Below are 113266 nucleotides of genomic sequence, written 5' to 3'. Positions count from 1 at the left end.
ATGAAGAAGATCGTCCAGCCGTTCATCGCCCGGAAGGAGGATTACTATGGGGACTGATATGTTCATCCACCCCGCCGCGGGCTTTCTTCTCCTCGCTCTGCTGGTGCCGTTCGTGCCCGAGAGCCTGTGGAAGAACAAGGCCTTGCGGGGCGCCCTGGCAATCCTCCCGCCGCTTGCCGCCCTGTACTCCATCTTCACGGTGGAGCCGGGGACCTACGCGCAACTGCACTACCTTGACCAGGCCCTGATCTTCGGGCGCGTGGACAAACTGTCCATCGTCTTCGGCCAGGTCTTCGCCATCATCTCCTTCATCGGCTGCATCTACGGCATGCACGTGGAGGACAAGGGACACTACGTCTGCGCCTCGCTCTACGTGGCGGGCGGATTCGGCTGCGTGTTCGCGGGCGACCTGCTGACGGTCTTTCTGTTCTGGGAGCTGATGTCCATCGGCTCGACCTTCCTCATCTGGCAGGCCAGAACCAAGGAGTCCGTGAATGCCGGTTTCCGCTACTTCCTGTACCACACGGTGGGCGGCCTGTTCCTGCTGGCCGGTCTGCTGCTCAAGTACAAGGCCACCGGCAGCTTCGCCTTCGACCTGGTCAACCCGGCCGACGGCCGCTACTACGACTGGCTGATCCTGACCGGCTTCTGCGTCAACGCCGCGGTCGTGCCCCTGCACGCCTGGCTGCCCGACGCCTACCCCAGGGCCTCCGTGGCCGGTGCGGTGTACATGTGCGCCTTCACCACCAAGACCGCGGTCTACGTGCTCTGCCGGGGCTTCGCGGGCTGGGAGATCCTGGCCGTGGCCGGTACGTGCATGGCGGTCTACGGCGTGCTCTACGCGTGCATCGAAAACAACGCCCGGCGCATCCTGTCCTACCACATCGTCTCGCAGGTGGGATACATGGTCGCGGGCATCGGCATCGGCACGGCCATGACCATCAACGGCGCCGTGGCCCACGCCTATGCCCACATCCTCTATAAGGGTCTGCTCTTCATGGGCACCGGCGCCATCCTGTACTCGGTAGGCACGGCCAAACTGGACGAACTCGGCGGCCTGGTCACCAAGCTGCCCTGGGTCATGGTTTGGTACATGGTCGCGGCCCTGTCCATCTCCGGCATGCCGCTGTTCAACGGCTTCATCTCGAAGACCATGACCATCGCGGGCGCCGCCGAACACCATCGAACCTTCCTCGCCCTGGGCATGGAGATCGCGGCTGTCGGTACGTTCATCTCGGTGGGCATCAAGCTCCCATACTTTGCATTCTGGGGGCGCAAGAAGGAGTTCACGGGCGAGGTCAAGCCGCTGCCCGTCAACATGTACATCGGCATGGGGCTGTGCGGCCTGCTGTGCATCGCCCAGGGCGTCTACCCCCACATGCTCTACAAGTACCTGCCCATGGCCATCGAAGGACACGGCTTCCAGCCCTGGACCATCGACAAGGTCATCAACTCGGGTCTGCTGCTCGGCTTCTCCGGCCTGGCCTTCTACCTGACCCGTTATGTCATCACGCCGCACAAGGCGCTCAACCTGGACTTCGACTGGTTCTACCGCCTCATCGGCCGGGTGACCATGCGGGCCATCTGCTGGCCCGCCTCCAAGGTTGACGACGTCTGGACCGAGGTCTATCGGACCGTCGGCCTGCGCGGGCTCATCGGCATGGGGAGAGGCACTTCTTGGTTCGACAAGAAGGGCATCGACACGGTGGTGGACGGAAGCGCCTACACCGTCAGGAATCTCGGCAGGCTGGGGGCCAAGGCCCAGACAGCCAACCTGCAGGATTACCTGGCCATGGCCGCCGTTCTCGGCTTGGGCATCTTTGCCCTGATTTGGTACTTCGGCTAAGCCGGACAATCTAAGGAGAGCTCACTTTGGACTTCGGATATCCGGTACTCACAATATTGATCGCATTCCCGCTCGTCGCGGCATGCGGACTCTTCTTCCTGCGGGCTCCGCAGGTGGTGAGGTACTACACCATGGCGGTGTCCCTCATCGAGTGTCTGCTTGCAGTGCCGCTCATGGGCTTCAAACTCAACGCTGACTTCCAGTTCGTCGAGAAGATAGACTGGGTCCACCAGTGGGGCCTGCAGTACTACCTCGGCATCGACGGGATCAGCATACTCATGGTCCTTTTGACCATCGCGGTCCTGCCGCTGTGCGTCATGTGCTCCTGGACCTACATCGGCAAACGGGAGAAGGAATTCCACTTCTGCCTGCTGTTCATGACCTCGGCGGTGCTCGGCGTGTTCTGCGCCCTCGACCTGGTCCTGTTCTACGTGTTCTGGGAAGCCATGCTCATCCCCATGTACCTGCTCATCGCGGTATGGGGCGGCGACGATCGCAAGTACGCGTCGCTCAAGTTCTTCCTGTACACCCTGGCGGGCTCCACCCTGCTCCTGGCGGCCATCGTGGCCTTCCGGATCACGGGCGGGACCTTCTCCATCCCGGACCTGATGCAGATGAACTTCAGCTTCCGCTTCCAGTTCTGGGCCTTCCTGGCCATGGCGCTCGCCTTCGCCATCAAGGTGCCCATGTTCCCGTTCCACACCTGGCTGCCCGCGGCCCACGTGCAGGCGCCTTCGGCCGGTTCCGTCATCCTGGCGGCCGTCCTGCTGAAGATGGGAACCTACGGTTTCCTGCGCTTCTGCCTGCCGCTGACCCCGGCCGCCTCCGAGTACTTCGCCCCCATGATGATCGCCATCTCCATCGCGTCCATCCTGTACGGCGGAGCCATCGCCCTGGGACAGTCCGACATCAAGAAGCTGGTCGCCTACTCCTCGGTGGGCCATATGGGCTTCGTGACGCTCGGCATCTTCCTGTTCGACCAGCGCGGCGTTGAAGGCGCGCTCTTCCAGATGCTCAACCACGGCATCGTCACCGGCGCGCTGTTCATGATGATCGGCGCGGTCTACGAGCGGAGCCACAGCCGCGAGATCTCCAAGAACCTGGGACTGGGCAAGTACATGCCCGGCTTCATGTTCTTCTGGGGTCTGATGGCCCTGGCCTCCTTCGGGTTCCCCGGCACCAACGGCTTCGTGGGCGAGATTCTGGTCTTCATCGGCGCCTTCCAGGTGTCCCCGTTCATCGGCATGTTCCTGGTTCCCGGCGCGCTTCTGGGCGCGGCCTACATGTTCCGTGTGTCTCTGAAGATGGCCTGGGGCAAGCCCAGTTCGGCCAAGACCTGGCGCGACCTCAACGCCCGCGAGTGGATCTACCTGACCATTCCGGCCGTGTTCGTGCTCTGGATCGGCCTGGCGCCCAAGCCGTTCTTCAACATCATCGACCCGTCGGTCAACAAGCTGCTCAATGACTTCGACAAGCGCAAGGTCGCCATGGTCGAAACCGAACAGCCCATGCAAACAGCCGCAGCGGACGTCCTGAATCTGCTGGCGGAAAAGGAATAGGGGGCTAACGACGTGAACTTCAACATCACTGCGCTTGTCCCGGAACTGTTCTTCCTCTGTCTGGTCCTGGCCCTCATGGTCCAGTCGCTGGGCAACAGGGAGTGGAAACCGCCCGTCGAGCGGTGGTTGCCCTTTGGCGCCTGCGCCGCCTTCTTCGTGACCATCACCGGCTTCCACCTGCACGGAACCATGTTCTGGGATGTCTACAAAGTGGACCTCATGTCCCAGTTCTTCAAGATCGTCATCACCTTCGGCTTCTACGTGGTCGTGCTCAACGCCTCGCGCCAGCCGACCCTGGAGGAGGGCAAGCGGGCGGACTACTACATGTTGCTCGGCTTCTCCACCCTGGGCCTGATGATGCTCGCCTCCTCCGTGGAGCTGATCACCATCTACCTGGCCCTGGAGCTGGCCTCCTACTCCATGTACGCGGTCATCCCGCTGCGCGCCAAGGACAAGGGCGCGGCCGAAGCGGGCATCAAGTACATCATGTTCGGCGCGGTCGCCACGGCCCTGGCCCTGTACGGCTTGTCCTACATCATGGCCACCCAGCACACGACCTACATCGCCGAGCTCATGAACAAGTCCTGGTCCTTCGCCGACCAGCCCATGGCCGTTGTGGGCCTGTCGCTCTTCCTGGGCGGCATGTTCTTCAAGCTGGCCCTGTTCCCGTTCCACTTCTGGTGCCCGGACGTCTATCAGGGCGCCAGCAACGAGACCGCCGCGTTCGTGGCGACCATGCCCAAGATGGGCGCCATCGTGGTCCTGTGCCGGTTGGCCGTGCTGCTCAAGCCCGGCCTCGAAATCACTACCATCCTGGCGGTGCTCGGCGCCTGCTCCATGACCTACGGCAACCTGGCGGCCCTGGCCCAGACGGACATCAAGCGACTGCTCGGGTTCTCGTCCGTGGCCCACGCCGGGTACATCATGGTCGGCCTGGTCTCGGGCACGCCCGAGGGACTGGGCGCGGCCGCCTTCTACGGCATGGCCTACCTGGTCATGAACCTGCTCGTGTTCTGGATCGTCAGCCGTGTGGCCAGTGACGGCCGCAACCTCAAGCTGACCGACCTGAACGGCCTGTACAAGAAGGCTCCGGTCCTGGCGTTTTCGCTGGCCGCCGGCGCGTTCGCCCTGGTGGGCCTGCCGCCGACCATGGGCTTCATGGGCAAGTTCTTCCTGATCACCTCTGCCTGGGATCACGGCTACAACTGGCTGGTCATCACCCTGGTGGTCAACTCGGCCATCGCCATCTACTACTACCTGTCCCTGTTCCGGCACGCCTTCACCGAAGAGAAGACGCCCACCCAGGTGGCCCCGCCCGACAACGGCTGGTTCGCCTCGGCCGGAGCGGGCATGCTGGCCGCCGCCGTGCTGCTCATCGGCATGGTCCCGGCCCCCCTGTTCAACTTCGCCATCAACGCGGGCAAGACCCTGTACGGCATCACCGTCACCTTTGCGGGCGGCGGGCACTAGAACAGGCTGCACAAACCAATGAAAAGGGCGGAAGCACGGCTTCCGCCCTTTTTTTTCGCGGCGGCCGAGTCGCCGAGGTTTTCCGGGCGGGGCGATTGACCGGGCGGGGAGGGCGGTCTACAACATGGGGGCTGTACCGTCAGGCGGATGGGTATGTTGCGGGAAGTGCGTCGAGGGAGCGCGACCCGCCCGGCTCGGGAAAATTCGTGCTATCATTCTAAATCACACAGGAAGACCGCCCATGCGCATTCAATCCCTGAAACTGGCCTATTTCTCTCCCACCGGAACCACCGCGTCCGTGGTCCGCGCCATGGCGCGCGGCCTGGACTACGCCGTTGCCGAGGAGGTGGACATCACCCTGCCCGAGGCGCGGCAACAGCCGCTGCAGGCTGCGGCCGACGACTTGCTCGTGGTCGCGACCCCGGTCTACGGCGGACGCATCCCCATGCTCCTGGAGCCGTGGCTGCGCTCCCTGCGACTGGACCGGACGCCCGTGGCCTGCGTGGTCATGTTCGGCAACCGCGCCTTCGAGGACGCCCTCATCGAACTGACCGACCTGGTCATGGCGCAGGGCGGCGTGGTCGTGGGCGGCGCGGCCTTCATCGGGGAGCATTCCTTCTCGAACGAGGCGTATCCGGTGGCGGTGGCCCGGCCCGACGCGGAGGACCTGCACCTGGCCGAGACGTTCGGCCGCAAGGTTCGCGAGATTCTGGACGGGCTCGCCTCCGTGGACGAGGCCGCCGAACCGGCCATCCCCGGCGACCGCCCCTACAAGGAGCGGAAAAAGGGCGGTCCCGTGGACTTCATCGCGGTCGGCGACAGCTGCGTCCAGTGCGGCACCTGCGCCGAGCATTGTCCGGTCGGGGCCATCAGCGCGGACGACTACACCAAAACCGATGCCGAAAAGTGCATCAAGTGCTGCGCCTGCATCAAGGTCTGTCCGGAAAACGCCCGGACCACCAAGCCGGGCAGCCCGATAGAGGGCTTCGCCAAGTGGCTGAACGAGAACTGCGGCGAGCGCAAGGAGCCCGTGTACTTCTTCTAGCCCCGTGACGGGAAATCCCCCGGCCCGGCGCGCCCGCCGGGTTGCGCCGGGCCGGAAGGGGATTTATGTTGGAGGAAAGGGAGGGATTCCATGCACGAATCGAGTCTGGGCGGCACGCTCCGCGACTATCTTTCCGGCGAGGAGATCGACGAGACCACCTTCGAGGAATTTCGCCAGCTCCTGGCCCGCCTCCTGGTGGAGGAGAAGGGCTACCCCAAGGACCGGCTCAAGGCCAAGGTCCCGCTCAAGTACTGCGTGGAAGGCGAGGAGTTCGAGCGGATCATCGACTTCGTGCTCTACGACGGGCAGGGCGTGCCCGTGTTCCTGGTCATGTTCTGCGCGGGCGACGTGAGCACCTTCGAGCGCGAGACGGTCTGCGCGGCCCGGCTCATCGACGGCGGCCCGGTGCCGTATGCCCTGGTCACCGACACCATGGACGCCACCCTGCTCGACGTGCGCAGCGGTGACGAGGTGGCGCGCGGCATGAACGCCGTGCCCGATTTCGACCGTCTCGAAAAGATGGTCGCCGCGGCCGAGGTCAAACCTCTGACCGCCGAACAGCGCGAAAAGCAGACCCGCGTCTTCCACACATACTGCGGCTTCGTCTGTGGCGATCACTGCGAGTGCACGCTGCCGCCCATGCCGACCTTTCCGCTGAAGAAGTAGGGCGCCGTGCGCAAATCGGGAGAGAAGGTGGGCGTTGCCGCCGCAAGCGGGGAAATCGTCGTCGGACGCTCCCTGTCCGTGGCCAAGCGGGTCTTCCTGGTACTGGAATGCGCCCTCGAGCTGTTCATCCTGTGGTCCATGCTCCTGAACCGGCAGAACGTGGGCTGGTACCCGGTCAAGTTGCCGTTCTTCTACTGGCTGGCCGTGTTCATGGGCGTCTATTGGATCGCCCACGGCGGCTGGCTGTTCTACACCGGCCTTTCTCCAATCCCGCAGATCGAGACGAGTCTTGATGGCGTCCGGTTGTTCTGCCTGGTCCGCTTCAGCACCCCGTGGGAGAACATCAAGGCCATCGAACCCGCCTCGACCGCGTACATCGGCCCCGGCCGGAACGTGCTTCCCGGCAACATCCTTCCATACGGGCCCACGCCCGTTTCCGGCCGCCCATCTCCCGGACCCGGCGGTATGTGTCCGTGGAACTGGCCGATCCCGGCAAGGTGACCTTCTACAGCCCGCTGCATCGGCTGGTCTTCCGCTTCCAGATGTTCAAGAACCACTATAAATACAGCCTGAAACATTGCCCGGACCCCGAGGCTGTCACCCTGCGCCTGCAACCGCGCTGGCGGGACGCCCTGGACCAGACGCGAGAAAGCCGGGCCTAGGCCCGGCTTTCTCTTTTTCAAAGAGAAGGTTGAAGGGGATCAATCCACGAACACGATGCACCCTTCGGGGCAGGCATTCATGATGTCGCGCACCTCGTCCTCGGTGACCTCGGATCTGCTCACATAGGGCATATCCAGGGCCTCGTCCCATTGAAACACGTCCGGGTTGAGGTCGATGCACCCCTGGCAGGAGCGGCAGTCCCCCAACTCGATGGCCACTTCACGAAGCTTGGTACAGGTATTGGTGTTGCTCATGGTTAGATAATAGTAACCATTATCTAAAATGGCAAGCATATTCGCAACGCGTCGGGGGGGGGCGACCACTCTGAAATATGAGCGGATATCTGCACGGTAAACCGCGTCCGCACGCCACCCGCGAAGCGGCGATAAAAAGTTTGGAAGGAGAGTTCAGAGGGGAAACTTTTTCAAAAGGTTCCCCTCTGGCCGCCGGAGGCCTTCCGCCTTCCGCGTGCGGATGGCCCGCTATCGGAAGCCGCTACACGTTAAATCGAAATTCTATGATGTCGCCGTCCTGGACGATGTATTCCTTGCCCTCCAGGCGCGCCTTGCCCGCTTCCTTGACCTTCTTGAAGTCGCCGTAGGCCAGGAAGTCGTCGAAGCCGATGACCTCGGCGCGGATGAACCCCTTTTCGAAGTCCGTGTGGATCACGCCCGCGGCCTGGGGCGCGGTGGAGCCCGCGCGCAGGGGCCAGGTGCGGCACTCGTCCTCGCCCGCCGTGAGGAAGGAGATGAGCCCGAGGAGGCGGTAGGTCTTGTTGATGACCTTGTCCAGCGCGGATTCGGTGATGCCCAGGTCGCTCAGGAATTCGGCCTTTTCCTCGGGGTCCTCGATCTCGGCCAGCTCGCGTTCGAGCTTGGCGGCCACGGCCATGTGGGCCATGCCCGGCGCGTCCTCGGGCAGGGCTCGGTCCGCCTCCTCGCCCTCGGCGCAGTTCCAGACGTAGAGGATGGGCCGGGCGGACAGGAACTTGAACCCCCGCAGCTCGGGCAGGGCGGCCAGTTCCGGGTCCGCGCGCAGGGGACGCTCCTCCTCGAGCAGGGCGAGCGCCCGCTTCAGGGCGGCCTCCTCCTTGGGGTCCACCAACGCCTTGTTCTTCTTGCCGTCCGCGGCCAGCTTTTCCAGCCGCTTCTCGATGACCGCCATGTCGCTGACCATCATGTCCGCCTCCATGGCCTGCCACTGGCGCTCAGGATCGTTCATGCCCGAGAAGCCGTCGAGCACGCCGATGAAGCTGTCGTAGGGGCGCACCTCGTTGAGCACGCGCTCGCCGAGTCCCGCGCCCTTGCCGCCCCCGCCCGGGATGTCCAGGTACTCGATCTCGCTGTAGGTCACCTTTTTCGGGTGGAAGAGGGCGATGAGCGGGTCCAGCCGGGCGTCCGGGACCTTGACCATGGCCCGGTTGCCGGCGGCGGCCGCCTCGGGGCCCGCCAGGGCGGCGAACAGATCGGTCTTGCCGGAGCCGGAGAAGCCGAAGATGGCGGTTTTCATGTCTTTCTCCTTTGCGAAAGCGGGTGTTCGGCGGTTGGCCCGAAAAGGGGCTCGGCGGAAGGTACCAGCAATCGGCGGGAATGCAAAGACGGGGGCGGCCTGCAAACCGTTGAAGGCGGGCCGGTTTTCCCTTAGGGTGCCTGACATGCACAAGACGAGGAACATCTTTCTCATCGGGCCGCGCGCCTGCGGCAAGACCAGCGTGGGCCGGGCCCTGGCCGAGCGGCTGGGCATGGACTTCGTGGACACGGACCACGCCTTTGTGGAGGCCGTGGGCATGGATATCGCCGCCTTTGTCGCGGCCAACGGCTGGGAGGCCTTCCGCGACGAGGAGGCCGCGACCCTGGCCCGCGAGGCCGCGCCCGGCGGCCGGGTCATCGGCTGCGGCGGGGGCATGGTCCTGCGCGCGGAGAACCGGGCCGTGCTGGCCGAGGGCATCGTCCTCTACCTCCGGGCCGAGCCCGAGGAGCTGGCCCGGAGGCTTGCGGCCGATCCGCTCGAGGGGCAGCGCCCATCCCTGACCGGCAAGTCCGTGGCCGACGAGGTCCGCGAGGTCCTGGCGGCGAGGGCCCATCTGTACGAGCAATGCGCCCACCGGATCATCGAGGGCAGCGACCTGGCCGGGACCGTGGAAGCGGCCCACCGGGCGGTGCAAACTCTTTTCTGAGCGTTTTTGACAGGTTGGGCCGTCAGGCATATAAGCGTGGAGAACCATGCGCACTAAAGTCTTTTCGCCGTACTGGATGCCTGTCTGGTTCTTCGCCGGGGCCATCCTCATCGGCACACTCATTCTGCACCTGGACGTGAGCCATCCCGGCGGCCCGCTGTCCTTTGTGGACGCCCTGTTCACGGCCACCTCGGCCATGTGCGTCACCGGGCTGGCCGTGGTGGACACCGGCACCTATTTCTCGACCCTGGGGCTGGACGTCATCCTGGTCCTCATCCAGCTCGGCGGCCTGGGGATCATGACCTTCACCACCCTGATCATCCACCTGCTCGGGCATCACGTCTCCCTGACCGACCGGCTGGCCGTGGGCCAGTCCCTGCTGCACGACCCGTCCTTCAGCCTGCCCCGGTTTCTCATGCGCGTGGTGGCCTGGGCCTTCTCCTTCGAGGCCCTGGGCGCGCTCTGCCTGTGGTTTCTGGACCCGGTGGGCTTCGGCCCGTATTCGGCGGTCTTCCACTCGGTTTCGGCCTTCTGCAACGCCGGGTTCTCCCTGTATCCCGATTCCCTGACCCGCTGGGCCGGGGACGGCGGGGTCAACTCGGTCTTCATCGTGCTTATCACCGCCGGAGGCCTAGGCTTCTACGTGCTCAACGAGTGCGGCATCCTGATCTGGAACGCCCTGTTCAAGCGCGGGGGCCGCAAGAGCGGACGGCCGCGCATGAGCTGGCACACGGCCATCGTGCTCAAGACCTCCCTGGCCCTGGTGGTGGCCGGGACCGTGGTCATCTTCGTGGCCGAGGGCGCCGCGGGCAACGCGCCGGACAATTTTCTCGAGCACTTCTGGAACGCCCTGTTCCAGTCCGTGACCTGCCGCACGGCCGGGTTCAACACCGTGGACATCGGCGGCATGACCAACGTGTCCCTGGCCTTCATGATGGTCCTCATGTTCATCGGCGGGTCGCCGGGTTCCTGCGCGGGCGGCATCAAGACCACCTCCTTCCGCGCCCTGGTGGGCTTCATCTGGGCCGAGTTTCGGGGGTGGGAGCAGGTGCGCATCGGGCGCTTCGCCCTGGACCAGAAGGCCATGAACAAGGTCGTCTCCCTGGTGACCATGAGCCTCCTGCTGGTGGGCGTGGGGACCATGATCCTGACCTCTCTGGAGAGCGGGGACAGCTCCTATCTCATGGCGCGCGGCGAGTTCATCGCCGACATGTTCGAGTCCATTTCCGCCTTCGCCACCGTGGGGTTGTCCACGGGCATGACCCCGCTCCTGGACGACTTCGAGCGGGTCACGCTCATCGTGCTCATGTTCGTGGGCAGGCTCGGGCCCATCTGGATGCTTTCGGCCCTGCAGAGCTGGCAGACCGAGCGGCGCTTCAAGGTGCCGACCGCCACGCTGCCCTTCGGCTAGATCGACAAGGAGAATCGTATGCCTGCAAAAAAGGAAATCGCCGTCATCGGGCTGGGGAAGTTCGGCTACGCCCTGGCCAAGGCCCTGGCCGACCTCGGCCATTCCGTGGTCGGGGTGGACATCAACCCCGAGTACGTGCGCCGGGCCCAGGACATCATTGCCCAGGCCTACGAAGCGGACGCCACGGACGAGAAGATGCTCAGCCAGATCGGCATCAAGGATCTGGACCGGGTCATCGTCTCCACCGGCGACTCCATGGAGGCGTCCATCCTGGTGGTCCTGAATCTCCAGGCTGCCGGGGTCAAGAACATCTGGGTCAAGGCCATCAGCGAGGCCCACGAGCGGGTGCTCTACAAGCTCGGCGTGCCCTTCGTGGTCTTTCCCGAGGCCTTTGTGGCCGCCCAGATGGCCAACCGGCTGACCGCGCCGGGGCTGCAGGAGTATTTCGGCCTGGGCAAGGACGTGGCCGTGCGCGAGATCATCGTGGACAACTGGATCGGCAAGACCCTGCGCGATCTGGACCTGACCAACAAGTACCAGGTGCAGGTCATCGCCTTCCGGCTGGCCGGGGATTCGGAGTTCCACTTCGTGCCCCAGGCGGACAGGGCACTCAAGGCCGGGGACGTCCTGGTCCTCCTCGGGCGCACCGAGGACATCATGCGGGTCGATAAATTTTAGGGAGCAATCATGAGCGGCAACACCTTCGGGCAGATATTCCGGCTGACCACCTTCGGCGAATCCCACGGCGCGGGCCTGGGGGGCGTGGTGGACGGCTGTCCTCCGGGCATCCCCCTGGACGAGTCCATCATCCAGCGCGAACTGGACCGGCGCAGGCCCGGCCAGGGCGGGCTGGCCTCGACCACCCGCAACGAGCCGGACCAGGTCCGGCTCCTGTCCGGCGTGTTCGAGGGCAGGACCACGGGCACGCCCATCGGCTTTTTCGTGGAGAACACCAACCAGCGGTCCCACGACTACTCCAAGATCAAGGACGTGTTCCGGCCGGGGCACGCGGACTTCAGCTACCACGCCAAATACGGGTTCCGCGACTACCGGGGCGGCGGGCGGTCGTCCGGCCGCGAGACCGTGTCCCGCGTGGCGGGCGGGGCCATCGCCCAGGAGCTGTTGCGCCTGGAGGGCATCTCGATTCACGCCTACACCGTGGAGTTCGGCGGCATCCCGGCCGAGGTCAGGGACATCGAGGGGGCCCAGGACCGGCCGTATTTCAGCCCGGACCCGGACATCGTCGAGACCTGGAACGAACGGGTCATCGCGGTCCGCGACGACGAGGACACCCTGGGCGGCGTGGTCGAGGTCCGGGCCACTGGACTGCCCGCCGGGCTCGGCGAGCCGGTCTTCGGCAAGTTCGACGCGCGCATAGCCGCGGCGTTCATGTCCGTGGGCGCGGTCAAGGGCGTGGAGATCGGTTCGGGCATGGCGGCCGCGCGCAAACTCGGCAGCGAGAACAACGATCCCATCACCCCGGACGGATTTTTGTCCAACAACGCGGGCGGCATCCTCGGCGGCATCTCCTCCGGCCAGGACGTGGTGGCCCGGGCCTACGTCAAGCCCATTGCCTCCATCCTCCAGGAACAACAGACCATCACCACCACGGGCGAGCCGACCTTCATCATGGTCGGCGGCCGCCACGACATCAGCGCCATCCCGCGCATCAACCCGGTGCTCAAGGCCATGATGGCCCTGACCATCGCGGACCTGCTGCTCCTCGACCGGCGACTGGGCGTGCGCGACTAGCGCCGGAAAGACATCATGAAAGGAAAGGGCCGGCGTACTCAGTGCGTCGGCCCTTTCCTCTTGCGCAGCATAAAAACCCGCGCCAAAGGCGCCAAAGAGGGATGCAAGGGGGTGAACCCTTGCCCGCCGGAGGCGACAAATCCGCAGGACAGCGGATTTGGACCGCGCCTGATAAGGCGCGACCCCGAAGGGGTGAGCCCCAGGACGGGGCGAATCAAATCACCCGTCCACCGCCGCGAAGCGGCTTTCCAACCCTGATTTTTACGTAAGCTGCCGCTCGGCCCTGATCCCCGAAAAGAAGAACAGCACCAGGGCGGTGACGGCGCCGAGGGTGTCGCAGAGCATGTCGGACTGGGCGTCCCAGATATCGCCCTGGGAGCCGAGGAATTCGATGCCCGCCTCGCCGCCCGCGGTCACGGCGTACCACCATTCGATGATCTCGTAGCCCGCGGCCAGGGCCATGATGGCGAACAGGCCGAAGAGGTAGGCGACCACGGGCCGGGCCAGGTTTTTGCGGATCAGCAGTTCGGCGATGGGGAAGGCGTAGAAGCCGATGGAAAAGTGGCCGACGCGGTCGAAGTGGTTGCGCTCGAAGCCGAACAGGTCGGTGACGAAGCCGAAGGGCACGTTGGCGAAGGTGTAGTGGCCGCCGATGGTGTGCAGGACCAGCCAGCAGGCCATGAGCACGTAGGCCAGGTTGGAGAAGCGGAAGAGCGGGTAGGTCGCGACCAGGACCAGGTAGACGGCCATGATCGGGATGTTCTCGGCCCACCACACGTCGCGCATGACCGGGTTCACGGCCATGATCGCCCAGAAGACCAGGAAGGCGGCGGCCAGGGCGGGAGGGAACCAGCGGGCCGGGGCGGATTCGTTGTTCATGGGCTACTTGAGCTTTTTCAGGCGCACGGCCGTGCCGTAGCAGGAGTAGTACTTGTCGCCCTCGGGGTGGAAGGCCACGGTCTCGCGGTAGCCCACGATGGCGTCCGCGTTGACGTCCACGGCCTGGGCCATGAGCCCGTAGAAGGCGTTGTCGAAGACGTAGCTGCGGCAGACGATGAGCCCGAAGGCGGACTGGATGTCGCGGCCCGGCACGGTCTCGGTGGTGACGATCTTCATCTTCCCGGCCATGTAGATGTCCTTGGCCAGGGTCAGCCGGTGATCGGTGCCGACCTCGTCCCTGTCCGTGGCCTGCTTCCTGGGCGAACCGAATATGAGCGCCATGCGTCTCCCCTCTGTGAGTGGCAAAAGTTGCTGCTCACGATTTGTAGCGCACCATGCGGCAGGGGGCAACCCCTTGGAATACGGACAGGACAGGCAAGGGGACCGGCGCGGGGCCGGTCCCCGGTCGGCGGCTATTTGTCGGCGAAGGTCCGGAAGACCAGGCCGATGGTGGCCATCTGGGCGGCGTAGGCCGTGCCCTCGAATATCTGCGGATCGGTCCAGCCCGCCGCGCGCACCGTGTCCACGTCGGCTTGGGTCACGTCGTCCGGCTCCCGGACCGCCTTGGCCGCAAAGGCGAGCAGGGCCGCCTCCTTGGGCTCGAAGGCCCTGGCCGGGTCCGTGGCCAAGGCATCGAGTTCGGCCTCGGTCAGCCCCATGGAGGCCAGCAGCCCCCGGTTGAAGGTGGTGCAGAAACCGAAGCAGGCCGTGGACGCCCCGATGTAGCGCAGGGCGGCCAGCAACTCGGGCGAATAGGCTTCGTCCTGCATGTAGTCCCCGGCAATGGCCATCTGCCGGGCCAGGTAGCGCGGGCTCGCGCTGTACAGCTGGATGGGGTCGGGCACGGCAATGTGCGCGGGGAACGCGGAATACATCTTTTGCACCAGACCTTCGGCCTGCTCGGGCCGGACGTAATCGATCATGAACATGGTCAGCTCCTTGGATTTGTAGTAGACCGGTCGTCTACAAGTTGGGTACACAAAAGCCGCCGTGGGCGCGGGGCCGTGTCGGCGGCTACTTCAGCACGTTGTTGAAAATGAACCGGGAGAAGAGCTTGAGCGGCTCGCCGTCCTTGGTGACCTTCATGCGGATGATTGCGCCGTGCCAGGCCTCGACCAGGAAGATGGCCGTCTCCCGCGTGTTCGTGTCGGCAGGGATTTCCCCTTGGGCTTTTGCCCTGTCCAGAATGGCCGCCAGGCTTGAGGACATGCCGTCCATGGCCTGGACCAGCCGGACGCGGAACGGTTCGCTCAGGTCGCTCATCTCCTGGGCCAGGTTGCCGATGGGGCAACCCCTCGTGTAGCCGTGGGCGGCGAAGTGTGCGGCGAACCCGTCGAATATCTTCCGCAGTTGTCCGAGGGGCGTCAGGCTGGAGTCGTTCAGGGCGGCGTCGATGATCCCCCGGAACATGGCCCCGAAATGGTTGACCATCTCGATGCCGAACGCCTCCTTGCTGTCGAAATAGAAGTAGAACGACCCCTTGGGCACCCCGGCGGCGCGCAGGATGTCCTTCAGCCCGGTGTTGTTGAACCCCTGCCGGTGCACCAATTCGGCTCCTGCTTCCAGAATTCGCTGTCTCGTGTCTTCGCTCATAGGCGTGTAATAGACCGGTCGTCTAGCAATGTCAAGCGGGATGTCGGGAGGCGGCTTCCGATAGCGGGCCATCCGCACATTTTTCCTGGTGGGCTTTCATCCTCACGTAGGCGGCTACGCTGCGGTGAAAGCCCCCCAGGAGAAAATGCACGGCTGACCCACTCTCGAAAGCCTAGTGCTAGCGCGGGGGAAGAGCCGTTGTCGGGTGCTGCGCACTCGAATCGCTCCAGGAAAGAGAAGAGAGGGCTTCCGTTCGGTTTGTTGGGCGGGGGCCGTGAGGGTGCACCCCACACCGCGAAGCGGCGGTAAAAAAGTTTAGGAAGGTGAGGGGGATGGGGGGCCGGGGAAGGGGAGAGGGAAGCCTTTCAAAGGGTTCCCCTCTCCCCCTTCCCCCGGCCGCCGGAGGCGACAAAAAAGGCGGGCCGGTGCAGCCGGTCCGCCTTTTGGGGGGGGGCAAGGGCGTGGCTTACGGGGTGACGGTCATGAGGTAGGCCTTGTCCGGGGTCAGGTACTGGGTGACCGTGGCCTGGATTTCGGCGGGGGTGACGGTCTGGGCCCGTTGGATGAGCTGCTGTTCGTAGTCGAGGTCGAAGCCGCGCGCCTGGAGGCTGGCGGCCTCGCGGCTGCGGGAGAGCAGGGACTGGTGGTCCTGGTAGTAATCGCCGGTCAGGATGTTCCGGGCGCGGTCGATCTCGTCCTGGGGCAGCGGCTTGGCGGCCAGGTCGGCTAGGACCTTCTTGAAGCCGGTGATGGACTGGTCCACCTTGTCCGGGCCGGTGCCGATGTACAGGGCCATGAACCCGGTGTTGCGGCTCTGCCAGAGCATGGCCGTGACCGTATAGGCCAGGCCCTGCTTGTCACGCAGGTCGCGGAAGAGCAGGCCGGACTGGCCCGCCAGGGCGGCGCGCAGCAGTTCGAGCTTGGCCGAAGCCTCCTGGTCGGTCTTGCCCGGGGTGGGGAAGACCATCAGGACGTGGGCCTGGTTGCGCTCGGCCAGGTGCAGGGAGTCTTCGCGGACAGAGCCCCATTCCGGGGTGGTGAAGGCGTACTCGCCGGTGGGCGCGGTCAGGGTCTTGGCGATGTTCGTGGCGAACGTTTCCATGGCCGCCTGATCGAACTGGCCGCACACGGCCAGGGTGAACGGGTGCATGGACTGGCGGCCCCAGAAACGGATGATGTCCGAGGAGGTGAAGCGCTCGACGCCCTCGGGGGTGCCCTGGTGGAGCAGGGCGTAGGGGCCGGTCTTGTATAGGAACGGGAAGAGGTGGCGGAAGGCCAGGCCGAGCGGGCGGTCCTCGCTCTGCTTGATGGTCGCTATCTGGTCCTGCTTGGCGCGTTCCACTTCGGTCTCGTTGAAGGCCGGTCCGGTCAGGGTCTGGCCGATGACCGGCAGGACCTGGTCCGTGAACCGGGTGGGGAATTTGGCCTCCAGGGCGAAGACGTTGCGCCCGGCGGTGGAGCCCAGGCTGGCCGCGTGGTCGGACAGGAAGTCCTGCAACTCGGTGGCGGACATCTTGAGGGTCCCGCGCGTCAGGGCCGCGGCCGTCAGGGCCGCCAGCCCCTGCTGGGACGGGTCGAGTTCGCCGTCGCCGCCGGTCCAGTACATGGACATGGCCGTGTACGGCAGGGTGTCGTCGGGAAGCAGGATGAGCGTGGAGCCGCCGGGCAGGGCGATCTCGGCCGGGCCCGTGGCCTGTGTCGCGGCCTGCCGGGCCTCGGCGGCCTTGCGGGAGGGCCAGTTGGCCTTGGTGATGCCGGTCAGGGCGTCGGCCGAGACCGGGGCGTCCTCGGGGGTGAGCACGGCCAGGGCCAGCCGGTCGGGCCGGATGTATTCGTCGAACAGCCGCTTGAGCTCGTCGCGGTTCACCTGGCTCAGGGCGAAGAGGTAGTTCTTCTCGGCCTGTTCGCCGCTGTCCAGGAACTGGAAGTAGCCGAGCTTCCCGGCCAGACCGGACAGGGTCTCCTTGGCCAGGAACAGGGAATTTTCGAGGTTCAGGCGGGCGCGCTCGATCTCGCGGTCGGAGAAGTCCGCCGGGTCGAACCCGGCCATTTCCTTGTTCAGTTCGGTCCAGAACTCATCCACCTTGTCCGCGTCGAGCACGGCGTGGACGTAGAGCATGCCGCCGCGCTCAAGGGACAGCGGCGAGACCGAGATGTCGTCCACCAGCTGCTTGTCGTACTTGAAGGTCCGGTAGAGGCGCGAGGTGTCGTCGCCGCCCAGGAGCTGGCAGAGCATCTCCAGCCCCGGAATCTCGGCCGAGGTCCCGTAGGGGATGGGGAAGGCCGCGCCCATGTAGACCTTGTTCCACTTGCCGGTCAGCTTGACCACCCTGGGGCCGTCGCCCGCCTCGGGCACGGGCAGGGGGGCGGGCGGGGTGAAGGAGCGGGTGTTCCTGAGGGATCCGACGAGCTGGTCGGCCTCGGCCAGGATCTGGTCCGGATCGACCTTGCCGACCACGGCCAGGAGCATGGACTGCGGCTGGTACCGGGTGGCGATGTAGTTCTTGATCTGCGGCCGGGTGATGCCCGCCACGGTGTCGCGGAAGCCGATGATCGGCCACTCGTAGCTGGTGTCCTTCCAGACCATGGACTGGAGGGTCTTGAACAGCTTGCTGGTGGGCGTGTCCTCGCCGCGTTCGAGTTCCTCGAGCACGACCTTCTTCTCGCTCTCCAGCTCCTTGGGGTCGATGGTCTGGTGGAAGGCCATGTCCGTGACCACGTCCATGCCGAGCTTCCACTGGGTTTCCGGGACCTCCACGTAGTAGACCGTGTAGTCGAAGCTGGTGGCCGCGTTCAGGCTGCCGCCCACGGACTCGATCTGGCGGGCGGTCTCGCCCGGACCGCGCTTGTCCGTGCCCTTGAAGACCATATGCTCGAGCAGGTGGCTGATGCCCGCGATGTCGGGCGTCTCATAGGCGCTGCCCGCGTGCACGTAGAGGCGGACGTTGACCAGCGGGAAGCGGTCGTCCTCCTTGATGAGCACGGTCAGGCCGTTCTTGAGCCGGACGATGTGCGTGGCCGCCTGGTCGGAACCGTCCAGGGAGGGAAGGGCGGCCGCCTTGGCGGTCGTCGGGGCCGGGGTCGGGACGGTTTCGGTGCGTTTATTCATAGTTGCGGTTTGACAGGCTGCAAGGATCAGCGCGAGCCCTGTCAGCAATATCAGTTTTCGGATCATGGATACGACTCCATCGTGTTGGTCCAGCGCTCTGCCGCGCGCAGGGGATCGATTTTCGGTTTGCCCAATAGGGTAAGTCCGAATACCGGGATGGCAAGCGGGCAGAGGATTCCACAGCCGAAGCAGGGGTGCACCCTACCCGAGGCGGAGGGAAATGGAAACCGGAAAAGGCGGGGCGCGGGACGGCGGCGGAATTTTCACAAAAAAAACGGATCGGCGGAAATCCGCCGTTTGACCGTGCAATCAATGCCTTTTTCCCTGTCCCGGCGCCCCCGCGGCCGGTGGAGGAGCCGTAGAGATGGGCTTGGAGATATTGACAAATTTCTTTTTTCAAGACTACGTACTCAGATAATTGTCTAGGGTGCTTCTGTGTTCAACCAAACGGAGGAATGAATGTCCATTAGTTACGCACCAGCTGGCAAATCCGGCAAGTGGGATGGTGTGCTGGATTGGCTGCAGATGCTGTCCGGCGCCAGCCTGATTTTGTTCATGTGGTGTCACATGCTGCTGGTTTCCAGCGTCGTCATCAGTCCGAGGCTGATGAACGCCCTCGCCGAGTTCTTCGAGGCGACGTACATGGCCCAGGTGGGCGGCCCGCTCATCTTTCTCGCCTTTCTCTTCCATTTCGTCCTGGCCGCCCGGAAGATTCCCTTCCGCGCCGAGGGCCAGAAAACCATCTGGCAGCACGCCCGGATGCTGCATCACGGCGACACCTGGTTGTGGGTGGTCCAGATCGTCTCCGCCATGCTCATCCTGGTCATGGGCTCCATCCACATGTGGGTGGTCCTGACCGACCTGCCCATCACGGCGGTCAAGTCCGCGGCCCGCGTCCAGAGCGGGTTCTGGGCCGTGTTCTACCTCTTTCTGCTGCCGCTGGCCGAGCTGCACGTGGGCATCGGCTTCTACCGCATCGGGATCAAGTGGGGCTTCGTCAAGGATCGGGAGCGGGGCAAGTTCAAGCGCGGTGAGAACGTGCTGACGCTGATGTTCATCGCCATCGGCCTGATCACCCTGATCCGTTTCCTGTTCCTGAGCATCAACTAACGGAGAATTTGCCATGCAGACTATCTACACCGATTTTCTGGTTGTCGGCGCGGGTCTGGCGGGCGAGCGCGCGGCCGTGGAAGCGGCCGAGGCCGGATTCTCCGCCATCTGCCTCAGCCTGGTTCCGGCCCGGCGGTCCCATTCCTCCGCCGCACAGGGCGGCATGCAGGCTTCCCTGGGCAACTCGGTCATGGGCGAGGGCGACAACCCCGACATCCATTTCGCGGACACCGTCAAGGGGTCCGACTGGGGCTGCGACCAGGAGGTCGCCCGCCTGTTCGCGGACACCGCCCCCATCGAGATGCGCCGTCTGGCCCATTGGGGCGTGCCGTGGAACCGCGTGGTTCCGGGCAAGTCCATCTACTACAAGGGCGGCAAGCAGTTCGAGAAGGTCGAGGCCGAGGACAAGGAAGGGCTGATCATGGCCCGCTCCTTCGGCGGCACGGCCAAGTGGCGCACCTGCTATACTTCGGACGGCACCGGCCATGCGGTCATGTGCACCATGGACAACCGCTGCGCCGAGAAGGGCGTGGAGGTCCACGACAAGACCGAGGCCATCGGCCTGATCCAGGACGGGGAGACTTGCTACGGCGTGGTCGCCCGCTGCCTGCGCACGGGCGAACTGCGCGTCTACCTGGCCAAGGCGACCATGATCGCGGCGGGCGGCTTCGGGCGCATCTACCCGAACACCACCAACGCGGTCATCTGCGACGGCGGGGCGCACACCCTGTGCGTGGCCTCGGGCGTGGTGCCCATGGCGAACATGGAGGCGGTCCAGTTCCACCCCACGGGCATCGTGCCCACCGACATCCTGGTCACCGAGGGGTGCCGGGGCGACGGCGGCACCCTGCTCGACGTGGACGAGAAGCGCTTCATGAACATCTACGAGCCCGAGAAGGCCGAGCTGGCCTCGCGTGACGTGGTCTCCCGCTGGATGACCCACCACATGCGCGAGGGCCACGGCGTGAAGTCGCCCTACGGCGAGCACCTCTGGCTCGACATCCGCCACCTGGGCGCGGAGCACATCACCGGCAAGCTGCGCGAGGTCTACGAGATCTGCACCTCGTTCCTGGGCATCGACCCCATCCACCAGCTCATCCCGGTGCGGCCCACCCAGCACTATTCCATGGGCGGCGTGCGCACCAACAAGGACGGGGCCGCCTACGGCCTCAAGGGGCTGTTCGCCGCGGGCGAGGCCGCCTGCTGGGACATGCACGGCTTCAACCGGCTGGGCGGCAACTCCCTGGCCGAAACCGTGGTCGCGGGCGGCATCGTCGGCCGCAAGGTCGCGGAATACCTCGAAGGGTGCGAGACCGAGTTCAAGACCTCGCTGATCAACGACGAGGTCAGGAAGCAGCAGTCCCGCATCGACGATCTGATCGCCGGGATCAACGGTTCCGAGAACGTCTACAAGGTCCGTTCGGCCATGCAGGACGCCCTGCACAAGGGCGCGAACATCTTCCGCACCCAGGACGGCCTGGAGAAGTGCGTGGCCGCCTTGCAGGAGACGCTCATCCGGGCCAAGAAGGTCGGCCTGCGCTCCAACGGCAAGGGCGTCAATCCCGAGTTGGCCTCGGCCCTCAAGCTCGAAGGCCAGGTCCGGCTCGCCCTGATGGTCGCCTACGGCGCGCTCATGCGCACCGAGTCGCGCGGCTCCCACAACCGCGAGGACTTCCCCGCGCGCAACGACCGCGACTGGCTGACCCGCACCCTGGCCTATTGGAAGAAGCCGGAGGACACCCTGCCGACCCTCGAATACGAGCCGGCCACCACCGTGGTGGAGATTCCGCCCGGAGACCGGGGCTACGGCCACGCCGCAATCATCAGCGCCGACGACAAGAAGGAATAGACAATGTCCAGATTACTGAAATTCAATATATTCCGGTACAATCCCGAAGACGGGCAGTCCTCGCCGCACATGCAGGAGTTCGTCCTGGAAGAGACCGACGCCATGACCCTGTTCATCGCGCTGAACCGCATCCGCGAGGAACAGGACCCGTCCTTGCAATTCGACTTCTGTTGCCGGGCGGGCATCTGCGGCTCCTGCGGCATGGTCATCAACGGCCGCCCCGGCCTGGCCTGCCACACCAAGACCCGCGACCTGCCGGGCGAGATCACGCTCCTGCCCCTGCCGGTCTTCAAGCTGGTCGGCGATCTGTCCGTGGACACCGGCACCTGGTTCCGCGAGATGTACGACAAGACCGAGTCCTGGATTCACACCAACAAGGTCTTCGATCCCACGGCGCTCGAGGAGCGCATGGACAACAAGGACGCCGTGGCCATCTACGAGCTGGAGCGGTGCGTGGAATGCGGCTGCTGCATCGCGGCCTGCGGCACCGCGCGGCTGCGCGAGGACTTCATGGGTGCGGCGGCCCTGAACCGCGTGGCCCGGTTCCTCATCGACCCGCGCGACCAGCGGACCGAAAACGACTACTACGAGATCATCGGCAACGACATGGGCATCTTCGGCTGCATGGGGCTGCTGGCCTGCGAGGACGTCTGCCCCAAACATTTGCCGCTTCAGAACCAGCTCGGGTTCCTGCGACGCAAAATGGGCATCACCTCCCTGAAGCGCATCTTCAGGAAATAAGATGCCTCCGGCGGCCGGGGGAAGGGGAGAGGGAAACCCTTTGAACAGGGTTGTCCCTCTCCCCTTCCCCCGGACCCCCATCCCCTCTCCCTTCCTAAACTTTTTAGCGCCGCTGCGCGGGGAGGGGGGCGAGGGGACGGCAGCTGCACTGGTTTTTTGTATTGATCGAAAGGAAACACGTCACGCGCTCGCAGGGCTTCGAGCGAAGCGAGCGACAAAAAGTTTTGGAGAGTCCAGAGAACCTTTTTCAAAAGGTTCTCTGGTCCCGCCGAAGGCGACCCCCGGTGGGGCCGCCGGAGGCATCAACCGGAGGCAAGCATATGCGAGAGATTCAAGGTAAGGACGTGGTGGAGGCCGTGGCCGCCATGTGCATGAAGGGGAACACGGAGTTGCCGCAGGACGTGCGCGCGAAGTTGGAGCAGGCCATGGCGGCGGAGGATTCCCCGTCGGCCAAGGAGGTCCTGCGCCAGTTGCTGGAGAACGCGGACCTGGCCCTCGACACCAAGTTGCCGTTGTGCCAGGACTGCGGGCTGGCCGTGCTGTTCGTGGAGGTGGGCGACGATTGCCGGGTGGTCGGCGGCAACCTGCGCGACCTGATCAACGAGGGCGTGCGCAAGGGGTATGCCGACGGGTACCTGCGCAAGTCGGCCTGCGACCCGCTGACCCGGGCCAACACGGGCGACGGCACCCCGGCGATCATCCATTTCGACATGGTCCCGGGCGACAGGTTGAAGATCGCCTACATGGCCAAGGGCGGGGGGGCCGAGAACATGTCCCGCGTGACCATGCTCGCCCCGGCCCAGGGCTGGGAGGGAATCAAGAAGTTCGTCATCGAGCGCGTGGCCGAGGCGGGCCCGAACCCGTGTCCGCCGACCATCATCGGCATCGGCATCGGCGGGACCTTCGAGCACGCGGCCAAGATCGCCAAGCGGTCGCTTCTGCGCAAGCTGGACGACGTCCATCCCGATCCCAAGGTCGCGGCCATGGAGAAGGAGTTGGAAGAGGCCCTCAACGCGCTGGGCATCGGCCCCATGGGGCTGGGCGGCAAGACCACGGTGCTCGGCGTGAAGATCACCCTGGAGCCGTGCCATCTGGCCAGCCTGCCGCTGGCGGTCAATGTCCAGTGCCATTCCCAGCGTCACGAGGAGGTTGAACTGTAATGGCCGAATACAAGCTGAACACGCCGCTGACGGATGCGGACATCGAACCGTTGCGGGCGGGGGACGTGGTCTTCCTGTCCGGGACCATCTATTCCGCGCGCGACGCGGCCCACAAGAAACTGGTGGAGCTGCTGGACGCGGGCAAGGAGTTGCCCTTCGAACTGACGGGCTCGGCCATCTACTACGTGGGCCCGAGCCCGGCCCCTCCGGGCCGTCCCATCGGCTCGGCCGGACCGACCACCTCCTACCGCATGGACACCTACGCGCCCAGGCTGCATTCGTTGGGCATGAAGGCGTCCATCGGCAAGGGTAAGCGTTCGGACGAGGTCAAGGAGGCCATGAAAAAGTATAAGGGCGTGTACTTCGGGGCCACGGGCGGGGCGGGCGCGCTGCTGTCCAACTCCATCGTGGAATCCACGGTCATCGCCTTCGAGGAATTGGGCCCCGAGGCCATCCGGGCGATGAAAGTCAAGGATTTCCCCCTGCTGGTCATCAACGACTGTCACGGCGGCGAATTGTACGTCAAACCGAAACTTGACACTGCCGGGTAATTGATACACGAAAGGGGCGGGACGCAGGTCGTCCCGCCTCGAACGCAGACCGCTTCGAGGTGGATATAGTTCAGGATATCAGAGGTTTGTCATGGAACATGCACACTTTGAGAACGTGGATTCTCACGATAACGCCCACAAGGACGACAACATCTACACCCCGTACCCCGGTGCGGACGAGAAGTATGATGACGGTCGTGACTGGCGTCTCTACAATCCCGAGAAATATCGCGACCCGAACTGGTCACCGGACAAGGAATAAATGACAAAGGGGCCGCCGGGCCCCTTTCTCCTTTCGTGCTCGATTTCGTCCGGCGTGCCGGACCCTCCCTTTCGTTTCCTCTGCCGGGCCCGGCCCCGTTCGTCTATTCGGCGACCATCCGATCGTAGCGGCCGACCCCTTGCGGGCCGGCGGCCTTGATCTCTCTGAGCGCCTGGTTGAGGCGCGAGATGAGCTGATCGTCCGTATCGCGGCTGAAGGCGAAGTACAGGGGCTCCTCGTCGAAGGTGAAGTAGACGGTGTAGTCCTCTTCACGCATGCCCATGCCCGCAAGCAGGCAGGGTATGCCGAGTTCCGTGGCCGCGAACAGGTCCACCTCGCCGCTGTCGAGCTGGCGCAGGGCCTGGACGTGGCTCGGGCTGCGGTGCAGTCGCGTCTCTTCCATGCCTCCGGCCACCAGGATCTTCTCCGGACGGCTCCAGCGTACCGTGGCCACGCGGTAATCCTTGAGATGTGCCCTGGTGGGGATGAACAGATGGTCCCGCTTGCGGCCGATGAGCACGATCCTGGCGGTGTCCACCGGACCGACCCACTTGTACAGGTGTTCGGTCTGGGGCGTGCGCGGGGCGTTGAGCAGGATGCGTTGGGATTGCCGGGCCGCGCTTTCGGAGGCGTAGGCCCAGGGCATAAGCTTGATTTCCCGTTCGCCGATGGGCATGCCGCACATGCCCATGATCGTCGTCAGGGTGGACACCGCCATGCCTTTGACGCTCAGTCCGTAGCTCTCGGAGTAGGGCGGATAGGGCGAGGCCATGGCGATGAAACTCCCGGCCCGCGCGGAACGCGGGGCGGTCAGGCTCAGAACCAGGAACAACGTGAGGGCGATGATGCGTTTCATGATATCCTTGTGTGCTGAGTTTCCTTAACAAAACTTTCCACCTAAAGCAAAATTCGTTCCAGGCCGCACGGGCTGCCCTTGGTCCCGCGTCCGGATTTTTCGCGTGAAGGGGGCGGAAAATGTCGGAATGTGCTTGACAGAATTTTGGTAATAGTTATCTTTAGTGTGCATTGGCCGTCACCCCGGACGGAGCGTTTCCGGGCGGTGCGTGATGGCCGGACCGCATGGTACATGCATATTCTCCTCTTCTTGCCCCCTGAGGACCGGATTGATCCCCGGTCCTCTTTTTTTTGGGATTTGCGCGGCCCGCGAAGGAGGCTTCCCGCAACCGCCTTTGCCGGGCGCATCCTCTTGCAAGGGATGGCCTTTCGGAGTATCCCAAGTGGCTTGGAGGTAACATCATGTCCCAACAATTCGCCCGGAGGATGAGCACCGTTCACCGCTCGTTCATCCGGGAAATCCTGAAAGTCACGGCGGATCCGGAAATCATTTCCTTTGCGGGCGGCCTGCCCAACCCGGAACTCTTCCCCGTCCCGGCCATGGACAAGGCGGCCCACGAGGTCTTCGCGAACATCGGGGCCACCGCCCTGCAATATTCCACCACCGAGGGCGACGCGGGCCTTCGGGCGATCATCGCCGAGCGCTATGCGAAGCGCGGCCTGACCGTGGACCCGGACACCATCCTGGTGACCACCGGCTCCCAGCAGATCCTCGACCTCGGCGGCAAGATCTTCCTGGACCGGGGCGACAAGGTGGTCATTGAGCGGCCCGGCTATCTCGGAGCCATCCAGGCCTTTTCCCTGTTCGAGCCCGAATTCGTGACCGTCTCCCTGGATGACGACGGCCCGAACCTCGAGGAGCTTGAGGCGGCGTTCAAGGCCGGGGCCAAGTGCTTCTATGCGGTGCCCAACTTCCAGAACCCGTCCGGGGTGAGCTATTCCCTGGAGAAGCGCAAGGGCGTGGCCGCCCTGTGCGACCGCTACGGCGTGCTCTTCCTCGAGGACGACCCCTACGGCGAACTGCGCTTTCTGGGCGAGGACCTGCCGAGCGTCTTTTCCTTCTGCAAAACCAAGGGGCTGCTCTGCGGTTCCTTTTCCAAGATCGCCGCGCCGGGCTTCCGCATCGGCTGGGTGGTCGCTCCGCAAAAGGACATCTACGACAAGCTGGTCATCGCCAAGCAGGCGGCAGACCTGCACACGTCCACCGTGGCCCAGGCGATTATGCGCCGCTATCTCGAGACCAACGACATCGAGGCCCATGTGGCCCTTATCCGCGAGCGGTACGGCCGCCAGCGGGAGTGCATGGTCGAGATGATCGGCAAATACTTCCCGGAGGGCGTGACCATCACCCGGCCCGAGGGCGGCATGTTCCTGTGGGTGACCATGCCCGACGGCTGTTCGAGCATGGAGCTTCTGGACATGGCAGTACGGGACAAGGTGGCCTTCGTGCCCGGCAGGCCGTTCTACGTGGACGGCTCGGGCGAGAACACCCTGCGCCTGAACTTCTCCAACTCGGACGAGGCCCGTATCGAGGAGGGCATCAAGCGCTTGGGCCGGTCCATCCAATCGTTTTTGAAGTAACGCCGCGGGTGTGAGGGACGCCCGCAGCCCAGATTCCAAGGATTGATAGTATGTCTCAGCACGTTGTTGTCATCGGCGGTGTGGCCCTCGGCCCCAAGGCCGCCTGTCGTTTCAAGCGGTTGGAGCCCGAATCCCGGGTGACCATGATCGACCAGACCGCCATGATCTCCTACGGGGGGTGCGGCATTCCCTATTACGTGTCCGGCGACGTGTCGGACGCGTCCGAGCTGTCCACCACCAGCTTCCACATGCTGCGCGACCCGAAGTTCTTCAAGGAGGTCAAGGGGGTGGATGCCCGCATCCTGACCAAGGCCACGCGCATCGACCGCGAGAACAAGTGCGTGGAGGTGGAGAACGTGGCCACCGGCGAGAAGGCGTGCATCGCCTACGACAAGCTGGTCATCGCCACGGGCGCCTCTCCGCGTCGACTGGGACTGCCCGGAGAGGACCTGAAGGGCGTCAACTACGTGGCCAACCCCGGCGACGCCACACGCATCCGCGAGGCCATCTCCAAGGGCGAGGTGAGCAACGCCGTGATTATCGGTGCGGGCTTCATCGGCCTGGAAATGGCCGAGGCCTTCGCCGACATGTGGGGCGTGGAGACCTCGGTGGTGGAGATCACCGGCCAGATCATGCCCCGCCTGGTCAGCCCGACGCTCGCCACCATGGGCCGGAAGCACATGGAGGAGAACGGGATCACCTTCTACTTCGGCGAGACCGTCAAGGCCCTGGAGGGCGAGGACGGCGTGGTCAAGCGCGTCGTCACGGACAAGCGCGTGCTCGACGCCGACGCCGTGATCATCTCGGCGGGCGTCATCCCCAACTCGGACCTGGCCCGGGATGCCGGGCTGGCCGTGCACGAGCGCGGCGGGGTGTACGTCGACGAGTTCATGCGCACCAACGACCCGGACATCTATGCGGGCGGCGACTGCTGTATCGTCCGCAATCTGATCACCGGCAAGGACGCCTTCCTGCCCCTGGGCTCCATGGCCAACCGCCAGGGCCGGATCATCGGCACCAACCTGGCCGGCGGGTCGTCCAAGTTCGACGGCGTGGTCGGCTCCTTCGTGGTCAAACTCTTCGAGACCTCCATGGCGGGCACGGGAATGAGCCTGGAGTCGGCCAAGGCGGCCGGGTTCGACGCCATGTCCGTGCTGCTCATCCAGCTCGACCGGGCCCATTTCTACCCGACCAAGGAGCTGATGACCCTGGAGATGACCGTGGACAAGGCCACCCGCCGCGTGCTCGGCGTGCAGGGCTTCGGTTCCTCGGGCGACGCCATGGTCGGCCGCATCAATGCGGTGGCCGCGCTACTCAAGTCCGCCCCGACCATCGACGACGTGTCCAACATGGAGCTGGCCTATTCCCCGCCGTTCGCCGCGGCCATGGACATCCTCAACACCCTGGCCAACCTGGCCGACAACGCCCTGAACGGCATCAACCGGGGCGTGGGCCCGGCCGGGTTCAAGGAGCTGTGGGACAACCGCGACAAGGACGCCTGCTTCTTCCTGGACTGCCGGGAAAAGGGCGACGCCGACCCCTTCGTGGAACGCAACCCCGGGTGCTGGCACAACGTGCCCCAGGGCGAGATCTACGACCGGCTGGACGAGATCCCCAGGGACCGTCCCATCGTCCTGGTCTGCAACACCGGGGCGCGCTCCTACGAGGCGCAGATCATGCTCGACGACAAGGGCTACAAGGACGTGACCAACATCCACGGCGGCATGGCGGCCATCAAGAAGTACGGCGTGGACTTCTAGTCCGCCCGCGACGGCCGATCCGCCAACCAGACCAAAACAAGACGGCGCACCCCTCGGGGTACGCCGTCTTTTTGCGTTCGGGGAACGGGGTGCCGGGCTATATCCGGCCTTCCTCCACGCCGTGGCAGGCGACCACCGTGCCATTGGCCAGGGTGTGCTGCTTGGGAATTTCCCGCGAGCAGCGCTCGTCGGCATATTGGCACCGGCCGTGGAAGACGCAGCCCGTGGGCAGGTTGATGGGGGTGGGCACGTCGCCGGAAAGCTTGACGTGGCCCCCGGCCTTGCCGCCGAGCTTGGGGATGGCCGACAGCAGGGCCCGGGTGTAGGGATGCTTCGGGTTGGAGAACAGCTCCTTGGCCGAGGCCAGTTCGCAGACGCAGCCGAGGTACATGACCAGCACGCGGTTGGAGATGTGCTCGACCACGCTCAGGTCGTGGCTGATGAACAGGTAGGTCAGGCCGCGCTGCTCCTGGGCATCCATGAGCAGGTTGAGAATCTGGGCCTGGATGGACACGTCGAGCGCCGCGATGGGTTCGTCGGCCGCGATGAATTCCGGGTCCAGGACCAGGGCGCGGGCGATGGAGATGCGCTGGCGCTGGCCGCCGGAGAACTCGTGCGGGAAGTTGGTCGCCCAGACCGGGTCCACGCCCACCTGGCGCATGACCTCGGCCACGCGGTCGCTGACTTCGTCGCGGTTCATGTTCGGGTTGTGGAAGCGGACCGGCTCCTCCAGTATCTGACGCACGGTCATGCGCGGATTGAGGGAGGCGTAGGGGTCCTGGAAGACCATCTGCATCTTGGTCCGGTAGGGGAGCATCCTGTGGGAGCTGAGGTTGTCGATGCGCGCCCCCCGGTAGTGTATTTCGCCCTTGTTGGGCCGGTACAGCCCCATGACCGTGCGGGCCAGGGTGGACTTGCCGCAGCCGGACTCGCCGACCACGCTCAGGGTCTCGCCGGCCTGGACGTCCAGGGAGACGCTGTTGACCGCCTTGACCACGGTCTTCCGGCGGTGAATCCGGCCGCCGGTGAAGCGCAGCTGGTCGATGACCGAGCCCGATATGTCGAAGTGTTTATCGATGTCCTTGACTTCGAGGATGGCACTCATGGCTACTCGCCTCCTTCGCACATGAAACAGGCGACCTGGGTGCCGTTCCCGAGTTCATGGAGTTTGGGAATTTCGGTCTTGCACCGCTCGCAGCTCACGGTGCAGCGCGGCTCGAAGGGGCATCCCTTGGGCATGTTCAGCAGCGAGGGCATCATGCCGGGGATCTGGTTGAGCCGCTTCGCCCCGCCCGCCATCTGCGGCAGGGCCTGGATGAGCCCCTTGGTGTAGGGATGCTGCGGGTTCTCGATGAGTTCTCTGGCCGCCCCGAGTTCGACCACCTTGCCCGCGTAGAGCACGGCGATGCGCTGGGTCACCTCGGAGACCACGGCCAGGTCGTGGGTGATCAGGATGAGCCCCATGTTCTCCTTTTCGCAGAGCTCCAGGAGCAGGTCCATGATCTCGGCCTGGATGGTCACGTCCAGCGCCGTGGTCGGCTCGTCCGCGATGATCAGCTTGGGGCTGGTCAACAGCGAGATGGCGATGACAATGCGCTGGCGCATGCCGCCGGAGAATTCGTGCGGATACTGCTTGAGCCGCTTCTCCGGAGAGGGGATGTAGACCTTGCGCAGCTTGTCCAGGCAGATGGCCTCGGCTTCCTTGTCCGAGACGTCCATGTGGGCCAGGATGGTCTCCTTCATCTGGGTGCCGATGGTCAGCACCGGATTGAGCGTCATCATGGGGTCCTGGAAGATCATGGAGATCTCGTTGCCCCGGATGTGGCGCATCTGGTCCGCGTTGAGCTTGGTCAGGTCGCGGCCGTCGAAGAGAATTTGGCCGCCGGTGATCTTGCCGGGCTTGGAGATGAGGTTGATGAGCGAGAAGCCGAGCACGGACTTGCCCGCGCCGGACTCGCCGACGATGCCCAGCCGTTCGCCCTTGTTGATCACCAGGCTGACGTCGCGCACGGCCCGGACCCTGCCGGCGCGTAGGGCGAAGTCAACGCGCAGGTTCTTGATGTCGATGAGTTTTTCCACGCCTTACCCCTTGTAGAGTTTGGGGTTGAGGAAGTCCCGGACCCAGTCGCCCAGGAGGTTGATGACCAGGATCAGGCTGACCAGCAGGATGCCGGGGAAGATGGTGATCCACCAGGAGCCGGAGAAGATGTACTCGAAACCGGCGGTGATCAGGGATCCCAGCGAGGGCTTGGTCACGGGCATGCCCAGTCCCAGGAAGGACAGGGCCGCCTCGCTCATGATGGCGTTGGCCACCTGGACCGTGGAGATGACGAGGACCGGGGAGAGCGTGTTGGGCAGGATGTGCCGCCACATGATCCGGGACTTGGACAGGCCGATGACCCGGGCCGCCTCCACGTATTCCTTCTTGCGCTCGGCCAGCACCGAGGCGCGGACGGTGCGGGCGTATTGCGGCCATTCGGCCAGGCCGATGATGACGATGATCAGGGGCACGGCGACCCGGTCGTACCCGGCCACGCCGAAGGCGGTCTGGACGATGGCGCCGATGAAGATGGCCACCATGTAGGTGGAGAACGAGAGCTGGACGTCGGCGATGCGCATGAGGATGTTGTCCAGCCGCTTGATGTATCCGGAGAGCAGGCCGACCACGATGCCGAGGAAGGCCTGGAGACAGACCGCGCCGATGCCGATAATGATGGACACGCGCATGCCGTAGAGCATGGTCGAGAGCATGTCCCGGCCCTGGGCGTCGGTGCCGAGCAGGAAGTCGGAGTTGCCGCCGTGCTCCCAGATGGGCGGGAGCTGGGCGTTCATGATGTCGATGGTCTTGGTGTTGTAGGGGTCGTGCGGCGCGATGATCGGCGCGGCGAAGGCCGTGACGAAGAGCACGGCCAGGATGACGAAGCAGGTCATGGCCATGGGGTCGCGCAGGAAGCTGTAGAGCATGTACGAGTCTTTGAAGCGTTGCCAGCGGGATCTCATGCTACTGCCTCCCTGCCACGCGGACCGTGGGGTTGACCAGGCCGTAGATGATGTCCACCAGCGTGTTCACGAGCACGAAGACGATGCCCACGAAGACCAGGTAGGCGACCATGAGCGAGGTGTCGGACCGCTCCACGGACTCGATGAACATGGAGCCCATGCCCTGCCACTGGAACACGGTCTCGGTCAGGATGGTGAAGGCCACCATGATGCCGAGCTGCACGCCGCCCACGGTGATGACCGGCAGCAGGGTGTTCTTGAAGGCGTGGACCAGCCAGACGCGCCAGGGCTTGAGGCCCTTGGCCCAGGCGAACTTGACGTATTCGCTCTCCAGGACCTCCATCATTTCGGAGCGGATGAGCCGGATGAATAGCGGGAGCATGATCGAGGACAGGGCGATGGACGGCATGATCAGGTGCTTGAGGCCGTCCGCCGTGACCAGGCCGCTGTCCCACCAGCCGAACAGGAGCACGGTCTGCCCCCGGCCGTAGGAGGGCAGCCAGTGCAGCTCCACGGAAAATATGTAGATGAGCAGGATGGCCGTGAGAAAGACGGGCATGGACACGCCGACGATGGACCCGCCCATGACGAACCGGGAAAAGAGGCTCTTGGGCCGGATGGCCGCGTAGATGCCCAGCGGGATGGACAGGAGCACGATGATCATCGCGGCGCAGAAGACCAGCTCCAGGGTGGCCGGGGCCTTCTTGACGATGACCTCGGTGGCCGGTTTCTTGAAGAAGTAGCTCTGGCCCAGGTCGCCGTGCAGGGCATCGCGCAGGAAGCGCACGTACTGCACCGGAAAGGGATCGTTCAGGCCGAGGCGCTCGCGGATCTCCGCCCGCTCGGACGCGGTGACCCGCTGACCCACCAGGTCGCGGATCGGGTCGCCGAAATTGTGTTTGATGGCGAACCCGATGAAGCTGATGATCAGCATGACGATCACGGCTTGCAGGATTCGCTTTACGGTGAATGCAAACATGTTGACTCGTTGACGTTTATGTTCTCCGGCCACGGGATTGTGGACCGGGCAAGGGGGTGGACCGCAACGGTTCCGGCCCCGGGGGCCGTGTTTTGTATGAAAGGGGAACCCTGGCGAAGCCGGGGTTCCCCTTTATGGTTATTTTCCGGTTAATGCAAGCCGTCTGGGCGTTAGTTGATGACCAGGTCGCCGAAGTACGGGAAGTTCATGACGTTCACGATGTCTTCGGTGTTCATGTTGGCCTTGGAAGCCCAGGACAGGTTCTGCCAGTGCAGCGGGATGTAGCCGGCTTCGTCGTACTGGATCTTCTCCACTTCCTGCAGGTCGGCGGCGCGCTTGGCCGGATCGGTCTCGGTCTGGGCGGCCAGGGTCAACTCGTCAACCTTGGGGTTGCAGTAGTTGCCGGAGTTGTACTGGCCGTAGCCGGTCTCGGAGTTGCGGCACATGGACAGGAACTCGTAGAAGTTGCCGGAGTCCTCGGTGTCGGAGTGCCAGCCGATCAGCTGGATGTCGGCCACCTGGGCGTCGAACTGATCCCAGTACTGCGCCTTGGGCATGGTCTTCAGCGAGATCTTGATGCCGATCTTGGACATCATGGAGGCGAAGGCCTCGGCGATCTTCTCGTCGTTCACGTAGCGGTTGTTCGGGGCGATCATGGTCGCCTCGAAGCCGTCGGGGTAGCCGGACTCGGCCATCAGGGCCTTGGCCTTGTCGAGGTCGTAGCGGGGCACCAGGGTGTCGAGGTGGCCGACGTAGCCCTTGGGGGACATCTGGCCGGCCGCGGTGGCGAAGCCGTTCATGATCTTCTCGACCACGCCCTGGTTGTCATAGGCGTAGGCCATGGCCAGGCGGACCTTGGTGTCGGCCAGGGCCGGGTTGCGCTTCTGGTTCAGCTGGAAGGTGATGATGCGCGAGCCGGACATGGTCACGAGCTGGAGACCATCGGTGGACTTGATGCGGTCCAGGTCCTGCGGAGGCACGGGCATGACGAAGTCCACGTCGCCGGACATGAGCGCGGCGGTGCGGGTGGCGTCGTTCTTGATCGGGGCGAGGATGATCTCCTCGACGTTGCCGGTGTCCTTGTTCCAGTAGTCCTTGAACCGGGTGAAGACGGTCTTCACGCCCTGCTCGCGGCTGGTGACCACGAAGGGACCGGTGCCGGACTCGTTCTCGTTGGCGAAGGAGTAGTCGGTCTTGACGATGGCGTCCTTGGCCTTGCCCTTGTCGTCGGTGCCGCTGTAGAACTTGCTGTCCAGCGGGAAGACGTAGGTGGCCATGTTGAGCACCAGGCCGTAAGGCTTCTTGGTGACCAGGTCCACGGTGTAGTCGTCAACGGCCACGGCGCCGGAGAAGGGCTCGAAGAGACCCTTGAAGTCGTCGGACTTCTTCAGGCGGTCGAGGGTGAAGACCACGTCCTTGGCGGTGAAGTCGTTGCCGGAGTGGAACTTGACGCCCTTGCGCAGATGGAAGCGCATGGTCAGGTCGTCGATGCGTTCCCAGCTCTCGGCCAGACGGGGCACGAAATTCATGTCCTTGTCGTAGCGGACGAGCGGATCGAAGACCAGGTGGGAGAACTGGAGCATGCCGCCGGACAGCTGGACATGCGGGTCGAGGGATACCGGATCGGCATCCATGGCGAGCTTGAGGGTGACTTTTTCAGGGGCAGCGGGGGCGGCTTTCTCGGCTGCCTCTTTCTTCTCCTCGCCGCTGCAGCCGACCAGCATCAGCGCGGCGACCAGCAGCGAGAGAACGAGCAGGGAGAACTTGCCGGCGGTTTTGAACGTCGACACTTTCATAGGTGATTCCTCCATAAATTGATCCGATTGCGCCAGCACAGGCGCGTACCATACCTCTCTTGCGTCCACACGACGCGGTCCGAAAAAACCCGTTCTTCCGGGGGTTGCGAAAATCCCCCGGGACAGCGTAGTTTTTCCGAACGAAAACAAAACAGTCATACACGCTTCGAACGCCTTTAACAATAGCGTAATGAATTTGACGACGCACATGTGGGAGCGAATCTTGTTCAAAAAAATTCTATTTTTCGCGATTTGTCCGTTTTTTATTCTGGCTTTATCGGCATGCTCCGGTTCTTCTTCAGTGAATGGCGGGTTATCCCCTGTTGAAACAATTGTTTTGGACGACGGCTACGCCACCGCACTGAGCGTGGAAAAGGACGATGTTTTCGCCCTGGACGTGCTCAGGCCGACGGCCAAGGGGTATCGCATCACCGGGGCGGCCTTCGACCCGGAGATGCTGCGCATGGAGCGGTATCTGGAATATGACGACGACGGCGAGCCCAGGGCGCGCTATCTGTTCACGGCCTTGGCCGAGGGCGCGACCGACGTGCTCATCCGCATGAGCCCCGAGGCGGGCGGCGAGGTGGACGTCTACCGGCAGGTGACCGTGACCATCGGCAAGGGCAGGGGATTCTTCGGCTAGGCCGGTTCGTCCTCTTCCGGCGCGAAGCGCTGTTCGGTCTTGGTCAGCCCGAAGTCCAGCAGGCCCGCGTCGGCCATAACGATGGAGCACAGGGAAAGCGGGCTCATGTACTGCTCACGCCAGTCCAGGACCAGGGTCAGGCCGTCTCCGGTCTCCACCGCCTCCCGGACCATGGGCCGCAGGTCCACCTGCTTGGGCTTGCCCTTCTTGGTCTTCTTCTCGATGAAATGGTGCTCCGCGTCCATGAACGCCCGCCACTGTTCCAGGCGGCGCGCCCCGTCGCGGGTGAAGCGCAGTTCGTAGACCTCTTCCACGGCCTGGGACTGCTTGCGGCCCATGGACAGTCGGTCCGCCCGGATGGGGGCCAGCCCCCTGGGCATGGACCGGGCCAGCCGCTCGATCACCTCGTCCGGCCCGAAGTCCTCGCGCAGGAAGACGTTGATCCATTCGCAGCGGCTCTCCACGCCCACGGGCAGCGCCTTGCCGAAGGACAGCCTGGGCATGGGATGGAACCCGGCGGAAAAGGCCATGGGCAGCCGGGCCCGGCGGAAGGCTCGTTCGAACACGGCCTGGAGCTCCAGCTGGCTGAGGAATGCGGCCGGGCCGGTCTTTTCGTACCACACCCGGAAGTGGCCCGCCTTGCCGGTCAGGTCCGGCTTCTCCACGGTGTAGGGCGGCTGTTCGCCCTCCTGGTCGCGGCGGTGGAAGACCAGCCTGGGCCGGATGTCCTTGTCCCCGGCCTGTCCGGCCAGGGTCGAGACCCGGCCGTCGAACTGGCAGACCCCGCAGTTGCGGCAGGCCCCGTAGCGGCAGTCTTCGGTGATCTTGCCGCTCAAGGCGCGCTCGCGTTCCGTGAGCAGGAACCGCCGGGTCACACCCGAGGACAGGTGGTCCCAGGGCAGGGGCTTTTCGGGGTCGCGCGGGCCGATGTACTCGTCCCAGTCGAGCCCGGCCTCGGCCATGGCCTCGCGGTAGGGTTCCAGGCGCAGGTGGTCCTTCCAGCTGGAGAAGAGCGCGCCCTTGGCGTAGGCCCGCTCGACCACCTCGGCCAAGCGGCGGTCGCCGCGCGAGAAGACCCCTTCCAGGGAGGTCATCTCGGGTTCGTGGTACTTGATGGAAATGCGTTTGTGCGGCCGGAAGATGTTCCGCAGGTGGGCGATGCGCCGGTAGATTTCGTCCAGGGGAATCTGCGGCTCCCACTGGAACGGGGTGTGCGGCTTGGGCACGAAGGGCGAGACCGCCGCCGTGACCTGGAGCCGCTTTATGTGCGCGCCCGCCGCGTCGCGGACCTTGAGACAGAGGTCCAGGATGGCGTCCAGGTCCTCGTCCGTCTCGGTGGGCAGGCCGATCATGAAGTAGAGCTTGACCCCCTGCCAGCCGTTGTCGAAGAGCAGCCGGACGTGCTCCAGCAGCCCCGCCTCGTCCACGCCCTTGTTGATGACGTCGCGCATGCGCTGGCTGCCCGCTTCCGGGGCGATGGTCGCGCCCGTGCGCCGGATGGACGAGATGCGCTCCATGATCGGCGCGGACAGGGAACCGACGCGCAGGGAGGGCAGGGAGATGGCGATCTGTTCCGCCGCGCACTTGTCGAAGCTGCGGGTGAAGAGCGAGTCCAGGCCCGAAAAGTCGCCGGTGGACAGGGAGAGCATGGAGGTCTCCTCGTACCCGGTCTCGGCCAGCCCGTCGGTCAGGATTCTGTCCAGCCCGTCCAGGGAGCGCTCGCGCACCGGGCGGTAGATCATGCCCGCCTGGCAGAACCGGCAGCCGCGCGTGCAGCCCCGGGCGATCTCCAAGGTCAGCCGGTCGTGGATGGCCCCGAAGGGGATGGCCTGGCCCGTGGGGAACGGCGCGCGGTCGAGGTCGTCCACCACGGCCTTTTCCACGGACTCGTAGCCCGTGAGCAGGGGCTTCAGCGGTTTGCCCGGCCCCTGGTCCTCGAAGAACGACGGGACGTACAGCCCCGGAATGGCGGTCAGGGAGACCAGCAGTTCCCGCTTGGTCGATCCCTGGGCCTTGGCCCGCTCCACGGCCTCCAGAACCCGGACCATGGCCTCCTCGCCGTCGCCGATGACCATGGCGTCGAAGAACGGGGCCACGGGTTCGGCGTTGAAGGCCGCGCCGCCGCCCGCGATGATCAGCGGGAAGGGGGCTTCGCGGTCCGCGCTGCGCAGGGGGATGTCCGAGAGATCGAGCATGTACAGGATGTTGGTGTAGCACAGCTCGTGGGTCAGGCTGAAGCCGACCACGTCCATGTCCCTGAGGGGGGTGTCCGATTCCAGGGTGGCCAGGGGGACGTGGTGCTCGCGCAGAATGGCCCCGGCCTCCTCGTCGGGCGTGAAGACCCGCTCGGCCCAAAAGTGCGGGTGCGCGTTCAGGGCCTCGGACAGGATCTTCTGGCCGAGGTAGGACATGCCCACCTCGTACATGTCGGGAAATGCCAGGGCGCACCGCACGGTCACGGTGGACGGGTCCTTGAACACGGCGCCCCATTCGCTGCCGATGTAGCGGGAGGGGCGGGGGAGGATGGGCAGCAGTTCTTTCATGGTCGCGGGGCTGACGTTGAACGGAAAGGACGGGGTCGGTTCGGTGGAACCGGCCCCGTCCGGGATAGCAGGTTTCGCGCGGGTCGGCTAGCCGAGATCGAGGCCACCGCCGCCGCCCAGGCCGGACAGGTCGAGCCCGCCGCTGGACATGGAGATGTTGGTTTTGGCCTCGATGTACTTGGTCTTCAGTTCCTCGGGGCAGTTCTTGTACTCGAAGAGCACGTGGGCCTGGGCGATCTTGCCCTGCATCTCCTGGTCGAAGGGGTAGCCGTAGGGCAGCAGGATCATCTGGGTGCCCTGCTGGGTGGGCATGGCCTGAAGGATGGCGGGGTCCTCGATGTCGCTGCCGACGAAGTTGCCGACAACCATCTCGCCGCTCACCAGTTTGACCAGCCGAATATCGTAATTCATGTCGCTCTCCTTGGAAAGTTGTGGTGCGTCCTTAAGTAGGTACCCCCGCCGTTCATGTCAAGAAGAGCCCTTCCCTTGCACGCCGATGAAGGGCGAAGCCGCACGTCCTTTCGCTTCCGCACGTTTTTTCATTTTCGTAGCTCCTCCGCGAAGCGGCGCCAAAAGGTTCCGGCGCGCGGTCCGGGGCGGTGCCGCGGCCGCCGGAGGCCCTCCCCCAAAAAAGCAGGGCGGGCCGGGGGTGCCGGACCCGCCCTTTGAGGGGAGAGGGTACAGGAGCGTTACGCTCTTTCGGGGCCGTGGAGCAGGGTCATGACCTCCATGGTGTCGGGCGGCAGGGCGGCCTCGCCCTTGGCGGCGTACTCCATCTTGGAGACCGCGTAGATGGCGATGAAGGTCAGGATCATGACGAATCCGCCGGGATTGTTGTATTGCAGGAAGTGCGGCAGCATGGACTTGCCCAGGATCATGGCGAAGGAGCCGATGATGCCGGTGACCAGGCCAGCGCAGGCCCCGCCCTTGGTCATCTTGGGCCACCACACGCCCATGACCAGGACCGGGAAGAAGGTCGAGGCGGCGATGGCGAAGGCGAGTCCCACGAGGATGGCGATCTGCATGGATTCGGCCCAGAAGCCCAGGGGGATGCCGAGCAGCCCCACGCAGACCGAGGCGATGCGGGCGACCTTGACGCGGGAGCGTTCGGGCATGTCCGGGTTAAAGACGTTGACCACCAGGTCGTGGCCGATGGCCCCGGCGCAGGCGATGATCAGCCCGGCCACGGTGGACAGGATGGCGGCGAAGGCCCCGGCCACCACGATGCCGAGGAGGATCTGGCCGCCGAAGTAGGAGCCCGCCACGGGCACGGCCAGGTTCTTGCCGTTGTCGGCCAGCCACTGCATGAGGTGCGGGGAAACGCCCATGGCCTCGCCCTTGAGGAAGACGTAGCGAATCACGTGGCCCACGTAGGGGCTCATGATGTAGAACATGCCGATGAGGAAGAGCACGTAGATGACGGTCCGGCGGGCGGCCTTGCCGTCCGGGGCGGTGTAGAAGCGCACCAGGATGTGCGGCAGTCCGGCGGTGCCGAACATGAGGGCGAGCAGCAGGGACAGGGTGTCCTTGAGGCTGGTCAGCCAGTAGGCCGGGCTGGTGTAGGCCGCGCCGTCGAACTCCTTGCCCGAGATGGGGGCGGCGCCCTTGAAGTCGTGCAGGAACTTGACCACGTCGGTGTAGGTGTAGCCCTTGATCATGAAGGGGATGAAGGCCAGCAGGAACATGGCGCCGAACAGGATCCAGAACTGGACCAGCTGGTTGACGGTGGTGGCCTTCATGCCGCCCACGGTGACGTAGAAGGTGATGATGCAGGCGATGATGACGATGGACGTGGAGTAGTCCAGGTTGAGCAGCAGCCCCATGACCTTGCCCGCGCCGAGCATCTGCGGGGCCATGTAGAAGAGGGAGATGAACAGCACGCCGATCACGCCGAGCACGCGGGCGGGTTTGGAGTGGAACCGCTCCGAGACGAAGTCGGGCACGGTGTAGCGCCCGAACTTGCGCAGGGGGCTGGCCAGGAAGAGGAGCAGGGCGATGTAGCCCACGAAGAAGCCCAGCGCGTAGATGATGCCGTCGAAGCCGAACAGGAAGGCCACGCCCGCCACGCCCAGGAAGGAGGCCGCGGACAGGTAGTCCGAGGAGATGGCCGAGGCGTTGATGAACGAATTGACCTTGCGTCCGGCCAGGTAGTAGTCGGCCGAGGTCTTCTGGCTACGGAACATGAAGGTGGTGACCACGGTGAAGGCCAGCATGCAGCCGATGAGCAGCAGGGCCGTGACCGGTATCTGATATCCGAGTTCCATGTTATTCTCCTTCGACGGTGTCGGCTATTTCGTCTTCGATGCGGTTGGCCTTGCCCACGTACCAGATGAACAGTCCCCAGGTGATCGGGTAGATGGCGACGGCCACCAGCCAGTAGTGCAGGGGGAAACCGAGGATGGAAATGCCGGTTACCCATGCGCTGGCCAGGTAGACGAGCAGGAAGATGCCGATGACGAAGGCGAAATAGGGAATGCCGACGCCCAGCGCGAATTGCAGTTGTCGTTTACGAATTCTCTCGATCTGTTCCATGATGGTTACCCCCATACGGTTGAAAGTTTGCCGTTGGAGCCCTTTTACAGTAGGGAAAACAAGGGGAGCATCCGTTTTCAGGTAAGCGGTCGAACCCGGACGGTCGCGGGTTCGGGGCGGATCGCCCCGGCGGCGAACGGGCGGTTTCTCCCGGTCAACGGTCGGACTTTTTGCCACGGAGCAAGGATTTGGACGTGAATTTGAACGGCGACAGCCCCGTGAACGGCGATTTCGGCGTCCCGGACGGCCTGTTGGACGAGTTGCGGGTCATGGCCCGCGAGGGCAAGCTGGCGGGACTGCGCCGGACCCGGCTCGACCTGGTCGGGGAGTGGCTCGACCGGGGGGCGGGCGCCGAGGAGACCTGTCGGCGGCTGACCCGGTTCAACCGCGACGTGGTCACGGCCGTGCTCGAAGCCCACGTGGCGGAATATCCATGGCTCGCCCGGTGCACCTTCATGGAGTTCGGCTCGGGCGGCCGCGAGGAAATGGTCCCCGGCTCGGACCAGGACAACGGGCTGCTCGTGCCGAAAGCCGTGGACGAGGCCGTGGACGAGGCCGAGATGGACGACTGCACCCAGTCCATCGTCATCGCCCTGGACGGGGCCGGGCTGGCCCTGTGCGACGGCGGGGTCATGGTCTCCAACCCCGAGTGGCGGGGGGACTTCGACACCTGGCTCGCCCGGCTGACCGGATGGCTGTCCAATCCGGCGGAGAAGGGGCCGTGGCAGTCCGGGCTGATCCTCGACTTCCAGGCCGTGTTCGGGGCCGAGGACGAGGTTCGGCGCATGCGCGAGCGGCTGTGGGAGTACGTCCGCACCAAGCCCATCGCCCTGTCCCTGCTGGTCCGCGAGTTGACCGACTACCGGCTGCCCCTGACCTTGTTCGGGGCCTTCGTCACCGAGCGCGAGGGGCCGTGGCACGGGTACCTGAACATCAAGAAGTCGGTCCTGGCCCACCTGACCAACAGCGCGCGCATCCTGGCCCTCAAGTACGGCGTGCACCCGCACAACACCTGCGAGCGCATCCGCGCCCTGGCCGGGGCCGGACACATCGCCGAACAGCACGGCCGCGCCCTGCTGGACGGCTGGGAATACCTCCAGCGCAAGCGGCTCGACATCGGCCTGGAGTGCGACCGCACCGGGCTGCCGCCGCACAACTACGTCAACCCGGCGGCCCTGGACCAGGCCGAACGGGGCAGGCTCAAGGCGGCCATCCACGCCGTGGAAAAGCTCGTCCGTCTTGTCCAGGCCGGTTCCGGCCTCTGATTCGGCTCCCTTTTTGCAACGATCTCGCGGTCCGGCGGTTTTCCGACGGCGCATCCTCCATATGTATAAGGATTTGGCCCGTGAACGTCCTGATCATCAACCTGACCCGCTTCGGCGACCTGATCCAGACCCAGCCCGTGATCGCCGGTTTCAAGGACCGAGGGGACCGGGTGGGGCTGGTCTGCCTGGTCAACTTCGCCACGGCGGCCACCCTGCTGCGGGGCGTGGACCGGGTCTTCGCCTTTCCCGGCGCGGGACTCCTGTCCGGCCTGGACCGGGACTGGCGGCTGGCCGTGCGCGACCTGGACGGGTTCCGGCGCACGGTCTTCGCCGACTTCGCGCCGGACGAGACCGTGAACCTGACGCCCTCGGTGGCCTCCCGGCTGCTGGCCTACGGACTGACCCCGCCCGGCGGGGTGACCACGGGCTTCACCGTGGACGAGTTCGGCTTCAACGCGGACACCTCGTCCTGGGCCGCCTTCCTGCAGATGGCCGGGGCCAACCGGGGGGCCAGCCCGTTCAACGTCTGCGATCTCTTTCTGCGGGCCGCCGGACTGACGGGCGGCGGCGACGGCCTGGGTTTGGCCGATCCCGGCGAGGACGCCCTGGCGCGGGCCGACGAGCTGCTGGCCGCACAGGCCGGACCGGACGGATTTGCCGCCCTGCAACTGGGGGCCAGCGAGGACCGCCGCCGCTGGCCCGTGGAAAATTTCATCGAGACGGCCCGCATGCTTCACGAGCGCGACGGCCTGGTACCGGTCCTGCTCGGCAGCAAAGGAGAGGCCGGACTGGGCGCGCGCTTCGCCGAGGGCGCGGAGTTCCCGTTCATCGACTGCATCGGCCGGACCTCCCTGACCGAACTGGCCGGGGTCCTGCGCCGCTGCCGGGTGCTCCTGACCAACGACACCGGGACCATGCACCTGGCCGCCGGACTGGGCGTGCCACTGTGCGCGGTCTTCCTGGCCACGGCCCAGCCCTGGGACACCGGGCCGTACCGGGCGGGCAACATCTGCCTGGAGCCGGACCTGGACTGCCATCCGTGCGGGTTCGGCACGACCTGCCCCCATGACGAGGCCTGCCGCCGGGCGGTGACCCCGGAGGCCGTGTACGGCTGCGCCCGCGCCCTGGTGCACGGCGGCGAACCGGCCCCCGTGCCCGGCGCGCGCATCTGGCGCACGCGCGTCGGTCCGGACGGGTTCATGGACCTCGACTCCCTGTCCGGGCACGAGACCACGGACAGGGCCGCGTGGATCGGCCTGCAACGGGCGCATTTCAGCGCCTTCCTGGACGGAAGGACTGCGGAGGGCCGGACCGGGACGGGCCCGCGTCCGGGGGAAGCCCTGCGCCGGGAACTGTCCAAAACTTTGACGAGCGCGCGGGACATGCTTTTCCTGCTCTCCCAGCAGGGCGCGCTGTTGCGCATCAACCCCCGGCCCCAGGCCAAAACCAAGTTCCTGGCCTCCTGGCAGCGGGTGCAAAACATCTTGTCATCTAATAATTACCTTAATATATTGGCGTTGTTGTGGATGTTCGAGAGTCAGCGCCAAGGCGACGACCTCGCCTCCCTCCTGACGGTGGCCGAGCGTCACTCCGCTCTGCTCACCGGCCTGCTCGACGACCTCGCCTGAGCGGCATGAATCTTGAATTATCCGGTTCGCACCGGAGAAAACGGCAAATTTTATCTACTCACGGAGGAGAAGGTCAGCATGATCATCATCGATGGCAAACAATATGATATCGGAGCACAGAATTTCGAGAACCTGGAGCAGGTTTTCAACAAGGTGGTCGAGGACGGGCACCTGGAAGACCGCATCGTGACCGACGTCATGGTCAACAAGGAGCCGTTCACCGAGATCTATCCCCACCAGGCCGAGGACATCGACATGTCCGAGGTCGAGTCCGTGGAGATCGTGACCATGGCCACCGAGGACATGGCCGTGGAGATCACCCTGGAGCTCTACAAGGTGGTCAACCTCATGAGCGAGGGCGGCAAGCGCGTGGCGGCCCTGTTCCGCCAGGCCGACGACGCCGAGGCCCTGGAGACCTACCAGGACCTGATCGACGTCATGCGCAACTTCCTGAACATGATCGGCATCCTGCGCGACGAATACTCCCTCAAGGATCACAAGGACTACCTGGAGAGCGCCGAGGAACTCAACACCATGTTCACCGAGATGAGCACCGTGCTCGAGAACGAGGACTGGATCCTGTTGGCGGACCTGCTGGAATACGAATTTCTGCCCGCGGTGGAAAAATGGAAAAAAGTCATCAAGGCCCTGCGCGACGACATCCGCAAGGTGAAGAAATAGGCATGGCCGAACGCAGCCGCATGCTCGACGAGGCGCTGGCCATCGGCCGGAAGGAACTCCATTCCCTGATGGCCGGAGACGTGTTCGAGGCCGAACGGCTCGCCCGTTCCAGGGAAGAGATTCTGGACCGGGCCGTGGACGGTCTGGCCGGGGAGAACCTGGAGCCGCTGGCCGACAGGCTCGTGGAAATGAAGTCCCTGCACGACCGGATCACGGACGAGGCCCGCACCCTGCGGCAGTCCCTGAAAAAGGATTTGAGCAGCATGAAGCGCCAGAACCGGCGCATCGCGGGCTACAGCTTCGGCGCCGGGAACATGCCCCGGCTGGCCAAGGAGCGGTTCGTGAACAAGAAAGGGTGAGCCCTTTCCCACAGGACGCTGAAAAAGCCCCGGTCGCAAGGCCGGGGCTTTTCGTTTCGGGGAGGTGGGGCGGTCCTACAGGTCGATCCAGTGCAGGCGGCCGGAATCCCGGTCCGGCCGGGCCGTGGCCGTGAACTCGATGCCCATGCGCGTGAAGCCGGGGCGGCCGTCCTCCAGGGAGCGTACCTCGCCCGCGTACCAGTAGGGCTTGAAGGTCTTTTCCCGGAAATGGAACATGAACAGGTTGATGACCACCGGCGTGGACACGGTGCAGGTCTCGGGGATGAGCCGGTTGAGCACGGACAGGCCGAGCCCGCCGCCGGAGATGTTGATGACCGCGTTGGCGCTCTGGTCCGGGCCGTCCGAGGCAAAGGAGTTGACCCCGATCTGCGGGGCCGCGTCCTCGAAGGCCAGCTCCGAAGTTTCGGGCGAGGCGGTCCACAGCTTGACCCGGATGAACTGCTGGTCGGCCACGCGCTTGCGCTGGTGCTTGCGGCGCGGGATGAGCCCGTAGTCCGTGGGCCCGGCAAGGAGCAGCTGGTCGGCCCTGCGACCCCCTCGGTCCGACTCCGTCAGGGTGGCCGTGAAGGAATTGATCCGCCCCCTGCGCGTCTTCATGGGCGCGAACACGCAGACCAGGTCGTTGCCCGGCCTGGTCCTGATGACGTCGAGCCGCTCGATGATCTCGCAGCGGATGGCGTTGGACTTGACCGCCGTGATCACGCAGCGCACGGCCACGGACTCGTCGTCCGGCCCGGCCAGCACGTCCACCACCACGCCCTTTTGTTGCAGGGTGCGCGGGATGCCCGTGCGCGTGGACTGGGAGTTGTGCGCCGGGCGGCGCAACAGGCGCAGGCCGACGAGCAGCAGGATCAGGGCGAGCAGCCCGAGCAGGACGCCCCCGGCCAGGCGGAGGTGGTCCGGGGACACGCCGGGGAAGAGCTGGGCGGTGAGCCGGTCGAGTCGGGTCCCGGCGGCGGAGAGGAGTTCCTGGAGGTTCATGGCTCGCGATGACTAGAAGTTGACGAATTCCTTCTTGGCTTCAAGAACCTTGCCAAGATATCGTTTCGTCTCCTCGAAGGGAAGTCCCCGGCGCAGGGTGTCGTAGACCCCGGCGGGCGGCAGGGCGTTGATCTTTTTCACCGCGCGGGTCCTGTCCCCGTCGAAGGTCTTGAGCACTCCGCCCGCGCCGCCGTTGTACCCGGCGATGACGCAGTACTCCCTGGACACCGGGTCCTTGACCCCGCCCAGGAAGCGGGTGTCGAGCAGGTGCAGGTAGGCCGTGCCGTAGACGATGTTGGTCGGCGGCTCGAAGAGGTCCCCGCGCGACGGCTCCCCGGCCCTGCCGTGCAGCAGGCGGTAGACGTCGCCGCCCGCCGTGGACGGGACCACCTGCATCAGCCCCACGGCCGAAGCCTGACTGACCGCGAACGGGTTGAAGTCCGACTCCACCTTCATGATCGCGTAGACCAGGTTGCGGCTGACCGCGAACCGCTCGGCGGTCTTCTCCACCAGCTCCCGGTACTTGGCCGCGCGCACCGTGAGGTGGTCCCGGATCATGTGGAAGCTCACGGAGCGGGCGGTCCTGCCCTTGACCTCGCGCGTGCGCAGGTCGTTCTTGATGAGATGGTCGGCGTACCGTTCGGCCCGCCACGCCCAGCGGATGTCCTTGCCGTCCGCGTCCTTGACCTCGCCCAGCAGGAACGGGGTCTCCCCGAGCTCCACGGTCCTGGCCGAATAGAGGTCCACGGCGCGCGGGTCGCCGGGGGTGAGCAGGGTGGTCACGATGGCGTTGCGCAGGCTCATGAGCGGCTCCTTGTCGGCCACGGTCTCGACCACGATGACCCCGGTGTCGAAGTCCACACTGGCCCGCGAAAGATAATTGTCAGTGTACTTGACGTATTGTTTGGGCGCGGGCATCCGGACGTCGTCCTCGCCCCAGACGCCGGTCACGGTTTCGATGAAGTTCTGGACAAGCTTCTGGAAGCTTTTCAGGTCGTTGCCGATGGCGGCGGGATTGGTGGCGTAGCCGATGGCCTTGTCCCTGGCCAGGGCTTCGGCCGCAGCCGTCGGGCTGCCCGTGGCCGCAGCCCGGGCGATGCGCACCGCGTCGTATCGGGAACAGGCGCCCAGCAGGCAGAGCAGGGCCAGAAGAAGAATCCTTGGTGTCATATCGTTATAATGAATAATTTGTTTGACAGTGTTTCGGTGATCCTTAATGTCCGCCTGGATTATACGTTCGGATTTTCACATGTTCAACCAAGTGCAGCGTGCTGCACCAAGGAAATAGACCCATGCCCGAGTACCCGGAAGTCGAGCGGATACCGCCCGATCTGGAGCAATTGCTGGATCGGTTCTTTGCCGTGTCGCGACAGGACCTCGAACAGATGCGCGACGCCCTGAACGTCCGGGATTTCGAAACCCTGGTCCGGCTGGGTCACACCACTCGCGGCACCGGCAGCGGGTACGGGTTCAAGGGCATGGGCCGCATCGGCCACGACATCGAGCTGGCCGCCCAGCAGCGCGATCCCGGCGCGTTGGAACGGCACATGAACACTCTCGCCCATTACCTCGACACCGTCCAGGTCGAATTCGACGGCTAGGACGGAAGCGCGCCTCGCCGGCGGGGCGTCTCCGACGGCTTAAGAACCTTTTGAAAAAGGTTCTTAAGAATCTCCCAAACTTTTTGTGTGCCTTCGGCAGGGGCGTGCGTTCGCGTTTGGCCGTGCTTTATTGCGGTCAAATCTTTCTCTTCGCATATCGTCAGGCAAGGCGACAGGCCTTCCCATCTCCCTTGCACCCCGCGAAGCGGCGCCAGAAAGTTTAGGAAGGGAGAGGGGATGGGGGGCCGGGGGAGCGGCAGCTCTTGGCGAGTCTTCGAGCCTTAGAGATGGCGACAGCCGCGATAGGGGAGAGGGACAACCCTTTTCAAAGGGTTTCCCTCTCCTCTCCCCGGCCGCCGGAGGCATTCCTTGCCTACAGCAGCTCCATGGCGGCGTCGACGGTCCAGTTTTCGTGGACGACCTTGTTGAGGGCGGCCACGATCTTGGCCGGGTGGGGGTGCTGGAAGATGTTCCGGCCCACGGACAGGCCGGAGCCGCCCGCCTGGATGGAGTCGTAGACCATCTGGACGAGGTCGCGTTCGGAGTCGAGCTTGGGGCCGCCCGCGATGACCACGGGCACGCAGCATCCCTCGACCACGCGGGCGAAGGATTCGGGGTCGCCGGTGTAGTTGACCTTGACGATGTCCGCGCCGAGCTCCACGCCCACGCGGGCGCAATGGGCCACAACCTGCGGGTCGTACTCGTTTTTGATCTTGGGGCCGCGCGCGTACATCATGGCCAGCACGGGCATGCCCCATTCGGCGGCCTCGAAGCAGAGCCTGCCGAGGTCGGCGAGCATCTGCGGCTCGGTCTCGTCGCCGAGGTTGACGTGGATGGACACGGCGTCCGCGCCGAGCTTGAGGGCGTCGGTCACGGTGCCGACCATGGTCTTGGCGTTGGGGAAGGGCGAGAGCGAGGTGGACGCGGACAGGTGGATGATCAGGCCGATGTCCTTGCCGCCCGCGCGGTGGGAGCAGCGGGGAATGCCCTTGTGCATGAGCACGGCGTTGGCCCCGCCCTCTGCCACCTGGTTGACGGTCTCGCGCAGGTCCACGATGCCGTAGATGGGGCCCACGGTCACGCCGTGGTCCAGGGGGACTACGATGGTCCGGCCGTCGTTGCGGTTCATGATCCGTTCCATCCGAATGGCTTTTCCGAGATGCATGGCGTTGCTCCTTGCTGGTTCCGGCTGCGGCGCGGCCCGAAAAGAAAGAGGCCGCGGACTTTGCCCGCGGCCTCTTGGTTTGTTCTTCGTTGTTTATTGACTAGCGCACACCAAGACCGCAGGCGTTCCTGATAAAGCTAAAAAAGAAAAAGAAACGGGCGGTGTTGCTGTGCATGCGTCAGAGGTAGCCGTTTTGCGCGAGAACTGTCAAGCGGAGATTTCGCGGCGCGCAGCTAGTCGATGACGGCCGTGCACTTGAACTCGACCAGTCCGCCCAGGGGCAGGGCGGCCACCTGGACCGCGGCGCGCGCGGGCTTGTGGGCGGAGAAGTACTCGGCGTAGATGGCGTTGAGGTCGGCGAACCGGCCCATGTCCATGATGAACACGTCCACGGCCATGACCTTGTCGAGCGACGATCCGGCCTCTTCGAGGATGGCCTTCAGGTTCTCCAGGGCCTGGCGGGTCTGGGCCTTGAAGCCCTCGGCCAGCTTGCCTTCGGACGGGATGATGCCGAGCTGGCCGGACACGTACAGGGTGCCGTTCACGGCGGTGGCCTGGGAGTAGGGACCCACGGCGGCCGGGGCCTTGTCGGTGTGGATGAGCTGGATATCGGACATGTTGTTCTCCTTGTCGCGGGTTATTTGTCGGCCCACAGGTAGGCGGTGCGCACCCTTTCGGGCACGTGGCGGACGATCTGGACGATGGCGGCCATGGCCAGCACGGCGAACAGGAGCCGTCCCCAGAGCACGCCGCTCAGGTGCCCGCCGATGAGTATGATCAGCAGGGTATCCTCGATGAGCGAGTGGCACAAGCCCATGAAGGTCAGGGAATAGAAGACGTCCTCCCGGCTCAGGGCCCCGTTGCGGGCCTCGCCGATGATCAGCCCGCCGCCGTAGGACAGCCCCATGGTCAGGCCGATGACGGTGATGGCCGAGGCCTTGGGCCCGATGCCGATGAGGTCGAGCACGGGCCGCAGGACGCGGTTCATGAGGTCGATGGCCCCCACGGCGCGGAGCACGCGCATGATGGTGATCAGGGTGAAGATGATGCAGAAGATGGACGCCAGGTTGCGGACCTGGCCCAGGGCCCAGGCGGCTATGGAGCCGGTCCCGGCCGTGGGGTCGGTCTTGAAGAGCATGACCGCCGGGCCGCTCAGGGTGCCGGTGGCCGAGTAGATCAGGTGGAGCAGCCAGGCCAGGACAAAGGCCCCGGCCATGCGCACACAGCACTGGAACAGGAAGCGCGCCCCGGAGCGGTCCGCGATGGCGGTCTCCACGGGCAGGCCGTGGGCCACGAGCATGAGCACGCCGAGGACCGTGGCCTGGGCCGAGGTCAGGGGCGCGTCGCCGGTGAACGAGGCCAGGACGATCATGCCGGTGTAGATGTTGTTGATCAGGGTGGTGGCCCAGACCAGCCCCATCTCGGCGGGCAGCCCGAGCACGCCCATGACCGGCTCCAGGGGCCAGGCCAGGTACTTGATCAGGCCGAATTCCTGGAGGATTTTGACCAGGACGAGCACCGGAATCATGATCTTGAACAGTTGCAGGCAGGCGTCTACGGTTTCGTGGAAGATGGCCTTGAGGGTCGTGAACAGTTTCGCCACGGCGGGGCTCCTTTACCGTGCGGAGGATAGGGTATGCTTCCGCAAAAGAAAAGGGTCCTTCCACCCTTTTTGTCGCCATCCCGCATCCCTTCCTCAACACTCCTTCCCTGTCTTCGTCACGCAAAGACGCACACACCCCCGCCAACCACCGCCCTTCGCGAAGCGGCGATAAAAAGTTTAGGAAGGGAAGGGGGAAGGGGGTCCGGGGGAAGGGGGAGGGGAAAGCCCTTTTCAAAGGGTTTCCCCTCCCCCTTCCCCCGGCCGCCGGAGGCAACAAAAAAAGGGAGCCCCGAGGGGCTCCCTTTGAAGGTGTGTTTTTCGCCGGGCTACAGGAACGCCTTGGAGACGTTGTAGGCGAGGACGGCCATGACGAAGGCCAGGGTGGTGGAGCCGACCACGCTGAAGGCGGCCCAGCGCCAGCTGGATTCGCGGGCCATGGTGACCACGGTGACGAAGCAGGGCGCGTAGAGCATGGTGAAGATGATCAGGGCGATGGCCGTGGCCGGGGAGAAGGCCGGGTCGGCCACCAGCCGGTCGGACAGGGGCTGGGATTCCTCGGCGTCAACCTCGCCCAGGGAGTAGGCCGTGCCCAGGGTGGAGACGATCACTTCCTTGGCCGCGAAGCCGCCGGTCAGGGCGATGTTCACGCGCCAGTTGAAGCCCGCCAGCTCGGTGACGGGTTCCAGGGCGGTGCCGATGCGGCCCGCGAGGGTGTGGCGGACGGCCTCCTCGGCCTGGGCGTTGTCGATGGCGGTGACCTGCTCCTCGCTCTGCGCCGCGGCGCGCTGTGCCTCGTACTGGGCCACGCGGTCGGCGGGCAGTTCGGGGAAGGTCATCATGGCCCAGATGAGGATGGAGATGCCCAGGATCACGGTGCCGGCCTTCTTGGCGTATTCCCAGGTCCGCTCCCAGGTGTGGATGAGCACGCCCTGGAGGGTGGGCATGCGGTAGGGCGGCAGCTCCATGACGAACGGGGTGGACGCGCCACGGATGACCGTGGAGCGCAGCAGCCGGGCCACGAGCAGGGCCATGGCCCAGGCGGACAGGGTGATGACCAGCATGATGGTGGCCGAGTCCTCGGGGAAGAAGGCGGCGGCGAGCATGAGGAAGACGGGCACCTTGGCCCCGCAGGTCATGTACGGGGTGACGAACAGGGTGGCCAGTTTCTCCTTGGGCGAGCGCAGGGTGCGGGTGGCCATGACGCCGGGCACGGCGCAGCCGCCCGCGATGCCGCCGGAGACGATGAAGGGCAGCACCGAGGTGCCGTGCAGGCCGAAGACCTTGAAGATGCGGTCGAGCATGTAGGCCATGCGGGCGATGTAGCCGGAGTCCTCCAGGGCCGAGATCATCAGGAACATGAACATGATCAGCGGCACGAAGCCGAGCACGCCGCCCACGCCGTCGATGATGCCGGAGACGATGAGCGATTGCAGGTGCCCCTCGGGGATGAGCCGGGTGGCCGTGTCGCCGAGCAGGCCGAACAGGGATTCCAGCCAGCCCATGGGGATCTCGCCCACGGTGAAGGTCACCTCGTAGATGAGATAGACGATGCCGAGCATGATCAGAGGGCCGAGGAACCGGTGGGTCAGGACCTTGTCCATCTTGTCGGACCGGCTGATGCGGTCGGCGCTGGAGGCGGGGTAGGTGACCACGTCCTTGATCATGGCGGCGATGAACCCGTAGCGGTAGTCGGCGATGAGCGCGTCGGGCCGCATGTTCAGGGTCTTCTGGGTGTGGTCGGCCACCTCGCGGGCCATGGCCTCGAGCCTGTCCGAGAGCGCGGTGTTGGCCATGCGGCCCTTGATGATGACGTCCTCGTCGCGTTCGAGGTACTTGATGCCGGTCCAGCGGGCGGGCGCCTTGTCGGTCAGGAACCCGGCCTCGCGGATGATCGTCTCCATCTCGCGCAGGACCGGGTCGAGGTCCGGGCCGTAGGAGATGTTCAGGGGCTTCCACTCGCCGGTGTGCTTCTCGGCCACCTCGATGGTCGAGCGGAGCAGCTCCTGGGCTCCCTGTCCCGAGCGGGCCACGGTCTCGACCACGGCGCAGCCGGACAGCTCCTCCAGGCGCGCGCTGTCGATGCGTTTGCCGGACTTGCGCACCTCGTCCATCATGTTCAGGCCGAGGATGAGGGGCACGCCGAGCTCCAAAATCTGCACGGCCAGGTAGAGGTTCCGTTCGAGCGCGTCGGCGTTCATGATGTCGATGACCGCCTGGGGACGGTCCTCCACCAGGAAGTTCCGGGCGACCAGCTCCTCCTGGGTGTAGGCGGTCAGGGAATAGGTGCCGGGCAGGTCCACGAGCTCCACGTCGTCGGCCCCCGTGTGGATGTGGCCGATCTTCTTTTCGACGGTCACGCCGGGCCAGTTGGCCACGTGCTGCCGCGCCCCGGTCAGGGCGTTGAACATGGTGGTCTTGCCGCAGTTCGGATTGCCCGCGATGCCGATGGTGTATTTACCCATGCGCCTAGTCCTCCAGGGGGGTGACGGTGATGTGGTCGGCCTCGCTGTTGCGGAGGGTCAGGGTGAAGTCGCGCAGCCGGAGGGCCACGGGGTCGCGCAGGGGAGCCTTGCCGATGACCGTGACCTCGGTGCCTGGGATGAGCCCCAGGTCACGGATGCGGCGGCCGAGTTCGCCCTCAGCGGTCACCGTGCGGATCTTGAGTTTCTGATTGACCCTGGCTTTGCGTAAACACATGTCTTGCGCCATTTTCTTGCATCCTCAAAAGCGTTGGTTGAGAACTGTTCTCAACGTTTCGTCAAAAAAAATTACCTGGGGCCGCAACAATCGCGCCTGTCCGGGCCGTCCTTCATGCCGGAGCATGAACCGGACTGCCCGCAGCCGCTACAGCCGCAGGAAGGGTGCTTTGCCGAGAAGGAGCGCAGGAGCCTGCGGCCCACGAAAAAGGCCGCTACGGCAACGATGGCCCCGACGATGATGGTGTCGAGCATGTGGATTCCCTCAAAGTTTTTCCCGGCAGCAGTGCCGGACACACACTTGATAGTGATGTTGAGAATCAATGTCAAGTGAATGTCCGAAAAAATACGCGGACCGCCCCGCAGGGCTGAAGAGCCCGGTATTCCTTGTCTTCCGCTGTGATTTATGGTCATATGCCAGCGGTCGAGAGCGGATGATAATGGTATTGTTCGCGTCCGGCAACAGCAAACATCAACCCAGTCACGGAGCGGATCATGGATGACGACGGCAGGGAATTCATGCGGTGGATCGATGTCCTGGCCAAGGGCATCATCGCGGGCTGCGCCATCGGCTATCTTTTCAGCCTGACCGGCATGATGGCTCCGGGCAAGGCCGTGGCCCTGGGCGGCCTGGCGGGCTGTCTCGCGTCCATCACCTTCAAGAATCGCCAGGACGACCGCAAGAATCGGGACAAGTAGCCGCCCTGATCGGTCGGGATGTGACCGGAAAGATGTCCAGGCACAACGCCCTGACATCCACCTCCGGCAGTTCGGTTCGGCCGCGCGCAGGCCGTTCAGCCTGCGTTCCACCTCTTTCTTCCACAATGGTGAAAACACGCTCGGGACGGAGCGGACTTAGCGCCCGTTGCGGCCGGGCCCCCGCGCGTGGCGTCCACGGCATGGTTCCCGCTCGATGCGGGGCGGATACGGGATGCCGTCCGGCCCCCGGCTGACGGTCTCTGTCCGACCGGGACGCTACCAGGCCGTCCAACCGCCATCGACCATCAGGTTTTGGCCGGTGACGTAGGCGGACAGGTCGCTGGCCAGGAAGAGCAGGGCGCCCTTCATGTCCTCCTCGGTGGCCATGCGGCCCATGGGGGTCCTGGCCACGTACCGCTCCACGAATTTCGGGTCCTGCCCCCGGGCCACGCCGCCGGGGCTGATGGCGTTGACCCGGATGTCCGGGGCCAGCACCGTGGCCAGGTAGCGGGTCAGCTGGATGAGGCCGCCCTTGGACGCCCCGTAGGCCGCCGGGTTGCCCATCTTGGTGTCGTCGTACAGGGACATGTCCGGGCCGACCACGCCGTAGGTGGAGCCGATGTTCACCACCGAGCCGTGCCCGGTCCGGCGCAGAAAGGGGATGGCCGCCTGGGTCAGGGCGAACGGCGCGGTCAGGTTGGTCTCCAGGGCCGCGCGCCAGGTGGCCACGGACTGCTCCTCCAGGGGGACGCCCCAGCCGGTCAGCTTGGAGGTGCCCACGAAGGCGGCGCAGTTGATCAGGATGTCGAGGGAACCGAGGGCTTCGGCCACCTCGCCCGGCATCGTGACCAGGGTGGCCTCGTCCGCCAGGTCCAGGGTCAGCCCCAGGGTCCTGACCGACCACTCCTCGGCCACGCGCACGGCGGTGTCCTCCACGCGGTCCGCGTCCATGTCCAGGACGGCGATGTCGGCCCCGGCCTCGGCCAGGGCGTCGCAAAAGGCCTGGCCGATGTGCCCGGCCCCGCCGGTGATCATGGCGGTTCGGCCGGTCAGGTCCACCAACTCCTTGATGTTCCTCATTTGTTTCGCTCCATCAGGAATTCGGCAAAGGCGAAGTCCTGTTCGGTGTCGATGTCCAGGGCGCGCTCGGGCGGGATGATCACGGCCTTGACGCGTCCCTGGAACGCGCCTTCGTACCGTTTGATGAAACTCGGGGTGGTCACGTAGCAGACCGTGGTCAGGTCGAAGATGGGCGGCGCGTCCTGGCGGCGGGTGATGCGCGCGCTCGGCGGCATGGCGATGGCGGCGAATCCGTCGTCGTTCATGGTGATCATGTTGAAGGACGGGTGGCGCTCGGCGGGCCGGGCCGTGACCACCATGTCGCAGCCGCCGCGTTCGAACAGTGCGATGCAGTCGCGCACGTCCTGGCCGATGCGCAGGGGGGCGGTGCACGGCAGGGAGACGAACAGGTCGAAGTGGCCCTCGGCCTCCATGGCGTCCACCGCGTGCCGCCAGGCCATCCACTCGGGCGCGTCGTCGCGGGCCAGTTCGGCCGGGCGCATGAACGGGACCTCGGCCCCGTACTCCTCGGCCACGGCCGCGATCTTCGGGTCGTCCGTGGAGACGATGATCCGGTCGAGCAGGCCGGAATCCCGGCCCGCGCGGATGGCGTGGCCGATGAGCGGCACCCCGTTCAGCGGCCGGATGTTCTTGCCGGGCACGCCCTTGGAGCCGCCCCGGGCGAAAATGAATCCGTAGCGTTTCATGACGCGGTCATCCATACCTGCTTTTCGGCGCAGGTTTCCAGGGTCTCGATCAGTTCGCACAGGGCCAGTCCCTGGGCGTAGGTGCACGGCGTGGGGTCGTCCCCGGCCATGGCTTCCAGCTGGCGGCGGTAGGTCGCGTCGCGCTCGGAGGGAAATTCCTCCATGGTCCCGTCCACGGTGAGCATGCCCGCCATGAAGTCGGCCCGCAGGGTCATGTCCGCGCAGGTGATGTCGTACCCCCGGTGCACGGACCGGCTGAGGTAGTCCATGTGCACCCCGACCACGGGGCAGTGCGCGGTCTCCATGAGCACGGCGAACTGGTCGTCCGAGTCTATGGACAGGTCGCTGTAGTGCCCGCCCATGGCCGTGGCACGCTTCCAGTCGCCCAGGAGGTACAGGGCCAGGTCCAGCTCGTGGGACAGGTCGCGCAGCACGCCCCCTCCCCGGGCCCGGCTCGCCGAATAGCTCTTGGTGTAGTCCGTGCCCGGCCGCCAGTCGGGCAGGTACTGGCCCACGGCGAAGCGCGCGTTCAGGATGGTGTGCCCGGCCAGCAGCTCCCGTGTGCGCGCGACCAAGGGGTGAAAGCGCAGGTTGTAGGCCACGAAGACGTTGTCGCCGGGCGCGGGAGTAAGTTCCTTCGGGTGGTCGAAGAGCGGCTTTTCCACCAGGATGCGGCCCGTGAACCCGGCCTCGATCAGGGCGCGCAGGTTCGTGGCGTGCTCCACCGTGGCCGTGGAGATCACGGCCAGGCCCGGCGCGGTTTCTTCAAGCGCCGCTTGAATGTTCGAAAAGGTCGGGTAGGGACACTCCCGGTTGCGGGTCACGCAGGCCACGGCATGGCCCATGTCCTTGAGCAGGCGCGCGTGCCGGGCTCCGATGGAGCCGTAGCCGATGATCAGGGCGTGCATGGGCTAGCCTTCCTTGCGCATGCGGAAGTGCAGATCGTAGTCGCAATTGGCCTGGTCGAAATCCTGCTTGCGGCCGATGTCCATCCAGTATTCGTGGATGGGGAAGGCCGCCGTGGTCTCGCCCTGGTCCATGAGCCTGCCGAACAGGCTGGGCATGTCCAGGTACTCGTTGGCGGGGATGGCCGCGGCCACGTCCGGTTCGAGCACGTAGATGCCCGCGTTGACGAAGAATTTGTGGGTCGGCTTCTCTTCGAGCCGGACGATGCGGTGATCCTCCACCTTGACCACGCCGTAGGGCACCTGGATGTCGAAGCGGCGCACGGCCATGGTCGCCTTGGCCCCCTGTTCGTGGTGGAAGGCGAGCATGCCCGGGAAGTCCACCTTGGTCAGCAGGTCGCCGTTCATGACGAAGATGGGCGCGTCCGGCTTGTCCTCGATGAGGCCCACGGCTCCGGCCGTGCCGAGCTGTCTGTCCTCGCGCAGGTAGCGGATCTCCACGCCGCGCTTGGAGCCGTCGCCGAAGTACTCCTCGACCATGTCCGCGCGGTAGTTGACCGAGATGTAGAACCTGGCGAAGCCGTAGTCCGCGAACTGGTCCAGGATGGTCTCGAGCAGAGGCTTGTTGCCCACGTTCAGGAGCGGCTTGGGACAGTCCTCGGTCAGGGGGCGCAGCCGCTGGCCCAACCCCCCGGCCATGAGCACCACCCAGTTGTCCCGTTTGGCCGGGCTGATAATGTCGAACAGGGTGCGCAGGCCGATGACCCGGCCGTTGGGGTCCAGCAGGGGCACCTGGCGGATGTTCCGTTCGCGCATGGTCCGGAGCAGGGCGGCCTGGTCGTCGCTGGGCACGGCCGAGAAAAATTTGGTTTCCATGATCTCGGTCGCCGGGGATTCCAGGGTCTTGCCCGCCAGCAGGCCGCGCCGGATGTCGCCGTCCGTGACCACGCCCATGAGCCTGCCGTCCTCCCCGGCGAGCATGACGATCTGGAGGGAGGTTCGGTTCAGGGTCTCGGCGGCCTCGCGGACCGTGGCCGAGAGCGGGATGATGGCGTTTCTCCAACTTTTCATTATATTCCTCAGTCCTTGGATGGGCAGTGGTCGATGTCGAAGAAGGGCTTGGCGCCCGCGGGCGCGCCCTGTTTCAGGATAGCCAGCATGCGCCTGCTGGTGTCCTTTTTTTCATACGGGTTCCGGGCCCGCTTGGCAACGGCCGCCCCCTCGGACGACAGGGCCAACCGCAGGGCTCCGGCCACGGCCTCCGGGGCGGGCGCGCAGTCGAGGACGCTCTCGGCCCGCACTCGGCCCTTCTGGCGGTCGCCCACGTTGACCGTGGGCACCCCGAAGCTCGGGGCCTCCAGGATGCCGGAGGAGGAGTTGCCGGCCACGGCCGCGCACAGCCGCAGGGCCGACAGGTAGCGGACCAGTCCCAGAGAGGGCGTGACCAGGGTGCGTCCGGGAAATTTCTCGTGCAGCGCCGCGGCGCGGGCGTCCACCAGGGAGCCGCCGGGGTCGGCGTTGGCCCCGGTGATCACGGCGGTCAGGGTCTCGTCCCCGGCCAGCACGGTCTCGAGTCCGGCGAAGAAGGCCTCGGCCTCGGCCGCGCCGTCCCCGGCCAGGGTCGCCGGGTGGTAGGTGACCAGCAGGAATCGCTCGCCAAAGGCGAAGCCGAGGTCCGCTTCCAGGGCCTGCCTGTCCATGAGCGGCACGGTGCGGACGTTCTCCACGCCCAGCGCGCCCACGTCGAAGACCGTGGACGGGGATTCGCCCAGCTGGATGACCCGGCGGCGGTAGGCCTCGCAGGCGGTGAAGTGCAGGCGCGAGAGCTTGGTCACGGCGTGGCGGAACTGTTCGTCCACGGCCCCCTCGGTGGTCTCGCCGCCGTGGATGTGGGCCACGGGGATGCGCAGCAGGGCCGCCGCCTCGGCGCAGGCCAGGCACTCCCAGCGGTCGCCGAGCAGGACCAGCAGGTCGGGCGCGATGGCGTCGAGCGCGCGGGCGCAGCCGGACACCGCCTCGCCCATGGCCAGGGCCACGCCCAGCCGGGAGTCGTCCTTCAGCGGCAGGGGAACCTCGGCCCCGATGGGGAAGCCGTCGGCCCGGATGGCGTCCACGGTGTGCCCGTGGCGCTCCGACAGGTGCGAGCCGCTGACCAGCAGGCGCAGTTCCGTATCCGGGTCGTCCTGGATGCGCTTGAGGAGCGGGGTGAGCAGGCCGTATTCGGCCCTGGTGCCGGTGAAGACGCAGATTTTCACAGCTCGATGCCCTCGCCGGGTTGGAAATTCCGTTTGGCGGTCAACCCCATGACCTCGTCCCAGCGCATGGGCGACACGCCGCCGCAGCCCGTGCGCCGGGCCGCCACGTTGGCCTCGGTGAACGGTTCGCCCGCCTTGATGGGCGCGGTGGCCACCAGAAACCGCCGGGCCACGTCGATGTTGGCCCGCTCCGAGGGGCTCGGCTTCTTGACCCCGTCGCCCAGGGCCCGCTCCACCTCGCGCACGGACCGGACCATGGCCTTGAGCTCGTCCGGGTCCATGGAGGCCGCGTGGTCCGGGCCGGGCAGGGACTTGTCCAGGGTGAAATGCTTTTCGATCACGGCCGCCCCCATGGCCGCCGCGGCCACGGCGCAGGCGATGCCCGGCGTGTGGTCCGAGCAGCCCACGCGGCATTCGGGAAACGTTTCGGCCAGGGTGGTCATGGCCCGCAGGTTGGCGTCCTCCACGGGCGTGGGATACTGGGTGTTGCAGTGCAGCACCGTGATTTGCCCGGCCGGGGTCCCCGCCTTGGTCAGCACGGATACGGCCGCGCGCACTTCGTCGAGCGTGGCCATGCCCGTGGACAGGATGACCGGCAGCCCCTTGGCCCCAACCCTGCGCAGGTAGGGCAGGTTGGTGATCTCGCCCGACGGGACCTTGATGAGTGGCAGCCCCATGTCGATGAGCATGTCCAGGCTCTGCGCGTCGAAGGGGGTGGACAGAAAGGCGATGTTGCGCCTGCGGCAGTGGTCCATGAGCAGCCTGTGGGCGTTCACGTCCAGTTCGAGCCGCTTGAGCATGGCGAACTGCGATTCCCCGGCCCCGGAGGTCTCCTTCTGGTAGGCGGCCTTCTGCGCCGTGTCGGTGACGATCTCCTCGGCCCGGAAGGTCTGGAACTTGACCGCGTCGGCCCCGGCCTCGGCGGCCAGGTCGATGAGCTGTTTGGCCAGGTCCAGGTCGCCGTTGTGGTTCACGCCCGCCTCGGCGATGAGGAAGATCGGTTCGCGCTGCATGGCTACGCCTTGAGTCTCGGCCCGCTGGGCAGGTTCACGGCCCGCGCCGACAGCTCGCGGGCGTTTTTCAGCCCGTCGTTGTCGTTGTCCGCGTACATGGGCAGGTCGGCCATGAGGGCCCACAGGGGCCGGGTCATGACGCCCGCGTCGTTGGACAGGGCCAGGAAGGCGTCGCGCGCCTCGCGGTCCCTGAAGAGCACGGTGTTCAGCCAGAAATTCGACAGGCAGCCGGGGGGCGCGTCCACGAAGTCCACGCCGTCCACGTCCGCGAAGAAGTCGCGGTAGGCGGCGGCCACGACCCGCTTGTCGGCCAGGATCTCGTCGAGCTTTTCCATCTGGGCGCAACCCAGCGCCGCGTTGATGTTCGGCATGCGGTAGTTCCAGGCCACGGCGTCGTGGCGGAACTCCCAGCGGTGCGGCACCTTGGCCGTGGCGGTCCGGTGCTTGACCAGGTTGCCGAAGTCCTCGTCGCCGGCCAGGATCATGCCCCCGCCGCCGGTGGTGATGGTCTTGTTGCCGTTGTAGCTGAGCACGCCGAGCCTGCCGAAGGTGCCCAGGTGTTGTCCGTTCAGGAAGGAACCCAGCCCCTCGGCCGCGTCCTCCACCACCGGGATGGCGTGCTCGTCGCAGACGGCGCAGATCTCGCGGATGCGGCAGGCGTGGCCCAGGATGTGGACCGGCACGCACGCCTTGACGCGCGCGATCTTTTCGGGGTTGGCCGCGAACCAGGCCCGCAGCGCGTCCGGGCTCATGCCCAGGGTGTCCGGGTCGGAGTCGAGAAAGATCGGGGTCGCGCCCGTGTTGGAGATCGCGTTGGCCGTGGCCACGAAGGTCAGGGCCTGGCTCAGGACCAGGTCGCCGTGGCCCACGCCGACCAGGGAGAGCGCGGCGGTCAGGCCGCAGGTGCCGTTGACCACGGCCACGGCCCTGGCCGCGCCGGTGAAGTCGCGGGTCATCTCCTCGAAGCGGGTCACGTATTCGCCCACGCTGGACACGAAGGTGGTGTCGATGCAGCGGGCCAGGTATTCCTTTTCCCGCCCGGTGAAGACCGGGGCGTGCAGGGGAATGAACCCTTCCGGCTCGTCGTAGAGCTGCCGTATGAATCGGATGATGGCGTCCACGGATCGTCCTAGATGTTGTAGATGTCGGCCTTGTAGCGCCGCAGGTTGTCCGGGTCGGCGAACCACTCGGCGGTCAGCTTGAGGCCCCGCTTGAAACCGTCCAGCCCGCCGAATTCCGGCTCCCAGCCGCACAGCCGTTTGGCCTTCTCGTTGCCCGCGAACAGCCGCTCCACCTCGCTCTTGGCCGGGCGGACGCGCTCCTGCTCGCAGACGATCTCGATGTCCGCGCCCATGACCTCGGCGATGGCCCTGGCCGTGTCGCCGATGGACACCTCGAACCCGCTGCCCACGTTGACCACCTCGCCCACGCAGGCGTCGGACTGGGTCACGGCCTCGAAGCCGCGCACAGTGTCGGAAACGTAGTTGAAGTCGCGGGTGGGGGTCAGGGCCCCGAGCTTGATCGTTTCCGCGCCGTTGGCGATCTGGGTGATGACCGTGGGGATGACCGCGCGGGCGGACTGCCTGGGCCCGTAGGTGTTGAACGGGCGGATGAGCGACACCGGGGTCTCGAAGGCGTTGTAAAAGCTCATGGCGATCTGGTCCGCGCCGATCTTGGTGGCCGAGTAGGGCGACTGGCCCTGGAGCGGGTGGTCCTCGGTGATGGGCACGAAGCGCGCCGTGCCGTAGACCTCGCTGGTGGAGGTGACCACGCAGCGTTCCACGCCGAGGTCGCGGGCCGCCTGGACGATGTTCAGGGTGCCCTTGACGTTGGTGTCCACGTAGGTGTCCGGGGAGTGATAGGAGTAGGGGATGGCGATGAGCGCGGCCAGGTGCAGGACCACGTCGCATCCCTTCATGGCCGTGCGCACCCCGTTGGGATCGCGCACGTCGCCCGCGAAGATGTCCAGGGAATCCCGGATGTCCCTGGGCGACTCGTCGAGCCAGCCCCAGGAATTGAAGGAGTTGTACAGGACAAAGGCGCGGACGTCATAGCCCCGCCGGACCAGGTGTTCCACCAGGTGGGAGCCGATGAACCCGTCCGACCCGGTGACCAGTATTTTCTTGTTCTCAAGCTGCATGGCGCTCCAACGGCCTCGGCCGGGAAAATGGCGAATGATGATGCAAGACTGTATATATCCTGTGCCTGCCCATGGCAAGGCGGGGCTCACTTGAGCTTGAAGGCGAGCAGGCGGAGGGCCTCGTCCAGGCATTCCTCGGGCAGGAAGGTCTCCAGGCACTCCAGGGTGGGGCAGGTGTTCTTATTGCAGGAGCGGCAGGGCAGCCCCTTGTCCACGCTGGAGTGGCGCTCGGACTTGGGGCACCAGCCGAAGCCCGTGGCCCCGTGGATGGCCAGGGACGGGGTGTCCACGGCCACGGCGAAGTGCCTCGGGGCCGAGCAGTTGCCCACGTGCAGGGCGGCCCGCTCCATGACGGCGCCCATCTGGCGCAGGGTCAGCATGGTCTCGGAGACCACCGCGCCCTCGCCCGCCAGCTCGGCCACCTTGCGGGCCACGCCGATCTCGCCCGGCCCGTAGAGGATGAGGAACTTCAGTTCGGGATGGCGCTCGCGCATGAGCTTGATCAGCCCGGCGTAGTGGCGCTCGGGCCACTTGCGGGTGATCCGCCGGTGGGACGGGTCGATGGTCACGAAGCGGTTTTCCGTGAGCCCCTCGGCCCGGAGAAATTCGGCGGCCCAGGCGCGCTCGTCCTCGGTCAGGTAGAGCTTGGGCAGCTCGCCGTTCCAGTGGATGCCCAGCGGGCGCAGGATGGACGCCTTGAGTCCGGCCGCGTAGCCGTAGATGACGTCGCTGAAGTGGGTGTAGAAGATGCGGTTGTACCAGGCGGTGTACTGGGTCAGCTTGACCGGGGCGTCCGAGAACATGACCACGTACCGGCAGCGGGGCAGCCGCTGGAAGTCCACGATGAGATCATAGCCGCCTCGGCCCACCTTGCGATACCAGAGCAGGGCCGTGAGCGGGTTCCTGAGCTTGTTCTTGTCGATGGCCCAGACGTGGGAAACATGGGGGTTGTTCTCCACCACCGGCAGGCACTTCTTCTCGGTCAGCAGGTGGATTTCCGCGTCGGGAAAGCGCTCCTTGAGCAGTTGGAGGGACGGCGTGGCCAGAAGCACGTCGCCGATCTGCCGGAGCTGGCAGACCAGGATTTTTTTCGGGTGCAGGTTGGAAATGTCTTTCATCGGTTGTTTCCGGGCCCCCGCATGGGGGCGCTTTCTGTCGGTGGCGGGAGTCCTCCCGTCCGAAAGAGGGAATGTGTCGTACTTGGGCCGACGGGTCAAGCGGTTCGCCGACGGCGGCAACCTAGCGCCATCCGGGGGACGCTGTCCAGGGCGGAGACCCCCCTTGTCCATCGCCCGCGCCCGTCGGTCCCCCGGTCCTTCGCTCCTGCCTCTCGCCCCGGCGGGGCGGATAGCCTCTTTCGTGGATGGGGGCCCGGCGGCGAAATCGGCCTTTACAACAGTCGGGGAAGTTGGCTACCTAATTTCTGCCTGTTTTGCCGGGGCTGTCGAGGTATTGTCCCGTGTCGGCGGATGGGCGAACCGATGCCTGCGGATTCCCCGAACACCCGTGAACGCCATCCTATGAAACATGATTGAATACAGAAGAGAAATCGACGGCCTGAGGGCCGTCGCCGTGCTCGGCGTACTGTTCTTCCACCTGGGGTGGGCGGGCTTCAGCGGCGGATGGCTCGGGGTCGATATCTTTTTCGTCATCTCCGGCTACCTCATCTCCTCGCTGCTGCTGGAGGAGAGCCGGGTAAGCGGCACCGTGTCGCTCTCCGCCTTTTACCTGCGCCGCGCCCGGCGTATCCTTCCCGCGCTGCTGATCAGCCTGATCGGCTCCTACCCCATGGCGCTCCTGGTCGCCCGGACGCACGTCTTCACGGAATACTGCCAGTCGTTCTTCGCCGCGCTCTTTTCCGTTTCCAACATCTTTTTCTGGCAGAAGACGGGCTATTTCGCCGTCAGCTCCACCCTGTCCCCGCTGCTGCACACGTGGACGCTGGGGATCGAGGAGCAGTTCTATCTCATCATCCCCAGCTGCTTCCTGCTCCTGGCGGGCGGGACATCGCGCCGGAAATGGGCGGTCATCGGCTCCCTGTTCCTGGCCATGGTCGCCTCGTTCCTGGTCTGCCGGTACGGCGGCGACGTCCTGTCCTATGAATTCCGCTTCTACATGCTCCCCACGCGGATGTGGGAACTCCTGCTGGGGCTGTTCACGGCGGTGCTGCTGGCCGACCGCAGGTTTTTCAGGAAACGGTCGATCCTCACCGAACTGCTCTCGGTGACCGCCTTCGGGGTCATCGGTTTCGCCTTCGTCTACTACCGCGGCGGGTCCCATTTCGCCGAGAAGTCCCTGTTCACGGCCCTGGCGGCGACGCTGTTCCTGATCACCACCGGCGAACGCCACCTGCTCGGCAGGCTGTTGTGCCTGAAACCCATGCAGGTCATCGGCAAGATTTCCTATTCCGTGTACCTGTGGCATTGGCCCTTCATCTTCCTGGGCAATCTCATGGTCCTGAAGTACGGCTACACGAGCACGATCTACTCCGATCTCGCCCTGGTGGCCGCCACTATCTGCCTGTCCTACGTGTCCTGGCGGTACGTGGAGCGGCCCTTCCGGAGAATCATCTCCTGGACCGTCTGCCTGCGCAGGCTCGCGCCCCTGGCCGTCGTCGCCGTGGCCCTGGCCGGATACGGCCTGGCCTACCTGGGCGGGGACAAGGGCACGTATGTCCTGCGCGAGGACGGGCGGGCGGACTTCACTTCCTGGAACGGGGCCAGGGAGGGACATTATTTCCATGTCGGTCCCAAGGGCGCGCCCCGGTTCCTGCTCATCGGCGACAGCCATGCCTGGTCTACGAGCCCGGCCCTGATGCGCCTGGCCGAGGAGTACGCCGTGCCCGGAGAGGCGGCCATGAAGGACGGGACAGGGCCCCTGGAGAACATCCGCCGCTCCCACAAGCTCGGCGATCCGCCCTTTGCCCATGAATGGCTGCGCTACGCCCTGGAGAGAAAAATCCCCAACGTCATCCTCGTCGCCAAGTGGGACCGCTACTACCTGACGGACAAGTGGAAATACTTCGGTGCGCAACCGGAATGGAACGTCTCGACGGCCATGCTCGAACTGCGTCAGACCGTGCGCAGGCTGCTCGACAACGGGAGCCGCGTCTGGATCATGGAGCAGGTCCCGCAGTTCTCCAAAGACCCGATCGTCATGACGCGGATCCTGAGCAGGCCGTATGTGGAGGAGGTCTCCACCGAACAGCGGCACTTTGCCGGTGCGGCCCTGGGCGACATCCACGACCTGGCGTTCCACCTGCTCGACCCCTGGCCGCTCCTCCTCCGCGACGGGCGACTCTCCTCGGTGCGCGACGGGGCCTTCCTGTACATGGACGAGAACCACCTGAGCACGGACGGGGCCATCGCCATCCAGGAGGTCTTCCGGCCCGCCTTCGAATCCATGCGCCAATAGCCCGGCGGGACGCCGTTCCGCCGCTTAGGCCGGGGACTTCGGTCCGCGGGCGCTCGGGGCCGGACGGCATCGCAAATCCATCGGATCAAAAAAGGCCTGCGCACTGGGTGCGCAGGCCTTTTTAATGGTTGGATCGTCGGGCGGCTAGAGGATCTGGCTCAGGAAGAGCTTGGTCCGGTCGTTTTGCGGGTTGGTGAAGAAGTGTTCCGGGGTGCCCACTTCCACGATCTTGCCCTCGTCCATGAAGACGACCTGGTCGGCCACCTCGCGGGCGAAGCCCATTTCGTGGGTGACCACGACCATGGTCATGCCCTCCTTGGCCAGGGTCTTCATGACGTCCAGGACCTCGCCGACCATCTCCGGGTCGAGCGCCGAGGTGGGCTCGTCGAAGAGCATGACCTTGGGGTCCATGGCCAGGGCGCGGGCGATGGCCACGCGCTGCATCTGGCCGCCGGACAGCTGGCCCGGGAAGTTGTCCGCCTTGGCGTGGATGCCGACCTTATTGAGCAGGGTCATGGCCTTTTCCGCGGATTCCTTCTTGCCGCGCTTGCGCACCGAGGTCTGGCCCACGGTGACGTTCTCGAGCACGGTCAGGTGCGGGAAGAGGTTGAAGGACTGGAAGACCATGCCCACCTCCATGCGCACCTTGTTGATGTTGGTCTTGGGGTCCAGGATGTCCACGCCATCGATCATGATGTGGCCCGAGTTGGCCTTTTCCAGGCGGTTCAGGCAGCGCAGGAAGGTGGACTTGCCGGACCCGGACGGGCCGATGACCACGACCACCTCGCCGGGGTTGATGTGGTAGGACACGTCGTGCAGGGCCTGGACCTCGTGCGGGACGAAGAAGGTTTTGTAGACGTTTTTGACATCGATCATGACTTAAGCCTCCGCTGTCCGCTTTTCGAGATACTGGACGAACATGGACAGGGTGAAGGTGATGACCAGGTACAGGACGCCGCACACGAACCACAGTTCGTAGGGCATCAGGCTGGTGGTGACCGCCTCGCGGGTGGCCTTGGTCAGCTCGCGGATGGCCATGACGCCGAGCAGCGAGGAGTCCTTGATCAGGCTGATGAACTGGCCCGCCAGGGGCGGCAGGATGCGCTTGAAGGCCTGGGGCAGGATGATCTTGCGCATGGCCGTGACCTTGGTCATGCCCAGCGACCGGGCCGCCTCCATCTGTCCCTTGTGGATGGACTGGATGCCGGCGCGGACGATCTCGGCCACGTAGGCCCCGGCGAAGATGGCCAGGGAGGCCACGCCGAACCACAGCTCCGGGATCTGGAACAGGCCCGCCTTGATCAGCAGGTTGTTCAGGATGGTGCCGAGCACGAAGTACCAGATCATGATCTGGACCAGCAGCGGGGTGCCCCGGATCAGTTCGATGTAGGTGATGGCCGACATCTTCAGGAACGGGTTGCTCGATATCCTCGACAGCCCGGTGAACAGGCCGATGAGGATGCCGAAGAAGATCGAGATGATGCTGACTTCGATGGTGATGAGCGTGCCTTCCAGCAACAGCCCCATCTTGCCCTCTGTGTACGAGCCGATGGTGTCGCCCATGAACACGGTTTCGCCCTGGCTCACGTTCAGGTTGGAGCCCGGAACCGTGTAGTATTCAGAGTCCGTGCCGTCGGAGACGATGACCACCGAGTCCTTGCCCTTCTTGGTGATGGAGGTCACTTCGCCCTCCATCTCGGTGTTCACGTTGATGGTGTCCACATAGTAGAAATATTTGGGGATACGGTTCCAGCGCCAGATGTAGTCGGTCTGCGTGGTGGCCCAGTAGAAGCCCAGGCACACGGCGATGAGCGCGACCACGTATGCCGCGGTCCAGATGGTGTTCCTGTCGAATTCCTTTTTGGGTTCGACCGTCGCGGTTTCATTCATTGTAAGCTCGATGGGATAGGTGCGCGAAAAAAACCGGGGGCCGCTTTGAGCGGCCCCCGGACAATCGTCGGAAGGCTACTGGATGTTGTTGTACCAGTCGTTGGAGCCGAACCACTTGTTGTAGATCCGCTCGTACCGGCCGTCGTTCTTGATCTGGACGATGAAGTTGTTCAGCCAGTTCAGGAAGTCCGGGTCACCCTTGTTGATGGCCCAGCCCAGCGGCTCGTAGGTGAAGGGCTCGTCCAGGAAGACCATGCCCGCGTCCTTGCCGTGCTGGGTGTAGAAGATGGAGGTCATGGGCAGGTCGTAGACGGTGGCGTCGGCCTTGCCGTTCATGGTCTCCAGCATGGCCTGGTCCTCCATCTCGAAGGACTTGTAGGTGGCCTTGGGGAAGAGGCGCTTGGCGGCCTGTTCGCCGGTGGTGCCCAGCTTGGAGGTGATGACCACGCCCGCCTGGTTCAGGTCCTTCCAGGACTTGATCTTGTCGGCGGACTTCTTGGCGATCAGCGCGGTCTGGCCGACGATGATGTAGGGGTTGGCGAAGTTGACCTTCAGGTTGCGCTCCTGGTTGATGGTCATGCCGGAAGCGATGATGTCGTACTTGCCGGAGAGCAGGCCGGGGATGATGCCGTCCCAGGCGGTGTTGACCAGTTCGAGCTTGACGCCCATGGCCTTGGCCATTTCCTTGACCATGTCGACGTCGAAGCCGACGACGTTGCCCTTCTTGTCGGTCATCTCGAAGGGCATGTAGCCGGCCTCGAGGCCCACGCGCAGGGTGCCGCTCTGGACGATCTGCTCCAGGGTGGATTTTTTGGCGAGTTCGATGTCGGCAGCCTGAGCGGACATGGCGGCGCACATCAGCAGGGACAGTACGGCCACAAGAGTAATGATGCGTTTCATCCTTTCCTCCAATGAAACATTAGGTTGGTTGGTATCCACGGCCCTGATCCGTCCGGGTACACGGCATTCGGGCTTGGGTTCCTCTCCGTCGGATTCGTTTTGAACGTTTTTGTTCACAGAACGACAGTATTCCATATCCTCAATGCCTGGAAATTTCAAGGGAGTTCTCCTTTGCCGGTGATTGCCCGGATTCTGTTTAAAACAGAATCTTGTGCGGCCGTTTTGAAAAAAGTCCGAATAAGCATCGTCATTTCGCAGGGAAAAAACCCGTCCGGCTGGCGACCGTTCGGGGGTGCCGAAAAAAGCTGAAAGAAGGTGCCCGTAAAAATTTATTTATCATTTTTCTGTGTTATGGAGAATGGTAGGTATCGAACAGGGACAAAAAGGACCCGAGGCGGGCCATCTACGGAGAAAAGCATGCCCACAACCAAGATATTGGTCGTTGAAGACGACGCCCTGGCGCAATTGGACATCAGACTGGCCCTGGAGAGGGCCGGATACGACGTGATCGGCATGACCGGCAGCGGGGAGGAGGCCCTGGCCCTGGCCGACCGGCTGGCCCCGGACATCGTGCTCATGGACATTTTGCTCGAGGGCGGCATGGACGGGCTCGAGGCCGCGGGCGAGATGCGCACCCGTTTCGACATTCCCGTCATATACCTGACCGTGGTGGTGGACGAGGAGACCCTGCACTGGGCCAAGGTGACCGGCCCCTTCGGTTACCTGGTCAAGCCCGTGGACCACTACGAGCTGCGTTCGGCCATCGAGGTCGGGCTGTACAAGCACCAGATGGAGCGGGAGCTGCGCAAGGCCAAGGCGTCCGCCGAGGCCGCCAGCCGGGCCAAGGCCTCGTTCCTGGCCACGGTCAGCCATGAGCTGCGCACGCCCATGACCGGCGTGCTCGGCATGACCGAGCTGCTGCTCATGTCCGACCTGGGCGATCCCTACCGAGAGAACGTCCGGCTCATCAAGGAGTCCTCCATGGCGCTCCTGTCGGTGCTCAACCAGATCATCGACTACTCCAGGCTCGAGACCAGCTCCCTGACCGCGCGCAAGATGGACTTCCGCCTCGAGGACCTGATCACCGGGGTCCTCTCGCAGCATCGGCGGTCGGCCGAGATCAAGGGGATTCGCCTGGAATACACCATCTCCCCGGACATCCCGGCCTGGGTGCGCGGCGATCCCGCCAAGCTCCGCCAGGTGATCGGGAACCTCGTCGCCAACGCGGTCGGGTTCACCGCCTCGGGCCAGGTCCTGGTGGACGTCTCGCCCGCGCCGGAGGGCGGGGAGGCCGAGACCGACGGCGGCCCGACCGTGCAGATTCTGGTCCGGGACACGGGCGCGGGCATCCCGCGCGATAAGCTGGACGAGATTTTCGAGAGCTTCCGGCAGGGCACGGACCCGTTGCACCACACCACGGGCGGCCTGGGCCTGGGACTGGCCATCGCCAACCGGCTGGCCGAGTTTCTGGGCGGCTCCCTGCGCTGCTCGAGCGAGGAGGGCAGGGGGAGCGTCTTCGTGGTCACCGTGCCCCTGGAGCGCAGCCCCTTCGAGGCGTCCTCTCCGTCCGCCTCGGCCCTGGGCGGGGATTCGCCCCTGGCCGGGGTCAGGGTCCTGGTGGCCGAGGACGACATGGTCAACCGGCGCTACCTGGTCCGCCTGCTGGAGAAGATGGGCTGCGCGGTCGATGCGGCCGAGGACGGCCTCAGGGCCGTGGAGATTCTCCAGGCGGCCCACTTCGACATCGTGCTCATGGACGTGGAGATGCCGGGGCTGGACGGCATCGAGGCCACCCGGCGCATCCGCAACCCGGAGACCGGCTGTCTGGACCCGCAGGTGCCCATCGTGGCCCTGACCGCGCGGGCCATGTGGGGCGACGAGGAGCGCTGCCTCCACGCGGGCATGAACGAATATGTTCCCAAGCCGGTTGACGTTGACACCGTCGCCGCAATCATACAATCAACCCTGAAGAAGGAATGATACCGGCCCTGCCGACCCCTTCCACGGAGCTTGAGCGAGTATGAGCGAATCGAACGGACAGACCCCCCTGATCAGCGGGGGCATCTACAAGGTGTTCCTGATCATCCTCCTGCTGTTTTCCCTGTACCTGGGATTCTCGCTGGTGGAGCCCTTCATGCACACCATGATCTTTTCCACCGTGCTGGCCGTCCTGTTCACGCCGGTGTTCAACTGGGCCCTGAAGCTGTGCAAGGGCCGCCGGACCTGGGCCTCGGCCCTGACCGTGGGCATCATCGTCTTCGCCCTTGTCCTGCCCATGGCCTTCCTGTTCATGGCCCTGATCAGCCAGGGCGTGGAGTCCCTGGTCGCCCTGAACGCCTGGATCGCCCAGGGAACCTACAAGTCCTTCCTCAGCCTGGAGATGCTCGACAAGTACGCGGCCCTGGTCCATGAACAGCTGCCGTTCCTGCGCATTGACGAGGTCCAGATTCAGGCGGGCATCCTCCAGTATTCCAGGGAGTTCGCCCAGAATATGCTGTCCTTCGGCACCTCCCTGGCCCGGGACGGGGCCAAGCTGGTCATGCACTTCCTGCTCATGGTCTTCATCCTCTTCTACTTCATGCGCGACGGCACCAAGATGGTCGCCTACATCAAGCGCCTCTCGCCGCTTAAGCCCAAGCAGGAGGACTACATCATCGACAGCCTGAAGCGGGTGGCCAGGGGCGTGCTCATGGGCTGCCTGCTGGTGGCCGTGCTCCAGGGCTTCGCCGGGGGCGTGGGGCTGGCCGTGGCCGGCATCCCGGCCTTCTTCTGGGGCGGAATGATGGCCCTGTCCTCGCTCATTCCTGTGCTCGGCACCGGCCTGGTCTGGGTGCCCGCCGTGGGCTACCTGTTCCTGTCCGGGCAGTGGAAGATGGCCATATTCCTGGCCCTGTGGTGCGGCATCTTCGTGGTCGGCATCGACACCATCCTGCGGCCCATCTTCATGCGCGAGGCCTCGCGCGTCTCGACCTTCTACATCTTCATCGCCATCCTCGGCGGCATCTATTCCTTCGGCATGCTGGGCATCTTCTACGGCCCGCTGATCCTGAGTTTCGTCATGGTCATGCTCCAGCTCTACCTCGAGGAATACGCCGACGACCTGGACGATCACGAAGAGGCGGCCTGATGATCCCGCGCAACGCTCTTTTCTGTCTGTTTCTGCTCGTCCTGTTCGCGGCCGCCGGGTGCGTGTCCGAACCCCCGGCCCCGCAGCCCGAGCCCGCAACCCCGGCCTACGTGCCCGTGGACCAGGCCGCGGCCATGGGGCTGGCCTCGGCCCTGTCCCTCAAGCCGCAGAACTTGTGCTCCTGGAAGGACCTGCGCCCCGGCATCGAGGACAACCTGCGCTACATCCGCTCCCGGCCCCGGGACGAGGTCTGCGTGCGCCGCCCCGGCCTGCTCCTGACCTGGGGGCAGCTCTACGACTCCGTGAGCGAGCTGGACGGCCTGCTGGACCAGCTGGACGCGGATCCCTCCCTGCTGGCCGAGCGGTTCGCCTGGTTCCGGCTCGCCCCCGGCACCCTGCTGACCGGCTACTACGAACCGTGGCTCAAGGCCTCGCTCACCCCGGACGCGACTTACAAATACCCGCTCTACGGCGTGCCCGGCGACCTCAAGGTGGCGGACCTGGGGGCCTTCCACCCGCGCTGGGCCGGGCAGCGGCTCGTCTACCGCGTGGAGGGCGACGCCATCAAACCGTACTTCGGCCGCTCGGACATCGACGGGCAGGGCGCCCTGGCGGGCAAGGGCGACGAGATCGCCTGGGCCGCGGACCCGGTGGACGTCTTCTTTCTCCAGATCCAGGGCTCGGGCAGGTTGGACCTGGCCGACGGGACCTACAGGCACATCCTCTACGGCGGCAAGAACGGCCGCCAGTACGTGTCCATCGGCCGCATTCTCATCGACGAGGGGTACGTCCCCAAGGAGGAGATGAGCATGCAGCGCATCCGCAAGTTCCTGAACGAGCACCCGGACGTGGCCGAGGACATCCTCTTCCGCAACCCGAGCTACGTCTTTTTCCAGCTGGCGGACGAGGGGCCGTTCGGCTCGATCAACGCCATCCTGACCCCGCGCGTCAGCGTGGCCGTGGACCGGTCCATGATTCCGCTGGGCAGCGTGGTGGCCCTGCGCACCGCGCTCATGGACTATGCCACCGGCGAGGCCGATCCGTTCTTTTCCCTGGTCCTGGCCCAGGACACGGGCGGGGCCATCCAGAATACGCGCATGGACCTCTTCTGCGGCACGGGCGAGGCCGCCGAGACCCTGGCCGGGCACCTCCAGGAGGGGGCCGAGGTCTACATGCTCCTGAGCAGGCGGGTACTGGCCTCCCTGCCGAACAACGTCGAATAGATTTTCCAACCCGGATCACACCACCCAAGGAGGCGGCGGATGCAATACGTAGCCCTGTTCGAAGAGGAGAAGCACGGCGTGTCCGTGACCTTCCCGGATTTCCCGGAATGCACCAGCTTCGGCGAGGACCTGGACGAGGCCGTGGACAACGCCCACGAAGCCCTGGCCATGTACGTGGAAGAGCGTCTTGAGCAGGGGGAAGTCCTCCCGGAACCCTCGAAAAAGAAGGTTTTACTCGTCCAACCCGAGAACCAGGACAGAAAAGCGATCAATATCTCGGTCCAAGGGGATGGAAGCGACTTCGAGGAGTTCGAAATGGTCATGCACGTTCATCTCCTGGCCCGAATCGAGAAGTATTGCCGTCAGTATGGGGTTTCCCCGGCCGATTTTTTGGCGGCGGCGTCGCGTTTGGCGATCAAAAGTGATATTTTCGCCGCCTGACCTCCCTGAATCCACCATTTCGTAGCCTGTTTTGTCCCTGGTCCGCATTGGGGTGAGAATTTAATTCTCCTGTCATTCGTGGGGGCTAGGGGGACTCTTGCAGTGTCCTTTGCCGGTGAATTACAAATTTGGCAAAGGTTATTAATATGTTACAGTTGCACGTTCCCCGGTTTTGTTTTACGTTCTTCTTCCGGGATTTGTATAGACTCCTTATACAATGCAACGGGATACAGCTCATTGGAAGTTGCATTATTGTGAAACGCCTGAGCCGAAGAGCCTGCCGTGACCGCCCTGCCGGTCGTACCGCAGGCTTTTTTGCCCCTGCCGGGCGAGTTTCCGCTGATGCTGCGTTTTTTTGGAATCATTGGATTTTGTCCGGTGTCTGCCATGCGTGCCGCCGATTGTTCGCGGCGGGGCGGGGGACCTTTAACTGCGGAGTGAATCGAGACCATGTGCCGTTTGTTTGCGCTCACAAGCCGTGACCCGGTGTCACCCATGCGCGCCATCGATGCCCTCAACGTCATGAAGGAAGGGCACGACGGCTCCGGCGTGGGACTGTTCCTCAGCGGTCTGGGAGGACCGTGGGAGGAGCTTAAGGAATATCCCATCCTGTCCGGCATCTTTACCGACGCCGGCCTGGCGCGGATGTCCGAATACATGACGAAAAACGGATTTCAGTCCAAGTATTCCGCGACCTTCAAGCCGGACGCCGAACCCCCGGTCGGGACGCCCAGGCGGGGGACATACGCCTCCATCGCCTTCCGCATCCCGGACGAATGGAAGGGTATGACCAAGGCCCAGGTGGACTCCAACCTGGTCCAGATGCGCCTGGACCTCCGCGCCATGGGCGAGGAGAAGGGCGACATCATGGTCTTCTCCTTCTGGCCCGACACCATCATGATCAAGGAAGTGGGCGACCCCCTGGCCATCGCCGGGTACCTCAAGCTCGACCGCGAGGAGCTCTACGCCCGCCACATCCTGGCCCAGGGGCGGCAGAACACCAACTACGCCATCAACCTGTACGCCTGCCATCCCTTCTTCATCGAGGGCATCTCGACCATGACCAATGGCGAGAACACGGCCTTCGTGCCCATCCGCGAATACCTCATGTCGCGCGGGGTGACCGGCTACCAGGGCTACCAGTCCGATTCCGAGGTCTTCACCCACATCGCCCACTACGCCACCAAGCGGCTCGGCCTGGACATCAGCGCCTACAAGCACGTCATCACGCCCATGAACGACGACGAGATGCGCGACCATCCGGACCGGGAGTTCCTGTCCGACCTCAAGCGCGCCTGCCGCAAGCTGATCATCGACGGCCCCAACTGCGTCATCGGCTGTCTGCCCGACGGCGCCATGTTCATGGTGCAGGACCGCAAGAAGCTCCGCCCCGGCGTGGTCGGCGGCAACCCCGAGCTCGGCATCTACGGATTCTCCTCCGAGATCTGCGGGCTCAACGCCGCCATCCCCGAACGTGACCGGACCAAGGATTTTCAACCCATGCATCTCGACACGGCGATCGTCGGACCCGATTGCCGGGAGGTTCTCCAATGCTCGCAGAAAGACCCATTACGCCTTCAACTCTAAGCCGCAAGGACCTGCCCTGGCAGATCAAGTGGGACATCAACACCTGCACCAAGTGCGGGCGCTGCACCTCGGTCTGTCCGGTCAACGCCATTGAACTGGGCGTGTTCCGCAAGCGGGACGTCAAGCCGCCCATGGGCCTCTCGGCCAAGCCGACCACGGAGTTCTCCACCTTCTACGGCATCCGCCAGCGCACGGACCCGGCCTACGCCTGCATCGGCTGCGCCATGTGCAACATGGTCTGTCCGAACAACGCCATCGAGCCGACCCGGCAGTACGACTCCACCACGCTCCAGTTCCAGAACAACCGGGGCGGCCAGCCCCGGACGCGCGGCGGCCGCCGGAACAACTCCGAGTCCCTGCTGGACCAGATCAAGTTCATCCGTATTTCCATGCTGACCGACCCGGCGCTGGACGCGGGCCGCCACGAGTTCGACGTGCGCACGCTGCTCGGCCGGGTGCTCTCGCCCGAGGCCGAGATCAAGTGCCACCGCGAAAACGGCTGGAAGCCGCCGGTCCGGGAGATATATCCCCTGGTCATCGGCGGCATGTCCTTCGGCGCGCTCTCCCCGAACATGTGGGAGGGCTTGCAGATGGGCGTGGCCTACCTGAACGAGGAAATGAACATGCCGGTGCGCATCTGCACGGGCGAGGGCGGCTGTCCGCCGCGCCTGCTGCGCTCCCGCTTCCTCAAGTACGTCATCCTCCAGATCGCCTCGGGCTACTTCGGCTGGGACGAGATCATCCACGCCCTTCCCGAGATGAAGGAGGACCCCTGCGCCATCGAGATCAAGTACGGCCAGGGCGCCAAGCCCGGCGACGGCGGCCTGCTCATGTGGTACAAGGTCAACAAGCTCATCGCGGCCATCCGCGGCGTGCCGTCCGGCGTGTCCCTGCCCAGCCCGCCCACCCATCAGACAAAGTACTCCATCGAGGAGGCCGTGGCCAAGATGATCCAGTCCATGTCCATGGCCTGGGGCTTCCGCGTGCCGGTCTACCCGAAGATTTCCGCCTCCTCCACCTCGCTGGCCGTGCTCAACAACCTGGTCCGCAACCCCTATGCGGCGGGTCTGGCCATCGACGGCGAGGACGGCGGCACGGGCGCGGCCTACAACGTGTCCATGAACCACATGGGCCATCCCATCGCCTCCAACCTGCGCGATTGCTACAAGGCCCTCTGCGTGGCCGGGGCCCAGAACGAGATTCCGCTCATTGCGGGCGGCGGCATCGGCAAGCACGGCAACCTGGCCGCCAACGCCGCGGCCCTGATCATGCTCGGGGCCTCCATGGTCCAGATCGGCAAGTACGTCATGCAGGCGGGCGCGGGCTGCCTCGGCTCCGAAAAGGACCGCTGCAACGTCTGCAACATCGGCGTCTGCCCCAAGGGCATCACTTCCCAGGACCCGAGGATCTACCGTCGTCTCGACCCCGAAAAGGTGGCCGAGCGGGTGGTGGACTTCTTCCTGAGCTTCGACATCGAACTGCGCAAGGTCATTGCGCCGCTCGGCCGGTCCACGTCCCTGCCCGTCGGCATGTCCGACGCGCTCGGCATCTCGGACAAGGACGCGGCGGAACGCCTGGACATCAAGTACGTCATCTAATCGAAGCTTCAGGACATATCGGAGTACACAATGGCAAAGAAAATACAGCGCATAGACGGGCATGAGAACGGTGTCCGCCTGGAATCCCGCATCCTGGAGGAACGCATCCAGAACGCGGTCCGGCAGGGGGCGCGCCGACTGGAGATCGACGCCTGGGGCCAGCACGGTATCGGCGGCAGGCTCTGGCTTTCCAAGGACGAGCCCATCTCCGTGACCATCACCGGCTCGCCGGGCCAGCGCATCGGCGCCAAGGGGTTCCCGGGCACGACCATCCAGGTCATGGGCCCGGCCTCGGACGACGTGGCCTGGCTCAACGCGGGCGCGGAGGTCATCGTCAACGGCAACGCCTCCAACGGCGTGTGCAACGCCATGGCCCAGGGCAAGGTCTTCATCGCGGGCAACATCGGTTCGCGCGGCATGACCATGACCAAGACCAACCCCCGTTTCGACCCGCCCGAGCTGTGGGTCCTGGGCTCGGTGGGCGACTACTTCGCCGAGTTCATGGCCGGCGGCACGGCGGTGGTCTGCGGCCATGAGGCCCAGAACCCCGGGAACGTGCTCGGCTACCGCCCCTGCGTGGGCATGGTCGGCGGCCGCATCTTCGTGCGCGGCCCCATCGACGGCTTTTCCCAGGCCGATGCGCTCATGGAGCCCATCGACGACGAGACCTGGGGCTGGCTGACCGAGAACCTCGAAGAGTTCCTCAAGAAAATCAAACGCTCGCGCCTGCTCAAACGGCTCACCCGGCGCGAGGAGTGGCAGCTCATCCGGGCCAAGACCCCCTTCGAGAAGAAGGGCAGGGTGCGCCGCGCCATGCACGACTTCCGGATCAATTCCTGGGATGCGGAGCTGGGCCGGGGCGGCCTCATTGGCGACCTGACCGACCTGGACCGTTCGCCCATTCCGCTCATCGTACACGGCGACCTGCGCCGCAAGGTGCCCGTGTGGGAAAACCGCAAGTACATGGCCCCGTGCCAGGCCAGCTGTCCCACGGGCATGCCCGTGCAGAAGCGCTGGCAGCTCGTCCGCGACGGGCTGGTGGACGAGGCCGTGGACCTGGCCCTCGCCTACACGCCGTTCCCGGCCACGGTCTGCGGCTACCTCTGCCCGAACCTGTGCATGCAGGGCTGCACCCGCTCCACCCAGCAGAACATGGCCGCCGTGGACATCACCAAGCTCGGCCGCGAGGGCCACAAGTCCAAGGCCCCCAAGCTGCCGCCCCTGTCCGGCAAGCGCGTGGCCGTCATCGGCGGCGGGCCCGCCGGCATCTCCGTGGCCTGGCAGATCCGCATGAAGGGGCATGAGGCCGTGGTCTACGACATGGCCGAGACCCTGGGCGGCAAGATCGCCTCGGCCATCCCCAACTCCCGCGTGCCCAAGGAAGTGGTCGAGGCCGAGGTCGCGCGCGCGGCCGAGGTCCTGCCCCACGTCCACCTGCAACAGGAACTCAAGCGCAACGAATTCGACGAGCTGCGTGACGACTACGACTACGTGGTCATCGCCACGGGCGCCCAGAAGCCGCGTATCATCCCGGTGCCCGGCCACGAGCGCATCTACCCGGCCCTGACCTTCCTCAAGGACGCCAAGAAGGGTACGGCCAAGATCGGCAAGCGCATCGTCATCATCGGCGCGGGCAACGTGGGCTGCGACGTGGCCACCGTGGCCGCCGGTCTCGGTGCCGAGGACATCACCCTCATCGACATCCAGGAACCCGCCTCCTTCGGCAAGGAACGCAAGGACGCCGAGGCCGCCGGGGCGCGCTTCAAGTGGCCCTGCTTCACCAAGGAGGTCAACGCCAACGGCGTACTGCTCCAAAGCGGCGAGCTGCTTCCCGCGGATACCGTGCTTATGTCCATCGGCGACGCCCCGGACATCGGGTTCCTGCCCGCCGACATCGCCCTGAATCGCGGCTACATCGTGGTCAACGACGACTACCAGACCACGGACTCCAAGGTCTTCGCCATCGGCGACGTGGTCCGTCCCGGCCTGCTGACCCACGCCATCGGCCACGGCCGCCGGGCCGCAGAGGTCATCGACGACCTGCTCAACAACCGGCGCCCCCAGTCCGACACCCGCGAGATGATCGACTACACCCGCATGACGCTCGAATACTTCGACCCGCGCGTCATCGAGTTCAGCGACGCCAACCAGTGCGGCGCGGAATGCTCCAGCTGCGGCTCCTGCCGCGACTGCTACATCTGCGACACCCTCTGCCCCCAGAACGCCATCAAGCGTAATGAACTGCCCGACGGCGGCTTCGAGCGCGTGGTGGACCCCGACAAGTGCATCGCCTGCGGCTTCTGCGCCGACGCCTGCCCCTGCGGCATCTGGGACATGAAAAATCCGGCCCCCATGGAATAACCGGGCCATCATCGACACCCAAAGGGCGGCCGCAAAGCGGCCGCCCTTTTTTTGTCGCCTCCGGCGGCCGGGGGAAGGGGAAGAGGGAACCCTTTGTAAAGGGCTTCCCTCTTCCCCTTCCCCCGGACCCCCATCCCCTTCACCCTCCTAAACTTTTTATCGCCGCTTCGCGGGGTAGGGGCGCAAAAAAAGACTCCCGACCAATTGCAAGTCAGAAGCCTTCCTCTACTTCATCCCCCGGAGCGATTCGGGTGCGCGGCACCCGACAGCGGCTTTCCCCCCGCGCTCTCGAAAGCCGCTAAGGGTATTGCCCGCGGTTTCGTTCTTGTTTGAGGCCGTGCTGGGTGAGGGCGTCGTAATCGCGCTGGTCCTGCTTCATCTGCTCCATGATCTTGCGGGCCTTGACCTTGACCGTGCCCTTGAAGTTGTAGCAGTCGCCGGGCGGGAGGTTTTGCAGGGTGTCGCTGATCTTGTAGGCCGCCTTGGTGGAGATGTCGCCGTGGATGCGCTCGTGGATCTCGAGCTGGCGGGAGAGCTTCATCCACCACTTGCGGGTCTCGAAGTCCACGCTGTGCTTGAGCTTGGGATAGAGGTAGGTCAGGTGGAGATGGACGACCACGTTCCTGATCCGGCACTTGTCGCCCACCTGTTCGATGTCGTAGGTGGTCCGGATGTCCGTGCGGGTGTTGGCTGAATACTTCTTGGACCCCTCGTTGGCCGGGGAATCGCGCCGTATGCTCAGGACGATGGCCGCGGGCTTGATTCCCTCCACCTCGTAGTATTCGGTGGACACCGTGCGCACCACGTCGGCCGTGGCCGGGGAGGCCAGGCAGAGGAGGAGGGCGAGGGCGGCTATCAGTCGTTTCGTCATTCGGGCAATCCGCAGGCCGGTTCCAGGGACGTCGTGTCTTCGAACTGCATCTGGTACAGCCGGTCGTAGAGCGGGCAGGTGGTCAGCAGGTCCTCATGTCGGCCCTGGGCCACGATGCGTCCGTTCTCCATGACCACGATAACATCGGCGGTCAGAATGGTCGAGAGGCGGTGGGCGATGACGATGGACGTGCGGTTGCGCATGAGGTTTTCCAGGGCGTTCTGGACCACCCGCTCGGATTCGGTGTCCAGCGCGCTGGTGGCCTCGTCCAGGATGAGCAGGGCCGGGTCCTTCATGATCGCCCGGGCGATGGTCAGGCGCTGTTTCTGGCCGCCCGAAATCTTGACTCCGCCTTCGCCGACCACGGTCTCGTAGCCGTTCGGCATCTCGCTGATGAACTCGTGGGCGTAGGCCGCCGTGGCGGCGCGCTGCACGTCGCTCATATCGTAGTCGTCATGGGCGTAGGCGATGTTCTGGGCGATGGACACGTTGAACAGGAAGGTGTCCTGGGAGACCAGGCCCAGGTGTGTGCGCAGGCTCGCCAGGGTGTAGTCCTCGAGCGGGACGCCGTTGATCTCCACGCCCCCCTCCTGGGCCTGGTAGAAGCGGGGGATCAGGTTGACCAGGGTGGTCTTGCCCGAGCCGCTGGGGCCGACGATGGCCACGCGCTGTCCGGCCTTGATGGTCAGGTCCACCCCGTTCACGGCCGGGGCCGGGCAACCGGGGTAGGTGAAGCGGACGCCCCGGAATTCGAGGCTGCGCAGGTTGCCGTCGAACACGGCCTTGCCTTCCTCCTCCACCTGGATGGAGGGGGAATCGAGGATGTCGAAGACGCGTTCCGCACCCGCAAGGCCGCCCTGGATCTCGTTGTTGGCGGTGTTCAGTTTCTTGATCGGTTCATAGAGCTGGACCACGCACAGGGAAAAGGCCATCAGGTCGCCGGGGGTCATGTCGCCGTTGATGACGCGCATGCCGCCGAACCACAGGACCGAGGCGCCGGCCAGGGCGCCGACGATGTCCATGGCCCGCGAAGACCCCTCGTTGTAGAGTATCTTGCGCACCAGCAGTCGTGTCAGGCTACCGTTTTCCTTGACGAATTTTATGTCTTCCCGGACTTCGTTGGCAAAGGCCTTGATGACCTTGATGCCGGAGAAGCATTCCTCCAGGACCACGTTGACCCCGGACAGTTCGGCCTGGGTCTTGCGCCCGTATTTGCGGATCTTCTTGCCGAAGTAGATGAACGGGTAGATGGCGGCGGGCATGACCAGCAGCGCCCACAGGGACAGGTAGGGGTCGAGGTAGATGGTCGTGGCGATGAGGGCGACCAGGGTGAATACCTGCCGGACGAACATGAGCACGCTGGGCAGGCTGGTGCGGATGGCGGTCACGTCGGCGATGATCCGGCTCATGAGCATGCCGATTTCGCTCTCGGCGAAGTAGGGCATGGGCAGCCGGATGATCTTTTTGAACAGTTCGTTTCGGATGTCGCGCAGGACCAGCATGCCGGTGGCCTGCATGGTGTACGCCTGGCCGATCATGAGCAGCCCCCTGAGCAGCCACAGGCCGAGGAAGGCGATGATGCACAGTTTGAGCATGTTCAGGTTTCTGGCGATGAGCACGTCGTCCATGACGTACTTCCCGATCCAGGCCAGGGCGGGGGAGATGGGGCTCAGGAGGACCATGGAGACCACGGCCAGGGCGACGCGTCCCTTGTACGCGCCGAAGTAGCCGATGGAGCGCTTGAGAAGATAGCGGTTGGTAAAATGGTGCAGCGTGGGTTTCTGAGCCAAAAAAAACTCCCGGCAACCCGCATGGGGATTGAGGTTCGTGATGCCCTCCTCAAATAAGGTGTTGGGAGCCCGGAGTAAAGGGTAATATTGGCGCGTGCGTGGGAGCGGAAGGGCGGACGGGGCTTCCGGGCCGGTTCGGGCGGCTGACCGCCGCCTCGGGAAAGGGTTCCCATGCGGCAAACGGGAACCCTTTCCCCGCAGCCGGGGAGGGGATGGAGGAGACCCCCTAGCTGCTCTGCGGACAGTAGCGGTTCCAGCCCATGAGGCTGGCCGCTCCGGCTATGGTCGTGCCGTAGAACAGCACGGGTTTGCCGGTGAGAAAGAGATCGATGGACGCGTTGGCCAGGGTCGTGCCCGTGACCAGGAGCATGTCCGCCCAGTCGATGGCGTCCTGGGTGGCCTCGCCGCCCTCCACGAGCACGCCGCGCTTGACCTGGCCGATGTTGTCCGGGTCCAGGTCCACCAGCCGGACCTCGGTGCCGCTGCTCACGGCCTGGGCCAGGGTGGGCTGGAAGCCGATGATGGTCACGCGGCCCTTGCCGTAATAGTCGTCGATGTACTGGAACACCCCCCGGGCGCATTCGGCCGGGCCCGTGTCGCGGCAGTGGACCGTGTTCCGGGTCATCCCCAGGGAGCGGCAGATCGCGTTCATGGTCGAGACGAACACGGCCCGGTGATAGTTGTCGTCCAGCGAGAGCGCGGCGATCTGGCGCAGGGTGCCGGTGTAGTTGCCGTACTGGTCGGTGAAGGCCTGGCCGCGCGCGCCGTGGAAATTGGCCTCCATGAGCTTTTCCTTGCCCTTCTGGATGGGGAAGTCGTTGCCCTCGGGCGTGCCGATGGCCTCCTTGACGGTCAGGGGCGCGGCGGTCACGGTGATGTTCTCGTCGAGAATGCCCTCCTTGGTCCAGAGTTCCAGGGCTCGTTGGCGCACGATTTCAAGAACGGATTTCATTTCGTCTCCTAGACGGCGGACAGTTTCTTCAGGGCGGCGAAGATGGTCAGCGAGAACATCCCGATGATCACCGCCAGGACCATGGCCCGGTCGAATTCGCCGCTGAAGACCGCGTTGTAGATTTCAAGTGACAGGGTGTTGGTCTTGCCGATGATGTTGCCGCCGAGCATGAGCGTCACCCCGACCTCGCCCAGGGAGCGTCCGAGGGCCAGGAACCAGCCCGCGGTCACGTTGCGCCTGATGTTGGGCAGAAGGACCAGCCAGAAGGTCTGCCAGTCGCTTTTGCCCAGCACCTGGGCGATCTCGCCCAGGCGGCGGACGTCGCCCTTGAGGGCCGCCTCCACCGGCTTGACCATGAGCGGCAGGCCGGACACGAAGGAGGCCAGGACCACGCCGGGGAAGTTGAAGACGATGTCCACCGGCGAGTACCGCCCGAGCCACCCGGCCCTGCCCAGGAGCAGGAGCAGGATGAACCCGGTGGCGATGGGCGGAAAGACCAGGGGCAGGGTGACCAGGAAGTCCACCACGGACCGGAGCGGTCCCTTGCCCGAGGTCAGGTAGTAGGCGATGAGCACGCCGCCGACCAGGTGCAGGGCACCGGATACGGCCAGCGCCTTCAAGGTGAGCCGGAGAGGGTTGATGGTCTCCGGCTGGGCCAGGATGCCGACGAAGTCCATGTTGTTACAGGCCGTTCGCCCTGACGATGGCCTGGGCCTCGTCCGTCTTGACGAAGTCGAGGAACGCCTTGGCCTTGTCCTCGTTCGGGGCGCTGGTCAGTATGGCCGCGATGATGCTGATGGGCGAGTAGTCCTTTTCGTCCACGAGCACGTAGCCGCCCAGCTTGTCCTTGACGTTCAGGGCATGGGTCAGGTTGATGAAGCCCATGTCCACCTCGTTGGTGGCCAGGTAGGAGAAGACCTGGGGCACGGTGGCCACTTCCACAAGACGGGGCTTGATGCCCGGCAGCCTGCCGGTGTTGGTCAGAAATTCGCGGGCCGCCTTGCCGTAGATGGCCTTGCTCGTGTCGGGCATGGCGATGCGTCCGGCCTCGGGGTTGTCCAGATCCGCGACCTTGGAGAACTTGGACCCCTTGGCAAAGGCCAGGACCAGCTTGCCCCGTCCCAGTTCGGTCTGTTCGGACACGGGCAGGGCCGCGCGCTTGAGCAGGAACTGGGCGTCGCCCAGGACGATGTCCACCTTGCCGCTCTCCTTGGCCAGGGTGGTCACCCGGCCCATGTTGCCGTAGATCAGGTCCAGGGTCTGGCCGGTCTTTTTCTCATAGGCGGCGTTCAGGGCGTTGACCATTTTCTTATAGCCCGCCCCGGAGGCCAGGACCACGTTGCCGTCGGCCCAGGCGCTCGCGGGCAGGGCCAGGAGCAGGGTAAGCATCAGGGTACAGACTCGAATGAAATGCATGGGGGCGTCTCCTTGTTTCTCCGCGCCTCGGCGCGGCGGGGTGTGCGGTTTCCGAACGGGTTGTGTCCCGTCACCAAATCCCCTATGTTCTGTGCTGTTATGTCGCAACCAAGTCACGCGAATGGATAAAAGCGTGATAATCCGGCAGGTGGGCCGTTCATGCAAGAGATCAAGCCTTCGGGCAGGGTGTGTCCGCGCGAGTTTTTCAGCGTTTCGGACCAGGTCAGCTACCTTGAACCGTCGCAGATGTGCGCCTTCGAGGAAGCCTTCAGAAAATGGAAGGATGGGGCCAGGCGCATGGACAGCGTCCGGGCCAGGACGCGGCTGTGGCTGCTGTTCCAGCTTGTCCGCCATACGGGCGCGCGCCTGGGCGAGATTCTCTCCCTGGACGACACCGAGGCCTTCCACGCCGACGGCCCGTTCGTCAGCCTGGGCCGGGAGGACCGCGTTCGCGAGGTCCCGCTGCCCGAGGAGTTCTACGCCGAGCTGGCCGCCTTCCAGGAGAGCCCCATGGGGTACGGCCTGCGCGGGGAACTCTTCCGGGTGGACCCCGGCTATTTCCGGCGCATCTGCTACGAGCGCGGCAAGGAGTGCGGCCTGGCCAAGGACCTGGTCTGCCCCAAGTCCCTGCGCAACACGAGGGCCGTGGAGATGCTCCGCAGCGGCGTGCCCATCACCATCGTCAAGGAGGTCCTGGGCCAGTCCTCCCTGGACCTGACCGCCAACTTCCAGCAGTTCTCCCCGGGCGACGTGCAGACCATCGTGCGCACGGCCCACGAGGCCATGCGCAAGCGCACCTCGGCCCGAAACTCCTTCCTGGGCCACGTGGTCGAGGTGACCACGGACCAGGTCATGGCCCAGGTGGTCCTTCGGACCCGTTCCGACCTGAATATCTGCGCGGTCATCACCATGGACTCCCTGCGCAACCTCAAGATCATGGTGGGCAGCCCGGTCATCGCCACGGTCAAGGCCCCGCTGGTCAACGTCCTGCACCGGGCGGGACACCTGACCGGCAGCGCCCGCAACCGCCTGGAGGCCTCCATCCTTCGGGTCACCGACACCCCGGTCCTGTCCGAGGTCCTGGGCCGCCTCCCGGACGGCACCGACGTCTGCGCCCTGATCTCGGCTCACAGCGCCCAGGACCTGGCCCTGCAACCCGGCGACGAGGTCGAGTTCTGGTTCAAGGCCATGTCCGTGGTCCTGAACACCGTGCAATTGTAGCGGACCCCGCATCCTCCCGAACGTCCGTCCGGCCCGCGGTTTAACGCCGCGGGCCGGTCTTTTTTTCACCGGCCCGGACAACGGCGATTCCGGCGGGTCTCCCCGGCGCGCGGGCGGGCCTCGTTTCCGTCTTGACAGCGTAACCGGCCGGGACTAATGCATTGCTCCTTTTCAACCTGCCTTATTGAGCCTCCAGACACGGCCCGATCCTGGAATCGGACTGACCGGACCTGCCTGCGCCCAACGGCAAAATGCCATTTGGGACATCTATGTTATCCAATTATTTCAGCGTGAATCTCGTTCCAGCCCTGTGGACAACCCTCCGCCGTGGCTACTCCCTGAACAAACTGGCCCGGGACCTGGGCGCGGGCGTCACGGTGGGCATCGTGGCCCTGCCGCTGGCCATGGCCTTCGCCATCGCCTCGGGCGCGACCCCGGAGCAGGGGCTGTTCACCTCCATGGTGGCGGGCTTCATCATTTCGGCCTTCGGCGGCTCGCGCTTCCAGATCGGCGGCCCCACCGGGGCGTTCGTGGTCATCGTGGCCAGCGTCATCGCCCGGCACGGCTACGAGGGGCTGGTGGTGACCATGATCCTGGCGGGCATCCTGCTGGTGCTCATGGGCGTCTTCAACTTCGGGCAGTTCCTGCGGTTCATCCCCTATCCGGTCATCACCGGGTTCACCACCGGCATCGCGCTGCTCATCGTCACCACCCAGCTCAAGGACTTCTTCGGCCTCGGGCTGACCGCCGTGCCGTCCGACTTCCTGGGCCGGATCACCGCCTGCGCCGAGGCCCTGCCGACCTTCACCGGCGCGGCCGTGGCCATCAGCCTGGGCACGCTGGCGGTCATGATCCTGGTGCGGAGGTTCATCCCCCGGCTGCCCGCGCACATCGTGGGCATCTCCCTGGCCACGGCGGCCACCTGGGCGCTGAACCTGCCCATCGAGACCATCGGCTCCCATTTCGGGGGCATCCCCGCCGAGCTGCCCCATCTGCAGTATCCCGCGTTCAGCCTGGCGACCGTCCGCACCCTGCTGCCGGAATCCCTGACCATCGCCCTGCTGGCGGGCATCGAATCCCTGCTCAGCGCGGTGGTGGCGGACGGCATGACCGGCAAGCGGCACAACCCCTCCATGGAGCTGGTGGCCCAGGGCTTCGCCAACATCGCCTCGGCGCTGTTCGGCGGCATCCCGGCCACCGGGGCCATCGCCCGCACGGCCACGAACATCCGCGCCGGGGCCTATTCTCCGGTCTCGGGCATCATTCACGTGTTCACCCTGGTGGCCTTCCTGATGTTCTGCTCCAAGCTGCTGTACCACATCCCCCTGGCGAGCCTGGCGGCCATCCTGACCTTCGTGGCCTGGGACATGAGCGAACTGCACCGCTTCAAGCGGCTGTTGCGCGCGCCCAAGGCCGATTCCCTGGTTCTGCTGATCACCTTCTCGCTGACGGTCTTCGTCGATCTGACGGTGGCGGTCCAGGTCGGCGTGGTCCTCGCCGCGCTGCTGTTCATGAAGCGCATGAGCGAGGTGGGCAGTGTCTGCGAGCTCCCGGTGGAGGAGGAGGGGGGCGCGCTCCCGGCCCCGGACTATCACGGCCGCATCGCCAGCTACGAGGTGGAAGGCCCGTTCTTCTTCGGCATGGCCCAGCGGTTCATCGACACCATGCAGTTCACCCGGACTCCGCCCGAGGTGCTGATCATCAAGCTGAGCCGCGTCCAGCATATCGACGCCACGGCCATCGAGGCCCTGGAAAACGTCATCCGCAAGGCCCAGCGGCTGGGCTCGACAGTGGTCCTGGCGGACATCACCGAGGGCGTGCACCGCGTTCTGTGCACCATGGGCATCAAGGCTCTCGTCGGCCAGGAGAACGTCTGCGCGGACTACCCGTCGGCGGTCTTCCGGGCCAAGTGTCTCATCGGGGAACGGATGTGCGTCGAACCGGTCCCGGCGTCCGGACCGGCCCGCCGCGCGCCCCGGCTGACCCTTACCCGCCCGTAACCCTCGCGGGGCTTCGACCCGGGAGCCGTCCGGGAAGTTCATGGCCGTGCCGCTGTTCGCAGCGGCACGGCCGACTTCGTTCGCGGGAAAGGTTCCCCCTGTCGCCATGTCCGACTCGCAGCCGCCTCGGTTCATTCATCCTCATGCGGGCCGCGCGCCCTCTTCCCCTCATTCCGGACGGTGTCACGATTCGTTGTCGAAACCCGATGTGTTCGGATGATCGTAAAGTTTTCTTAAGAAGTGTAAAGTCAATCGACACAACCGTGTCGTATGAGAATTGTAATATGTTGATATTATGAATTATAATTTTCGGTACGATGTTTGCTTATACGCTTTATGTTGATAAACCTATTACCAGGAGTCCGTCGTGAAGAACGCATATAAGGTTACGACACTGTTATCGGCATTGGCCCTGTGCCTGTTTCTCGTGACGCCTTCCTACGCCATTGTTCTCGATTTTGAAGGCTTGGGCAATCTGGACTACATCAACGAGTTCTACAACGGCGGAACCAGCTCCATGGGGTACTCCGGAACGAACTACGGAGTTTCCTTCAGCTCCAACGCCCGGTCGATCATCGATTCCGATGCCGGGGGCACCGGCAATTTCGGCAATGAACCCAGCCCGTCCACCATTCTCTTCTTCCTGGATGGGGATGCGGCCATCATGAGCCTGTCGTCCGGCTTCGATACGGGTTTCTCCTTCTATTATTCCTCGATCGACTACCTCGGCAGCGTGGACGTGTGGAGCGGTCTCGACGGCGACGGTGACCTGCTCGCCTCCGTGCAACTCCCCACCACCCCGCAGGATGGTGGCGATCCCAACGGATACTACAGCCCCTTCGTGGCCTTCGGCATCGCTTTCGAGGGCATCGCCCATTCGGTCAGCTTCGGCGGCGTGGTCAACCGGATCGGTTTTGACGACGTCACCTTCGGTTCCGTCACTCCCGGTCCCGCCACGGTCCCCGAGCCCGGCACCTTCATCCTGATGGGCCTCGGCCTGGCCGCCTTCCTGGGCATCGCCCGCAGGCGCCGCAACGCCTAACCGTTTTACTGTGAATCGCACCAAGGGGCCCCGATCCGTCGGGGCCCTTTTTTTATCTTCGGGGAGGGCCCCCCTCATCGCCTTTCCGAGGCTGTTCGCGCGGCCGCCGTCACCGGCGTCGCGGGGCGGGAGAGGTCGGGCGTCGGCCTGACCGGGCGCCTGAAACGGACATCCCCCGGTCTCCATGCGGAGGCCGGGGGATGTCCGGGTGTCGCATCCGGGGCGGGTTGCCCCCGCGCGGTCAGGTCAATGGTGCAGAATCTGGCTCAGGAAGGTCCGGGTGCGATCAAAGCGCGGGTTGGAGAAGAACTCCTCCGGCGTGTTCTGTTCCACGATCTCGCCGCCGTCCATGAAAATGATGCGGTCGGCCACGGTGCGGGCGAAGCCCATTTCGTGGGTGACGCAGACCATGGTCATGTTCTCCTCGGCCAGGCTGATCATGACGTCGAGGACCTCCTTGATCATCTCCGGGTCCAGGGCGGAGGTGGGCTCGTCGAAGAGCAGGACGTTCGGGCTCATGCACAGGGCGCGGGCGATGGCCACGCGCTGCTGCTGGCCGCCGGAGAGCTGGCCGGGATATTTGCCGGACTGCTCCGCGATGTGCACCCGCTCCAGGTAGTACATGGCGGTCTTTTCCGCTTCCCTGCGCGGCATCTTGCGCACCCAGACCGGGGCCAGGGTCAGGTTCTCCAGCACGGTCATGTGCGGGAACAGGTTGAAATTCTGGAAGACCATGCCCACCTCGCGGCGGATCTTCTCCAGCCCCTTGAGGTTGCCGGTCAGTTCGGTGCCGTCCACGACGATGGTCCCTTCCTGGTGCCGCTCCAGGCGGTTCATGCAGCGGATCAGGGTGGACTTGCCGGACCCTGACGGGCCGCAGATGACGATCCGTTCGCCCCGGCGCACTTCGAGATTGATATCCTTGAGGACGTGGAAGTCGCCGTACCATTTGTTCAGGCCCTTCACGTCGATGATGATTTCGTTGGCAGTCATTGGGAGCCCTTATCGGTTGGTTTGGGGGCCGCGCTTTTCAAGGCTGCGGCCGTATCGGCTCATGCCGAAGCAGATGCACCAGTAGACCACGGCGCAGAAGACGTACCCCTCGACCTCGTGGCCGAGCCAGTGCTGGTCCTGGGACGCGGCCTTGGCCATGCCGAGGAAGTCCAGCAGACCCACGATGATGACCAGCGAGGTGTCCTTGAACAGGGCGATGCAGCGCCCGATCAGGGCCGGGAGCACGTAGCGCAGGGCCTGGGGCAGGACCACGAACAGGGTGATCATCCACGGGGACAGCCCGAGGGCCTTGGCCGCGTCGAGCTGGCCGCCCGGCACGGCCTGCAGGCCGCCGCGCACCACCTCGGCGATGTAGGCGGATGAGAACAGGATGATGCCCACCTGGACCCGCAGCAGGTTGTTGATCTGGAGATTGACGGGCAGGAACAGGGGCATCATCACCGAGGCCATGAACAGGATGGTGATGAGCGGCACGCCTCGGATCAGTTCGATGAGGCCGACGCAGACCGAGCTGACGCCGACCATCCGGGACTGCCGCCCCAGGGCCAGGAGGATGCCGAAGGGCACGGAAAGGATGATGCCCACGGCGGCCAGTCCCAGGGAGAGCATCAGCCCGCCCCACATGGACTGGTCCACTTCGGTCAGGCCCGCGCCGCCGCCGATGAGCCACAGGGCCGCGACGAATAGCACTGGCCAGGCGACGGTCAGCACGCGTTTTTTGCACCGGCCGCTGACCGTGGCCGCGACCACCCCGGCGAACAGGATGCCCGCGACCAGGGGGCGCCATTCCAGGTCCTGCGGATAGGTGCCGATGAGCATGACCCGGGCCTTGTCGGCGATGAACGCCCAGCAGGCCCCCGAGCCGTCGCAGACCTGCGGTCCGCCGGTCCACACGGCGCGGATGAACGCCCAGTCGATCAGGGGCGGGACGGTCTTGACCAGGAGCAGCACGGCCAGGATGGTCAGCACCGAGTTGAACCAGCCGGAAAAGAGATTGGTCCGCAGCCAGAGGATCACGCCCGTGGCCGCCACGGGCGGCGGGGAGGAGGGCGCGGGGACGAATTTTTCGACTTTCGTGCTCATCGTTCCACCAGCTGCACCTTGGCGTTGAACCAGTTCATGACCAGGGACACGGCCAGGTTGATGGTCAGGTAGACCGCCATCCACATGCCGATGATCTCGATGGCCTGGTCGTTCTGGCCGATGATGGTCCCGCCGATGGAGACCATGTCCGGGTAGCCGATGGCCACGGCCAGGGAGCTGTTCTTGACCAGGCTGGTGTAGTCGTTGGTCGTGGCCGGGATGCAGACGCGCAGGGTCTGGGGCAGGATGACCTTGCGCATGATCACGCCGGGCTTCAGGCCCAGGGCCTTGGCCGCCTCCAACTGCCCCTTGTCCACGGACTGGATGCCGCTGCGCACGTTCTCGCCGATGAAGGCGGCGGTGTACAGGACCAGGCCGATGAGCAGGGCCGTGAATTCGGGGCGCAGGATCATGCCCCCCTTGAAATTGAACCCCTTGAGCACCGGCACGTCGAAGGCCAGCGGTCGGCCCGCGAGGTAGTATGCGGCCAGGGGCAGGCCGAGGACCAGGCCGAGGGAAATCCATCCGGCGCGCGGGGCGTTGCCCGTCTCGTCGCGCATCCGCTTGGCCGCGCGCACCAGGAAGATCGAGGCCGCCACGGCCGCGACCAGGGCGAGCAGGACCCAGCCCATGCCGTCCTGGAGGATCGGGCGCGGGACGAACACGCCCCGGTTGTTGATGAAGATGTCGCCGAACGGCGTCAGGCTCTTGCGCGGGGACGGCAGGAAGGCCAGCAGGGTGGAGTAGCAGAAGAACAGGGTCAGCAGCAGCGGAATGTTCCTCAGCACCTCCACGTAGACCGCGGCAAGTTTGGCTACCAGCCAGTTGGTGGAGACTCGGGCCACGCCGACCAGAACGCCGAGGATGGTGGCCAGCACGATGGACAGGGCGGACACGAACAGGGTGTTCACGATGCCGACGAGGAAGGCCCGCCCGTAGGTATCGGCCGGGGTGTAGGGCAGGAGGCTGTCGTTGATGGGCAACCCGCCCTCCACGGACAGGAAGCGGAAGCCCGAGGCGATGTTGCGCGCCTCCAGGTTGGCCTGGGTGTTGTGGAAGAGTTGCAGGGCCACGTAGAGGATGGCCCCGATCAGCAGAACCTGGGTCAGGAGCGCGGGCAACTGTTCTCTCAGCTTGGAATTATGCAAGACGTCGTCATCCTTTGGGGTGAACGCAGGGCCGCGCCGCACCGGCCGGTGGTCCCGGCGGGTGCGGCGCGCGTTGTTTCCGGTTGCGGCGGACCGCTAGCGGATGGGCATGGCGTAGATCAGGCCGCCCTTGGTCCACAGGTTGTTGTGGCCCCTGGGGATCTTCAGCGCGCTCTTGGGGCCGAAGTTGCGGTCGTACATCTCGCCGTAGTTGCCCACGGCCTGGATGGCCCGGACCAGCCAGTCGTTGTCGAGGTCGATCAGGGCGCCGACGTCGCCGGTGGCCCCGAGCATGCGCTGGACCACAGGATCGGTGGACTTGGCCTTCATCTCCAGGACGTTGGCCTGGGTGATGCCCTTTTCCTCGGCCTCGATGAGCCCGAAGAGAACCCAGGTGACGAGGTCCTTCCACTGCTGGTCGCCGTGGCGGACGAAGGGAGACAGGGGTTCCTTGGAGAAGACTTCGGGGAGGATGATGTGCTCGTCCGGGTTGGTGGTCCCGGCGCGCAGGGAGGCCAGCTGGCTGACGTCGGTGGTGAAGGCGTCCGCGCGGCCCGCGACGTAGGCGTTGAAGGCCTCCTTCTTGGATTCGAAGACCACGGTCTCCAGCTTGATGTTGTTGGCGCGGGCGAAGTCGGCCACATTCAGCTCGGAGGTGGTGCCGGAGACCACGGCCACGGAGGCACCGTCAAGCTCGGTGGCCTTGGTCACGCCCAGGCCCTTTTTGACCATCAGGCCCTGGCCGTCGTAAAACAGGACCACGGTGAAGTCCACGCCCTGCTTGCAGTCGCGCTTCATGGTCCAGGTGGTGCCTCGGGACAGGTCCACCTGCCCGGAGGAGACGGCCACGATCTTCTGCTTGGAGGCCAGGGGCACGTACTTGATGGCGTCAGGGTTCTTGAGCACGGCGGCGGCCACTGCCTTGCCCATGTCCACATCGAAACCGGCCCATTTGCCGTTGGAATCGGGGGCGGAGAAGCCCGCGACGCCTTCACTGACGCCGAGGACGAGCTCCCCGTTTTGCTGAACTTTTTCCAGGGTGCCGGCCAGGGCGCTCCCGGCCATGGCAAGCAGGGCGATGACCATAAAAATCTTGCTGAGCGTTTTCATTCCTCTCTCTCCTCAGGTTGGATGTTGCCGTTGAAATCCGGCAGGGCAATGTGCATGAATTGTTACGACTGTGTTACAAACATGTGACGAGGCGGTCAATGCCCATTTGCAAGAACGGCGGGGTCTCTTGGCGCCCGCCGGACAGCGGATCCGGCGGGAACAGGCCGGGTCGGCGGCGGTTTTTCGGGCAAAGCACGGGGGGGATTCGAGGGACGGACCGTTTTTTCAGACCGGAATGGGCGGCCTGTAGGTCATTCCGGCAATCCGGCTTTTTTTTATGAAATGGAGGACGGGTCGAAGCGGGTCGAGTGAAAAGCGAACAGGCCGGAATACCGGCCTGACTCGCTGTACTCCATGGTACCCGGGGCGGGATTTGAACCCGCACGTCCCGAAGGACAAGGGATTTTAAGTCCCTGGTGTCTACCAGTTCCACCACCCGGGCTTGAGGGTCTGTCTCAGTATCGTGCAATCCGGCGGGGAGTCAATGGTTTTGGCCGGTTGGGCCGGGCACGAAGTGACGGGGCGAGGCCGTTCGCTTTATTCTTGGCGGGTATTGGGCTAGTCTGGCGGACGTTCGCCGGGTGCGGCGGGCGGGACGTCTCCGTGACGCGGGCCGGGTTTCCGGCCCCAATCTGCAACCAGGGTGAACCATGGTTTCGAAAGACGACAAGATGGGTTTGTGGGGAGCCGTCTCCATCGGGGTGGGCGGCATGGTCGGCGGCGGCATCTTCGCCGTGCTGGGCCTGAGCGTGGAGCTGGCCAAGGGCGGCACGCCCGTGGCCTTTGCCGTGGCCGGGCTGGTGGCCTTGATCACCGCCTCGTCCTATGCCCGGCTGTCCGTGCGCTACGCCGGACCGGGCGGCACCGTGGTCTTCCTGGACCGCATCTTCGGCAACTCCATGCACGTGGGCGCCCTCAACGTTCTGCTGTGGTTTTCCTACGTGGTCATGCTCGCCCTCTACGCCCACGCCTTCGGTTCCTACGGCGCGGTCTTTTTCCCCAAGGGCGGGGGCTGGCCGGTGCTCCACGGGCTCATCTCCCTGGCCATCGTCGTGCCCGCCGTGCTGAACCTGGCCAGCGCCAAGGTGGTGGGCAAGGCCGAGACCTACGTGGTGGTCATCAAGATATCCATCCTGCTCTTCTTCCTGGCCGTGGGGATCAGGGGCGTGGAACCCGCCCGACTGGCCACGGACACCTGGGTGCCCATGCTGCCGCTGGTGGCCGGGGGCATGATCATCTTCGTGGCCTACGAGGGGTTCGAGCTCATCGCCAATACCGGGGCGGACATCCGCAACCCCGAGCGCAACCTGCCGCTGGCCTTCTATATCTCCGTGGGCTTCGTGGTCCTGCTCTACGTGGCCATCGCCATCGTGGTGGTGGGCAACCTGCCGCTCGACAAGATCATCAACGCCCGCGACTACGCCCTGGCCGAGGCCGCCCGGCCGTTCCTGGGCCAGACCGGTTTCACCCTCATCGCCGTGGCCGCGCTGCTGTCCACCTTTTCGGCCATCAACGCCACCCTCTACGGCTCGTCGAGGCTGTGCTACACCATCGCCAAGGAAGGGGAACTTCCCGCTCAGCTCGAGCGGCAGATGTGGGGCGCGCCCGCAGAGGGGCTGGTGGTCACCACCGTGCTCGCCCTGATCCTGGCCAACGTGGCCGACCTCTCGGCCATCTCCACCCTGGGCAGCGCGGGCTTCCTGTCGGTCTTCGCCGTGGTCAACGCGGCCAACTTCAAGGACGAGGACGGTTGGGGCGCGGGCCGCGTCCTGTCCGCCCTGGGCGTGCTGACCTGCACCGGTGCCTTCGCGGCCATGGTCTGGCAGAGCGTGAGCACCAACCCGGCCACGGCCTGGGTCCTGCTCGCCCTGTTCGGCGGGTCGGGCGTCCTGGAGGTCTTCTACCGGACCATCGGCACCAAGGGGCCGCGCAAGCGCCGCCGCCAGGCCCGGGTCACGCGCACGCTCTGAGGTAGTTCCGGAACAGCCTCGGGCTGATCCGCGAATACTGGTCGAAGTCGGAGATCAGCTCCAGGCCGGGGACCATGGCCCGGACCACCGGGATGTTCAGGTCCCGGCGGGTCAGGTCCGCGTAGGCGGGCCGGTAGCCGTTGGCCAGGAGCGTCCGTTCCAGGACCATCACGTCGCCCTCGGCGCTGCCGGTGGACAGGTCGGGCAACTCTTCGAGCCGGCGCACGGGCAGCCCCTCCGGGGCCGGGCCGCTGGCCGGACCGGGGTAGGGGTAGGCCGTCTCGGTCATGGCCGAGATCAGGGCCGACCGGCCGTTCAGCGAACAGCCGCCGCCCTTGTTCACGTCCCCCTGCCTGCCCAGGACCACGGACTTGTAGCACGGCACGCCCAGCTCGGTGGTCATGTCCATGAACCAGACGTGGATGCCGTCCTCGCGATACCTGTCGAGGAGCGGGCCGATCTCGGGGTCGTCGCTCTCCACGCGGAAGCAGCGCGCGGGATCGTGGAGTTGGGTGGCGTCCGAATCCCGTTCGATGACCTCGGTCAGGGCCGCGGCCTTGGCCTCGAAGAGCGTGTTGCCCGAGGCCAGGCCGGTGGAGCCGAGCGCGCTGAACAGGGACGGCTCGTCCAGGTTGCAGAACAGGAACACGAACTGGGCCGGGACCAGCACGGGTTCGCCCTCCGGGCCATGGCCCTCCATCCAGTGCAGCCGCTGGCCCGCGTAGGGCACCTCCAGGCGGATGTCGGCCGGGTTCACGGCCGGGACGTCGAGTTCGTCAAAGGACGCGAAGGTCAGTGGGTAGTCGCGGGCGTAGCCGAGCACGCCCTTGGGCCCGAAGCTGGCGTAGGAGGAGAAGCGCTCGACCATCTCCATGGCGTAGGAGGCGTCCGCCCGCTCGCGGGTCAGGCCGCGTCCGTAGCAGGTCTGCAACCCGTTCAGGGAGTTGGACAGCTTTCCGTTGACCGTGCGCGTCTTCACGGACCAGTGGCGCAGCCGGGCGACGGGCGACAGGGAGGCCTTGTGGTCCATGGGCGGACCCATGAAGGCGTCGGCCTTGCCCAGGGCGGGCAGGGCGGTCTCGATGGTCTCCTTGAGCGGCCTGCGCGCCAGGGGCGGGGGCAGCTCGTTGTCCAGCGCCGCGCGCACGGTCTCGGCGGGGACCGGTTCGGGCGCGGCGAGGTCTTCTTCGGCAAAGAGCGGTTCGGGCGCGTCCGCCGGTTCGGGCAGGGGGGCCAGGGTGAAGATGTTTCGGCCGAAGATGCGCGCCCACTCCCGGTGCAGGGGCTGGTCCGCGAGAAGGTGCGAACGGATGTGGATGGCCGGGGTGAAAGGCAGCAGGTCGCGCGGGTCCACGCCGTCGAACAGGGGCAGGAGCCGGTTCAGCCGCTGATGGCAGATGCACGCCTCATACATGACCGCCAAGCCCGCCGGGTCGGATTTGCCGTTGTCGGCCATGGCCTCCTGGATCATCTTTTCCAGCTTGCGCGGACGGAATTCCTTGAAGCCCTGGAGCACGAACTCGTGTATGTGATCGTCGAAGGGGTGCGCCCGGAGATGGTCCATCATCTCGTTGTGGCTCAGGTTCATGTCCGGCAGGGCGGCGAACATGCCCACCCCGAAATCCGTGTTCATCATCTGCAGTTTGTAGCGCATGGCCGTCCTTTGGTTTCCCTCTTCATTTTCCGCCGATAACCCCGTAAGAGGATGGGGGGTCGGGACCCGGCGTTACGCTATGGCATTCCTCGGTGGAGCACAAGGCCCGGCCCCCGGAGGGTGCGTTGCATGGAACAACATGGGGGAAAACGGTCCGTTTCCTGGCCCATGGTCCTCAAATTCGCGGCGGCGTTCTGCCTGCTCGGCCTGCTCTCCTTCGCCATGGAGCACTGGGGCGAGCGGTATATGAGCCGGCTGTCCGCCGTGGTGGAGGCAGAGGGCAATCTGGGCCCGCTGGTCTTCATCGCGGCCGACGCGCTGCTGACCATGCTCCTGGTGCCCCAGGTCCTGTTCACCGTGGCCGCAGGGGCGATTTTCGGTTGGAAGCTCGGCGCGGTCTACGCCTCGGCGGGCATGACCATCGGCGCGGTGGGGGCCTTTGTCCTGGCCCGCTACGGCGTGCGCGAGCGGCTCAAGGTGCGGTTCGCGGACAACCCCGTGTACAGGCGGATGCTCTTCCTGAGCCGCATCCACCCACTGCACCTCATCTCCCTGAGCCGGATCATCCCGGTCCTGCCCTTTCCGGTGACCAGCTACCTGCTCGGCATCACCGAGGTCCGCTCCCTGCCGTACGCGCTCCTTTCCTGGGTGGCCATGCTGCCCGAGACCGTCTTCCTGGCCTCGGGCGGGCACCTGCTCTCGGCGGGCGTGCGCGGGCGGCTGTCCGTGGGCGCGGCCATCGCCCTGGCCGTGGCCGGGGTGGCCGTGGCCATCGTGGTCCACCGCATGAAGCAGAAGTTTCTCGAAGGTGGGGACGGGGAAGACGGAGAAGGGAAAAGCGGAGAGGGGAAAGACGGGAAGGCGGGGCCGCCTACGGCCTGATGCCGCGCGCCAGGGCCTCCACCTGGGGGAGCAGGGCGCGGGCCATTGCCTCCACCCCGGTCTCGTTGGGGTGCAGGCCGTCCAGCAGGGTCATGGACGGGTCGCCCTGGTACGGGGCGAGGATGTCCGGGAACAGGGGCAAATCGTAGCGCTCGGCCAGGTCCGGGAACACGGCCTCGAACCGCGCCCGGTAGGCCTCGTCCGGGTTGAGCCCCGCGTTGACCCCCACCAGCAGGACCGGGAGGTCCCGCTTGCGGAAGGCCTCGATCAGGCTGGACAGCCGCGCCGCCACCTCATCCACCGGCTCGTCCAGAAAGCAGTCGTTGGCCCCGAAGGCCAGGACCACCCCGTCCGGGTCGGCGTCGAGGACCATGCGCAGGCGGTTCAGGCCGTCCTCGGCCGTGTCGCCGGACACTCCGAAATTGAGGCAGCGCGCCTCGATCCCCAGGTCGAGCAGGTCGCGTTCCAGGACGGCGGGCAGGGCCTCGTCCGGGGCCAGGCCGTACCCCTCGGTCAGGCTGTCGCCGAAGCAGGCGATGCGCAGCGGTCCGGACACGGGGCTAGCCGTTGATCCAGAGCTTGACCCTGGCGGATTCCTCGGCCCAGTCCTTGCTCAGCCGGAGGTTGAGGAACTGGGTGAAGACAATGTCGAACATCTCCAGGCAGCGCTCCAACAGGAACATCTTTTCCAGGAATTTGGCGTCCGGGTCGTCGCCCTCTTCGTCCTTGGTGCCGACCTTGGGGGTCTTCAGGCCGGACAGGCCGAAGTCCGAGGCGTTGACCGTGACCAGCCATTCGTCCTGGTCCATGGCGAAGAGCAGCTGGGCCTTGTTGACCTTCTTGCCCGTGCGCAGGCCGGTCTTGGCCTCGGACAGTTCGCCCGCCGGGCTGGTCACCGTGGCCGTGGCCTTGGTCTCGCCCTCGCCGCCCTGGACGGACAGCTTCTGCTCCATGTGCAGGGTAAAGGTCCGGTTGTCCGCGAGCTGAAAGAGCACGGTGTCCTGGTCGGTCTTGAACCACAGCCAGGTCAGGAAGTCCTGGCCGAGCAGGGTGTTTTCGCGTTCTACGAGTGAAAGATCCATGGCGCGCTCCTAGACGAAGATGGTCGGGTCGAGGTTTTCCAGCCTGGGCGCGGCGTCTTCGCCGAGGATGTCCATGGCCATGAAGAACGGGGTCAGCGGTTCCAGGTGGAGGTCGAAGGTCAGGGTGAAGTGGTCCTCGAACAGGGACCGGACCTTGGCGTTGGTGGTGTCCAGGTAGATGCGGTTGGCCGTGGGGTTCCAGATCACGTCGAAGACCGCCGGGATGGGCAGGGTCCGGGCGCGCAGCCTGAGGGCGACCTGCTCCTTGATCTCGCGCTTGCGGTCGCGGGAGACGAAATTCTTGCCCTGCTCCTTGTTGTGCTCGAGCTCCTTGTTGGCCGCGATGGTGTTGTGCTTCTTGAGCACGGCGGGCGGAATGCGCCGGGTGTCCAGGCGCAGGGAGAAGGCGAAGTAGTCGGCCTTTTCCGGCGGAGACGCGGTCCAGTTCATGTCCAGCATGTCGTCGATGTTGGTCCAGCCGAAGGAGCGCTCGTCGGCCGTGCCGTCGATGTCCACCATGCAGAATTGCTTCAGCTTGTCGGGCACTTGCTGGAGCAGTTCCGCAGGGACCTCCTCGATGATGCGGTAGCGTGTCAGCCCGAGGCTGGCGGAGAGTATGCTCAATTCGGGTCTCCTTGGATGTTCGGGTTCAGGGACCCATTGAGGTAAAACCTCTTGGCCCCGGTGTAAAGCGGATTTACCGACGCGAAGTCCCTTCGTCCCCTCGGCGCGCCCTTGTTTTCCAGGAGTTTCGCGGCTATGCTCCGGCCAAAAAAACAGGAGAGCCCCCATGTCCGACACCGCCCTGTCCGAATTGATAACCTACCTGGAACACGTCAACGCCGACGTGAAGCGCATCGAGGCCGAAGGGGAGGTCGCCCTGGCCGAGGGTGGGCAGACGGCCTTCCAGGCCTGCCTGGAAAAGAAGGCCAAGCTCCTGGCCGGGCTGGCGGAAAACAGTTGGGTCCTGGTGGAGCGGCTGGACGACGAGGAGGCCGAGGACGTGGCCCGGCGGCTGGAGGCGTTTTCCATGAGCGCGAGCACGGCCCTGCGTATAGGCTCGGTCTTCTTCATGACCGCGCTGCTCTATCCCGAGGACCACAAGCCGGGCGAGCCCAACGACCTCGAGACGTATATAGAGGAATTGCGCGCCAGGGCCTAGGATCGGCCCTGGTCCTGTCCCGATTTCCTGGTTGCGGTCCGGCGCGCTGCCAGCTGCTTTTCGCCCTCCAGGACGATCCGGCCCACCGCGTCCTCCTGCTTGCGGTCCAGGTCCACGAAGGCGCAGCCGACCACGCCCTGCTCGTGGCGCATGACCTGGCAGAGCACGCCCTCGATCTCACGGCCGCCGTTCAGGAGCAGGTCCATCTTGATCTTCACCCCGCACTTGATGCGCGGCTTCAGGAAGCTGAAGCCCAGGCCCGAGGCGCTGATGTCGGTCACCGGGTAGGTCTTGCCCAGCCGGTGGACGAACACGGTCAGCCCGTCCACGGAGATGCGGAACGCCTTGCGCTTGGTGATCCGGCCGTTCTTGATGGTGATGCTGAAGCCCAGGGCGGCCTCGTCCACCGGGGCGGCGTGGAAGCCGGTGTCCCGTTCGGGGGCGGGCTTGGCGGGCGGCGCGCTGCCGCGCCTGCGGATCTCGGCGAGGGCGCGGGCCGTCTCGTCCTTGGCCGGAGAGGTGCTCTTGCCGGTCTTGGAGAATATCTTGCCCAGAGAATCCAGAATGCCCATTGGTCACCGTTTGTTGCAGAGGTTCTTGTCGTTGCCGGACAATAGTAGGGTAAAGCGGGACCGCTGACAAGCGGGGCGGACCAGAGCGGTCGCGGACGCGGGACTTCCGGCCTTTGCCTTGCTAAGGCAGGGGGGCGGCGGTCCGCAAGGGTGCGGAAGAGCCGGGCAAATGGCGAAATGGGGTTGACAACAAGGCGATTTGGGGGGCAATAAGATACATCTTTTCAAGCCAAAAATGGGTGATCGAGGAGGAATAACATGATTGGCGAACTGCTTCACGGCATGACTCAGAGCTCCGGGGCCGGCTTTGTCGGCGTGTCCCTGATTTTCATCTACCTGGCCTGGATCCTGACCATCGGCATCATTCGCGTGCGCGAGGCCATGCACAGCGACCATCACTAGGACCTGAAAAAACGCGATCCACGGACCGCGTTTTTTTGCGTATTTTCCGCGAAGCCGCTTCCCGTTGTCGGGGGAGGCGGCTTCGTCGTTTTTCGTCCCCGGTCCTCCTAGGACATGCCGGGCTCTTCCTTGGCCACCTCCAGGAGATACTTGCCGTAGTCGTTGTTGCTCATCTCCGAGGCCAGGCGCAGGAGCTGGTCCCGGTCGATGAAGCCCATGCGGTAGGCGATCTCCTCGGGGCTGGAGATGACGTACCCCTGCCGGGCCTGGACCGCGCGCACGAAGCCGGACGCCCCGTGCAGGGACTCGTGGGTGCCCATGTCCAGCCAGGCGTAGCCCCGGCCCAGGGTCTGGACCTCCAGGTCGCCGCGCTCGAGGTAGAGCCGGTTGATGTCCGTGATCTCCAGCTCCCCGCGCGCCGAGGGCTTGAGGGAGCGGGCCATGCCGATGACGTCGTTGTCGTAGAAGTACAGCCCGGTGACCGCGTACTTGGACTTGGGCTTCGTCGGCTTTTCCTCGATGGACAACGCCTTGAAGTTCTTGTCGAACTCCACCACGCCGTAGCGTTCGGGGTCCTTCACCAGGTAGGCGAAGACCAGGCCGCCCTTTTGCAGCCGCCCCGCGGCCTTGAGAATGGAGCCCAGGCCGTGGCCGTGGAAGATGTTGTCCCCGAGGACCAGGCAGACGTTGTCCGAGCCGATGAACTCCTCGCCGATGAGGAAGGCCTGGGCCAGCCCCTCGGGCCGGGGTTGTTCGCGGTAGGACAGGCGCAGGCCGAGCTGGGAGCCGTCGCCCAGGAGTTTTCGGAAATTGGGCAGATCGTGGGGAGTGGAGATGATCAGGATGTCCCGGATGTCCGCCAGCATCAAGGTGGACAGGGGATAGTAGATCATCGGCTTGTCGTACACGGGCAGCAGCTGCTTGCTGACCACCCGGGTCAGGGGGTGGAGCCGGGTGCCGGAACCCCCGGCCAGGATGATGCCTTTCATATATGCCTCTGAGTGCTTTGATTTACTTCGGTTTCAGGTTAGGATACATCCCAACTGCATGGGCATTGCCATACTATAGGGCCGGGATAAAGGCAAAAGCAACCGGTCCGGGCGGCCCCTTACCAAAGGTGCAACCGATGAATCCCTATTTCCAATATTCCGGCGGCATGATCCCGGCGCTGCTCCTGCTGGTGGCGCTCTTCTTCCTGTTCGTCTTCCTGCCGGTCTCCCTGGTGGCCGACGCCTTCTCCAAGCTTGGGCTGACCCCGGCCCAGGGCGTGCTCATGCTCATCGCCATCCTGCTCGGCCGGATGATCAACATCCCGGTGCACACCAGCGAGCGGCTGGTGGTGGTCAGCACCCCCCGGACCGTGCGCTTCGGCGTGGACGAGGGCGGCCGTCCGGTGCGCTTCGAGGAGGAGGGCGAGAGCGAGCTGAAGAAGCAGATATTCGCCATCAACGTGGGCGGTTTCCTCATGCCCCTGCTTCTGAGCGTCACCTTCATCATCCGCCAGCACATGATCTTTCAGGCGGGCGGAGTCTATCCCTGGATCGGCTTCGTCATGCTCATGGTCGCGGCCGGGTGCTACGCCATGGCCAAGCCCGATCCCTTCACGGGCATGCGCATCCCGTTGGTCCTGCCCGCCCTGATCACCTTCCTGTGCGTCTACTTTTTCGTGCCCCCGGAGTACCGCCCGGTGGCCGCCTACGTGGCCGGCACCATGGGCGCCGTGCTCGGCGGGAACCTCATCCCGCTGCTGGTGCCGCGCTTCCGCAACCGGGTGGGCACGCAGATGGTCTCCATCGGCGGCCCCGGCACCTTCGGGGGCGTGTTCGTGGCGGGTATCCTGTCGGTCCTGCTGGCCTGATAACCAAGGGAGAAACCATGTCCTGCAAGCGTCTCGACTGCCGTCTGGCCGCCCCGGTGAACAAGGGCGGCCTGGTCTACCTGTGTTCCGCATCCGAAATGTCGGCCCCGGCGGCCATGGTCACGGACGTGCTCAGGCCCGGCCTGCGCGCGGGCGACCGGCTGGCCGGGGAGGGCGGTGCGTTCCTGGTCCGCTCGGCCGCCTGGCTGCCCCGTGGCGCGGGCGCGTCGTCGCAGCCCCTGTACCTGTTGGAGGCCCTGGAGGACGCACCGGCCGGGCCGGTGACCTTCGAGGTCTCGCGCACCGGCTACGCCCTGGCCTGGATCACCCTGAGCGACAAGGGATCGCGCGGCGAGCGCGTGGACGAGTCCGGGCCGCTGGTGGGCAGGCTGGTGGGCGAGGTCCTGGACCTGAACTGCGTCCAGGGGTTTATCATCCCGGACGAGACCTCCCAGCTCAAGGGGCTGCTCGCGGATCTGGCCCTGAATCAGGGATTCGACCTCATCCTGACTACGGGCGGCACGGGCGTGGCCCCCAGGGACGTCTCCCCGGAGGCGACCCTGGCCGTCATAGAAAAGCGGCTGCCCGGCTACGAGCGGGCCATGACCATGGCCAGCCTGGCCAAGACCCCGCACGGGGCCATCTCCAGGGCCGTGGCCGGGACCCTGGGCAATGCGCTCATCGTCAACATGCCCGGCAGCCCCAAGGCCGTGGCCGAGTGCCTGGAGCCGCTGCTGCCGACCTTCCGGCATACCCTGGAAAAGCTTCAGGGCGACCCGTCGGACTGCGCGGCCCTGCGTGACGGATGACGTTTGGACTTGCGAACTCTAGAAAAAGTCGTTAAATAGTTGGATTGATGATTGTTGATGGTTCAACTTAACGAGCAATTTCAGATAGGAACCCCCATATGAACCGCACACGGTTGTTATTGACGTTGATTCTTTCGGCTCTTCTGGCTTCGGCCGGAATCGCGTTCGCCCAGGACGCCGATCCCGCCATGGACAAAGCAGGGGCCGAAGACATCTCCGGCCCCTTCGATCTTGAGCGGTGCGTGCAGCGGGCCTTGGGCTTCAACCCGAACATGCAGGCCATCCGCGCCCAGCTGCGCGGCGCCGAGCACGGCCAGCGTTCCGCCCTGGGCCAGTTCGGCCCGGCCCTGAGCGGCGGCTTCGGGTACACGCATTACAACCGTGGTTACACCTACAGCGGCAAGCAGGACGACTGGGTCGCCTCCCTGAACCTGACCCAGCCGATCTTCCAGGGCTTCAACCTGCTGGCCAACTGGCAGAAGGCCAAGTTGAACAAGGAGTCCACCGAGGCCTCCCTGACCAACGTGGAATTGAGCCTCATCGAGTCGGTCCAGTCCAACTATCTCTCCCTGCTCAAGGCGCGCATGGACGTGAAGAGCGCCGAGGACTCCGTGGCCCGCCTGGAATCCCAGCTCAAGGTGACCAACGCCTTCTACGAGGTCGGCCTGCGGCCCAAGGCCGAGGTCCTGGACGCCGAGGTCGACCTGGCCACCTCCAAGCAGGAACTCCTCAAGGCGCGCAACAACGTCTCCACCCAGGAGGCCCAGCTGAACACGCTGCTGAACATCCCCCTGGAAGCCCCGATCAAGTACGTGGGCGAACTGAAATACATCCCCTTTGATCTGACCCTCAAGGAATGCCTGATCCGGGCCTACGACCATCGGCCCGACCTGATCATCGGCCAGAAGAGCGTGGAGATGGCCCAGAAGGATGTGACCATGTCCGAGAGCAGCTTCTACCCCTCGGTCAACGGTCACTGGGACTACGTCACCCGCGGCGACGATCCCGCGGTTAACGGCAACGGCTACATCTCCGAGCGCTCCGGTGAATACTGGACCGCCGGGGTGGACGCCACCATGGATATTTTCTCCTGGGGTTCCGACTACTACGACTCCAAGAAGTACGACGAGATGGTCAAGCAGATGGAGGCCGACCTGGAGAACACCCGGCTCAACGCGGGCTTCGAGGTCAAGAGCGCCATCCTGAACCTTCAGGAGGCGGCCGACCGCATCTCCGTGGCCAAGAAGTCCGTTGTGGCCGCCGAAGAGGCCTACCGCATGGCCGTGGCGCGCTACCAGGCCCAGGTGGGCACCAACACCGACGTGCTCAACGCCCAGGAGCGCCTCAGCCTGGCCGAGGCCCAGCTGTCCCAGGCCCTGGCCGACTACGGCACCGCCGTGTCCAAGCTCTACGTGGCCATGGGCGAAAAGAACCTTGGCCTCAAGGAGGTCAAGTAGCACCGTGTTCTCCGGCCGCAAGCGCACCTGGCAGGCCAGGGGCATGGAGTGCGAGAAGTGCGGTCTCGACCTGACCGCCTACCGGGGATGCCGTGAGGTCACGCTGAAGTGCCCATCCTGCGGCAAGGTCTACGATCTCAGGGAGTTCTCCTCCAGAATGGACGAGGACTTCGAGGAGGAAATGGGGTTTGTGCCCATGGACCGGATTTGAGAAAAAGCCCGAACGGCGCATGAAACGCGCGGCCATCGAAACGACGTTGGCCGCCGTTTTTATTTGTTGCCTCGGGGCGTTTTGGGCGGCGAGACCGGCTGTGGCCGGGTCCGTGTGGGACCCCCTGGTGGACCGCCTGTCCGGGGACGGCTTCGAGCGGCGCAAGGTCGCCTATTTCTTTTCCAGCCCGGACCTCGAGTTCCAGCCCGAGATCATGGCCCGCAAGATGAACGTCCTGCTCAACACCCGGCTGTCCGCCCAGGAGCCGGGGCCTCAGCCCGAGCCCCAGGTTATGGACCGCTACCTCAACCCGCTGCTCATCGCCGGGGCCTACGCCTTCTACCGCGAGCACAGGGCCGACCTGACCCTGATCCACGAGAAGTACGGGGTGCCGGGCGAGGTCCTGACCGCGCTCATGCTCCTGGAATCGCGCCTGGGCATGACCGTGGGCGATTACAACGGGTTCGCCATCCTGGCCTCCATGGCACTGGCCGGGGATTTCGAATTCATCCGCGACCGCATGGAGCGCACGGACCTCTCCCCCGAGACCCTGGACTGGCTGCGCAAGCGAACGCGGGAAAAGGGCGATTGGGCCTACGAGGAACTCAAGGCGCTCATCCGCTACGCCAAGGGCACGGGCCAGGACCCGCTGACCATCCGCAGCTCCGTGTACGGGGCCATCGGCCTGTGCCAGTTCATGCCCACCAGCGCCGAGCACTACGGCCGGGATGGTTCCGGGGACGGGCGCGTGGACCTCTTCGAGACCCGCGACGCCCTGTACTCCATGGCCAACTTCGTGGCCGAGCACGGCTGGAAGGATTCCATGACAGAAGAGCAGAAGCTCAAGGTCATCTACCGCTACAACCACTCCGAGAGTTACGCCCTGACCGTGCTGGCCGTGGCCGACCGCATCGCCAAGACCCGCGAACTCTTCGGCGGCTGACCGGGATCAGTCCCCGTCCAGCAGGCTCTGGTAGAGGTTGAGGGAACGCTTGAGAAATTCGTCCAGGGTCAGCTGGGACATGGTCCGCTTCTGGGCGGCCAGGACCCGCTCGCGCACGTCCTGGTCCGTGGCCACGCTTCGGATGGCCCCGGCCAGTCCGTTCACGTCGCCGGGCTCGACCAGCACGGCCGCGTCCACCAGGTCGGGCATGACTCCCACGTTCGTTGACACCAGCGGCCGGTCCTCGGCCATGATCTCCAGGGCCGAGCGGGCGATGGCCTCGGACCACAGGGAGGCGACCACGCCGATGTCCAGGGCGCTGATGCAGTCGGCCACGTCGTCGCGTCGCCCGCTGATGCGGGTGATGTCCCCGACTCCGGCCTCGCGGATGTGCGCCTCGATCTGATCCGTGGTCATGGCCGTGTCGAAGCCGATGAGGAACAGGCGGATGTCGGCGAGTCCCTGCTTGCGCAGTGCGGCCACGGCCCGGATGGTCTCCTGGTGCCCCTTGACCCGGTCGAAACGGCCGAGCAGGCCGACCACCAGGTCGTCGGGGCCGAAGCCGAACTCCTTCCGGATGCGCTCGCGCCCCTCCGGGTCGAAGCGGAATTTCGCGGTGTCCACGCCGCCGTGGATGAGCCACACCCCGTGGCCCGGCGTGCGCATCTTGTGCAGGAAGTAGTCGGCCATGCGACGGTTGGTGACCACCACGGCGTCGGCCACGCCCGCGTGCAGCCAGCGGTTGATCGCGTCGGAGCGGGGCGGGCGCTGGTCGCCGCGCGTGCGCACCAGCCGATAGTGGAAGCCGAAGAGCTTGAGCAGCCCCCACAGGAAAAAGCCTTCCCCCCGGTGGCAGTTGACGATATCCGGACGGTGCGCGCGCAACAGTTGTATGATATGCCTTGCGGCAGCGGCGAAGCGCACGGGGTTGGTGGTGTTCAGGTCCACGGCCACGGTGTCGAGCCCGGCGTCCCGGGCCGCCTGTTCGGCCTGGGTCCCGGCCTGGGTCAGGACCAGGACCTCGTGGCCCGCGTCGGCCAGGAGTCTGCTCAGGGTGATGGCGTACCACGCGGTCGCGTTGAACCAGCGGACGTTGATGACTTGAAATATTCTCATTGATTGCGCCTGGGTGGACTGTTGGATACACAACATGACAGTTCGCGACGGCGAAGGCAAGGGTTCCGGTACATGAAAAACTCTCTGGTCTCCATCATCCTGCCCACCTACAACCGGGCGGAATACCTCGGCAGGGCGCTCGAATCCGTCCTGGCCCAGACCTACGGCCGCTGGGAGTGCCGGATCATCGACGACGGCTCCACCGACGGCACCGAGGCGGTGGTGGCCCGCTACGACGACCCGCGCATCCACTACCGCCGCCAGGAGAACCAGGGGGTGTCCGGGGCGCGCAACACCGGCCTGGCCGAGTGCGAGGGCGAGGTGGCGGCCCTGCTGGACTCCGACGACGAGTGGTTGCCGGGCAAGCTCGAGACCCAACTCGCCTACATGGCCGAGCACGGCTACGAGATCTGCCAGACCGAGGAGATCTGGTACCGGGGCGGCAAGCGGGTCAACCAGCCCGCGCGCTACGCCAAGCCCGAGGGGTGGTTCTTCGAGGCCTCGCTGGAGATGTGCCTGATCAGCCCGTCGTGCACCATGTTCACCCGCCGGGCCTGGGAGGTCATGGGCCCCTTCGATACGGCCATGCCGTCCTGCGAGGACTTCGACATGTGGCTGCGCGCCTGCCTGCATTTCCCGGTGGGGCTGGTCCGCGAGCCCCTGACCCTGAAGCACGGCGGCCGGCCGGACCAGCTCTCCGTGTGCGTGCCCTGCGCCGATCTGCACCGCATCCGGGCTCTGGTAAAAATCCTGCAAAGTCGAAAACTTGACGAAAAGCAGCGGGACCTGGCCCTGGATTCCTTGGGGCGCAAGGTCGAGATTTACATGCAAGGGTGCGAAAAACGAGGCAAAACCGATGAGGCGCAGCATGTTTGGAACCTGTTTTGCATGGTCCGCGAGGGGAAAGAAATTCCCTTGAATACGTTGCGTTAGCGCATGCCGGGCGGGTTTCCCCCGCGCCGCGCCTTTTTCCGTTGAGAACGACCGCCGCAGGGCGTGAGGTGAACCCGTGCCGAACATAGCCAAGCTCCTGGATACCCTTCCCGCCATCAGCCAGTCCCGGCTGGTGGCCTCCGGCTTCGGCATCTGGGTGGTCTGGAAGGGCGACCTGCACGGCGCGGTGGACAACACCCTCCAGGAATACGGCGCCCTGTGCGTGGCCAAGGAGGCGGAGCAGGCCCTGTGGTATTGCAACACCACCGAGGTCTTCCGGGCCATCGCCCGGCTCCAGGTCTGGGCCAGGGTCAATCCCATGCCGGTCTTCTGCCAGCTCGTGCCCCTGACCTTCCTGGCGGGCTACGACCTTGAGCACTCCGTGTCCCTGTCCGTGGAGCTGGACCGCCAGATCGTGGCCTCGCCCATGGAGTTCGAGGTGGTCATCCACCCCAAGCTCAAGGCCCAGGTCCAGTCCGTGCCCGGACTGTCCACGGAACCGGCCGGCCGCACGGACGGGCTGGCCAACGTGGAGTGGCTTCGCCTGGTGGCCGACCAGGGGCTGGACTACGAGTCCACCCTGCGCTGGTATTTCATCATCAAGCCGCTGGGGCGCATGTCGGACAAGGAGAGCATCCTGGGCTGGCGCGACTTCTCCACCGATGTCATCGAACTGTTGCAGCGTCTCGGCCTCAAGTACATCTCCGACATCAAGGAGGGGGCGCTCTTCCTGCCCCTGGACAGCTTCCGGCTGCTCAAGTCCTTCACCACCGAGATGATGAATCTCATCCGGCACGACAAGGAGACTCCGGACAAGAAGTACTGGCCCGTGGTCATGGCCGCCGTGCCCCAGGGCGACCTGCATTTCACCGCGGACCTGCCGCGCAAGGTGGGGCTGGACTGGAACCGGCTCACTCCGGACTATCCCCACGTGCGCTTCATGGACGGGTTCCTGCTCTCGCCGTGGTTCCGCATGAACGAGGCGCGCTACAGCGCGGGCCCGGTCACCCTGGACTCCTGGTGCACCCTGTCCCTCAAGGACGGCGACAAGGGCGGGGCCTACGGGACCATGCAGGTGGCCCTGCCCAACGCCCTGGTGGCCGTGGACGGCGGGCGCGAGTGCTTCTACTGCGGGCTCAAGAACCACAAGCCTTCCCAGTGCCCGAGCAAGCGGATCGCCACCCCGCAGCCCCAGGTCTGGCGGCTGCTGGCCAAGGCTGACATCGCCCAGTTCTCCGACGGGTTTGCCGGCCTGGACAAGGACGTGAGCACCGAGGATTTCGTGGCTTCCATCCTCAAGGTCATGGAGTCCAGGAACGACCTGGAGAGCCTGCTGGCCCGCGCGGTCTTCGAGATCGACGTGCCGGTCCAGCTGCGCACCCTGAAGCTGGTCTGGCGCAGCCGGGGCAAGGAGTGGGCGGACGGCTTCAAGCAGCTCGCCCCCCAAGAGGGCGATTACATCTGGGACGCCATGGAGAGCCTCGAGAAGGGGGACCTCGACGCGGCCGAGGGGCTGCTCAAGGAGGCCCAGGCCAAGTACCCGAGGAGCTACCAGCCCCAGTCCCTGTGGGGATACTGGTACCTGGAGAAGGGCGACGTCAACCAGGCCATGTTCCACTGGCAGGAGGCCGAGCGCATGAGCTACACCCCGTTGCAGCAGGGGTGCATGGCTTTTCTGCAGGCCCGGCTCATGGAGGTGGAGGGCGACTACAAGGACGCCATCAACACCTACAAGCGGGTCAATTCCCTGTCGCCCACCTGGTTGCAGCCGGTCTATCGGCAGGCGGTCTGCATGGTCAAGATGGGCTTCACCGGCCAGGCCATGGACACCCTGTTCGACCTGGTGGCCCGGGACCCGAACATCTTCAACCGCATCCTGGTGGACCCCGAACTCGACCGAGGCAGGGTGCAGCTCCTGAGCGCCATGTGGGAAAAGTGGAACGAGGCCGAACTCTCGGTGGAGTCCACGCGCAAGAAGGTGGAGGCGCTGACCGACGACATCTCCAAGCGGTTCGACGAGACCCATCCCTATTTCGAGACGGCCAACGAGGAACTGGACCGGCTGCGCAACTTCTCCCGGACCAACAACTATGTAGCCTACCACCAGCTGCTCAAGGGCGCGGAAAAGTTCCAGTTCGCCCTGGATGACGAGATCCGGCGCGAGGTCAAGCGCATCAACGCTAATATCGAGTACCTTTCGGACCGGGTGCGCGACATTCAGCGCGAGGCCGCCTGGTTCCCGTTCCCCAAGCTGCTCCTGGAATTCAACAAGGAATTCAACTACTGTGTGGACAAGATCAACTGGATCCGCACCCAGCGCCTCCAGGATGCGGACAACTTCCGCAAGTCCCTGCGCTTCGTGGAGGAGATCGAGGAGCACATCGACAGCCTGCAAAAGCGGCTGGTCACCCTGCGCATCATCCGCGACTCCACCCTGTTCGTGCTCATGCTCGGGCGCAACTTCATCTGGCTCGAACTCATCGGCCTGGGCCTCCTGCTCGTGGCCGTGCCGTCGCTCATTTATTTCACCCAGAACGTCCAGGGCAACATGATCCTGGACGCCATCAAGGACCCGAGCCAGCGCTGGGAGATATCCAAGGGGCTGGTCATCATCCTGAGCATCCTCTGCGTGTCCGTGGCCGCCGTGAAGAGCGCCCTGACCTTCGACCGGCGCAAGCGCGAGCTCTTCGACCAGATCGACAGGGAGATCCGCAAGGCAGCGCCCAAGCGGTACTGATCTTCACACTCCCTCCCTTTCCAAGAATCCCGTTCTCGGGTTATGCTCCGGCTTCACGAACCGAACAGGAAGCGGAGGCATCATGCATACATTGGTATTGATCCGGCACGGGCAGAGCGCCTGGAACCTGGAGAACCGGTTCACCGGCTGGACCGACGTTGACCTGACCGAGCAGGGCGTGCGCGAGGCCGTGGACGGCGCGAAGCTCCTCAAGGAGGCCGGGCTGACCTTCGACGTGGCCCACACCTCGCTGCTTCGGCGGGCCATCCGCACCCTCTGGCTGGTCCAGGACGAAATGGACCTCATGTGGCTGCCGGTCTTCAAGACCTGGCGGCTCAACGAGCGCCACTACGGCGCGCTCCAGGGACTGAACAAGGCCGAGACCGCCCGGAAGTACGGCGACGAGCAGGTTTTCGTCTGGCGGCGCAGCTTCGACACCCCGCCGCCGGAGCTGGACCCGTCCGACCCCCGGTTTCCCGGCAACGACCCGCGCTACGCCTCCCTCGCCCCGGAGGAACTGCCGCGCTGCGAGAGCCTCAAGCTGACCATCGAACGGACCATGCCCTACTGGTTCGAGACCATCGCCCCGGAGGTCCGGGCGGGCAGGCGGGTCCTCATCGTGGCCCACGGCAACTCCCTGCGCGGCCTGGTAAAGTACCTGGACACCATGTCCGACGAGGCCATCACCCAGCTGAACATCCCCACGGGGCTGCCCCTGGTCTATGAGCTGAACGACGACCTGACCCCGCTGCGCCATTACTACCTGGGCGACCCCGAGGCCGCGGCCAGGGCCGCCGAGGCGGTTGCCAACCAGGCCAAGGGGGAGTAAACAAGACCGGTCATGGACCAGACCGGATTCACGCGCGCATTGCTGCAATGGTACGACGCCGAACACAGGGACCTGCCCTGGCGGCGCGATCCCAGCCCCTACCGGGTCTGGGTCTCGGAGATCATGGCCCAGCAGACCCAGATGGACCGCGTGGTCGAGTACTACAAGCGCTGGATGGACCGCTTCCCGGACATCCGCTCCCTGGCCGACGCCCATGAGGAGGAGGTCCTGAACCTCTGGGAAGGGCTCGGCTACTACTCCCGCGCCCGCAACCTGCACCGCGCCGCCGTGCTGATCGAAGACCACTTCAACGGCGAGTTCCCCGCCGACTTTTCCGACATCCGCTCCCTCCCCGGCGTGGGCGACTACACCGCCGGGGCCGTTGCCTCCATCGCCTTCGGGGAGGCCGAGATCGCCGTGGACGCCAACGTCCTGCGCGTCTTCGCCCGGCTCCTGGACATGGACCTCCCGGTCCGCGACAGGGCGGGGCGGAACATGGTCGAGGACGCGGTCCGGCGACTCATCCCCGAGGACCGGCCCGGCGACTTCAACCAGGCGCTCATGGAGTTCGGAGCCCTCATCTGCCGCAAGAATCCGCGCTGCGAGGCGTGCCCGGTGCGCGCGTTCTGCCGGGCCCACGAGATGGGCACGGTGCCCCTGCGCCCGGTCCTGCCCGAGGCCAAACAGGTCATCCGCGTGGACATGGCCACCGGCTTCCTGGTCCACCGGGGCCGGGTGCTCATCCAGAAGCGCAGACCCGGCGACGTCTGGCCCGGCCTGTGGGAGTTCCCCGGCGGCTGCATCGAGCCGGGAGAGACCCCGGAGCAGGCCCTGCGGCGTGAATATCTCGAGGAGGTCGAGCTGGCCGTGGAGCCGGTGGAAAAGATCACCGTGGTCCGCTACAGCTACACCCGCTACCGCGTGACCATGGACTGCTTCCTGTGCCGCTACGACGGCGACCCCGTGGACCCGGTCTTCCACGAGGCGGTCAAGGGCGGGTTCGTGCCCCCGGCCGATCTGGCCAACTACGCCCTGCCGTCGGGCCACCGCAAGCTGGTGGACCGCATGCTCGCCGACATGCGCTACGCCCATCTGTTCAAATCCTGATTCCCCATCATTCCGGACTGCTGCCCGCATAGGCACAGCCCTTGCTTTCCTCCCTGCGCACCCCTGTTGGGGGCCAATTTTTTGACGTTTTCAGCGCGGGAGCAGCCCATGTCCATCGGCAAGATCGACGGTTACGAGACCCTGAACGCAATGCGCACCCCGGGAGCGGGGCGCGACGCCGGACAACTGGCCCGGCAGGCCGCCTTCGAGAACCAGATGCGCATGACCAAGGCCCTGTTCGGCGACGGGGCCGACAACCCGGACGAGGACAACGAATCCTTCGACGTCTCCATGGTCAACGACACCCAGGTGCTCGAGGCCCTGTCCGCCATCTCCCGGATCATGCGCGACGAGGCCGGGCTCCAGGCCGCGCCCGCCCGTTCCGCCGCCCCTGCGCAGTCCGTCCGCGAGACCGCCCGGACCGACGTCAACGCCCATGTGCCCGGCGTCCTGTCCGCAGGCTTCGAATCCGGCGCGGACGGCGCGGCCGCCGTGGGCTATGATCGCGTGGGCGGGACCTCCTACGGGACCTACCAGATCGCCTCCAAACCCGGCACCATGGACGAATTTTTGACCTACCTCGACGGCCGACGCCCGGACTGGGCCGACCGGCTGCGCGAGGCCGGACCGACCGACACCGGCTCCACCCAAGGCGCCATGCCGAACGTCTGGCGGGCCATCGCCGCCGAAGATCCCGCCGGGTTCAACGCCGTCCAGCACGACTTCATCGCCCGCCGGACCTACGATCCGGCCCGGACCATGATCCTCGAACGCACCGGCCTCGACTTCGACAGCGCCCCGCCCGCGCTCCAGGAGGTCCTCTGGTCCACCTCGGTCCAGCACGGCCCCACCGGCGCGGCCAACATCTTCAACAAGGTCATCGACCGGTTCCTGAACAAGGGCCGCGAAGACGACTTCAACGCCCAGCTCATCAAGGGCGTCTACGAATCCCGCAAGGACCAGTTCGGCTCCTCCACCGCCCGCGTCCGCCGCAGCGTGGCCGACCGCATGGACTCCGAAAAACAACTCGCCCTGAACATGCTCGAAAAAATGTCCGTCAACCGCATGGTGTAGAGGGAAGAGAAGCATGCCTACGGGCCTCCAGCCGTTGGCGAGTCTTCGAGCCCTACGGATGAGGACAGCAGCGATCGGCCAGGGCGCTGCCCTGGACCCGCTTAAGAACCTCTATCGCTGCTGTCGCCATCTCTAAAGCTCGAAGACTCGCCAAGAGCTGGCGCTGAAAGAGGTTCTTAAGAATCTCCAGAACTTTTTATGCCGCTTCGCGGGAGTCGTGCGCTCGCACACTCCGTGCGTCGTTTCGGGTCCACATCGCATCCGTACATTTTAGTAAGATAGAGTAGATTCCCCATAACCCGCCCCGCAAAGCGGCGATAAAAAGTTTAGGAAGGGAGAGGGGTTGGGGGTCCGGGGGAAGGGGAGGCATCCCTACCCTAATTTTTGTTCGAGGTCGGGGTCGAGTTCGACGCGGAGGGTGCCGAGTTTGCGGTCGACGGCGACCTGGCCGGGGTTGAACCCTTTGACTTTGCGCACGTCCTTGACCAGGGCGTACATGACGTCGGCCTTGCCGTCGTCCTTGCGGTAGCTTTTCAGGCCGCAGAGGATGGCGGCCTGGACCAGAGTGGATTCGGGCACGTCCTGGCCGGGGTGGTCGCGTTTGAGGATGACGTGCGAGCTGGGGCCGTCCTCCACGTGGAACCAGTAGTCGAAGGGCGAGGCCGCCTTGCTCAGGATGTCGTGGTTGGCCTGCTTGTTCTTGCCGCGGATGACGGTGAAGCCGTCCGTGGTTTTGAACAGGCGCACGGCCAGTCCCCGGAACCGCTTGGGCAGGGAGGCGGGGCCTTCTGGCTCGGGGTCGCCCTTGGCGGCCTGGGCCGGGTGCAGTTCGAGGGTGCCGTCCTCGGCCTGGGCGAGCTGGGCCAGGAGTTCGCGGCGGCGGCGTTCCACGTGCGGGAAACCGCGCTGTGCCTTGGCCGACAGCTTGAAATAGCGCTCCATGTTCTCGGTGGGCGAGAGGAACGGGTTGAGGGACACGGTCATGGGGCCGTGCACCGGGTGGGTCACGTCCACGGACTCGAGGCCCTCGGCATCCTTGAAGCGGTAGAGCTCGGCCTGGAGCGCCTCGGCCTTGACCTGTTCGGCGGCGAACTGTTCCAGGCGCGCCTGTTCCTGGTCCAGGCTGGCCAGGTTGCGCTTGAGCTTCTTGCGCAGCCGCTTGAGCTGGACGGTCTGTGCCTTGTCCTCCTCCATGTCGAGCAGGGGAAAGAGGGTGCGTTCGCCGTAGGTTTGGGCGGCGGCCAGGGCCGATTCGAAGATTTCATCGTCGCCGCCGGACGGCCAGGCCGTGGGGGGCGCCCAGGAGTCGCCGGACCGGGTCAGGTGAAAACGGTCGGCCGAGGCCGTGGCCACGGCGAAGTAGAGGGCGTGGGCCCGGTCCTCGGGCAGGGCGGCCAGGACCTTGCGCAGGGGCGGGGAGATGTGCGGATGGTCGCGCCAGATGTCCTGGTCCTCGATGACGTCTTCCAGGGCGGGCCATTCGGGCTCGACGGCAAAGGTCGGCGGCAGCTCGTCGGCCAGGGACAGGCCGGTGCGGCAGTCCAGGATGAGGAAGGTTTTGCCGTCCGGGTCGGTGCGCGGGGAGAGTTCGAGGGCCAGGCGCAGGTTGGGCCAGTCCCGGTGCGCGGCCAGGATGCGGCGGTTTCTGAGCCGCTTGCGGAACCACATGGCCATGGCCGGGGCGGTCTGGGGATTGACCGGTTTGGTCGCAGAGAGAAATAAATGGCCCGCCGATTTGGCGGGCCTGAAGATCAGGTGCAGGGGGTCTCCCGTGTTCTGGATGGCCAGCACCCAGACGCCGGGGGCCGGGCCGAATACCTTGTCTATTCGGCGGCCGACAAGAGTGGACGCGAGTTCCGCACTCAGGAAGCGGAAGAAGTTGGCTTCCATGGCCGTCTCCGTCCAGGGTCG

107 protein-coding genes and 1 tRNA gene (1 of these 108 cut by a window edge) are annotated in these 113266 nt (G+C 65.2%); 52 read left to right on the top strand and 56 right to left on the bottom strand.

Annotated features, from left to right (window positions below):
- The 8 genes from DND132_RS04280 to DND132_RS04245 all read left to right on the top strand — a co-directional run.
- On the top strand, positions 1-57 hold the end of the coding sequence (locus DND132_RS04280; protein ID WP_014321480.1) for a hypothetical protein. The gene continues 207 nt to the left of window position 1, outside the view; 57 of the gene's 264 nt are visible here — the last part of the coding sequence; its start codon lies off the left edge, out of view; it ends in the stop codon at positions 55-57.
- A complete protein-coding gene (locus tag DND132_RS04275) occupies positions 47-1846 on the top strand; it encodes a Na(+)/H(+) antiporter subunit D (RefSeq protein WP_014321479.1) in 1800 nt (599 codons plus the stop codon). Before DND132_RS04280 ends, DND132_RS04275 begins: the two co-directional genes overlap by 11 nt.
- A 26-nt stretch (positions 1847-1872) precedes the next feature.
- Entirely contained in the window at positions 1873-3405 is a 1533-nt protein-coding gene (locus DND132_RS04270; protein WP_014321478.1) for a complex I subunit 4 family protein, read from the top strand.
- Positions 3406-3417: 12 nt separating this feature from the next.
- Positions 3418-4875: an NADH-quinone oxidoreductase subunit N gene (locus tag DND132_RS04265; protein WP_014321477.1), complete on the top strand. Its 1458-nt coding sequence runs from the start codon at positions 3418-3420 to the stop codon at positions 4873-4875.
- A gap of 241 nt (positions 4876-5116) precedes the next feature.
- A complete protein-coding gene (locus DND132_RS04260; RefSeq protein WP_014321476.1) occupies positions 5117-5920 on the top strand; it encodes an EFR1 family ferrodoxin in 804 nt (267 codons plus the stop codon).
- A gap of 90 nt (positions 5921-6010) precedes the next feature.
- Positions 6011-6586 carry a type I restriction enzyme HsdR N-terminal domain-containing protein gene (locus DND132_RS04255; protein WP_014321475.1) on the top strand — a complete coding sequence of 192 codons (576 nt, stop codon included), beginning with the start codon at positions 6011-6013 and terminating at the stop codon, positions 6584-6586.
- Between the two features lie 6 nt (positions 6587-6592).
- A complete protein-coding gene (locus tag DND132_RS04250) occupies positions 6593-7087 on the top strand; it encodes a hypothetical protein (RefSeq protein ID WP_014321474.1) in 495 nt (164 codons plus the stop codon).
- A complete protein-coding gene (locus tag DND132_RS04245) occupies positions 7060-7248 on the top strand; it encodes a hypothetical protein (protein WP_014321473.1) in 189 nt (62 codons plus the stop codon). The genes DND132_RS04250 and DND132_RS04245 overlap by 28 nt, the downstream gene beginning before the upstream one ends.
- Positions 7249-7287: 39 nt before the next feature.
- Here the strand turns inward: DND132_RS04245 and DND132_RS04240 are convergent, their stop codons facing one another.
- Both DND132_RS04240 and DND132_RS04235 read right to left on the bottom strand, forming a co-directional pair.
- Positions 7288-7503: a 4Fe-4S domain-containing protein gene (locus DND132_RS04240; RefSeq protein ID WP_041915687.1), complete on the bottom strand. Its 216-nt coding sequence runs from the start codon at positions 7501-7503 to the stop codon at positions 7288-7290.
- 241 nt (positions 7504-7744) lie between these two features.
- Positions 7745-8758: a DUF933 domain-containing protein gene (locus tag DND132_RS04235; RefSeq protein WP_014321471.1), complete on the bottom strand. Its 1014-nt coding sequence runs from the start codon at positions 8756-8758 to the stop codon at positions 7745-7747.
- Positions 8759-8903: 145 nt separating this feature from the next.
- On the opposite strand from DND132_RS04235, the gene aroL reads away from it, so the two are divergent.
- Genes aroL through aroC form a run of 4 tightly spaced genes read left to right on the top strand, consistent with a single transcriptional unit; the run spans position 8904 to position 12588 of the window.
- The gene (gene aroL, locus DND132_RS04230) at positions 8904-9425 is read left to right on the top strand and encodes a shikimate kinase AroL (RefSeq protein WP_014321470.1); all 522 of its coding nucleotides are present in this window, start codon (positions 8904-8906) and stop codon (positions 9423-9425) included.
- A gap of 46 nt (positions 9426-9471) precedes the next feature.
- Positions 9472-10836, top strand: coding sequence for a TrkH family potassium uptake protein (locus DND132_RS04225; RefSeq protein ID WP_014321469.1), 1365 nt, complete (start codon positions 9472-9474; stop codon positions 10834-10836).
- Between the two features lie 18 nt (positions 10837-10854).
- Complete coding sequence (locus DND132_RS04220) at positions 10855-11514, top strand: potassium channel family protein (protein WP_014321468.1); 660 nt, start codon at positions 10855-10857, stop codon at positions 11512-11514.
- Between the two features lie 9 nt (positions 11515-11523).
- The gene (aroC, locus tag DND132_RS04215; protein WP_014321467.1) at positions 11524-12588 is read left to right on the top strand and encodes a chorismate synthase; all 1065 of its coding nucleotides are present in this window, start codon (positions 11524-11526) and stop codon (positions 12586-12588) included.
- Between the two features lie 261 nt (positions 12589-12849).
- Here aroC and DND132_RS04210 read toward each other — a convergent pair whose 3' ends face one another.
- From DND132_RS04210 to DND132_RS04190, 5 genes are all read right to left on the bottom strand, one after another.
- Positions 12850-13467, bottom strand: coding sequence for a DUF2238 domain-containing protein (locus DND132_RS04210; RefSeq protein ID WP_014321466.1), 618 nt, complete (start codon positions 13465-13467; stop codon positions 12850-12852).
- 3 nt (positions 13468-13470) lie between these two features.
- On the bottom strand, positions 13471-13809 hold the full coding sequence (locus DND132_RS04205; RefSeq protein WP_014321465.1) for a YbjQ family protein: 339 nt from the start codon (positions 13807-13809) through the stop codon (positions 13471-13473).
- 131 nt (positions 13810-13940) lie between these two features.
- Positions 13941-14456, bottom strand: coding sequence for a carboxymuconolactone decarboxylase family protein (locus tag DND132_RS04200; RefSeq protein ID WP_014321464.1), 516 nt, complete (start codon positions 14454-14456; stop codon positions 13941-13943).
- 85 nt (positions 14457-14541) lie between these two features.
- Positions 14542-15120 (bottom strand): TetR/AcrR family transcriptional regulator, encoded by a 579-nt coding sequence (locus DND132_RS04195; protein ID WP_014321463.1) that lies wholly within the window; start codon positions 15118-15120, stop codon positions 14542-14544.
- A gap of 466 nt (positions 15121-15586) precedes the next feature.
- Positions 15587-18295: a M16 family metallopeptidase gene (locus tag DND132_RS04190; protein WP_014321462.1), complete on the bottom strand. Its 2709-nt coding sequence runs from the start codon at positions 18293-18295 to the stop codon at positions 15587-15589.
- 393 nt (positions 18296-18688) lie between these two features.
- Between DND132_RS04190 and DND132_RS04185 the strand changes: the two genes are divergently transcribed.
- The 6 genes from DND132_RS04185 to DND132_RS18430 all read left to right on the top strand — a co-directional run bounded on the left by DND132_RS04185 (position 18689) and on the right by DND132_RS18430 (position 23902).
- Positions 18689-19339 (top strand): succinate dehydrogenase/fumarate reductase transmembrane subunit, encoded by a 651-nt coding sequence (locus DND132_RS04185; protein WP_014321461.1) that lies wholly within the window; start codon positions 18689-18691, stop codon positions 19337-19339.
- A gap of 13 nt (positions 19340-19352) precedes the next feature.
- A complete protein-coding gene (locus tag DND132_RS04180; protein WP_014321460.1) occupies positions 19353-21188 on the top strand; it encodes a fumarate reductase flavoprotein subunit in 1836 nt (611 codons plus the stop codon).
- A gap of 3 nt (positions 21189-21191) precedes the next feature.
- Complete coding sequence (locus DND132_RS04175; RefSeq protein WP_014321459.1) at positions 21192-21929, top strand: fumarate reductase iron-sulfur subunit; 738 nt, start codon at positions 21192-21194, stop codon at positions 21927-21929.
- 320 nt (positions 21930-22249) lie between these two features.
- Positions 22250-23089: a fumarate hydratase gene (locus DND132_RS04170; protein WP_014321458.1), complete on the top strand. Its 840-nt coding sequence runs from the start codon at positions 22250-22252 to the stop codon at positions 23087-23089.
- Positions 23089-23640 carry a Fe-S-containing hydro-lyase gene (locus DND132_RS04165; protein WP_014321457.1) on the top strand — a complete coding sequence of 184 codons (552 nt, stop codon included), beginning with the start codon at positions 23089-23091 and terminating at the stop codon, positions 23638-23640. Before DND132_RS04170 ends, DND132_RS04165 begins: the two co-directional genes overlap by 1 nt.
- Positions 23641-23755: 115 nt before the next feature.
- A complete protein-coding gene (locus DND132_RS18430; protein WP_190275321.1) occupies positions 23756-23902 on the top strand; it encodes a hypothetical protein in 147 nt (48 codons plus the stop codon).
- 103 nt (positions 23903-24005) lie between these two features.
- Here the strand turns inward: DND132_RS18430 and DND132_RS04155 are convergent, their stop codons facing one another.
- Complete coding sequence (locus DND132_RS04155) at positions 24006-24758, bottom strand: substrate-binding periplasmic protein (RefSeq protein ID WP_014321455.1); 753 nt, start codon at positions 24756-24758, stop codon at positions 24006-24008.
- Between the two features lie 401 nt (positions 24759-25159).
- Here DND132_RS04155 and DND132_RS04150 point away from each other — a divergent pair, with 401 nt between their 5' ends.
- Positions 25160-26338 carry an aminotransferase-like domain-containing protein gene (locus DND132_RS04150; RefSeq protein ID WP_014321454.1) on the top strand — a complete coding sequence of 393 codons (1179 nt, stop codon included), beginning with the start codon at positions 25160-25162 and terminating at the stop codon, positions 26336-26338.
- Between the two features lie 50 nt (positions 26339-26388).
- Positions 26389-28098: an FAD-dependent oxidoreductase gene (locus DND132_RS04145; protein WP_014321453.1), complete on the top strand. Its 1710-nt coding sequence runs from the start codon at positions 26389-26391 to the stop codon at positions 28096-28098.
- 97 nt (positions 28099-28195) lie between these two features.
- Here the strand turns inward: DND132_RS04145 and DND132_RS04140 are convergent, their stop codons facing one another.
- The 5 genes from DND132_RS04140 to DND132_RS04120 all read right to left on the bottom strand — a co-directional run bounded on the left by DND132_RS04140 (position 28196) and on the right by DND132_RS04120 (position 33873).
- Positions 28196-29203, bottom strand: coding sequence for an ABC transporter ATP-binding protein (locus tag DND132_RS04140; protein ID WP_014321452.1), 1008 nt, complete (start codon positions 29201-29203; stop codon positions 28196-28198).
- A gap of 2 nt (positions 29204-29205) precedes the next feature.
- Positions 29206-30177 (bottom strand): ABC transporter ATP-binding protein, encoded by a 972-nt coding sequence (locus tag DND132_RS04135; RefSeq protein WP_014321451.1) that lies wholly within the window; start codon positions 30175-30177, stop codon positions 29206-29208.
- A gap of 3 nt (positions 30178-30180) precedes the next feature.
- Positions 30181-31098 (bottom strand): ABC transporter permease, encoded by a 918-nt coding sequence (locus DND132_RS04130; protein WP_014321450.1) that lies wholly within the window; start codon positions 31096-31098, stop codon positions 30181-30183.
- 1 nt (position 31099) lies between these two features.
- On the bottom strand, positions 31100-32077 hold the full coding sequence (locus DND132_RS04125; RefSeq protein WP_014321449.1) for an ABC transporter permease: 978 nt from the start codon (positions 32075-32077) through the stop codon (positions 31100-31102).
- A gap of 170 nt (positions 32078-32247) precedes the next feature.
- Positions 32248-33873: an ABC transporter substrate-binding protein gene (locus tag DND132_RS04120; protein WP_014321448.1), complete on the bottom strand. Its 1626-nt coding sequence runs from the start codon at positions 33871-33873 to the stop codon at positions 32248-32250.
- A 337-nt stretch (positions 33874-34210) separates the two neighbouring features.
- Here DND132_RS04120 and DND132_RS04115 point away from each other — a divergent pair, with 337 nt between their 5' ends.
- Positions 34211-34516 carry a hypothetical protein gene (locus DND132_RS04115; protein ID WP_014321447.1) on the top strand — a complete coding sequence of 102 codons (306 nt, stop codon included), beginning with the start codon at positions 34211-34213 and terminating at the stop codon, positions 34514-34516.
- On the opposite strand, the gene DND132_RS04110 is transcribed toward DND132_RS04115, so the two are convergent.
- From DND132_RS04110 to DND132_RS04095, 4 genes are all read right to left on the bottom strand, one after another.
- A complete protein-coding gene (locus DND132_RS04110; protein ID WP_014321446.1) occupies positions 34513-37059 on the bottom strand; it encodes a TIGR03960 family B12-binding radical SAM protein in 2547 nt (848 codons plus the stop codon). The two genes, DND132_RS04115 and DND132_RS04110, sit on opposite strands and share 4 nt — an antisense overlap.
- 87 nt (positions 37060-37146) lie before the next feature.
- Positions 37147-37470: a hypothetical protein gene (locus DND132_RS04105; RefSeq protein ID WP_014321445.1), complete on the bottom strand. Its 324-nt coding sequence runs from the start codon at positions 37468-37470 to the stop codon at positions 37147-37149.
- A 278-nt stretch (positions 37471-37748) separates the two neighbouring features.
- Entirely contained in the window at positions 37749-39323 is a 1575-nt protein-coding gene (locus tag DND132_RS04100; protein WP_014321444.1) for a sodium/solute symporter, read from the bottom strand.
- 1 nt (position 39324) lies between these two features.
- A complete protein-coding gene (locus DND132_RS04095) occupies positions 39325-39591 on the bottom strand; it encodes a sodium/substrate symporter small subunit (protein ID WP_014321443.1) in 267 nt (88 codons plus the stop codon).
- A gap of 194 nt (positions 39592-39785) precedes the next feature.
- Between DND132_RS04095 and DND132_RS04090 the strand changes: the two genes are divergently transcribed.
- The 4 genes from DND132_RS04090 (at position 39786) to DND132_RS04075 (ending at position 43524) form a co-directional block, all read left to right on the top strand.
- Positions 39786-40856, top strand: coding sequence for a putative nucleotidyltransferase substrate binding domain-containing protein (locus tag DND132_RS04090; RefSeq protein WP_014321442.1), 1071 nt, complete (start codon positions 39786-39788; stop codon positions 40854-40856).
- An 80-nt stretch (positions 40857-40936) separates the two neighbouring features.
- Positions 40937-42484, top strand: a complete 1548-nt coding sequence (locus tag DND132_RS04085; protein ID WP_014321441.1) for a glycosyltransferase family 9 protein — start codon at positions 40937-40939, stop codon at positions 42482-42484.
- 78 nt (positions 42485-42562) lie between these two features.
- A complete protein-coding gene (locus DND132_RS04080; protein ID WP_014321440.1) occupies positions 42563-43165 on the top strand; it encodes a DUF8043 domain-containing protein in 603 nt (200 codons plus the stop codon).
- A 2-nt stretch (positions 43166-43167) separates the two neighbouring features.
- Positions 43168-43524, top strand: coding sequence for a hypothetical protein (locus DND132_RS04075; protein ID WP_014321439.1), 357 nt, complete (start codon positions 43168-43170; stop codon positions 43522-43524).
- 75 nt (positions 43525-43599) lie between these two features.
- Here DND132_RS04075 and DND132_RS04070 read toward each other — a convergent pair whose 3' ends face one another.
- Both DND132_RS04070 and DND132_RS04065 read right to left on the bottom strand, forming a co-directional pair.
- Positions 43600-44526 carry a hypothetical protein gene (locus DND132_RS04070; protein WP_014321438.1) on the bottom strand — a complete coding sequence of 309 codons (927 nt, stop codon included), beginning with the start codon at positions 44524-44526 and terminating at the stop codon, positions 43600-43602.
- A gap of 12 nt (positions 44527-44538) precedes the next feature.
- Positions 44539-45696, bottom strand: a complete 1158-nt coding sequence (locus DND132_RS04065) for a murein transglycosylase domain-containing protein (protein WP_014321437.1) — start codon at positions 45694-45696, stop codon at positions 44539-44541.
- Positions 45697-45818: 122 nt separating this feature from the next.
- On the opposite strand from DND132_RS04065, the gene DND132_RS04060 reads away from it, so the two are divergent.
- Positions 45819-46127 carry an Hpt domain-containing protein gene (locus tag DND132_RS04060; protein WP_014321436.1) on the top strand — a complete coding sequence of 103 codons (309 nt, stop codon included), beginning with the start codon at positions 45819-45821 and terminating at the stop codon, positions 46125-46127.
- Positions 46128-46500: 373 nt separating this feature from the next.
- On the opposite strand, the gene DND132_RS04055 is transcribed toward DND132_RS04060, so the two are convergent.
- The 6 genes from DND132_RS04055 to DND132_RS17925 all read right to left on the bottom strand — a co-directional run bounded on the left by DND132_RS04055 (position 46501) and on the right by DND132_RS17925 (position 51846).
- Positions 46501-47292, bottom strand: coding sequence for a 2-amino-3,7-dideoxy-D-threo-hept-6-ulosonate synthase (locus tag DND132_RS04055; RefSeq protein ID WP_014321435.1), 792 nt, complete (start codon positions 47290-47292; stop codon positions 46501-46503).
- Positions 47293-47525: 233 nt separating this feature from the next.
- Positions 47526-47909 (bottom strand): RidA family protein, encoded by a 384-nt coding sequence (locus DND132_RS04050; RefSeq protein WP_014321434.1) that lies wholly within the window; start codon positions 47907-47909, stop codon positions 47526-47528.
- Positions 47910-47929: 20 nt separating this feature from the next.
- The gene (locus DND132_RS04045; protein ID WP_014321433.1) at positions 47930-48895 is read right to left on the bottom strand and encodes a nucleoside recognition domain-containing protein; all 966 of its coding nucleotides are present in this window, start codon (positions 48893-48895) and stop codon (positions 47930-47932) included.
- A 326-nt stretch (positions 48896-49221) separates the two neighbouring features.
- The gene (gene feoB, locus DND132_RS04040; RefSeq protein WP_014321432.1) at positions 49222-51357 is read right to left on the bottom strand and encodes a ferrous iron transport protein B; all 2136 of its coding nucleotides are present in this window, start codon (positions 51355-51357) and stop codon (positions 49222-49224) included.
- 4 nt (positions 51358-51361) lie between these two features.
- The gene (locus DND132_RS04035; RefSeq protein WP_014321431.1) at positions 51362-51604 is read right to left on the bottom strand and encodes a FeoA family protein; all 243 of its coding nucleotides are present in this window, start codon (positions 51602-51604) and stop codon (positions 51362-51364) included.
- 59 nt (positions 51605-51663) lie between these two features.
- Positions 51664-51846 carry a FeoB-associated Cys-rich membrane protein gene (locus tag DND132_RS17925; protein WP_014321430.1) on the bottom strand — a complete coding sequence of 61 codons (183 nt, stop codon included), beginning with the start codon at positions 51844-51846 and terminating at the stop codon, positions 51664-51666.
- Positions 51847-52086: 240 nt separating this feature from the next.
- Between DND132_RS17925 and DND132_RS04025 the strand changes: the two genes are divergently transcribed.
- Positions 52087-52290, top strand: coding sequence for a hypothetical protein (locus tag DND132_RS04025; protein WP_014321429.1), 204 nt, complete (start codon positions 52087-52089; stop codon positions 52288-52290).
- Between the two features lie 276 nt (positions 52291-52566).
- Here the strand turns inward: DND132_RS04025 and DND132_RS04020 are convergent, their stop codons facing one another.
- The 9 genes from DND132_RS04020 to DND132_RS03980 all read right to left on the bottom strand — a co-directional run bounded on the left by DND132_RS04020 (position 52567) and on the right by DND132_RS03980 (position 61487).
- A complete protein-coding gene (locus tag DND132_RS04020) occupies positions 52567-53370 on the bottom strand; it encodes an SDR family oxidoreductase (protein WP_014321428.1) in 804 nt (267 codons plus the stop codon).
- Entirely contained in the window at positions 53367-54056 is a 690-nt protein-coding gene (locus tag DND132_RS04015; protein WP_014321427.1) for an acylneuraminate cytidylyltransferase family protein, read from the bottom strand. The genes DND132_RS04020 and DND132_RS04015 overlap by 4 nt, the downstream gene beginning before the upstream one ends.
- A complete protein-coding gene (locus tag DND132_RS04010) occupies positions 54053-54964 on the bottom strand; it encodes a Gfo/Idh/MocA family protein (RefSeq protein WP_014321426.1) in 912 nt (303 codons plus the stop codon). Before DND132_RS04010 ends, DND132_RS04015 begins: the two co-directional genes overlap by 4 nt.
- 3 nt (positions 54965-54967) lie before the next feature.
- Positions 54968-56032, bottom strand: a complete 1065-nt coding sequence (locus DND132_RS04005) for a nucleotidyltransferase family protein (protein WP_014321425.1) — start codon at positions 56030-56032, stop codon at positions 54968-54970.
- A gap of 8 nt (positions 56033-56040) precedes the next feature.
- The gene (gene neuC / locus DND132_RS04000) at positions 56041-57216 is read right to left on the bottom strand and encodes a UDP-N-acetylglucosamine 2-epimerase (RefSeq protein ID WP_014321424.1); all 1176 of its coding nucleotides are present in this window, start codon (positions 57214-57216) and stop codon (positions 56041-56043) included.
- Positions 57213-58229, bottom strand: coding sequence for an N-acetylneuraminate synthase (neuB, locus tag DND132_RS03995; RefSeq protein WP_014321423.1), 1017 nt, complete (start codon positions 58227-58229; stop codon positions 57213-57215). The genes neuC and neuB overlap by 4 nt, the downstream gene beginning before the upstream one ends.
- 2 nt (positions 58230-58231) lie before the next feature.
- The gene (locus DND132_RS03990) at positions 58232-59350 is read right to left on the bottom strand and encodes a LegC family aminotransferase (RefSeq protein ID WP_014321422.1); all 1119 of its coding nucleotides are present in this window, start codon (positions 59348-59350) and stop codon (positions 58232-58234) included.
- Between the two features lie 8 nt (positions 59351-59358).
- Complete coding sequence (locus tag DND132_RS03985; RefSeq protein WP_014321421.1) at positions 59359-60369, bottom strand: NAD-dependent 4,6-dehydratase LegB; 1011 nt, start codon at positions 60367-60369, stop codon at positions 59359-59361.
- Positions 60370-60455: 86 nt separating this feature from the next.
- The gene (locus DND132_RS03980; protein WP_014321420.1) at positions 60456-61487 is read right to left on the bottom strand and encodes a glycosyltransferase family 9 protein; all 1032 of its coding nucleotides are present in this window, start codon (positions 61485-61487) and stop codon (positions 60456-60458) included.
- Between the two features lie 409 nt (positions 61488-61896).
- Between DND132_RS03980 and DND132_RS03975 the strand changes: the two genes are divergently transcribed.
- Positions 61897-63783 carry an acyltransferase family protein gene (locus tag DND132_RS03975; protein ID WP_014321419.1) on the top strand — a complete coding sequence of 629 codons (1887 nt, stop codon included), beginning with the start codon at positions 61897-61899 and terminating at the stop codon, positions 63781-63783.
- Between the two features lie 144 nt (positions 63784-63927).
- Here DND132_RS03975 and DND132_RS03970 read toward each other — a convergent pair whose 3' ends face one another.
- The 3 genes from DND132_RS03970 to DND132_RS03960 all read right to left on the bottom strand — a co-directional run bounded on the left by DND132_RS03970 (position 63928) and on the right by DND132_RS03960 (position 66573).
- Complete coding sequence (locus DND132_RS03970; protein WP_014321418.1) at positions 63928-64659, bottom strand: amino acid ABC transporter ATP-binding protein; 732 nt, start codon at positions 64657-64659, stop codon at positions 63928-63930.
- Positions 64660-64662: 3 nt separating this feature from the next.
- Entirely contained in the window at positions 64663-65673 is a 1011-nt protein-coding gene (locus DND132_RS03965; protein WP_014321417.1) for an amino acid ABC transporter permease, read from the bottom strand.
- A 75-nt stretch (positions 65674-65748) separates the two neighbouring features.
- On the bottom strand, positions 65749-66573 hold the full coding sequence (locus tag DND132_RS03960) for a transporter substrate-binding domain-containing protein (RefSeq protein WP_014321416.1): 825 nt from the start codon (positions 66571-66573) through the stop codon (positions 65749-65751).
- A 417-nt stretch (positions 66574-66990) separates the two neighbouring features.
- Between DND132_RS03960 and DND132_RS03955 the strand changes: the two genes are divergently transcribed.
- From DND132_RS03955 to DND132_RS03940, 4 genes are read left to right on the top strand one after another with little or no spacing between them, the layout of a single operon-like run.
- A complete protein-coding gene (locus DND132_RS03955) occupies positions 66991-68553 on the top strand; it encodes a hybrid sensor histidine kinase/response regulator (RefSeq protein WP_014321415.1) in 1563 nt (520 codons plus the stop codon).
- 40 nt (positions 68554-68593) lie between these two features.
- Positions 68594-69700, top strand: a complete 1107-nt coding sequence (locus DND132_RS03950) for an AI-2E family transporter (RefSeq protein WP_014321414.1) — start codon at positions 68594-68596, stop codon at positions 69698-69700.
- On the top strand, positions 69700-70923 hold the full coding sequence (gene mltA / locus DND132_RS03945) for a murein transglycosylase A (RefSeq protein WP_014321413.1): 1224 nt from the start codon (positions 69700-69702) through the stop codon (positions 70921-70923). The genes DND132_RS03950 and mltA overlap by 1 nt, the downstream gene beginning before the upstream one ends.
- A gap of 39 nt (positions 70924-70962) precedes the next feature.
- Complete coding sequence (locus tag DND132_RS03940) at positions 70963-71364, top strand: type II toxin-antitoxin system HicB family antitoxin (protein ID WP_014321412.1); 402 nt, start codon at positions 70963-70965, stop codon at positions 71362-71364.
- A gap of 149 nt (positions 71365-71513) precedes the next feature.
- Here the strand turns inward: DND132_RS03940 and DND132_RS18150 are convergent, their stop codons facing one another.
- Positions 71514-71753 carry a 3-isopropylmalate dehydratase small subunit gene (locus tag DND132_RS18150; RefSeq protein ID WP_148266936.1) on the bottom strand — a complete coding sequence of 80 codons (240 nt, stop codon included), beginning with the start codon at positions 71751-71753 and terminating at the stop codon, positions 71514-71516.
- A gap of 61 nt (positions 71754-71814) precedes the next feature.
- On the opposite strand from DND132_RS18150, the gene DND132_RS03935 reads away from it, so the two are divergent.
- Genes DND132_RS03935 through DND132_RS03925 form a run of 3 tightly spaced genes read left to right on the top strand, consistent with a single transcriptional unit; the run spans position 71815 to position 76910 of the window.
- Entirely contained in the window at positions 71815-72951 is a 1137-nt protein-coding gene (locus tag DND132_RS03935) for a class II glutamine amidotransferase domain-containing protein (RefSeq protein WP_014321411.1), read from the top strand.
- The gene (locus DND132_RS03930; RefSeq protein WP_014321410.1) at positions 72915-74549 is read left to right on the top strand and encodes a glutamate synthase-related protein; all 1635 of its coding nucleotides are present in this window, start codon (positions 72915-72917) and stop codon (positions 74547-74549) included. Before DND132_RS03935 ends, DND132_RS03930 begins: the two co-directional genes overlap by 37 nt.
- 30 nt (positions 74550-74579) lie before the next feature.
- A complete protein-coding gene (locus DND132_RS03925; protein WP_014321409.1) occupies positions 74580-76910 on the top strand; it encodes an FAD-dependent oxidoreductase in 2331 nt (776 codons plus the stop codon).
- A 298-nt stretch (positions 76911-77208) separates the two neighbouring features.
- Here DND132_RS03925 and DND132_RS03920 read toward each other — a convergent pair whose 3' ends face one another.
- The 5 genes from DND132_RS03920 to modA all read right to left on the bottom strand — a co-directional run bounded on the left by DND132_RS03920 (position 77209) and on the right by modA (position 81939).
- On the bottom strand, positions 77209-77781 hold the full coding sequence (locus tag DND132_RS03920) for a DUF922 domain-containing Zn-dependent protease (protein WP_014321408.1): 573 nt from the start codon (positions 77779-77781) through the stop codon (positions 77209-77211).
- On the bottom strand, positions 77778-79571 hold the full coding sequence (locus tag DND132_RS03915; RefSeq protein WP_014321407.1) for an ABC transporter ATP-binding protein: 1794 nt from the start codon (positions 79569-79571) through the stop codon (positions 77778-77780). Before DND132_RS03915 ends, DND132_RS03920 begins: the two co-directional genes overlap by 4 nt.
- A gap of 226 nt (positions 79572-79797) precedes the next feature.
- Complete coding sequence (locus DND132_RS03910; RefSeq protein WP_014321406.1) at positions 79798-80523, bottom strand: Rossmann-like domain-containing protein; 726 nt, start codon at positions 80521-80523, stop codon at positions 79798-79800.
- An 8-nt stretch (positions 80524-80531) separates the two neighbouring features.
- Positions 80532-81200 carry a molybdate ABC transporter permease subunit gene (locus DND132_RS03905; protein ID WP_014321405.1) on the bottom strand — a complete coding sequence of 223 codons (669 nt, stop codon included), beginning with the start codon at positions 81198-81200 and terminating at the stop codon, positions 80532-80534.
- A 4-nt stretch (positions 81201-81204) separates the two neighbouring features.
- Positions 81205-81939 carry a molybdate ABC transporter substrate-binding protein gene (modA, locus tag DND132_RS03900; RefSeq protein ID WP_014321404.1) on the bottom strand — a complete coding sequence of 245 codons (735 nt, stop codon included), beginning with the start codon at positions 81937-81939 and terminating at the stop codon, positions 81205-81207.
- A 159-nt stretch (positions 81940-82098) separates the two neighbouring features.
- Between modA and DND132_RS03895 the strand changes: the two genes are divergently transcribed.
- The 3 genes from DND132_RS03895 (at position 82099) to DND132_RS03885 (ending at position 86202) form a co-directional block, all read left to right on the top strand.
- Positions 82099-83160 (top strand): TOBE domain-containing protein, encoded by a 1062-nt coding sequence (locus DND132_RS03895; protein WP_014321403.1) that lies wholly within the window; start codon positions 82099-82101, stop codon positions 83158-83160.
- A gap of 269 nt (positions 83161-83429) precedes the next feature.
- Complete coding sequence (locus DND132_RS03890; RefSeq protein WP_014321402.1) at positions 83430-85160, top strand: SulP family inorganic anion transporter; 1731 nt, start codon at positions 83430-83432, stop codon at positions 85158-85160.
- Between the two features lie 367 nt (positions 85161-85527).
- Positions 85528-86202, top strand: coding sequence for a PEP-CTERM sorting domain-containing protein (locus DND132_RS03885; RefSeq protein WP_014321401.1), 675 nt, complete (start codon positions 85528-85530; stop codon positions 86200-86202).
- Between the two features lie 246 nt (positions 86203-86448).
- Here the strand turns inward: DND132_RS03885 and DND132_RS03880 are convergent, their stop codons facing one another.
- From DND132_RS03880 to DND132_RS03860, 5 genes are all read right to left on the bottom strand, one after another.
- Positions 86449-87195, bottom strand: a complete 747-nt coding sequence (locus DND132_RS03880; RefSeq protein WP_014321400.1) for an amino acid ABC transporter ATP-binding protein — start codon at positions 87193-87195, stop codon at positions 86449-86451.
- Between the two features lie 9 nt (positions 87196-87204).
- The gene (locus DND132_RS03875; RefSeq protein ID WP_014321399.1) at positions 87205-88299 is read right to left on the bottom strand and encodes an amino acid ABC transporter permease; all 1095 of its coding nucleotides are present in this window, start codon (positions 88297-88299) and stop codon (positions 87205-87207) included.
- Positions 88296-89447, bottom strand: a complete 1152-nt coding sequence (locus DND132_RS03870; protein WP_014321398.1) for an amino acid ABC transporter permease — start codon at positions 89445-89447, stop codon at positions 88296-88298. Before DND132_RS03870 ends, DND132_RS03875 begins: the two co-directional genes overlap by 4 nt.
- Positions 89448-89543: 96 nt before the next feature.
- Positions 89544-90557 carry an amino acid ABC transporter substrate-binding protein gene (locus DND132_RS03865; RefSeq protein ID WP_014321397.1) on the bottom strand — a complete coding sequence of 338 codons (1014 nt, stop codon included), beginning with the start codon at positions 90555-90557 and terminating at the stop codon, positions 89544-89546.
- 355 nt (positions 90558-90912) lie between these two features.
- Positions 90913-90999 (bottom strand) — tRNA-Leu (locus DND132_RS03860).
- Positions 91000-91207: 208 nt separating this feature from the next.
- Here DND132_RS03860 and DND132_RS03855 point away from each other — a divergent pair.
- A complete protein-coding gene (locus DND132_RS03855) occupies positions 91208-92527 on the top strand; it encodes an APC family permease (RefSeq protein ID WP_014321396.1) in 1320 nt (439 codons plus the stop codon).
- On the opposite strand, the gene DND132_RS03850 is transcribed toward DND132_RS03855, so the two are convergent.
- On the bottom strand, positions 92511-94181 hold the full coding sequence (locus DND132_RS03850) for a YcaO-like family protein (protein ID WP_014321395.1): 1671 nt from the start codon (positions 94179-94181) through the stop codon (positions 92511-92513). The genes DND132_RS03855 and DND132_RS03850 overlap by 17 nt on opposite strands.
- Before the next feature lie 129 nt (positions 94182-94310).
- Between DND132_RS03850 and DND132_RS03845 the strand changes: the two genes are divergently transcribed.
- On the top strand, positions 94311-95063 hold the full coding sequence (locus tag DND132_RS03845) for a TVP38/TMEM64 family protein (RefSeq protein ID WP_014321394.1): 753 nt from the start codon (positions 94311-94313) through the stop codon (positions 95061-95063).
- Here the strand turns inward: DND132_RS03845 and DND132_RS03840 are convergent.
- Genes DND132_RS03840 through rdgC form a run of 3 tightly spaced genes read right to left on the bottom strand, consistent with a single transcriptional unit; the run spans position 95053 to position 96769 of the window.
- Positions 95053-95619 (bottom strand): arylesterase, encoded by a 567-nt coding sequence (locus DND132_RS03840; protein ID WP_014321393.1) that lies wholly within the window; start codon positions 95617-95619, stop codon positions 95053-95055. The two genes, DND132_RS03845 and DND132_RS03840, sit on opposite strands and share 11 nt — an antisense overlap.
- 4 nt (positions 95620-95623) lie before the next feature.
- Positions 95624-96145: a hypothetical protein gene (locus tag DND132_RS03835; RefSeq protein WP_014321392.1), complete on the bottom strand. Its 522-nt coding sequence runs from the start codon at positions 96143-96145 to the stop codon at positions 95624-95626.
- A gap of 9 nt (positions 96146-96154) precedes the next feature.
- Positions 96155-96769, bottom strand: a complete 615-nt coding sequence (rdgC, locus tag DND132_RS03830) for a recombination-associated protein RdgC (protein ID WP_014321391.1) — start codon at positions 96767-96769, stop codon at positions 96155-96157.
- A gap of 166 nt (positions 96770-96935) precedes the next feature.
- Between rdgC and DND132_RS03825 the strand changes: the two genes are divergently transcribed.
- Positions 96936-97307 carry a hypothetical protein gene (locus tag DND132_RS03825; RefSeq protein WP_014321390.1) on the top strand — a complete coding sequence of 124 codons (372 nt, stop codon included), beginning with the start codon at positions 96936-96938 and terminating at the stop codon, positions 97305-97307.
- On the opposite strand, the gene DND132_RS03820 is transcribed toward DND132_RS03825, so the two are convergent.
- A complete protein-coding gene (locus tag DND132_RS03820) occupies positions 97304-97879 on the bottom strand; it encodes a PilZ domain-containing protein (protein WP_014321389.1) in 576 nt (191 codons plus the stop codon). The two genes, DND132_RS03825 and DND132_RS03820, sit on opposite strands and share 4 nt — an antisense overlap.
- A 258-nt stretch (positions 97880-98137) precedes the next feature.
- Between DND132_RS03820 and DND132_RS18425 the strand changes: the two genes are divergently transcribed.
- Positions 98138-98281 (top strand): hypothetical protein, encoded by a 144-nt coding sequence (locus tag DND132_RS18425; RefSeq protein ID WP_014321388.1) that lies wholly within the window; start codon positions 98138-98140, stop codon positions 98279-98281.
- Between the two features lie 107 nt (positions 98282-98388).
- On the opposite strand, the gene rfbA is transcribed toward DND132_RS18425, so the two are convergent.
- Entirely contained in the window at positions 98389-99270 is an 882-nt protein-coding gene (rfbA, locus tag DND132_RS03815) for a glucose-1-phosphate thymidylyltransferase RfbA (RefSeq protein ID WP_014321387.1), read from the bottom strand.
- A 137-nt stretch (positions 99271-99407) separates the two neighbouring features.
- Here rfbA and DND132_RS03810 point away from each other — a divergent pair, with 137 nt between their 5' ends.
- From DND132_RS03810 to DND132_RS03790, 5 genes are all read left to right on the top strand, one after another.
- Complete coding sequence (locus DND132_RS03810) at positions 99408-100139, top strand: DUF1614 domain-containing protein (protein ID WP_014321386.1); 732 nt, start codon at positions 99408-99410, stop codon at positions 100137-100139.
- Between the two features lie 17 nt (positions 100140-100156).
- Positions 100157-100948: a MogA/MoaB family molybdenum cofactor biosynthesis protein gene (locus tag DND132_RS03805; protein WP_014321385.1), complete on the top strand. Its 792-nt coding sequence runs from the start codon at positions 100157-100159 to the stop codon at positions 100946-100948.
- Positions 100949-101136: 188 nt separating this feature from the next.
- Positions 101137-102405 carry a TolC family protein gene (locus tag DND132_RS03800; protein WP_238528320.1) on the top strand — a complete coding sequence of 423 codons (1269 nt, stop codon included), beginning with the start codon at positions 101137-101139 and terminating at the stop codon, positions 102403-102405.
- A 4-nt stretch (positions 102406-102409) separates the two neighbouring features.
- Positions 102410-102616 carry a dual CXXC motif small (seleno)protein gene (locus DND132_RS03795; RefSeq protein ID WP_014321383.1) on the top strand — a complete coding sequence of 69 codons (207 nt, stop codon included), beginning with the start codon at positions 102410-102412 and terminating at the stop codon, positions 102614-102616.
- A 100-nt stretch (positions 102617-102716) separates the two neighbouring features.
- Positions 102717-103559 (top strand): lytic murein transglycosylase, encoded by an 843-nt coding sequence (locus DND132_RS03790; RefSeq protein ID WP_238528319.1) that lies wholly within the window; start codon positions 102717-102719, stop codon positions 103557-103559.
- Between the two features lie 6 nt (positions 103560-103565).
- Here DND132_RS03790 and DND132_RS03785 read toward each other — a convergent pair whose 3' ends face one another.
- Complete coding sequence (locus DND132_RS03785; protein WP_014321381.1) at positions 103566-104675, bottom strand: glycosyltransferase family 4 protein; 1110 nt, start codon at positions 104673-104675, stop codon at positions 103566-103568.
- Positions 104676-104747: 72 nt separating this feature from the next.
- Here DND132_RS03785 and DND132_RS03780 point away from each other — a divergent pair, with 72 nt between their 5' ends.
- From DND132_RS03780 to DND132_RS03760, 5 genes are all read left to right on the top strand, one after another.
- Positions 104748-105608, top strand: a complete 861-nt coding sequence (locus DND132_RS03780; RefSeq protein ID WP_014321380.1) for a glycosyltransferase family 2 protein — start codon at positions 104748-104750, stop codon at positions 105606-105608.
- Positions 105609-105684: 76 nt separating this feature from the next.
- Complete coding sequence (locus DND132_RS03775) at positions 105685-108345, top strand: tetratricopeptide repeat protein (protein WP_014321379.1); 2661 nt, start codon at positions 105685-105687, stop codon at positions 108343-108345.
- 82 nt (positions 108346-108427) lie between these two features.
- Positions 108428-109174, top strand: coding sequence for a 2,3-diphosphoglycerate-dependent phosphoglycerate mutase (gene gpmA, locus DND132_RS03770; protein WP_014321378.1), 747 nt, complete (start codon positions 108428-108430; stop codon positions 109172-109174).
- 12 nt (positions 109175-109186) lie between these two features.
- Positions 109187-110281, top strand: coding sequence for an A/G-specific adenine glycosylase (gene mutY, locus DND132_RS03765; RefSeq protein ID WP_014321377.1), 1095 nt, complete (start codon positions 109187-109189; stop codon positions 110279-110281).
- A 108-nt stretch (positions 110282-110389) separates the two neighbouring features.
- Positions 110390-111355, top strand: coding sequence for a VgrG-related protein (locus tag DND132_RS03760; protein WP_014321376.1), 966 nt, complete (start codon positions 110390-110392; stop codon positions 111353-111355).
- A 372-nt stretch (positions 111356-111727) separates the two neighbouring features.
- Here the strand turns inward: DND132_RS03760 and DND132_RS03755 are convergent, their stop codons facing one another.
- On the bottom strand, positions 111728-113245 hold the full coding sequence (locus DND132_RS03755) for an NFACT RNA binding domain-containing protein (protein ID WP_014321375.1): 1518 nt from the start codon (positions 113243-113245) through the stop codon (positions 111728-111730).
- Positions 113246-113266 lie beyond the last annotated feature (21 nt).

Source organism: Pseudodesulfovibrio mercurii (assembly GCF_000189295.2).
Lineage (GTDB): Bacteria > Desulfobacterota > Desulfovibrionia > Desulfovibrionales > Desulfovibrionaceae > Pseudodesulfovibrio > Pseudodesulfovibrio mercurii.
This window is presented reverse-complemented; position numbering and strand designations above follow the sequence as displayed.

Bases quoted from the DNA above. Each gene is read 5' to 3' on its own strand.
- DND132_RS04180 (WP_014321460.1), top strand. From the start codon at position 19,353: ATGCAGACTATCTACACCGATTTTCTGGTTGTCGGCGCGGGTCTGGCG.
- DND132_RS03965 (WP_014321417.1), bottom strand. From the start codon at position 65,673: ATGAATGAAACCGCGACGGTCGAACCCAAAAAGGAATTCGACAGGAAC.
- DND132_RS03935 (WP_014321411.1), top strand. From the start codon at position 71,815: ATGTGCCGTTTGTTTGCGCTCACAAGCCGTGACCCGGTGTCACCCATG.
- DND132_RS03930 (WP_014321410.1), top strand. From the start codon at position 72,915: ATGCTCGCAGAAAGACCCATTACGCCTTCAACTCTAAGCCGCAAGGAC.
- DND132_RS18425 (WP_014321388.1), top strand. From the start codon at position 98,138: ATGATTGGCGAACTGCTTCACGGCATGACTCAGAGCTCCGGGGCCGGC.
- DND132_RS04120 (WP_014321448.1), bottom strand. From the start codon at position 33,873: ATGAAAGTGTCGACGTTCAAAACCGCCGGCAAGTTCTCCCTGCTCGTT.
- DND132_RS03890 (WP_014321402.1), top strand. From the start codon at position 83,430: ATGTTATCCAATTATTTCAGCGTGAATCTCGTTCCAGCCCTGTGGACA.
- DND132_RS03975 (WP_014321419.1), top strand. From the start codon at position 61,897: ATGATTGAATACAGAAGAGAAATCGACGGCCTGAGGGCCGTCGCCGTG.
- DND132_RS04035 (WP_014321431.1), bottom strand. From the start codon at position 51,604: ATGGCGCAAGACATGTGTTTACGCAAAGCCAGGGTCAATCAGAAACTC.
- DND132_RS04025 (WP_014321429.1), top strand. From the start codon at position 52,087: ATGGATGACGACGGCAGGGAATTCATGCGGTGGATCGATGTCCTGGCC.
- DND132_RS03825 (WP_014321390.1), top strand. From the start codon at position 96,936: ATGTCCGACACCGCCCTGTCCGAATTGATAACCTACCTGGAACACGTC.
- modA (WP_014321404.1), bottom strand. From the start codon at position 81,939: ATGCATTTCATTCGAGTCTGTACCCTGATGCTTACCCTGCTCCTGGCC.
- DND132_RS03925 (WP_014321409.1), top strand. From the start codon at position 74,580: ATGGCAAAGAAAATACAGCGCATAGACGGGCATGAGAACGGTGTCCGC.
- DND132_RS03780 (WP_014321380.1), top strand. From the start codon at position 104,748: ATGAAAAACTCTCTGGTCTCCATCATCCTGCCCACCTACAACCGGGCG.
- DND132_RS03905 (WP_014321405.1), bottom strand. From the start codon at position 81,200: ATGGACTTCGTCGGCATCCTGGCCCAGCCGGAGACCATCAACCCTCTC.
- DND132_RS04010 (WP_014321426.1), bottom strand. From the start codon at position 54,964: ATGCACGCCCTGATCATCGGCTACGGCTCCATCGGAGCCCGGCACGCG.
- DND132_RS04190 (WP_014321462.1), bottom strand. From the start codon at position 18,295: ATGATCCGAAAACTGATATTGCTGACAGGGCTCGCGCTGATCCTTGCA.
- DND132_RS04225 (WP_014321469.1), top strand. From the start codon at position 9,472: ATGCGCACTAAAGTCTTTTCGCCGTACTGGATGCCTGTCTGGTTCTTC.
- neuB (WP_014321423.1), bottom strand. From the start codon at position 58,229: ATGCAGCGCGAACCGATCTTCCTCATCGCCGAGGCGGGCGTGAACCAC.
- DND132_RS04070 (WP_014321438.1), bottom strand. From the start codon at position 44,526: ATGAACCTCCAGGAACTCCTCTCCGCCGCCGGGACCCGACTCGACCGG.
- DND132_RS04175 (WP_014321459.1), top strand. From the start codon at position 21,192: ATGTCCAGATTACTGAAATTCAATATATTCCGGTACAATCCCGAAGAC.
- aroL (WP_014321470.1), top strand. From the start codon at position 8,904: ATGCACAAGACGAGGAACATCTTTCTCATCGGGCCGCGCGCCTGCGGC.
- DND132_RS03880 (WP_014321400.1), bottom strand. From the start codon at position 87,195: ATGACTGCCAACGAAATCATCATCGACGTGAAGGGCCTGAACAAATGG.
- DND132_RS04050 (WP_014321434.1), bottom strand. From the start codon at position 47,909: ATGTCCGATATCCAGCTCATCCACACCGACAAGGCCCCGGCCGCCGTG.
- DND132_RS04150 (WP_014321454.1), top strand. From the start codon at position 25,160: ATGTCCCAACAATTCGCCCGGAGGATGAGCACCGTTCACCGCTCGTTC.
- DND132_RS03845 (WP_014321394.1), top strand. From the start codon at position 94,311: ATGGAACAACATGGGGGAAAACGGTCCGTTTCCTGGCCCATGGTCCTC.
- DND132_RS04020 (WP_014321428.1), bottom strand. From the start codon at position 53,370: ATGAGGAACATCAAGGAGTTGGTGGACCTGACCGGCCGAACCGCCATG.
- DND132_RS04005 (WP_014321425.1), bottom strand. From the start codon at position 56,032: ATGAAAAGTTGGAGAAACGCCATCATCCCGCTCTCGGCCACGGTCCGC.
- DND132_RS03980 (WP_014321420.1), bottom strand. From the start codon at position 61,487: ATGAAAGACATTTCCAACCTGCACCCGAAAAAAATCCTGGTCTGCCAG.
- gpmA (WP_014321378.1), top strand. From the start codon at position 108,428: ATGCATACATTGGTATTGATCCGGCACGGGCAGAGCGCCTGGAACCTG.
- DND132_RS03955 (WP_014321415.1), top strand. From the start codon at position 66,991: ATGCCCACAACCAAGATATTGGTCGTTGAAGACGACGCCCTGGCGCAA.
- DND132_RS04195 (WP_014321463.1), bottom strand. From the start codon at position 15,120: ATGAGCGAAGACACGAGACAGCGAATTCTGGAAGCAGGAGCCGAATTG.
- DND132_RS04080 (WP_014321440.1), top strand. From the start codon at position 42,563: ATGATCATCATCGATGGCAAACAATATGATATCGGAGCACAGAATTTC.
- DND132_RS04155 (WP_014321455.1), bottom strand. From the start codon at position 24,758: ATGAAACGCATCATCGCCCTCACGTTGTTCCTGGTTCTGAGCCTGACC.
- DND132_RS03950 (WP_014321414.1), top strand. From the start codon at position 68,594: ATGAGCGAATCGAACGGACAGACCCCCCTGATCAGCGGGGGCATCTAC.
- DND132_RS04105 (WP_014321445.1), bottom strand. From the start codon at position 37,470: ATGAATTACGATATTCGGCTGGTCAAACTGGTGAGCGGCGAGATGGTT.
- DND132_RS03760 (WP_014321376.1), top strand. From the start codon at position 110,390: ATGTCCATCGGCAAGATCGACGGTTACGAGACCCTGAACGCAATGCGC.
- DND132_RS04145 (WP_014321453.1), top strand. From the start codon at position 26,389: ATGTCTCAGCACGTTGTTGTCATCGGCGGTGTGGCCCTCGGCCCCAAG.
- aroC (WP_014321467.1), top strand. From the start codon at position 11,524: ATGAGCGGCAACACCTTCGGGCAGATATTCCGGCTGACCACCTTCGGC.
- DND132_RS03835 (WP_014321392.1), bottom strand. From the start codon at position 96,145: ATGGATCTTTCACTCGTAGAACGCGAAAACACCCTGCTCGGCCAGGAC.
- DND132_RS03820 (WP_014321389.1), bottom strand. From the start codon at position 97,879: ATGGGCATTCTGGATTCTCTGGGCAAGATATTCTCCAAGACCGGCAAG.
- DND132_RS03940 (WP_014321412.1), top strand. From the start codon at position 70,963: ATGCAATACGTAGCCCTGTTCGAAGAGGAGAAGCACGGCGTGTCCGTG.
- DND132_RS04170 (WP_014321458.1), top strand. From the start codon at position 22,250: ATGCGAGAGATTCAAGGTAAGGACGTGGTGGAGGCCGTGGCCGCCATG.
- DND132_RS03785 (WP_014321381.1), bottom strand. From the start codon at position 104,675: ATGAGAATATTTCAAGTCATCAACGTCCGCTGGTTCAACGCGACCGCG.
- DND132_RS03910 (WP_014321406.1), bottom strand. From the start codon at position 80,523: ATGAAATCCGTTCTTGAAATCGTGCGCCAACGAGCCCTGGAACTCTGG.
- DND132_RS17925 (WP_014321430.1), bottom strand. From the start codon at position 51,846: ATGCTCGACACCATCATCGTCGGGGCCATCGTTGCCGTAGCGGCCTTT.
- DND132_RS04130 (WP_014321450.1), bottom strand. From the start codon at position 31,098: ATGAGATCCCGCTGGCAACGCTTCAAAGACTCGTACATGCTCTACAGC.
- DND132_RS03755 (WP_014321375.1), bottom strand. From the start codon at position 113,245: ATGGAAGCCAACTTCTTCCGCTTCCTGAGTGCGGAACTCGCGTCCACT.
- feoB (WP_014321432.1), bottom strand. From the start codon at position 51,357: ATGGGTAAATACACCATCGGCATCGCGGGCAATCCGAACTGCGGCAAG.
- DND132_RS03985 (WP_014321421.1), bottom strand. From the start codon at position 60,369: ATGCAGCTTGAGAACAAGAAAATACTGGTCACCGGGTCGGACGGGTTC.
- DND132_RS04075 (WP_014321439.1), top strand. From the start codon at position 43,168: ATGGCCGAACGCAGCCGCATGCTCGACGAGGCGCTGGCCATCGGCCGG.
- DND132_RS04235 (WP_014321471.1), bottom strand. From the start codon at position 8,758: ATGAAAACCGCCATCTTCGGCTTCTCCGGCTCCGGCAAGACCGATCTG.
- DND132_RS03920 (WP_014321408.1), bottom strand. From the start codon at position 77,781: ATGACGAAACGACTGATAGCCGCCCTCGCCCTCCTCCTCTGCCTGGCC.
- rfbA (WP_014321387.1), bottom strand. From the start codon at position 99,270: ATGAAAGGCATCATCCTGGCCGGGGGTTCCGGCACCCGGCTCCACCCC.
- DND132_RS04260 (WP_014321476.1), top strand. From the start codon at position 5,117: ATGCGCATTCAATCCCTGAAACTGGCCTATTTCTCTCCCACCGGAACC.
- DND132_RS03855 (WP_014321396.1), top strand. From the start codon at position 91,208: ATGGTTTCGAAAGACGACAAGATGGGTTTGTGGGGAGCCGTCTCCATC.
- DND132_RS03805 (WP_014321385.1), top strand. From the start codon at position 100,157: ATGTCCTGCAAGCGTCTCGACTGCCGTCTGGCCGCCCCGGTGAACAAG.
- DND132_RS03875 (WP_014321399.1), bottom strand. From the start codon at position 88,299: ATGAGCACGAAAGTCGAAAAATTCGTCCCCGCGCCCTCCTCCCCGCCG.
- DND132_RS04240 (WP_041915687.1), bottom strand. From the start codon at position 7,503: ATGAGCAACACCAATACCTGTACCAAGCTTCGTGAAGTGGCCATCGAG.
- DND132_RS04100 (WP_014321444.1), bottom strand. From the start codon at position 39,323: ATGGAACTCGGATATCAGATACCGGTCACGGCCCTGCTGCTCATCGGC.
- DND132_RS03865 (WP_014321397.1), bottom strand. From the start codon at position 90,557: ATGAAAACGCTCAGCAAGATTTTTATGGTCATCGCCCTGCTTGCCATG.
- DND132_RS04210 (WP_014321466.1), bottom strand. From the start codon at position 13,467: ATGAACAACGAATCCGCCCCGGCCCGCTGGTTCCCTCCCGCCCTGGCC.
- mutY (WP_014321377.1), top strand. From the start codon at position 109,187: ATGGACCAGACCGGATTCACGCGCGCATTGCTGCAATGGTACGACGCC.
- DND132_RS04200 (WP_014321464.1), bottom strand. From the start codon at position 14,456: ATGTTCATGATCGATTACGTCCGGCCCGAGCAGGCCGAAGGTCTGGTG.
- DND132_RS04205 (WP_014321465.1), bottom strand. From the start codon at position 13,809: ATGGCGCTCATATTCGGTTCGCCCAGGAAGCAGGCCACGGACAGGGAC.
- DND132_RS04095 (WP_014321443.1), bottom strand. From the start codon at position 39,591: ATGGAACAGATCGAGAGAATTCGTAAACGACAACTGCAATTCGCGCTG.
- DND132_RS04275 (WP_014321479.1), top strand. From the start codon at position 47: ATGGGGACTGATATGTTCATCCACCCCGCCGCGGGCTTTCTTCTCCTC.
- DND132_RS04055 (WP_014321435.1), bottom strand. From the start codon at position 47,292: ATGCATCTCGGAAAAGCCATTCGGATGGAACGGATCATGAACCGCAAC.
- DND132_RS04140 (WP_014321452.1), bottom strand. From the start codon at position 29,203: ATGAGTGCCATCCTCGAAGTCAAGGACATCGATAAACACTTCGACATA.
- DND132_RS03810 (WP_014321386.1), top strand. From the start codon at position 99,408: ATGAATCCCTATTTCCAATATTCCGGCGGCATGATCCCGGCGCTGCTC.
- mltA (WP_014321413.1), top strand. From the start codon at position 69,700: ATGATCCCGCGCAACGCTCTTTTCTGTCTGTTTCTGCTCGTCCTGTTC.
- DND132_RS04165 (WP_014321457.1), top strand. From the start codon at position 23,089: ATGGCCGAATACAAGCTGAACACGCCGCTGACGGATGCGGACATCGAA.
- DND132_RS03850 (WP_014321395.1), bottom strand. From the start codon at position 94,181: ATGCGCTACAAACTGCAGATGATGAACACGGATTTCGGGGTGGGCATG.
- DND132_RS04125 (WP_014321449.1), bottom strand. From the start codon at position 32,077: ATGTTTGCATTCACCGTAAAGCGAATCCTGCAAGCCGTGATCGTCATG.
- DND132_RS04015 (WP_014321427.1), bottom strand. From the start codon at position 54,056: ATGAAACGCTACGGATTCATTTTCGCCCGGGGCGGCTCCAAGGGCGTG.
- DND132_RS18150 (WP_148266936.1), bottom strand. From the start codon at position 71,753: ATGGCAGACACCGGACAAAATCCAATGATTCCAAAAAAACGCAGCATC.
- DND132_RS03970 (WP_014321418.1), bottom strand. From the start codon at position 64,659: ATGATCGATGTCAAAAACGTCTACAAAACCTTCTTCGTCCCGCACGAG.
- DND132_RS04060 (WP_014321436.1), top strand. From the start codon at position 45,819: ATGCCCGAGTACCCGGAAGTCGAGCGGATACCGCCCGATCTGGAGCAA.
- DND132_RS04255 (WP_014321475.1), top strand. From the start codon at position 6,011: ATGCACGAATCGAGTCTGGGCGGCACGCTCCGCGACTATCTTTCCGGC.
- DND132_RS04110 (WP_014321446.1), bottom strand. From the start codon at position 37,059: ATGAAAGAACTGCTGCCCATCCTCCCCCGCCCCTCCCGCTACATCGGC.
- DND132_RS04065 (WP_014321437.1), bottom strand. From the start codon at position 45,696: ATGACACCAAGGATTCTTCTTCTGGCCCTGCTCTGCCTGCTGGGCGCC.
- DND132_RS03895 (WP_014321403.1), top strand. From the start codon at position 82,099: ATGCAAGAGATCAAGCCTTCGGGCAGGGTGTGTCCGCGCGAGTTTTTC.
- DND132_RS03800 (WP_238528320.1), top strand. From the start codon at position 101,137: ATGGACAAAGCAGGGGCCGAAGACATCTCCGGCCCCTTCGATCTTGAG.
- DND132_RS04220 (WP_014321468.1), top strand. From the start codon at position 10,855: ATGCCTGCAAAAAAGGAAATCGCCGTCATCGGGCTGGGGAAGTTCGGC.
- DND132_RS04185 (WP_014321461.1), top strand. From the start codon at position 18,689: ATGTCCATTAGTTACGCACCAGCTGGCAAATCCGGCAAGTGGGATGGT.
- DND132_RS03960 (WP_014321416.1), bottom strand. From the start codon at position 66,573: ATGAAACGCATCATTACTCTTGTGGCCGTACTGTCCCTGCTGATGTGC.